Origin of the sequence: Pelomonas margarita (assembly GCF_043555875.1) — a bacterium.
GTDB classification, from domain to species: Bacteria; Pseudomonadota; Gammaproteobacteria; order Burkholderiales; family Burkholderiaceae_C; genus Pelomonas; species Pelomonas margarita.
This window is the reverse complement of sequence record NZ_JBIGHW010000003.1, coordinates 1-111,981: the sequence shown is the minus strand read 5'-3', so window position 1 is coordinate 111,981 and position 111,981 is coordinate 1. Positions and strand designations below refer to the sequence as shown.

The window sequence follows — 111,981 nt, the reverse complement described above, 5'->3', positions numbered from 1 at the left end:
ACCAGCATCTTGGGCGGGATGCGGTTGAGCTCGCGCAGCGCCGCCTCGGCCATGCCGGTGCGTCGGGCCGCTTCGGCCGGACTCATGGTCTTGGGCACGACCCAGGCCGTCCAGGTGGCCAGCGGGCCGGGGTGGCGGGCCAGGTTCTCGGCGAAGGCGCTGGCCTGCTCGTAGGGCAAGAGCACCTGTGGCGTGGCGGCCGCCAGGATGACCGGCTTGTTCATCTGTGGGTTGAACTGCTGGAAGGTTTCCAGCGTCAGTCCGGCCAGCTCGGCGGCCAGCGCCACGTCGAGGTCGCGCTCGATCTTGACGCTCAGGAAGTAGGGGTGGTTGGCCACCGGCGGCAGGCTCAGCGCGAAGCGGTCCGGTGCCAGCACGATGTTCTTCACAGCCTGCAGCTTGGGCACGTAGTAGCGCGTTTCGTCGGGTAGCTTGAGGCTGGCGTAGTCGGTCGGCCGGCCCAGGCGCTGGTTGCGTACGATGGCCTTCTGCACATTGCCCTGGCCCCAGTTGTAGGCGGCCAGTGCCAAGTGCCAGTCGCCGAACATCTTGTGCAGGCGGCCGAGATAGTCGAGCGCGGCGCGCGTGGAGGCCAGCACGTCGCGGCGGTCGTCGCGGAAGATGTTCTGCTTGAGGTCGAAGTCGCGGCCGGTGGCGGGCATGAATTGCCACATGCCGGTGGCCTTGGCGCTGGACACGGCGTGCGTGACGAAAGCGCTCTCGATGAAGGGCAGTAGCGCCAGCTCGGTGGGCATGCCGCGCTTCTCGACCTCGTCGACGATGTGAAACAGGTAGCGGCTGCCACGGGTGGTCATGCGCTCGACGTAGTCGGGCCGGGCGCTGTACCAAGCCTCGGCCTTGCGCACCCAGTCGTCGTCCAGGTCCTGCAGCTGGAAACCCTTGCGCACGCGGGCCCACAGGTCGGCGTTGGCGTCGGGAGCGTCGAGGTCGACCTTCTCGCCGGGGCGCAGGCTGTCTTCCAGCAGGTCGGCGCCCATGGCGCGCAGGGCAACCGGCGCCGCAGCCTCGGTGGCGGGCGCGGTGTCGACAGCTGGTGTGGGGGCGGGGAGGGCAGCCGGCTCCGCGGTGGGCGCGGGTGGCAGAGTGGTCGTGGCGCAGGCGGTGAGCAGGGCCGCGATGGCCAGGGGGGCGAGTCGATGGAGCAGCGTCATCGGAATCCGTTCTTCCATTCGCGCAGGGTGGCGAAGACGTCGACCGGGCTGGGCGCGGTCGGGAGTTGGAGGGGGGCGTGGCGCCGTGCGGCGTCCTGCAGCGCCGGTTCGTGGCAGCGCAGGAAGGGGTTGATCTGGCGTTCGGTGGCAATGCGGCCCGGCAGCGTGGGCTGGCCGGCAGCGCGCTGGGATTCGCACCAGCCGGCGTAGGCGGCCAGCGCGGGGTTGGCCGGCTCCACTTCAAGGGCGAAGCGCAGGTTGGAGAGCGTGTACTCGTGGGCGCAGCACACGCGCGTCTGTGGCGGCAGCGCGGCGAGCGCCTGCAGAGACGCGTGCAGCTGGGCCGGCGTGCCCTCGAACAGGCGGCCGCAGCCGGCGCTGAACAGCGTGTCGCCGCAGAACAGCAGCGGGTCGGCGCCCGCGGGCTGGGCGAAGTAGGCGATGTGGCCAGCGGTGTGGCCGGGCACGTCCAGCACCGTCAGGCGCAGGCCCAACAGCGTGACGTGGTCACCGCCGCACAGGCGCGTCACCGGTTCAGGCAGGCGCTCCCGGGCGGGGCCGTAGATGGGGCCTTGCAGCCGGCTGCGCAGCGCGTCCACGCCGCCGACGTGATCGCCGTGGTGGTGGGTCAATAGAATGCCCGCCAGCGTCAGGCCTCGTGCATCGAGTGCCGCGATCACCGGTGTGGCGTCGCCAGGATCGACGACCAGGGCCTCGTGGCCGTTGTCCAGCAGCCAGAGGTAGTTGTCGTCGAAAGCAGAGAGAGGCGTGAGCGTCAACGTGAGCGTCACCAGTAAAGAGCCGATTATAGATTTGGCAGCCTGGCTGCAGACCCCGCCGGGCCGCTACCTGCTGGCCTGGGAGCAGGGCCAGGTGGACGCCGCGGTGGCCGACCTGTTCGGCTTCCATGCGTTGCAGCTGGGCCTGCCCGAACTCGATGGCCTGCACGCCAACCGCATGCCGCACCGCTGGCTGGTGGGGCGTGACCTGCACTGCGAGTTCGAGGCCCTGCCGTTCGAGAGCGCCAGCCTGGACCTGGTGGTGCTGCCGCATGCGCTGGAGCTGGCCGATGACGCCCACGCGCTGCTGCGCGAGGTGGAGCGCGTGCTGCGTCCCGAGGGCCGTCTCATCGTGTTTGGTCTGAATCCGGCCAGCCTGTGGGGGCTACGCCAGAATCTGGGCCGCCTCAAGCGACGCAGCGAGCCCTATCTGCCCCGCGAGGGCGACTTCATCGGCTATTGGCGGCTGCGCGACTGGCTCAAGCTGCTGAGCTTCGAGGTCGAGGCGGCGCGCTTCGGCGTCTACCGCCCGCCGCTGCGTACCGAGGCTTGGCTGGCCCGCTGGCAGTGGGTGGAGGCCGTGGGCGCACGCTGGTGGCCGGTGCTGGGCGCCGTCTACTTCATCCAGGCCATCAAGCGCGTGAACGGCACGCGCATGGTGGGCCTGGCCCGCAATCAGCGCCTGGCCGCCAAGAAGGCGCCAGCCGTTGCCCTGAACCATCATCAAAACAAGAAATGACCGATACCCCCAAGCCCGCGCTCGCCATCAAGAAGCCGCAGGTCACCATCTACACCGACGGCGCCTGCAAGGGCAACCCGGGCCCTGGCGGCTGGGGCGCCTGGCTGTCCAGCGGCGGACATGACAAGGAGCTGTTCGGCGGCGAGCGCGAGACCACCAACAATCGCATGGAGCTGATGGCGCCCATCGAGGCGCTGGCTTCGCTCAAGCGCAGCTGCGAGGTGGTGGTCTATCTGGACAGCGAGTACGTGCGCAAGGGCATCACCGAATGGATCCTCAACTGGCAGCGCCGCGGCTGGAAGACCGCCGACGGCAAACCGGTCAAGAACGCCGACCTGTGGATGCGGCTGGACGCGCTGCGAAAGCTGCATGCGGTGGAGTGGCGCTGGGTGAAGGGTCATGCGGGCGACCCCGGCAACGAGCGCGCTGACATGCTTGCCAACAAGGGCGTGGCCTCGATCAGTAAAGTGCGCTCCACCTAAACCTCGCGGGGATTGCCCATGACCTTGTTGCCCAAGCGGCTGGCTCTGGCCTTGGCGCTGTGCGCCTGCGGTGCGGTGCAGGCCCAGACCTACACGGTCGTCTGTGTGAAGACGGCCTGCGGCCAGCTGCAGGCGCGCGAGAGCGAGGGCCGGCTGGAGGTGAGCTACAGCTACCGCAACAACGGCCGCGGCCCGAGCCAGCAGGAGACGCTGAGCTTCGCGCCGGACGGCGCCTGGATGGGCTATCGCAACGAGGGAACGGCCACCTACGGCGCGCGCATCGACGAGCGCTTCTCGCGCGACGGCGATGGCACCGTGCGCTGGCAGTCGCCGGTGGACCGCGGCGAGCGGGCCGGCGTGTCGCGAGACGCCGTCTACCTGCCGGTGGAAGCCAGCCCGGCCTGGGCGGCGCGGGTGGCGCGCACGCTGCTGGCCAGCAAGACCGGCCGTACCGAGGTGTTGCCCGTCGGCCGCCTGGCGATCGAGCGCGTGCAGCGGCTGACGCTGGCGGGCCTGGGCGGCGAGGTCGGCCTCTACGCCATCACCGGCCTGGACCTGGAGCCGCGCTACCTGTGGCTGCGCGAGGACGGCCACGCGCTGTTTGCGCAGGTCTACCCGGGCTGGGGCGGCACGGTGCTGCAGGGTTTCGAGGCCGAGGTGGATCGGCTGGGCGAAGCGCAGCAGGCGGTCGAGCTGGCGCGGTTGCAGCGGCTGGCGCGCGAGCTGCCCAGGCCGCTGCCCGGGCTGACCCTCATCGAGGGCGTGCGCTGGTTCGACGCGCAGGCCGCATGGCTGCGTGGGCCGTCCGACGTCTACCTGCGCGACGGCCGCATCGCCTTCATCGCCAGCCCCGGCGCGCTGCGCCAGGTCGTGCCCGCGCAGCGCGTCAGCGGCCAGGGCCGCACGCTGCTGCCCGGCTTCGTGGACATGCACGCGCATGTGACGCCAGGCGATCTGCTGCTCAACCTGGCCGCCGGCGTGACGGCCGTGCGCGACGTGGGCAACAGCCATGCCGACATCGCCCAGCTGCGCGAGCGCATCGCCCGGGGCGAGCTGCTGGGCACGCGCATCGCGGCCAACGGCTTCATCGAGGGCAAGAGCCCGTTCTCGTCGCAGGCCGACTTCGTGCCCGACACGCTGCCCGAGGCGCTGGCCGCCGTCGACTGGTATGCCGCACACGGCTACCGCCAGCTCAAGCTCTACAACTCCATCCGCCCCGAGTGGGTGAAGCCCATGGTGGCGCATGCGCGGCGCCTGGGCCTGCGCACCGGCGGCCATGTGCCGGCCTTCATGACTGCGCGCGAGGCCGTTGAGGCGGGTTTCGACGAGCTGCACCACATCAACCAGGTCACGCTGAACTTCCTCGTCAGCCGCACGGACGACACGCGCACGCTGCTGCGTTTCAATCTCGTGGGGGACAAGGCGGCCGAGCTCAAGCTCAATGACCAGCGCACGCGCGACTTCCTGGCCCTGCTGAAGAAGAAGGGCACGGTCGTGGACCCGACCATGGTGGCCTTCGAGGGCCAGTTCACGCAGCGCCAGGGGCAGCCCAACCCCAGCTATGCCGTCGTCGCGGCCAACCTGCCGGCGGTCGTGCAGCGCAGCTTCCTGTCGGCCGAGACGGAGATGGACGACGCGAAGGCCAAGCGCTGGGGCGCGAGCTGGCGGGTCATGACGGACCTGCTGCGCCGCATGCACGCGGCTGGCATTCCGCTGGTGGCTGGCACTGACGCGACGGCTGGCTTCGCCTTCCAGCGCGAGCTGGAGCTGTACGCGCAGGCCGGCATCCCGGCAGCGCAGGTGCTGAAGATCGCCACCTGGAACGGCGCGAAGTACAGCGACCGGCTGCACGAGATCGGCAGCATCGAAGTGGGCAAGCGGGCCGACCTGCTGCTGGTGGACGGCGACCCGGTGGCCGACATCCGTGCCATCCGCCGCGTGGCGTTGGTGATTCAGGGGCAGGGTGACGAGACCCGCGCGCTGTCGCCCGCCGCGCTGTACCAGGCCATGGGCATCCTGCCCTTCGTGCCGGCCGCCGAGGTGCGCCAGTGATCCGGCTGGCCGCACTGCTGCTCGCGCTGCCGCTGCTGGCGGACGCCGACACCACGCTGCGCTTCTGCGCGGCCGGCAGCCCCACGACCTTCGACCCCGCCGTCACCGACAGCGGCATCGACCACATCTCGCACCTGCCCATCTTCGGCACGCTGGTGGAGACCAAGCGCGGCACCGACGAGCTGGTGCCCGGCCTGGCCACGCGCTGGCGCGTGAGCCCAGACGGCCTGGCCTACACCTTCGAGCTGCGTCGGGGCGTGCCCTGGCACAGCAACGCCGACTTCCAGCCCACGCGGCCCTTCAGCGCCGATGACGTGCTGTTCACCTTCGGTCGCCTGCTCAACCGTGACAGCGCCTTCGCCAAGGCTCTGCCGGCGGTGGCGCCCTACGTGGTGTCCTTTGGCTGGGAAAAGCTGATCCGTCAGGTCGAGAAGCTGGGCGAGCACGAGGTGCGCATCACGCTCACCGAGCGCGATGCCGGCTTCCTGGCCACGCTGACGCAGACCTTCACGGTCATGCAGTCGGCTGAACTGGGCGCGCAGCTGCTCAAGGCTGGCACGCCGCAGCGCATCGCGCAGCTGCCGGTGGGCACCGGGCCCTTCCAGCTCAAGAGCTTCCGCAAGGACAGCGTCATCCGCTACGGCGCCCACCCGGGCTGGTGGCGGCGCGCGGAGGTGCCGCGCGCAGACCAACTGGTGTTCGCCATCACGCCCGACGCCACCGTGCGCGCCCAGCGCCTTCGCCGCAACGAGTGCGACATCGCCGCGCCCGTGGGCCCGGCCGAGCTGGCCCAGCTGCGTCGGGACCCGGCTATCAAGCTGGCCACGGCGGCCGGCATGAACGTCGGCATCCTGGCCTACAACACCCGAAAGCCCGCGCTCGCGAAGCTGGCCGTGCGCCAGGCGCTGGACATGGCCATCGACAAGGCCGCCATCCTGCGCACCGTGTACGGTGACGCGGGCACGGCGGCGACCACGCTGATCCCGGCGTCCAACTGGTCACACGACGCGACGCTCAAGCCCGCGCCGCACGACCCCGCCAAGGCCCGCGAGCTGCTGAAGCAGGCCGGCGTGCTGCCGCTGAACCTCACGCTGTGGGCTATGCCCGTGGTGCGCTTCTACAACCCCAACGGCCAGCTGATGGCGCAGATGATCCAGGCCGACTGGGCCAAGGTGGGCGTGAATGCGCGCATCGTCACGTACGAGTGGGGTGAGTACCTGCGCCGCATCGACGCGGGCGAGCACGACGTGGCCATGTCCGGCTGGAACGGTGATCCCGAACCCTCGGGCACGTTTGCGCAGCTGGCCTGCGGGTCGGCCAGTGGCAGCTTCTGGTGCAACCCCGCCTACGAGCAGCTGCTGGCCCAGGGCCGCCAGGCCCAGCAGCTGGACCAGCGCAAGGCCGTCTACAGCAAGGCCCAGCAACTGGTGCTGGAGCAACTGCCTTGGACGCCCATGGCCTATGGCCGCGTGGCGGTGCCCATGCGCGCCACGGTGAAGGGCTTCGTGCTGGAGCTGGACGGCAGCACTTACTTTGATGGCGCACTCCCGCGCTGACGCAAGGACAACAAGATGAGCATCAAGAGCGACAAGTGGATCCGCCGCATGTGCGAGCAGCACGGCATGATCGAGCCGTTCGAGCCCGGCCAGGTGCGTGAGCAGGACGGCCGCAAGATCGTGAGCTACGGCACCAGCAGCTATGGCTACGACATCCGCTGCGCGCCAGAGTTCAAGGTCTTCACCAACATCCACAGCACGGTGGTGGACCCGAAGAACTTCGACGAGAACAGCTTTGTGGACGTCAACAAGGACGTCTGCATCATCCCGCCCAACAGCTTCGCGCTTGCGCGCACGATGGAGTACTTCCGCATCCCGCGCAACGTGCTGACCGTGTGCCTGGGCAAGAGCACCTACGCCCGCTGCGGCATCATCGTCAACGTCACCCCTTTCGAGCCCGAGTGGGAAGGCTATGTGACGCTGGAGTTCAGCAACACCACGCCGCTGCCGGCAAAGATCTACGCGGGCGAGGGCTGCGCGCAGGTGCTGTTCTTCGAGAGCGACGAGGTCTGCGAGACCAGCTACAAGGACCGCGGCGGCAAGTACCAGGGCCAGGTGGGCGTCACGCTGCCCAAGACTTGAGCGCGATGACCGGGTGAGTGCCCGGTCTTTTCGGGCTTTATCCGGGCTTTGCGGCGCCGAGGCGTCGGCACGATGGCGACATCCGCCAGACGACCGCAGAGGCCCACATGACCACCCCCACGCGCCCTCCGTTCGCGGCCCCTCAAGGGGTTGTGTCAGCTTCTTTGGATGGCCGTGTGGTGCTGCCATGCTGATCCCGCTGCACCTCATTGCCGTGCCCGCCGACGAGCCGCGCGGCGCGGGTGACCCGGGCCACGTCTGGAGCGGGCTAAAGATTGCGCAGGGCGTCAACCTCGGGGACATCCGCGCGCTGGGCCTCACCGTGGCCGGCGCGGCCAGCGGGCCGGTTTCCACCGCCGAGCTGCTGCGCTTTGGTCAGCTGATGAGCGATGCCGGCCTGGCTATCAACCCCACGCGCATGCTGTACGACCGGCAGTACGCCTATGAGTGCCTGGCCGACGGCCACGGCAGCGAACATCCGGGCCTGCGTGAGCTGGCGCTGTCGCTGTACGAGGCCTACCAATCCGCCGGAGAGTGGATCGGCTTGGCGCACTGAGCCCCCTGGCCTAGGGTTTCCCTGACCCGAAGCCTGTCTTTCCTCACTCGGGGCGCGGGGGCTGGCGCGGGTACGCTCGTGCTTTTGCATCTCCGCCGCTCCCCCATGACCCGTTTCTCCCGCTCCCTGCTGGCCGCTGCCGCGCTGGCCGCCACTGCCGCCCATGCCGACGAAGGCATGTGGATGCCCAAGCAGCTGCCGCAGATCTCCAAGGCGCTGAAGGCCGGCGGCCTGGCGCTGGACCCGGCCAAGCTCAACGACCTGACCGCGTTCCCCATGGGCGCGGTCGTCTCGCTGGGTGGCTGCACGGCGAGCTTCGTGTCGCCGCAGGGCCTCACGGTTACCAACCACCACTGCGCCTACGGCAGCATCCAGTACAACTCCAAGCCCGAGCGCGATCTGCTGAAGAAGGGCTTCTACGCCGCCACGTTGGCCGATGAACTGCCCGCCGCGCCCGGCAGCCGCATCCTCGTGACCGTGGACATGAAGGACGTGTCGGCCGAGGTGCTGAACGCCCAGACGCTGGCACTTACCGGCAAGGCCCGCACCGATGCGATCGAGGCCACCGAGAAGAAGTTGGTCGCCGCCTGCGAGGCCGACAAGGGCCACCGCTGCAATGTCTACCCCTTCTTCGGCGGCCTGCAGTACCAGCTGATCAAGCAGATGGAGATCCGCGACGTGCGCCTGGTGCACGCCCCGGCCACCGGCGTGGGCCTGTTCGGCGGCGATGCCGACAACTGGATGTGGCCGCGCCACACCGGCGACTACAGCTTCTATCGCGCCTACGTGGGCCCGGACGGCAAGCCTGCCGACTACCACAAGGACAACAAGCCCTACGAGCCCAAGCATCACCTGAAGGTGGCCTCGCCCACGGCCAGCCCGCTCAACGAGGGTGACTTCGTCATGGTCACCGGCTACCCGGGCCGCACCAACCGCCATCGCCTGCCCACCGAGGTGGACTTCGCCTTCGGCTGGCAGCACCCCACGCAGATCAAGACCATGGGCCAGGCCATCGACCTGATCAAGGCCGAGACTGCCGGCCGCCGCGATGCCGAGATCAAGATGGCCAGCCGCATGCAGGGCCTGCAGAACTTCTACAAGAACCTGCAGGGCCAGCAGCAAAGCTACGACGGCAGCGACATCCTGGCGCGCAAGCAGGCCGGGTTCGACGAGCTGCGCGCGTGGGTCAACGGCTCGCCGCAGCGCCAGGCCCGCTATGGCGCGGACCTGGCCGCCACAGAGAGCTTGATTGCCGAGCGCCAGGCCCTGGCCCGCAACGAGCACTACATGAGCTTCATGTCGCCGACGCTGCTGGGCGCTGCCCGTCAGCTCTACCAGGCGGCGCAGGAGCGCGCCAAGCCGGACGCCGAGCGCAAGAGCGGTTACCAAGAGCGCGACATGCCGCGCCTGAAGGCCGGCCAGCAGGCGCTGGACCGCCGCTATGACGAGCAGACCGACAAGCGCGTGGCCACGCACTTCCTCGCCGCCTACCTGGCCCAACCCGCCAACACGCTGAACGCCGCATGGCTGAGCGCGCTGGGCCTGCAGGCCGGCCAGAACGAGGCGGCCATCCGCGCCCGCCTGGACGCCCTCTACGCTGCCAGCAAGCTGGGTGACACCGCCAGCCGCATGGCCTGGCTGGACAAGGACGTGGCCGCCTTCAAGGCCAGCGACGACGCCTTCATCAAGCTGGCCGTGGCGCTGTACGACGACGACCAGGCCCGCGAGAACCGCGACAAGGAACTGGCCGGCAAGCTGCAGAAGGCCTATGCCGGCGTGCAGCAGGCCAAGATCGACTTCGCTGCGAGCCGCGGCCAGGCGGTCTACCCCGACGCCAACAGCACGCTGCGCATCAGCTTCGGCAAGGTGCAGGGCCGCGAGACCGGCCGTGACGGCGAAAGCTGGAAGGCCTTCACGACGCTGCGCGGCATCGTTGCCAAGCACAAGGGCCCGACCGAGGCCGGTGGCGAGTTCGATGCACCGGCCGAGCAGCTTGCGGCCATCAAGGCACGCGACTTCGGTGCCTACGGCGTCAAGGCGCTGGACTCCGTGCCCGTGAACTTCCTGGCCACGCTGGACACCACCGGCGGCAACTCCGGCAGCCCGGTGCTGAACAAGAAGGGCGAGCTCGTTGGCCTGCTGTTCGACGGCACGCTGGACGCCGTCATCTCCGACTGGGACTTCAACCCCAAGATGGTCCGCAGCATCTGCGTTGATTCGCGCTACATGCTGTGGCAGATGAGCAAGGTCGACAAGACGACTCGCCTGCTCGATGAAATGGGCGTCAAGTAAGCCGCAGCGCCCCAAGGAAAACGCCTCCTCGGAGGCGTTTTCTTTCATGGGGGCCGAGCGCCGGGCCGCTCCCAAGCCGGCCCGCCTTGGGCCATGTGCAAGCGGCTCGATGCCGTTTGCATCGCCGTACCCTCGGGGGACCGATCAGGTTCGCCCGGATTCAGCGTGGCGAGACTGGGCGAGGGGCTACTCTTTCGCGATGGCCTCGACCTGAATGCGCAGGGTCACATCCATCTTGAAGCCCCAGTCCTTGCCGGCGCCCAGGCCGAAGTCGTCGCGGTTGAAGCTGCCCGAGGCGTCGGCGCCGCAGAAGTCGCGCTTGAGCATGGGGTGCGGGATGCACTTGAGCTGGTGGATGGCCAGCGCCAGGGGGCGGGTCTGGCCATTCAGCGTCAGCTCGCCCACGACGCGCGCAGGCACGCCCCCCGCGCCGCCGTCGAAGCGGCCCCTGAAGGCGGCTGTGGGGTGGCGGTCGACATTGAAGAAATCCTTGCCCCGGGCCCAGGCGTTCATCGTGTCAAGGCCGAAGTCGATGCTCGTCAGGGCCATCTGCACGTCCACGTGGCCGCTGCCGTTGGCCTTGTCGTACACGATGGTGCCGGCGCTCTGGTTGAGCTTGCCCCGCCAGATCGACAGGCCCATGTGGTCGGCCTCGAAGCTGGGGTAGGTGTGCGTGGGGTCGATGTCGTAGGTGACGGGCGCGGCCTGGGCGAGCGAGGCCGCGAGCAGGGCGGGCAGCAGAGACAGGGGCTTCATCGGAGTTCCTTGTGGGTGGATGCCTGACACTATGACGAAGCAGGCGCCCTGGTTTCGACGGGCGCCATCATCGCCGCCATGAACCTTCGCCCACTGCTCGCCCTGCTGACGCTCGCGCTCGCCGCCTGCGCGCCGCTATCACCCCAGCACCCGCCCACTGAAAAGCGCTACACCGCCGCCGAGCTGCGCGCGCTGCAGCCGTCGGACTTCTCCTGGCCGGCCACGTCGGAGGCCGGCGAGCGCGCGCTGCGCAGCCAGGCGTTGGCGGACATCCGCAGCGTGCTCGCGCTGCCGCCCGGCCCGGCACGCGATGCCGCCTTGCCCGCGCTCTTCGATCGCGTCGCGCACCACAACGCCGAGATCGATGCTGCCCGCCCGCTGCTGCTGGCGGTGCTGCCAACGCTGGGCGAGCGTGAGCCCGAGTTCCAGCGCGCGCTGCTGACGGCCGCGCACACGCTGTACGCGGCCGAGGCGGCGCCCTTGCTCTGGCCGTTGTTGCCACAGCTCACCACGAGCAAGCCCTTCGCCATTGCCGCTGCCACGCTGCTGCAGGCCGAGCCCGGTGCCGCGGCGCGGCTGGCTGACATGGTGCCGCGTCAGTTCCCCGCCTGGGCCGACGATGCGCGGCTGACCGCGCTGATGCGGCGACTAGCGCCTGCGGCTGCCGAGGCGCCGCCGTTGCCGGACCTGCTGGCCGCGCCGCTGCGGCCGGGCCTGCCGCTGATCGTGAGCCTGCAGCGCCCCGGCCGCCAGCAGATGGGGCTGGCGCTGGTGCGCCGCGCGGATGGCCGCTTCGTGCGTGATGCAGCGGGCGATCTGTTCACGTCACCGCAGCTGGCGCTTGCCCGCACGGGCCTGCCCGGCACGCTCACCAACGGCAACACGCCGCAGGGCCTGTTCACCATCGTCGGCGCCGGCACGGCCACCAACCCCAACATTGGCCCCACGCCCTATCTGCACAGCAAGCTGCCCATCGAAGCCACGGTGGCGGAGTTCGAGCATGCGGCCGGGGCCGACGGTGCCGTGTGGAGCGAGGCCGTCTACGACAGCTTCCTGCCTGCGAGCTGGCGCCACTGGTTGCCCATCAAGGAAGCCTGGCTCGCCGGCCGTGCGGGCCGCGATGAACTGTTGATGCACGGCACGACCGTCAACCCGGCCTACTACGCCGGCACGGCCTACGCCCCCGGCACGCCGCAGCAGGGCTGCCTGATCTCCAGCGAGCGCTGGGACCCGGCCAGTGGCCGCCTCGTCGCGAGCCAGCACCTGACGCTCGCACAGGCCTACGCCACGGCCAGTGCGCGGGCAGACCTGGCGGGCTATCTGCTCGTCGTCGAGCTGCCGGGCGAGGGGGCGGTGACGGTGGTCGAGGCGCTCGGCCTCGTCACGGCCGCCGGGCGCTGAGGTCTGCATGGCACTGCTCCAGACCTTCGCGCTCTTCGTGGCCACAGCGGTGGCCGAAATCGTCGGTTGCTACCTGCCCTGGCTGTGGCTCAGGCAGGGCGGCTCGGCCTGGCTGCTGTTGCCGGCCGCGGCCAGCCTGGCGCTGTTCGCGTGGCTGCTGACGCTGCACCCGACCGCGGCCGGCCGCGTGTACGCGGCCTACGGGGGCGTCTACATCGGCGTGGCCATCGTGTGGCTGATGGTGGTGGACAAGCACAGGCCCACGCTGACCGACTGGATCGGCGTGGGCCTGTGTTTTGCCGGCATGGGGGTCATCATGGCCGGCTCGCGGTCGGCAGCCTGACCTCACCGTGCTGCGCCACGGCTTGTGCGTGGGCCAGCGCGGGCTCGGCCGCCGCGCAGCCCAGCGCCCCTGCAGCTTTGTCGACCCAGCGCGGCAACTGCGCGTGGAAGGCCTGAGTGGCGGCCATCAACGCGTCGATGCGTGCGTCCGGCCAGCCGGCCTGGCGGCCAAGGGCGGCGGCCTGCTGTAGCAGTGCTGCCGAGTCGGCGCTGGCGGCCATCTGCTCGGCGACTTGGCCGCAATCGGCCGGCCGCGCCGCGCATTGGGCTTCCAGCAGCGCCAGCCCCTCGGGCGCCTGGGCCGCGTCCCGCGCCAGCGTCTCGCGCCCGATCCGGGCACGCAGGTAAGCGGCGGGCGGGGGCTGCAGCGTGTCCAGCGCCGCCTGCACGGTGGCGGTGAGGCCGCCGGGGTGTTCGTGCCAGTGGTGTGCGCGGGTCAGGTGTTGCCAAGCCCCGGGCCATGTCGGCGCAGAGGCCAGTCGGTGCAGTCCGTTGTCGGGTTCGGCGCGCACGCGTTCGGTCGCCAAGGACTGCTGGCAGCCGGCCGTATCGTCGATGTAGCCACAGGCCGATGAGGCCCAGCGAAGTGCCAGAGCGTCGCCCCCGGCCCGGGCCTCGGCCAGTAGGCTGTTCGCCCAGATGGCCTGGGCCGCAGCATCGGCCGCCTCGGGCTGGCGTAACAGCCAGGCGGCCACGCGCTGGCGGGCGTTGCCAGTGGACAGCGCACGCTGCAGGCGTTCCTGCAGCTCCTGCAGGGCCAGGCGGCCCAGCGGTGCGGGCAGCTGATCGAACTGATCAGCCGTGTCAGTCGTGCCGGGCAGCGGCAGACGCCCCAAGCCGCAGAGCTCGATCGCGATCAGTGCTGCGGGCGTGCGAAGCATGGGTGCAGCGGGCTCGGGTGTGTCATTGATGGCGGGCGCTAGCGGCCTAGCAAAGTTCGCAGGCGGTGGGAGTGGTGGGCGCCTAGCTTGGGGCGGTTCGGTGGTGGGCGCCAGCCAGGCGAAGCCCGCCAAGGCCGCGAGCGCAGCCAGTAGGGCGAGAGTGGTCCAGCGATTCACGGCGCGCAGCATCGGCCAGCGGCGGCGCACCGGGCATCGGGAAATCGATAGGCCCCGTACGCGTCAAGGCCTGCAGAATCCGCCGCGCCCGGCTGTCTCCCTCGCCGGGTGTTGCACGTCAGCCGCTGTGCCAGGCCGCACAGATCGTCGGTGCATGCCGCCCCGTGCCACGGGCCCAGCATCCACCCACGAGCTCCTTTTCATGACGGCATCACACCGCTTTACCGGTCACGCCTGCGCGCCGCGTCGTTGCGCCATCCTCCTGCTTGCCCAGACCCTGCTGGCCGTGCCGCCTGCGTGGTCGGCCACCTCCACGGCCACGCGGCCGCAGCTGTCGTCGTCCGAGCAGGGCAGCTACACAGTGGCTAGTTTCCTTGGCAGCTGGAGCCCGGCAGCGGTAGGCACCAAGAGCGCAGGCGACTATGTCGTCAGCCCCAGCGGCCCGTACCGGACCGTGCAGGCCGCCGTGAATGCCGCCATCGCGGCCGGCGGCACCACGCGCAAGTACATCCAGATCAAGGCCGGCACGTACACGGGGCTGGTGGTCATCCCGTCCGGCGTGCCGCTGACCGTGTATGGCGACAGCCAGACCGGTGTGGTGCTGCAACTGGGCGCGCATTACGCGATGACCGGATCGGCCTTCAAGTCGGCCGTGGGCAACGCGGCTGACTTCGGCAGCGGTGTGCCCAGCCGCGTCAGCGGCTACTACAACGACTGCGGTGGCCGCAGCATGCTTGGCACCAACTGCACGGCCACGTTGGTCAGCTATGCCAGCCAGCTGCAGATCAAGAACCTCACCATCCAGAACACCTACGGCGAGAACAACGCTGCGGCCAACGGCCAGCACCAAGCCGTGGCTTACCTGAACAACGGTGGCGACCAAGTGCAGCTGGACACCGTGCGCCTGCTGGGCAACCAGGACACGCTGTGGTTGGCCGGCTCGGGCAAGCGCACCCACGTGCGTAACAGCTTCATCCAGGGCGACGTGGACTTCATCTTCGGCGACATGACCGCCGTGTTCGACGCCTGCGAAATCCGCTACACGAACGCGCGCACCAGCACCGGCGTCATCGTGGCGCCCAGCCATGTGCTGGCCAACAAGGGCTTTTTGTTCAAGGGCGGCTCGTTCACGACGACCGGCGGGAGCAACAGCGTGTCGTTCGCACGCCAATGGCCGCAGAACGGATCGACCACCGGCCAGATGATCGTGCGCGAGGTGGCGCTGGGTGGTCACATCAGGAGGACCGCGCCCTGGGCCGACTGGAACAGCAGCAACCCGGTCAACTACGGCAGCGCCGGCAACCGCCGGCTGGCCGAGTACGCCAACACGGGCAGCGGTGCGGCGCCCTGATGGGCGGTGCGTCGGCGCATGACGCACACCCGCTCCCCCTGATCGGCCATAGCCTGGCCTGGCGTTGTGGCAGGAGCCAGTCGATCGAATCGACGGCGTCCGCCGTGAGGGGCAGCGCTTCAGACCGTCGGGTAGGTGCCGGCCACGAGGATGTCGCGCGTCACGTTCGTCAGTGCGCGGTGGCCGCAGAAGGCCATGCTGACGTCCAGTTCCTTGTGCAGCATCTGCAGCATCTTGGTCACGCCGTCCTCGCCCATCGCGCCCAGGCCGTAGACCATCGCGCGGCCCACCATCGTGCCCCTGGCGCCCAGTGCCCAGGCCTTCAGCACGTCCTGGCCGGAGCGGATGCCGCCGTCCATCCAGACCTCGATCTGGCTGCCCACCTCGGCCACGATGGCCGGCAGCGCATGGATGCTGCTGGGAGCGCCGTCCAGCTGGCGGCCGCCGTGGTTGCTGACGACGATGGCGTCGGCGCCGGCCTGCACGGCCAGTTTGGCGTCCTCGACCTCCATGATGCCCTTGAGAATGAGCTTGCCGCCCCAGCGTTCCTTGACCCAGGCGATGTCGGCCCAGGACAGGCGCGGGTCGAACTGCTCGTTGGTCCAGGCCGACAGCGAGCGCATGTCGCTGACACCCTTCACGTGACCCACGAGGTTGCGGAAGGTGTGGCGGCGGGTCGCCGCCATGCCCAGGCACCAGCGCGGCTTGGTCATCAGATTGACGATGTTCCTCAGCGTGGGCCGGGGCGGCGCGGTGAGGCCGTTCTTCAGGTCCTTGTGGCGCTGGCCGATGACCTGCAGGTCCAGCGTCAGCACCAGGGCCGAGCATTGCGCGGCCTTGCAGCGGTCGATCATGCGGGCCATGGCCTCACGGTCGCGCATCATGTAGAGCTGGAACCAGAACGGCGACGAGGTGTTCTCGGCGATGTCCTCGATGGAGCAGATGCTCATCGTCGACAGCGTGAACGGGATGCCGAACTTCTCGGCTGCGCGGGCGGCGTGGATCTCGCCGTCGGCGTGCTGCATGCCGGTCAGGCCCACGGGCGCGATGGCCACGGGCATCTTGGCGTCCTGGCCGATCATCTTCACGGCCGTGCTGCGGCCTTCCATGTTGACGGCCACGCGCTGGCGCAGCTTGATGGCCTGGAAGTCCGTCTCGTTGGCGCGGTAGGTGGTTTCGGTCCAGGAGCCGGAGTCGGCGTAGTCGTAGAACATGCGCGGCACGCGCTTCTCGGCGAGTTGGCGCAGGTCTTCGACGCAGGTGATGACGGGCATGGCAGCGGTCAGGGCGGTTGGGGCAACCGTGGATTTTCCTGCCTGCGGGCCGGCGCCGGGGCGGTGCGCCCGAGTGCTCAGCGACTTGAGTTTTTCAGAACGTCAGCGTGGTCGGCCCGGCGTCGCGCGATTGCGGCCGCAGGTACTGGCCCAGTGTGCCGGCCATCGCGGCCACGACGCCCACAGCCAGCCGGCCGGCCTGGCGCAGAGGGCGCGGCTTGGCCGCGCTGCTGGTGCCGGCCTGGCGCGGCCGGGCGACGGCCTGCAGCAGGGCCAGCTCCTGCTGGCGCTCCTGGATCAGGAACACCAGCCGGCCGGGGTCGGCGAAGCGGGCGGCCAGTGTGCGCACGGCCTTCAGCTCGCGCCGGCGCACCATGACGCCCTGAGCGCGCAGCGGGCAGCCCAGCGTGCGGCTGCGCAGGTAAAGCGCCTTGGCGGCCAGCCGGTCGGGCAGGCAGCCCACGCCGGCAAACAGGCAGGCGGCGAGGTTGAAGGTGGCCTCGGCATGGCCCAGGGCTGCCGCGTTCACATAGGCCGTCAGGCCGTCGCCTTCGCTCATGGGGCCGCCGCGGCCCGTCATCAGCACGCGGCCGAGCTGGAACTGGCCGTTGGCGCTGCCCCGCGCGGCGGCGCGCAGTAGCAGCCGGCGCGCCAGCACCGCGTCTGCGGCCACGCCCAGGCCCTCCAGCTGGCACAGTGCCAGCATGGTCATGCCCTCGGCGTCACCGGCCGCAGCAGCGGTACGGAACCAGCCGGCCGCGCGCTCGTAGTCCGGTGGCGCGGCATGGAACAGCGCCAGGCCTTGCTGCAGCGGGTTGACCACCGGGGTGATGGTCGCGGCGATCAGGGGCCTGGGGGACGTGCGCTTGTTTCGGGTGTTCATCCAGCGGCAGACGGGTCGTGGCAACGGATGCTCGTGGCATCGCGCGCTGGATTCTGCGTCAGAGCCGTCCTCACTCGTGCGTCGACGAACACCGCATGCAGGGGGGGGCATGGCGCCCCCCCCCCCCCCCGCGCTGGTATGGGACCACGGCGCTTGTCCTTGACCAGCCGGCCGGTCATGGATCAGCGCGCAGCGCCGAAGTTCTGTGTCCAGTAGCTGCGGTAGCCGGTGTTGGCTGTGCCCGCCATGCAGGCCGCGCCGAGGTCGCGGTACGACGCGTTCATCAGGTTGGCGCAGTGGCCCTCGCTTTTCATCCAGGCGTCCACGACGGCGGTGACATCCGGCTGGCCGGCAGCGATGTTCTCGCCCACGCTGCGCCAGAGGTAGCCGGCGGCGGTGGCGCGGTCGCCCACGCTGCTGCCGTTGCTGCCGGTGTGGCTGAAGAAGTTCTGCGCCACCATGTCCTCGCTGTGGCCGGCGGCAGCCTGGGCGAGGTTGGCGTTCCAGACCAGCTCGGTCGTCGCCGGGAAGCTGCCGCGTGTGCCGCAGCTGGCGCCGGCGCGCCGGTGGGCGTTGACGGCGGCCAGCATGTCCGCCTGGAAGTTGCTCAGATTGCAGGTGAGCCGCGTGCCGGCAACGGGGGCCGGGGTGGCGGGCGTGGTCGGCGTGGTGGCGGTAACGGGTGTCGAGCTGTTGCTGCCACCGCCGCCACCGCCGCAGGCGGCGAGCAGCAGGGACAGGATCAGGGCGGCAGCTCCGGCCAGCCGGAGGGCGGGGGCATGGTGAGCGTGGCTGTGCATGGCCGCCAGCGTCGCATGGGCGGCGTGGGGCCGGGTTACGGGGTGCAGCGGCCGGCGGCGCGCCGCAACATCCGCTCACACCTGCCGGCCACGGCCGGCGTCGGGCGTGACAAAGCGCTCACATCTGCCACCACGCCGGCAGCAGTGCGCGCACGTCGGGCCGGCGAAAGCGTTGGTCCAGCAGCCAGACGTAGCCCTTGTCGTCCACCGAGCGCAGCACGCGGCCAGCTGCCTGCACGACCTTCTGCATGCCCGGGACGAGGTCGGCGTAGCCATGGTCGGCGCCGAACATCGCGTCCAGCCGTTGGCGGAACTGATCCTGCAGCGGCGACACCGGCGGCAGGCCCAGCGTGGCGATGAAGGCGCCGATGAGGCGCGTGCCGGGCAGGTCCACGCCCTCGGCAAACGCGCCGCCCAGCACGGCGAAGCCGACGCCATGGCCGTCCTCGACAAAGCGGTCCAGGAAGCCGCGCCGCGCGGCGTCGCCCATCGCGCGGGCCTGGCTCCATTGCGGCACGTGCGGGTGGCGCAGTGCCAGCCGCTGCGACGCCTGCTCCAGGTAGTCGAAGCTGCTGAAGAAGGCGAGGTAGTTGCCCGGAGCTTCAGCGAACTGCGTGGCGATGACGTCCACCAGCGGGTTCAGCGATGCCTGGCGGTGCTCGTAGCGTGTGGACAGCGGTGCCACGCGCACGGTCAGGTGCTCGGGCGGGAAGGGCGCGGGCACGTCGATCCAGGCGGTGTCTTCCGGCAGGCCCAGCAGATTGCGCGGGTAGTCGGCCGGGCCCAGCGTGGCCGAGAACAGCGTGACGCTGTGCAGCCCCTCGAAGCGCTCCTTCAGGAAGAAGCCGGGCACGATGTTGCGCACCGACAGCAGCACGTCGGTCGTGCCGTCGTCGTCGTCTTCCAGCAGCGAGAGGTTGACGGGCGCGTCCAGCGGCGAGGGCTGGCGCGCGGCGGTGCTGCGCTGCAGGTCGCACAGCGAGTGCGTGTCCAGCCGGTCCAGCAGGCGCTGCAGTCCCAGCACGTCGAAATAGAACTCCAGCAGCGGGCCCACTTCGAGCGGGTGGTTCTGCACGTGCTCGCCCAGCGCCGTGTTGACGCGCTGCAGCGCCTCGGCCAGGTCGTCGGGAATAGCTTTCAGCGGCTGGTAGTCGGCCGGCTGCGCGCGGGCCAGCGTGGCCAGTTCGCGGGCCAGCCGGCGCAGCGGCGGCTGCAGCACCTTGGGCGCGTCGGCCACGGCGCTGCGCACGCGGTCGAGGCTGAGGCTGGTGCTGTACATGTCGCGCGCACGGTCAACGAGGTTGTGCGCCTCGTCCACCAGCAGGGCGAGCTTCCAGCCCTGCGCTTGCGCCAGCCCGTAGAGCTGGCCGTGGGGGTCGAAGGCGTGGTGCACGTCGCCGACGACGACGTCGGCCCAGCGCAGCAGCTCCTGGCCAAGGTAGTAAGGGCAGACGCCATGTTTGAGCGCGATGCGGCGCTGCGCGGGTGCGTCCAGCCAGCCGGCCAGCACGGCCTCGGCGCGTGCTGCAGGCAGTGCGTCGTAGAAGCCGTGGGCCAACGGGCAGGCGTCGCCATGGCAGGCCTTGGTGGGGTGCTCGCAGGCCTGCTCCTTGGCTACCAGCGTCAGCACGCGCAGGGCGCCTCGCGGCGCGTCATCCGATGCCGCCTTCGCCGGTGCGGCCTCGCGCAGCGCGTGCAGCGCCTCCAGCGCCGTGATGCGGCCGGTGCCCTTGCAGGTCATGTAGCCGATCTTGTCGAGCCGCTGGCCGGGCATGGCGCGCAGCAGCGGGTACAGCGTGCCCAGTGTCTTGCCGATGCCGGTGGGCGCCTGAGCCAGCAGGTGGCGGCCGTTGGCGGCCACGCGGTAGACGGCTTCGGCCAGCAGGCGCTGGCCCGGGCGCAGCTCGGCGAGCGGGAAGGGCAGGGCGGAGAGGCTGGCGTCGCGCGCGCCGCGGTGCGCGGCCTCCTGCGCGGCCCAGGCCTCGAACTGCGCGCAGCGCGCCTCGAACGCAGCCTGCAGCGCGGTGGCGGTGAACTTGTCGCGCAGCACGGTCTCGTGTTGCGTGTCGGCGTCCACATAGACGAGCGCCAGCTCCAGCTCGGCCAGCCCGCGGTCCGCAGCGATGAGCGCGCCGTAGGTTTCCAGCTGCGCCCAGTGCAGTGCGCGGCGGTTGTCGGGGATGAGTTCCACCGGGCCGCGGATGGTCTTGATCTCTTCCAGCCGGTTCACGTCGGCTTCAAACCCGTCGGCCCGTCCGCGCACGCGCAGGTGGCCGTGCACGGCTTCCAGCGGCAACTCGATCTCGTAGCCGGGCGAGCGCCGCGCCAGCACGGCCAACTGCATGGCCTGGCCCTCGAGCGCCGTGGCGGACGGCGTGAAGCGCCGGTCCAAGCTGCCGCGCTTGGCGGTGAACTCGCACAAGCTGCGGACGGAGACGGTGTAGGTCCAGTCCGCCATCAGAAGAGCGAGAGGTTCTCGCGCTGAGGTTCCTTCACGCGCTCGATGGCTGCCGTGGGCGGCGGCACCTCGCTGGCATGCACGAGGTTGCCGATGCGCACGCCCATCAGCCGCAGCCGCTTGTCGAACTTGACGCGCTTGAGGCACAGGCCCACCGCCTGGCGGATGTCGGCTGCGCTGGTGACGGGGATCTTGAGCGTCTGGTCGCGTGTGACGGTGACGAAGCCCTCGAACCGCAGCTTGATGCCCACGGTCTTGCCCGCGTAGCGCTTGCGCGCGAGGTCGCCGGCCAGGCGCTCGCACAGCTCGTCCATGATCTGGCCCAGCAGCGCCTTGTCATGCCGCGCGCTCAGGTCGCGCTCGAAGGTGGTCTCGCGGCTGACGGACACCGGCTCGCTGTGCGTGACGACGGCGCGGTGGTCGCGGCCGTGCGAGGCGTTGTGCAGCCAGGCGCCGTAGCTGTCGCCGAACTGCTCGATGAGCCAGCGCGGGTCTGCCGCCGCGATGTCGCCCACCGTCTCGAGCCCCAGCTTGACGAGCCGGTCGCCGGCCTTGGGCCCGATGCCGTTGATCTTGCGCACGGCCAGCGGCCACACGCGCGTGGGCAGGTCGTCCATCGTCAGCACGGAGATGCCGTCGGGCTTGTCCAGCTCGCTGGCGATCTTGCTGAGGAGTTTGTTGGGCGTGATGCCGATGGAGCAGGTCAGCCCCGTCGCGCGGCTCACCGAGTTCTTGATTTCGCGCGCCACGGCCTTCACGCCGCCCAGCGGGTCGTGGCCGACCGCATCGCGCACGCCGGGCACGTCGGTCAGGTCGATGTAGATCTCGTCGATGCCGCGGTCCTCGATGACCGGCGCGACCTCGGCCACGGCGGCTTTGAAGAGGCGCGAGTACTTGCGATAGCTGTCGAAGTCGGCCGGCAGCAAGACGGCGTCGGGCGCCCGCAGCGCGGCCTTCATCAGCCCCATGGCTGAGAACACGCCCAGGTCGCGCGCCGCGTAAGTGCTGGTGGTGACGACACCGCGACCCGTGTAGTCACGTAGCTTCGCGTAGCGCCAACTGCCGTCCTCCAGCTGTTGCGGCGCGTCCGCCCGGCGCCCGCCGATGACGACCGCCTGGCCTTTGAGCTGCGGATAGCGCAGCAGCTCCACGGACGCATAGAAGGCGTCCATGTCGAGGTGGGCGATCCAGCGCTCGGGCAGCTGCATGTCAGCGCGGCGCGGGGATGGGCGAGGGCGGCATGCGCCGGATTGTCACTGGGAATAAAGACAGGATCCGTCGGCATGGTCAGAATGCGCGCTCTTGTCGAGCGAGGCCCCATGCGTTTTGCGTTGCTGTTGTCCACCTGCTTGTTGCTGGCCGCCTGTGCTGGCAGCCCGTTGAATCCGCCGCGAAACCAGCCGGCGGTGGCCCAGCCGGTGTCGCGCACCCCGCCCACCGAGACCCGCGACACGGTCGTGGCGCTGAGTTTCTCGGGCGGCGGCCTGCGGGCGGCGGCGTTCGCCTATGGTGTGCTGGAGGGGCTGCGGGCGCTGCCCTCAGCAGGCAATCAGAGCCTGCTGGACGACGTCGGCTTCATCACCAGCGTGTCGGGCGGCTCCATCACGGCCGCGTATTTCGGTCTGCATGGCGCCGACGGGTTGCAGACTTTCCGTGACAAGGTGCTGATGCGCGATGGCGAGGCGGGCCTGCGCTTCAGCCTGCTGAACCCCACCAACCTGATGCGGCTGCTGGCTGGCGGCCTGAACGACCGCAGCAACCTCAACGACTGGCTGGAGCGGGACGTGTTCAAGGGGGCGACCTTTGCGGACATGTTCAAGCGCGAGCGACCGGTGGTGTGGATCAATGCCAGCAACGCCCAGTACCGGCTGGCCTTCCCTTTCCACGAACGGGCGTTCGAGTCCATCTGCAGCGATCTGGCGAGCTTCCCGGTGTCCGAGGCGGTGGCAGCGTCCATGGCGGTGCCGCTGTTCTTCGCGCCAGTGGTGCTCGAGAAGTTCCCGGATGCCTGCCGAGAGCCGCTGCCCACCAGCCTGGCGCGGCGCGGCGCCGAGCGCGACGACCAGTACCGGCTGCGGCTGGCTTTACAGCGCGCCATGAAGGACTACCGCGACCCGCGCGCCGGCCGCTACCTGAAGCTGGTGGATGGCGGCGTGACCGACAACCTGGGCCTGGTCAGCATCCTGCAGAGCCGCGTGCTGCTGGACACGCCTTACGGCCCTATCGGCGAGCACGAGGCGGTGACGCTGCGCCGGCTGCTGTTCGTCGTTGTGGACGCCGGCCAGGGCCCCAGCGGCGACTGGGGGCGTGAGCTGGCCGGGCCCTCGGGCGTGGACATCGCGACAGCGGCCGTGGACACCGCCATCGAGAGCACGATGCGCATGAGCTACGCCTACTTCGTGCCCATGATGCGCAACTGGGAGCGCGACCTGGTGACCTACCGCTGCTCGCTGCCCGACGCGCGCAAGGATGCGCTGCGCGCACTGGACCCGCACTGGCGCTGCGAGGACATCCGCTTCAGCGTCACGCAGATCAGCTTTGCCGATCTGCCCGAGGCGGACGAGGCGGCGCTGAATGCGATCCCGACGCGGCTCAAGCTGCCGGCCGAGCAGATCGACCGCCTGATCGCGGCCGGGCGTGACGCGGCGGCACGGGACGCAGACGTGCGGCGTTTCTCGCGCATGGTGCAGCGCGGCGAGTGAGCCGCCGCCGGCTCACCAGTGCGCGTGCACCTGCGGTGCGATGCGGCGCTGGTAGAGCTCTGCCAGCGCCTGCATCAGCGGCGCGGGCAGCGCGGCCAGGTCGGCGGCGCTGACGTTCTCGTCCACCTGGGCCGGTGTGCGGCCGCCGGGGATGGCCGTGGTGACCGCATCAGACATGAGGATCCAGCGCAGCGCGAGGCGCGCCATGCTGACGCCCTCGGGCAGCAGGCGGCGCAGTTCCTCGACGGCGGCCAGGCCCTGTTCGTAGTCCACGCCCGAGAAGGTCTCGCCCTTGTCGAAGGCCTCTCCGTGGCGGTTGAAGCCGCGGTGGTCGTCGGCGCTGAACTGGCTGCTGCTCGTGAACTTGCCCGACAGCATGCCGCTGGACAGCGGCAGCCGCGCCAGCACACCGACCTGCGCGGCCTGCGCGGCGGGCAGGAAGGCCTCGAGCGGCCGCTGGCGGAACAGGTTGAAGATGATCTGCACCGACTGCACGCCGGGGAACTTCAGCGCCGCCATCGCCTCATCGATGCGCTCGACGCTGACGCCGTAGTGGCGCAGCTTGCCCTCGCGCACGAGATCGTCCAGTGCGCCGAAGACCTCGGGCATCGTGTAGACCGCCGTGGGCGGGCAGTGCAGCTGCAGCAGCTCGATGGCGTCGGTGCCCAGGTTCTGCAGGCTGCGCTCGATGAAGGGGCGCAGGTTGCGGTAGCCCTCGGCCACATGCGGTTTGAGGCGCCGGCCGGCCTTGGTGGCGACGTGGAACGGGTCGTTCGGCCGCTCCTGGCGCAGCCGTGCCAGCAGGCGCTCGCTGTGGCCGTCGCCGTAAACGTCGGCCGTGTCGAAGAAGTTCACGCCACGGTCCAGCGCGCGGTGCAGCGCGGCCATCGCGGCCGTGTCGTCGGTGTCGCCCCAGGTGCCGCCGATGGCCCAGGCGCCGAAGCCGATGGCGGAGACGTTCAGGCCGGTGCGGCCGAGGGGGCGGTAGATCATGGCGTTGCTGCTGAGTGAATGAGGTGAGGGCGCGAAGTGTCGTTGATAGCGCTCTCATTTTCTATCTCGGGTCTTTTCGCTCTGGTTCGGGAGCGGCATCTAGACTGCTGCTGCCGCCCGCACCGGGCATGGACTGTGACGCGAGTCACTTCACTGGAGAAATGCAATGGGACTTCTGGACAACCTGCTCGGCGCTGCCACCCAAAGCCTGGGCCAACAGGCCGGCGGAGGCGGTCAAAACTGGGTGGCGCTGATCTCCGGCCTGCTGGCCAACGGCTCGCTGCAGGGCGGCCTGCCCGGTCTGGTGCAGCAGCTGCAGGCGAGCGGCCTTGGCGAGCAGGTGCAGAGCTGGATCTCGACTGGTGCCAACCAGGCGGTGTCGGGTGAGCAGCTCGCCGGCGCGCTCGGTGGCGCGGGTGGCCTGCTGGCCCAACTGGCGCAGCAGGCGGGCGTGTCGCATGCGGAGGCGGGCGATCAGCTCAGCCAGCTGCTGCCGCAGATCATTGACCGGCTCACGCCCAACGGGCAACTGCCGGCCGGCGGGCTGGGGGACATCGCCGGCATGCTGGGCGGGCTGCTGAGCCGCTGAAATGAAAGCGGCCCCGTGAGGGGCCGCCGTGCGTGAGCGGGGTGCCTCAGAGCACTTCGGACGCGAAGTCGGCCAGCCGCGAACGCTCGCCGCGAGCCAGCGTGACATGGCCGCTGTGGGCCCAGCCCTTGAAGCGGTCCACCGCGAAGGTCAGGCCCGAACTGCCCTCGGTCAGGTAGGGCGTGTCGATCTGCGCCAGGTTGCCCAGGCAGACGATCTTGGTGCCGGGGCCGGCGCGCGTGATCAGCGTCTTCATCTGCTTGGGCGTCAGGTTCTGGGCCTCGTCGATGATGACGAACTTGTTCAGGAAGGTGCGCCCGCGCATGAAGTTCAGGCTCTTGATCTTGATCTTGCTGCGCACGAGGTCGTTGGTGGCCGCACGGCCCCATTCGCCGGCTGTGGAGCCCCCCTTGGCCAGCACCTCCAGGTTGTCGTCCAGCGCGCCCATCCACGGGCCCATCTTTTCTTCCTCGGTGCCGGGCAGGAAGCCGATGTCCTCGCCCACGGGCACGGTCACGCGCGTCACGATGATCTCGCTGTAGCGGCGGTCGTCGAACACCTGGGCCAGCGCGGCGGCCAGCGTCATCAGCGTCTTGCCGGTGCCGGCCGTGCCGGTCAGCGTGATGAAGTCGCAGTCCGGGTCCATCAGCAGGTTCAGCGCGAAGTTCTGCTCGCGATTGCGCGAAGTGACGCCCCAGACGGCGTGCTTCTGGTTGCCGTAGTCCTTCAACGTGCGCAGCACCGCCGTCTTGCCGGTGATCTCGGTGACCTTGGCGTACAGCGGCGTCGCACCCGGGGCCTCCAGGTAGACCAGCTCGTTGACCAGCAGCGTGGGCACCAGCGGGCCGGAGATCCGGTAGAACGTGGTGTTGCCCTGCTGCCAGCTCTCCATGGTCTTGCCGTGGCGGTCCCAGAAGTCCGAGGGCAGCGCCTGCACGCCGGTGTAGAGCAGGTCGGAGTCTTCCAGCGTCTTGTCGTTGCGGTAGTCCTCCGCCGGCAGGCCCAGGGCGCGGGCCTTGATGCGCATGTTGATGTCCTTGGACACCAGCACGACTTCGCGGTCCGGATGCAGGTTCTTCAGCGCCTGCACGACGCCGAGGATCTGGTTGTCCGCCTTGCCCTGCGGCAGGCCTTGCGGCAGTGGCGTGTCGATCAGCTGGGTCTGGAAGAACAGATTGCCTTCCGCCTCGCGGTGGCCAGTGCCGGCCAGCGGCAGGCCCTTGGCCATTTCCTCGATGGAGCTGCTCTTCAGGCTGGCGGCGAGCTGGTCCAGCTCACGGCTGACCTGGCGCACGTTGCGGGCGACTTCGGTCATGCCCTTCTTGTGCCCGTCCAGCTCCTCGAGCGTGATCATGGGCAGGTACACGTCGTGTTCCTCGAACCGGAACAGCGACATCGGGTCGTGCATCAGCACGTTGGTGTCCAGCACGAACAGCTTGGCCGCACCGGCCGGCTTGCGCGCGCGTTTTGGCGCAGCGGCCTTGGCCGGAGCCTTGCTGGCTGACTTCGTCGGCAGTGCGGGCTTGGTGGCCGGGGCAGCGGCAGCGGGGGTGGGTAGGCGCAGTACCTCGGCTGTCGGGGCCGCAGCCGACGCAACCGGTGCGGCAGCGGGCGTGGCCGGCGCGCCGCGAGGCGCCGCGCGGGATTTGCTGGGGGTCAGATCGGCCGAGTAAGCAGTGGCATCGAGGCGGCTGGCGCGTTGTGCGGGAGGCTTGGGCAGTGGCATGTACGGCGTGTCGGCGGAAGGTGAACCCCATGCGCAACCGGCTCCAGAAAGCAAAAAGCCGCACAGGATGAGTGCGGCTTCTTAATTGGAGTCTGGAATGCGGCCCGGGGCATGAGCCGATTATGCACATCCAGCCATGGCCCGCGATGTCAGCGCGGGCGTAGGTCAGGCCCTCAGGCGGCTTCCTTCTTCTGGCCCTTGACGGCCTTCAACACCTCGTCGACATGGCCGGCGACCTTAATGCCGCGCCATTCGCCCACCAGGATGCCGTTCGGTGCGATCAGGAAGGTCGAGCGCTCGATGCCCTTGACCTTCTTGCCGTACATGATCTTGTTCTTGACCACGCCGAACATGTGGCACAGCTTCTCTTCGGTGTCGGCAATCAGCTCGAACGGCAGTTCCAGCGCCTGCTTGAACTTGTCGTGCGAGGCCATGTTGTCACGCGACACGCCGAACACGACAGCGCCGGCCTTCACGAAGTCCTTGTGGCGATCGCGGAACTGCATCGCTTCGGTGGTACAACCCGGCGTGTTGTCCTTCGGGTAGAAGTACAGCACGACCGATTTGCCCAGGAAGGCGTTGGCAGTGAACTTCACGCCGCCGGTGGCTTGAGCCTCAATTTCCGGCAGGGGTTTGTTGAGCGCAGGCGTCATTGGGGGGTGCAGCAAGTTGAGCTCGCGGGGTCTCCGGGTCGTGAGTGCCAACCGTGCAGCAATTCACGCGGGCGCCCGCAAGCAATAGCCTGTCATTATAAGGCCTCGGCCCCGGCCGACTGCCGGAGGTCATCCCTCGATCAGCAGCGCCGCCAGCACGTTGCGGCCTTCGCTGGCCAGCACGTTGTAGGTGCGGCAGGCGGCGGCGATGTCCATCACTTCGAAGCCAATGCGAGCCTCCACCAGCCCGCGCCACAGCGCCGGGCTCGGGAAGCGCAGCCTGGCGCCGCTACCGAAGACGACCAGCTCGGGCTTCAGTGCCAGGATTGCTTCGAAATGCGCGGGCTGAAGTTCCTCGAAGCGCGAAGGCGACCAGGGGTGGACCTCGCCTTTCCAAGGCACCAGCACACTGGCCGTGTGGGGCTTGCCATTGACCCAGACGCCCTGGGTGTCGTGGCGCGAGATGCTGTTGCCGCCTTGCGGCTCGTCGAGCTGAAACTTCATCTGAAAACGCGGGGCAGAGGGCCGGCCGCGAGTGTCGCCCAGAACGGCGAGTCCCATGCCCCGGCCCTTAAACTTCGGGGTTCCCCTTGCCTTGCAGCCCCCGCTGCGTCGGAGCCCCCTTTTGAAGCCCATCGCCAAGTCCAGCAAGCTAGCCAGCGTCAGCTATGACATCCGCGGCCCCGTGCTCGACAAGGCCCGGCAGATGGAGGAGGAGGGCCAGAAGATCATCAAGCTGAACATCGGCAACACGGCCGTGTTCGGCCTGACGCCGCCTGACGAGATCGTGCAGGACATGATCCGCAACCTCGGCGATGCCGGCGGCTACACCGACAGCAAGGGCCTGTTCGCACCGCGCAAGGCGGTGGTGCACTACACGCAGCAAAAGGGCGTCAAAGGCGTCACGGTGGACGATGTCTACTTGGGCAATGGCGCGTCCGAGCTGATTCAGATGGCCATCAATGCGCTGGTCAACGATGGCGACGAGATCCTGATTCCCTCGCCGGACTTCCCGCTCTACACGGCCGTCGTCGGCCTGTCCGGCGGCCGCCCGGTGCATTACCGGTGTGACGAGGGCGCTGGCTGGCTGCCCGACCTGGCGGACATCGAAAGCAAGATCAGCCCGCGTACGCGCGGCATCATGGTCTGCAACCCGAACAACCCGACCGGCGCGCTGTACCCCAACGACCTGTTGCTGGGCATCATCGAGCTGGCCCGCAGGCATCAGCTCGTCATCTTCGCCGACGAGATCTACGACAAGACGCTGTACGACGGCAACGTCCACACCAGCATGGCTGCGCTGGCCGACGACGTGCTGTTCATCACCTTCAACGGCCTGTCCAAGAACTACCGCAGCTGCGGCTATCGCGCCGGCTGGATGGTGGTCAGCGGCGAGAAGCGCCATGCCCGCGACTACATCGAGGGCCTGAACATGCTGGCCTCGCTGCGGCTGTGTTCCAACACGCCAGGCCAACTGGCCATCCAGACGGCGCTGGGGGGCTACCAGAGCATCGACGACCTCGTCGCGCCCACCGGCCGGCTGTGCCGCCAGCGCGACCTGGCCTACGAATTGCTGACGCAGATTCCCGGCGTCAGCGTCGTCAAGCCCAAGGCGGCGCTGTACATGTTCCCGCGCCTGGACCCCAAGATGTACCCCGTCGCCGACGACCAGCAGTTCGCCTACGAGCTGCTGGCCGAGGAAAAGGTTCTCATCGTGCAGGGCACCGGCTTCAACTGGCCCGAGCACGACCACTTCCGCCTCGTCTTCCTGCCCAATGTCGACGATCTGCGCGAAGCCGTGGGCCGCATTGATCGTTTCCTGGCGGGCTATCGCCGCCGTCACTCCAGCTGAAGACCTGGTGGGACAGGCCGCCCGAGCGAAGCGAGCAGCTCTGTCCCCAACTGATATTGACTGAAAGCCCTGCAATGAAGCCCATCCAAGTCGGCCTGATCGGCCTCGGCACCGTCGGTGCCGGCACCTTCAACGTTCTGCAGCGCAACCAGACCGAGATTCGTGGCCGCGCCGGCCGGGGCATCGAGATCGCGATGGTTGCGGCCCGCAATGCCGAGCGCGCCAAGGCCTACCAAGCCATCGTGGGCGACGCCGTGCCCTGCACCGGCGACGCGCAGCAGCTGGTCAACAACCCGGCCATCGACATCGTCGTCGAGCTGATCGGCGGCATCGAGCCGGCGCGCACGCTGGTGCTGCAGGCGATTGCCAACGGTAAGCACGTCGTCACGGCCAACAAGGCGCTGCTGGCGCTGCATGGCACGGAGATCTTCGAAGCCGCGCGTGAGAAGGGCGTCACCGTCGCCTTTGAGGCGGCTGTGGCCGGTGGCATCCCCATCATCAAGGCGCTGCGCGAAGGCCTGACAGCCAACCGCATCGAGTGGATCGCCGGCATCATCAACGGGACGACGAACTTCATCCTGTCCGAGATGCGCGGCAAGGGCCTGGACTTCGCCACCGTGTTGAAGGAAGCCCAGCGCCTGGGCTATGCCGAGAGCGACCCGACCTTCGACATCGAAGGTGTCGACGCCGCCCACAAGCTCACCATCATGAGCGCCATCGCGTTCGGCGTGCCGGTGCAGTTCGACAAGGCGCACGTGGAAGGCATCTCCAGCCTGCAGGCCGCCGACATCAAGTATGCCGAGCAACTGGGCTACCGCATCAAGCTGCTCGGCATCACGCGCCGCCGTGACAACGGCTTCGAGCTGCGCGTGCATCCCACGCTGATCCCGGCTACCCGCCTGATTGCCAATGTCGAGGGCGCGATGAACGCCGTCGTCGTTCAGGCCGATGCCGTCGGCACGACGCTGTACTACGGCAAGGGCGCCGGCGCCGAGCCGACCGCGTCGGCCGTCGTCGCTGACCTCGTCGACGTGACCCGCCTGGCCACCGCCGACCCGGACCACCGCGTGCCCCACCTGGCCTTCCAGCCCGATGCGATGAGCAACACGCCCGTGCTGCCGATGGCCGACGTGCAGACCGCTTTCTACCTGCGCCTGGTCGTCGCCGACCAGGCCGGCGTGCTGTCGCGCATCACCACCATCCTGGCCGAGCACGACATCTCCATCGACGCCGTGCTGCAGCGCGAGTCTGCCGACGGCGAGCGCCAGACCGACCTCATCATCCTGACGCATGACACCGCCGAAGGCCGTATGAACGAGGCGCTGGCCAAGATGCAGGGGTTGCCGACCGTGTTGGCGCCCATCGTCCGTATCCGCAAGGAAGAACTGGCCTGAGGCCGGACACCGACATGAAGTACATCAGCACCCGCGGCGACCAGACCGAGCGCGGCTTCTCCGACATCCTGCTCGAAGGCCTGGCGCCGGACGGCGGCCTCTACCTGCCCAAGACCTACCCCAAGGTCGACGCCGCCACGCTGTCGCGCTGGCGTGGCCTGGCCTACGCCGACCTCGCGTTCGAGATCTTGTCGCTCTACATCGACGACATCCCCGCCGACGACCTGCGCGCCATCACGCGCCGCGTCTACACGGCGGACGTCTTCGGCACCGAGCAAATCACGCCCCTGACCTGGCTGGGCGACCACATCGCGCTGCAAGGCCTGTCCAACGGCCCGACGCTGGCCTTCAAGGACATGGCCATGCAACTGCTGGGCGCCTTGTTCGAATATGAACTCGGCCGCCGCGGCGAGACGCTGAACATCCTGGGCGCCACGTCCGGCGACACCGGCAGTGCGGCTGAATACGCGATGCGCGGCAAGAAGGGTGTCAAGGTCTTCATGCTCAGCCCCAACGGCCGCATGAGCCCGTTCCAGCAGGCGCAGATGTTCAGCCTGCAGGACGCCAACATCCACAACATCGCCATCGACGGCGTGTTCGACGACGCGCAGGACATCGTCAAGGCCGTGTCCAACGACCTCGCCTTCAAGCGCGAGCACCGCATCGGCACGGTCAACAGCATCAACTGGGCGCGGTTGCTGGCCCAGGTCGTCTATTACTTCGCCGGCTACTTCCAGGCGACGAAGAGCAACGCCGAGAAGGTCAGCTTCACGGTGCCGTCGGGCAACTTCGGCAACGTCTGCGCCGGCCATGTCGCGCGCCAGATGGGGCTGCCCATCGCGAAGCTGGTCGTTGCGACCAACGAGAACGACGTGCTGGACGAGTTCTTCCGCACCGGCAATTACCGTCCGCGCGGCACGGCCGACACGCACGAGACCTCCAGCCCGTCGATGGATATCTCGAAGGCCAGCAACTTCGAGCGCTTCGTGTTCGACCTGCTGAGTCGCGATGGCGCGCGGGTGAAGCAGATCTTCACCAGCCCGCAGTTCGCATTGACGGGCGATGAGCATGACGCGATCGCCGGCTTCGGCTTCAGCTCTGGCCGCAGCACACACGCCGACCGCGTTGCCACCATCCGCCGCACGTACACCGAGCATGGCATCGTCATCGACCCGCACACCGCCGACGGCCTGAAGGTTGCGCTGGAGCAGCACGATCCGGCCGTGACCATGTTGGTGCTGGAGACGGCGCTGCCGGCCAAGTTCGCCGCCACGATCCACGAGGCGCTGGGCATCGAGCCGCCGCGGCCTGCCGGCCTGGAGGGCATCGAGGACCTGCCCAAGCGCGTCAAGGTGATGCCGGTCGATGTGGAGCAGGTAAAGGCCTACATCCACGCCCATGTCTGAGCCCCGCAAGCCGCTGATTCCGCTGGACGACGCGCTCGCGTCGCTGCTGGCGCAGGTCACGCCGCTGGCCGGTACGCAGGCGGTCGCCACCGCCGAGGCCCGCAGCCGCGTGCTGGCGGCCGACCTCGTGTCGCCGGTCGACGTGCCGCCGGCCGACAACTCGGCGATGGACGGCTACGCCTTGCGAGCGGCCGATGCCGGCGCGCTGCTGCCGGTTACGCAACGAATTCCCGCCGGCAGCGTGCCCGCGCCGCTGGCCGCTGGCGAGGCGGCGCGCATCTTCACTGGTGCACAGGTGCCGGCCGGTGCGGACACCGTCGTCATGCAGGAGCACACCGAGCTGGTCGACGGCCAGATGCGCGTGACGCAGCCCGTCACCGCCGGCGCCCATGTGCGTCGCCGCGGTGAGGATGTGCGTGCCGGCGCCGTCGTGCTGCCGGCCGGCACGCGGCTGGACGCCGTGTCCCTGGGCCTCGCGGCCACGGCCGGCGCGGCGCAGCTGGCCGTCACGCGCCGCCCGCGTGTGGCCGTGTTCTCGACTGGCGACGAACTCGTCATGCCCGGCGAGCCGCTGCCGCCCGGCGCCATCTACAACTCCAACCGCTTCACGCTGCGCGCACTGCTGGAAGGCCTGGGCTGTGAGGTCGTCGACCTCGGCATCGTGCCCGACAAGCTCGACGCGACGCGCGCTGCGCTGCGCGAGGCGGCGGCCCGGGCCGACGTCATCCTGACCTCCGGTGGCGTGTCCGTCGGCGAGGAAGACCACCTGCGCCCGGCCGTTCAGGCCGAGGGCAGGCTGGACCTGTGGGCTATTGCCATCAAGCCCGGCAAGCCGTTTGCGTACGGCCGAGTCGGCGAGGCCCATTTCATTGGCCTGCCGGGCAACCCGGTGTCCAGCCTCGTGACCTTCCTGGTGCTGGTGCGCCCCTTCCTGCTGAAGCTGCAGGGCGCCACGCGCCTGGCGCCGCGTGGCTATCGCATCCCCGCCGGCTTCGAATGGCCCAAGCCCGACAAGCGCCGCGAGTTCCTGCGCGTGCGCCTGGATGAAGAGAGCGGCCTGGCGCTGTTCGGCAACCAGAGCAGCGGCGTGCTGACGTCGGCCTTCTGGGCCGATGGTCTGGTGGACAACCCCGCAGGGCAGGCGTTCAAGGCAGGGGACGCCGTGCGCTTCATTCCGTTCTCGGAGTTGCTGGCATGACGATCACCGTGCGCTTGAAGTTCTTCGCGTCCTTGCGCGAGAAGTTGGGCGAGGGCGAGGTGCTGCCCCTGCCCGACGGCAGCACGGCGGCCGATGCGCGCGCGGCGCTGCGTGCGCGCGGCGGCGCGCATGCCGAAGCGCTGGCCACAGGCCGTGCGGTGCGCTCGGCGCTGAACCAGAAGATGTGCGCGGAGTCCGCGGTGCTGGCGGATGGCGACGAGCTCGCGTTTTTTCCGCCCGTCACCGGCGGCTGATCTCTTGAACGGCCTGCACCTGACGGCCGACCTGCGCGGCGTCGACGCGGCGCTGCCGCTGATGCGTGATCCCGTGGCGCTGGCGTCGCTGTGCCGCGACGCCGTCATGGGCTCGGGCCTCAGTGGCGTCGCCGAACTGTTCCACCGCTTTGGTGCGGCTGACGAGCAGGGCGGCATCACCGGCGTCGTCCTGCTGGCCGAATCTCACCTGGCCATCCACACCTGGCCCGAACTGGGCGGCGTGACGCTGGACGTCTACGTCTGCAACTACGGCGCCGACAACAGCGCCAAGGCCGAGGCCTTAATGGCCGCGTTGCTGACGGCGTTCAAGGCGCCGATAGCGAGCGTCCAGCGGCTTGCCCGTGGGGTCTAGCACGGCACATAGATGCAGCCTTCACCTGTGAATGACTCAGCAGCCGATGAGTTGGATCACGCAGTGAGTGAAGCGCGCGCTCATCGACGTCGAGTCGATGCTGTCGAGGGGCAGCTCCATGTGCCGAACCACATCCCCCGTGCTGAGCGCATTTCAAACGTGCTGTTCTCCGTTCCTCTGTTGGCGTACTCGATCTATGGTTTCGTCCAAGATGACATCTACATCCCGGGCAGGCGCGGCCCCGGCGTGCATCTGTATGGGGTACCAATGTGGCTGATGTGCGCAGCCATGCTCAGCGTGGGCGCCAGTTTGTTGTCCGTGGTGATCGATCACTACGACACGCGAGCTAACGAGGCCAACTATCGAAAATTTGCCGCCGTGACGCAATTGCTGGGATGGGTGCTGTTCTTCGGCGCGTTTGCGTTGGATATCTGGGTCTACAGAGGGGTTGGCCGCTAGGCGTTGGCTGCGAGCGAAAGCCGAGACGCCGCGCCGACGCCGGCCGTGTAGGCCTCCTCGAACACCGAATACCCAGCCAGGTCGCTGTGCGCGAAAACGACGCGGCCGCCCGCCTCGTTCAGTGCGGCCAGTGCCGCCGAGCCGCGCAGGCCCGGCGTCGGGATGCTCATCGCGTGGCCGAAGCGGCACAGGTCGATGCGCTCGACCTGGCCTGGCAGATCTGGGTGCGTCTGCGCCAGCTCGTCGATGACGACCTGGGCCCAGTGCTGCCATGGCTGGCTCAGCAGGGCGCCGCGTTGCGAGGCGGGCAGCGCGAGGTAGGCGGTCAGCAGCGGCGGCTGCGGCGTCGGGTCCAGCGACTGGTGGCGGGCGTTCACATAGCCCAGCGCTGTCGTACCGTAGCGCACGCTGTCCCACGCGGATGGCAAGCCGGGGCGGATCAGCAGGGGCTCCCGCAGTAGCACATTGGCCGTCAGCCAGGGCGCGTAGCTTGGCTTCAGTGCACTCAGCGCGGCGGGTGGCGCGGCCAGCAGCCGGGCGCTGACGAAAAGCGGTGTCGCCATGACGACGGCACGCGCGGCCCAGCGCTCGGGGGCGTGGGCGGCCTCATTCCAGGCCAGTGCCTCGATGCCGTCGCGCGTCTCGGTCACGCGCAGCACGCTGCGGCCCAGGTGCAGGCGGTCGCGCAGCGGCTCGGCGATGCGCTGGCTGAGCCAGCCGTTGCCCTCGGGCCAGGTCAGCACGGGCTCGCGCTCCGCGCTGTCATCGCCCGGCGCATGGAAGCCGTGGCGGCTGGCGAAGTAGTGCAGGCCTGCCCAGGCCGACACGCCGTCGGCGCTGGCGCCGAAGTCGTCGCGGCAGCAATAGTCCAGGTACCAGCGCAGCCGTGTGTCGTGCAGGCCCTGGTGGTCCAGCCAGGCGGCGAAGGTCTGTGCGTCGAGCGCAGCGTGGGCGGGTGTCCAGCGCGCGCGGCGTGTCGGCATCGCAAAGCCGGCGTCGCGATGCGCCTGCGCGACGAGCGCGGCAAAGCGCCGGTACTGCTCGCGCGTGGCCGCGTCGTCGGCCGGTGGCAACAGGCCCTCGTGCCAGGCGCCATCGATGAACAGGCGCTCCTGCAGGCTGTGGCACAGGTGGCGCTCGTCCCAGTCGGTGCGGCCCAGGCGCTGGCGTGACAGGCCTAGCTCGGCTAGCAGCTGCGACACCTCGTGCGCGTCCGCGCCGGGCAGCGGCAGGTAGTGCGCGCCCAGCGGGCAGGGTGCGCCGCCCAGTGCGTGCGCGCGGCTGTTGCCGCCGGCCTGATCCTCCAGGTCCAGCAGCGCGATGTCATCCACGCCGCGCTGGCTCAGCGCCCGCGCGCAGGCCAGGCCGGCGATGCCGGCGCCGACAATGAGCACGCCCGTCTTGCGCAGCGGGCCGTCTGCGCGCGGCAACTCGCCACGCAGCCGATGCCCGCGCTCGGGATGCGTGCCGACCCAGCCGCCTCGCAGCGTGGGCGCGTCGGGCGTGCAGCCGGCGGCCGCCACGCCCGCGAGCAGCAGCGTGCGCCGCCTCAATGCACCGCTCCCCATTCCTCCTCGAAGGTCTGAACCAGCACCTGGTTGCTCAGGCGGTTGACCTCGCTGGGCACGCGCGCCATGTCGGGCGGGAAGTCCAGCAGTGTGGGCAGGGTCTGTGCGCTCATGAAGCGCAGCCCTGGCGGGAACTGCGTCGGCAGCCGGAAGGGGCGGCGCGACGCGAGGATGAAGCCCCATTCGCCAAAGGACGGCACATGAGCGTGGTACGGCGTGGCCGTCAGACCTACGGACTCCAGCGTGGCCACGACCGTCCAGAAGCTGCGCCGCGCGATGAGCGGCGACGTTGACTGCACGACCGCATAGCCGCCGGCGCTCAGGCGCTGGTCCACGAACTCGTAGAAGCTGGCCGTGTAGAGCTTGCCCAGTGCGAAGTTGGACGGGTCGGGGAAGTCGATGATGATGATGTCGAAGGTCTCGGTCTGCTGCTCCAGCCAGCCGAAGGCGTCGGTGTTGATGACGCGCAGCTTGGGGCTGGACAGCGCATGGCCGTTCAGCGCGGCGAGTTTGGCGTTGTCGCGGAACAGCGTCGTCATCAGCGGGTCCAGCTCGACCAGCGTGACCTGCTCAACGCTGGCGTACTTCAGCACCTCGCGCACGGCCATGCCGTCGCCGCCGCCCAGTACCAGCACGCGCTTGGGCGCGCCATGCGCGGCCATGGCCGGCTGCACCAGGGCCTCGTGGTACCGGTACTCGTCGCGCGAGTGGAATTGCAGGTTGCCGTTCAGGAACAGCCGGGTGCCGCCAGCGCCCACGGTGACGACGATGCGCTGGTAGGCGCTGCTTTGCTTGAAGACGATGTCCTCGCCGTAGAAGCGGCCCTCGGCCCAGGTCGTCAGCCTCTCGGCGCCCAGCAGCGCGGCCAGCAGCAGGCCTGCGGACAGCGCACAGGCCGCGCCCATCGCGCCACGCGCCCGCACATCGGCCCGGAATAGCCACAGCGCCCACACCGCGACGGCCACGTTCAGCAGCCCGAACACCACGCCCGTGCGCACCAGCCCCAGGTGCGGCACCAGCACCAGCGGGAAGGCCAGCGCCACGAGCAGCGCGCCGAGGTAGTCGAAGGTCAGCACCTGCGACACCAGGTCCTTCAGCCCGTAGCGCGCGCTGAAGTGGCGCTTGAGGATGCGCATGACCAGCGGAATCTCCAGCCCCACCAGCGTGCCCACCAGCAGCACCAGCGCATACAGCAGCACGCGGAACGGCGTGGCCGCGCCCGGCGGCAGCAGGCTGTGCACGGCGAACAGTGCCGCTGGCATCAGCCCGCCGATGACGCCCACCAGCAGCTCCACCTGCAGGAACACGCCCACCAGTTGCCGCTCCACGAAGCGCGACAGCCACGAGCCCAGCCCCATCGCGAACAGGTAGACGCCGATGATGGTGGAGAACTGCAGCACCGAGTCGCCGAGCAGGTAGCTCGCCAGCGCGCCGGCAGCCAGCTCGTAGACCAGGCCGCAGGCCGCGATGAAGAACACGCTGACGAGCAGCAGCACCTCGGCGGCGGAGACGCGCGCGGCGGTGGTGGGTGGGGCGGCGTTGCTCAAGGTTTGGGTGGCGTCAGCGTCACGGACACGGCCAGCCGCGTGCCGTCCGGGCTGGCCGCGATGTTGCGCACAGCGCCGCCCAGCGCGGGCAGGTCGGCGAAGGGCTGGAAGCCGCTGCCGGCCTTACCGTCCCAGCGCAGGAACAGGTGGCCGCGCGCCATCAGCAGCGAGCCGTCCGGCAGCCGGGCAAAGTACTGCGGCCGGTTGGCGGGCTTGTCACCCTCGGGCAGCGGCGGCGTCTCCACCAGGACCTGAGGTGTGGCCTCGTCGGGGCCTTGTGCGCTGATGCGCCAGCGCTGCGGGTCGGTCTGGTCCACGAACAGCGCGCGTCGGCCATCGGCCGTGCGGCCCAGCGCGCGGCCGGGCTTGTCGGTCAACAGCGTCTGCTGGCCGCTGCGGCGGTCTATCAGCACGGCCCGGTGCTGGTTGCGCTGCGGCACGTCGTCGACGATGAAGGCGGCGATGAGTTCTGGCGTGATCCACGCGTGATAGCCGATGCGCTTGACCGGCACGACGGGCGCCACGGGCTGGCCATCCCAGCCGAAGCGCCACAGCGAGGGCTGGTGCATCTCGATGCCGTAGGCCGGGTCGGCCGTGACCACGCGGATGGCCGAGAAGCCGCTGCCGTCGGCCAGCGGGGTGGGCGAGTAAAGGTTCTCGGTCGTCTGGGTGACGGCGGTCGTGCTGCCGCTGGCGAGCTCGTGCCGGTAGACGTTGTAGCTGCCTGTGTGGCCAGCGCTGTAGACCACCGCCGCGCCGTCGGGCGTGAAGGCGGGCTGGATGTGACTTCCCTTGGTCGGCGTGATGTTGCGCAGCTCGTTGATCGTGCCGGCCTTCAGGTCCAGCCGGGCGACGAAGACGGCGACATCGGGTGGCGCGTCTGCGGCCGCGGCGGGCAGCGCGACGGCCAGGAGCAGCGTGAAGGCGTGGGCGAGGCGGCGGAGGGCGTGGGGCATGGCATGCCTGTGCAGAGCGACGGGCCGCGAGTGTCGGCTAGAAAGACACCGGCTCCGGCAGCGCCTTGCTCCAGTGGAAGATGTCCCAACCGGCACGCAGGCCGCCGGTGGTGAAGGGGTCGGTGGCGATCAGCGCCTCGACGGCGGCCTTGTCCGGCGCGCGAACGACCCACAGCGCGCCCACCGGCGTCGCGTCGGACGATGTGCGCAGCGAGCCTGCCACCCGCAGCATGCTGCGCTGGGCTGCGACCCATTCGAGGTGAGCTTGCAGCAGTTGCTGGCGCAGCTCGCCGGCGCCGGGCTTGTCGTGAAAACGGACGGCGAACAGCGTCCAGTCTTCATGGGCATTCGCCGTCAGCACGGCGAAGTCATGCTCAGCCATGAATCGCCGCAGCGACGATGTTGCCGATGGAGATGCACATCGCCCCGACGACGATGGCCAGCGCCAGGTTCTTGTGTTCGACGATCTCTTCCCACAGCTTGTAGGGCGTGATCTTGTCGACCACGATGAAGCAGATCCAGAAGATGGCGACGCCGATGAGGGCGTACATCGTCGTGCCGAGGACGACTTCGGGCTTGAGCCAGTCGAGGGTCATGGTGAGCGCTCCTTGTGCGTCTTATTTGTGGCTGCCGCCACCGCTGCTGTAGCCGCCGTAGCTGCCGCCACTGGGGATGTAGACGCCGCTGCCGCGCGTGTTGGCACGGCATTGGCGGTATTCGTTGCTGTTTTCGCCGAAGCTGGTCTTGTACTGTTGGCAGTCGTCGCTGGCGCAGGCGCGCAGTAGCGCGCCCAGCAGGAGCAGCACGAACAGTCCGAAGAACAGATAGACCAGCAGCTTGGCGCCACCGGCGTTGAAGGCCGCGGCGTCGCGCGTGAACGTTGCGGCCGGCGCGGTGGCCAGACCGAAGGCTTTTTGCACGGTTGCGGCGGGCAGCGTGCGGCCGGCGCTCCACGTGACCTCCGGGCCCTGCTGTTCCCGGCTCAGCAGGAACTGGCCGTCGGCGCTGGCGAAATCGGTCACCTGCACGCGGTCGTCCAGCCGCACGGGCCAGTAGAACTCGCCCAGCACATGGGTCGTCTTGGCCTGATAGGTCCAGCGCTGGTCGTAGGCGCGGCCCTTCCAGGTCGCGCCCTTGCGCGACGGGATGGGCGCCCCGGTCAGCGTCTGCACCAGGCTCCAGCCTTCTTGCGTGTCCACGAGGAAGGCAAAGCCCGCCAGCCGGTTGAACAGCAGGTACTCGCGCCAGAAGCTCTGCTCGTCCTCCGCATCCTCGGGGATATCGCAGCGTTCCTGGTAGCCCACGACCTGCCAGGTCTGCGGCTTGCCGCTGGCATCGGGCAGTGAACCGCTGCGGCCCAGCGGGATCAGCGGCGGCTGCCCTGGCGACTGCGCGGTGAAGCCCAGCGCCTTGGCGTCGCCCTCGGGCAGGTCGACAACGGCGTTGCACTGCGCGCAGACCATGCTCTTGGTCTGCGCGAGCTGGGGCTCCAGCGGCGCGCCGCAGCTGGGGCAGCCGATGGCGCGGCCCTTGAACCGGGCCTCGGCGATGGAGTCGCCCTCGGCCGTCGTGCGCAGGCCCTGCAGTGCCAGCTCGGCCAGCTGCACCGGGCGGCCGACGGACCAGACGAAGGAGAGATCCTGGCGGTGTTCCAGCGCGCCCACCTCGTCGCGCTCATTGCGCAACTCGACGACGCCGCCGTCCTGCGGCACGCGCGGCAGCTCGCCTTCGGCGGCGCGCACGGTAGCCTGGATCACGGCAGCCACCTGCCAGTGCTGGCCCGCCAGCGTCAGCGGCTGGCCGACCTGGGGGGCGGGCGGCGGCGCCTCGTCCAGTGGCGCCTCGAAGCTGAGGACGAACTGGCCGTTGTCCTCACTGAGCCAGGCCACGCGGGGCGTGCCGTCGGCGTCGAACAGCAGATGCCATTCGTTCCAGTTGCCCAGCTCCGAGCCGCGCTGCACGCGGCCGACCACGGCGAAACCGGCACCCATCCAGCGCCCGGTGGCGCCCAGTTGCAGCGGCGAGTAGTCGTCAAAAATCTCGGCGCTCTGGCCGATGCGGCTCAGCGTGTCACCGTCGCGCAGCAGCGTGCTGCGGCAGAAGCCGCACACGGCGCTGGCCGACGCTGCGCTCGCGAACTCGACGGGCGCGCCGCAGTTGGGGCAGCTCGCGCGCCAGCGGCGCTGTGACTCAGCCAAGCTTCTTCAGGAGGTCCGCTTTTTTGGCGGCGAATTCCTCGTCGGTCAGGATGCCCTTGGCCTTGAGGTCGCCGAGCTTTTCCAGCAGCGAGACGATGTCGTCCGGCCGGCTGACCGCAGGTGCTGGCGCGGCAGCGCCCACACCGGCTAGGCCCTGACCCAGCGTCTGCGCCAGCGTCTGGCCCAGCGCCACGCCGGCACCCAGGCCGATGGCTTCGCCCGCGATGCCGCTGCCGCCGCCGGCGGCGCCCTTGGCCATCTCGGGCAGGGCTTGCGCGGCTTGGTACTGCATGAACTGGCCCATGTTCTGGCCAATGATGCCCATGCCGATGCGCTGGTCGAGAATCTTCTGCAGCTCCTCGGGCAGCGACACGTTCTGCATCGTCACCGAGATCAGCTCCAGCCCCAGCGCAGCGAATGCGGGTGCGGTGGCGGCCTGGAGGGCGGCGGCGAACTCGGTCTGGTTGGCAGCCAGGTCCAGGAACGGCGTGCCGCTGCCGGCGACGGCGTCGCTGATGTGCTGCAGCATGAGGCCGCGCAGCTGGCCTTCCAGCTCTTGCACCGTGTAGCGCTCGCGCGTGCCGGAGATCTGGCTGTGGAAGGTCTTGGCGTCCTGGACGCGGTAGGCATAGTTGCCGAAGGCGCGCAGGCGCACGGCGCCGAAGTCCTTGTCGCGGATGGCGATGGGCTGGCTGGTGCCCCAGCGCTGGTCGATCTGCTGGCGGGTGCTGAAGAAGTAGACGTCGCTCTTGAAGGGCGACTCGAACAGCTTGTCCCAGTTCTTCAGATAGGTCAGCACCGGCAGCGTCTGCGTCGTCAGCTTGTGGGTGCCGGGGCCGAAGACGTCGGCCACCTGGCCCTCGTTGACGAAGACGGCGACCTGCGACTCGCGCACGACGAGCTGGCCGCCATTCTGGATTTCCATGCCGGCCATCGGAAAGCGCCACGACAGCGTGCCATCGCCGTCTTCCGTCCACTGGATGACGTCTATGAACTGTTTCTTGATGAAATCCATCAGGGCCATGTCGGTTCCTGCGAACGATGAAAGGGAAGTTGCCCGGAAGTATCGGGCGGCGGGCCGGAGCGGCCTGTCGCAAACACGTGAATCTCACCGCACGGGGAGGTGAGAATCTGTGCCATGCCCAGAGTACTTATCCAGGCCGACGATTTCGACCTTGGTCACGAGACCTTGCAACTGCGCCGGCACGACGGTGGCGTCGGTGCCGTCGTCGCCTTTGTCGGCACCGTGCGGGAGCACAGCAGCGGCGCGGCCGTCTCGGAAATGGAGCTGGAGCATTACCCTGGCATGACCGAAGCGGCCATCGAGGCCATGGTGGACGAGGCGCTGGCGCGGTTCGACATCCTGGGCGCGCGTGTCATCCACCGCGTCGGGCGGCTGCTGGCGCGCGAGCAGATCGTGCTGGTGCTGGTGAGCAGCGCCCACCGCGGCCAGGCCTTCCAGGCCTGCGAGTTCCTGATGGACTACCTGAAGACGCAGGCGCCGTTCTGGAAGAAGGAGCACACGCCGGATGGTGCGCACTGGGTGGACGCCCGTGTGGCCGACGACGAGGCGCTGGCGCGCTGGGGCATTGCCGCCGGGAACGCGGCGTGAACGCGCTGGCCGTGTCCATCGGCGCCGCGCTGGGTGCACTGACGCGCTGGCAGGCGGGGTTGCTGCTCAACGCACGCTGGGCCGGCTTTCCGCTTGGGACGCTGCTGGTCAACGTGGTCGGCGGCCTGCTCATCGGCATGGCGCTGGCGTGGTTCGACCGCCAGCCCGACGCGTGGCTGAAGCTGCTGCTGGTGACCGGCTTCCTCGGCGGGTTGACGACGTTCTCTGCGTTCTCAGGCGAGTCGCTGGCGCTGCTGCGCCACGGCGAGCTGGGCATGGCACTGGCCCATGCGCTGGCCCACGTGCTGGGCTCGCTGTTGGCGGCCTGGCTGGGCATGAAGCTGATACAGGGCTTGATCTGAGTCAACTTGAAAAGCGCTGAAGGGCGCCCACTTGGCTTGGCAACAGGAGGTCCCATCCCATGCGAGCCGACAAGTTCACCACCCGTTTCCAGGAAGCCCTGGGCGAGGCGCAGAGCCTGGCCCTGAGCCGTGACAACCCCTACATCGAGCCCGTCCACGTGCTGTCGGCCATGCTGGCCCAGGACGACGGGCCGCGCGCGCTGCTGGAGCGTGCCGGCGTCAAGTCGCCCGCGCTGAAGACGGCACTGGATGGTCTGATGGCTGGGCTGCCGCAGGTCAGCGGTGCCGGGCAGACCGTGCAGGCGGGCCGCGACCTCGTCGCGCTGCTGCAGGCCGCCGAGAAGGAGGCCGGCAAGCGCGGCGACCAGTTCATCGCCAGCGAGATGTTCCTGCTGGCGCTCAGCGACGCCAAGACCGACCTGGCCGGCGTCGTGCGCGGCCACGGCCTGACGCGCAAGGCGCTGGAAGCCGCCATCCAAGCGGTGCGCGGCGGCCAGAGCGTCGACTCGGCCGAGGCCGAGGGCCAGCGCGAGGCGCTGAAGAAGTACACGCTGGACCTGACCGAGCGCGCCCGCCTGGGCAAGCTGGACCCGGTCATCGGTCGGGATGAAGAAATCCGCCGCGCCATCCAGGTGCTGCAGCGCCGTAGCAAGAACAATCCCGTCTTGATCGGTGAGCCGGGCGTGGGCAAGACGGCCATCGTCGAGGGCCTGGCGCAGCGCATCATCAATGGCGAGGTGCCTGATTCGCTGAAGAACAAGCGCGTGCTGGTGCTGGACATGGCACTGCTGCTGGCCGGCGCCAAGTACCGCGGCGACTTCGAGGAGCGCCTGAAGGGCGTGCTGAAGGAGGTGGCTCAGGACGAGGGCCAGACCATCCTGTTCATCGACGAGATCCACACGATGGTGGGTGCCGGCAAGGCCGAGGGCGCCATCGACGCCGGCAACATGCTCAAGCCCGCGTTGGCGCGCGGCGAGCTGCACTGCATCGGCGCCACCACCTTGGACGAATACCGCAAGTACGTCGAGAAGGACGCCGCGCTGGAGCGGCGCTTCCAGAAGGTGCTGGTGGACGAGCCCAGCGTGGAGGCCACCATCGCCATCCTGCGCGGGCTGCAGGAGAAGTATGAGGTGCACCACGGCGTGGAGATCACCGACCCTGCCATCGTCGCCGCGGCCGAGCTGAGCCACCGCTACATCACCGACCGCTTCCTGCCCGACAAGGCCATCGACCTCATCGACGAGGCCGCGGCCAAGATCAAGATCGAGATCGACTCCAAGCCCGAGGCCATGGACCGGCTGGACCGTCGCATGATCCAGCTGAAGATCGAGCGCGAGGCCGTGCGCAAGGAGAAGGACGAGGGCTCGCAGAAGCGCTTCGCCCTCATCGAGGACGAGCTGCTGAAGCTGCAGCGCGAGTACGACGACCTGGAAGAGATCTGGACCGCCGAGAAGGCGCAGGCGCAGGGCTCGGCGCACGTGAAGGAAGAGATCGACCGCATCAAGCAACAGATCGAGGAACTCAAGCGCAAGGGCGACTTCAACAAGGTCGCCGAGCTGCAGTACGGCAAGCTGCCGGGGCTGGAGAAGCAGCTCAAGGAAGCGCAGGACAAGGAAGCCAGCAAGGTGGGCGGCAACAAGCCGCAGCTGCTGCGCACGCTGGTGGGCGCTGAAGAAATCGCCGAGGTCGTGGCCCGTGCCACCGGCATTCCGGTCTCCAAGCTGATGCAGGGCGAGCGCGAGAAGCTGCTGCAGATGGAAGGCAAGCTGCACGAGCGCGTGGTGGGCCAGGACGAGGCCATCCAGGCCGTGTCCGACGCCATCCGCCGCTCGCGCGCCGGCCTGTCCGACCCGAACCGGCCGCTGGGCAGCTTTCTGTTCCTCGGCCCGACAGGCGTCGGCAAGACCGAGCTGTGCAAGGCGCTGGCCGGCTTCCTGTTCGACAGCGAAGACCACATGGTGCGCATCGACATGAGCGAGTTCATGGAGAAGCACTCGGTCAGCCGCCTGATCGGCGCGCCGCCGGGCTACGTGGGCTACGAGGAAGGCGGCACGCTGACCGAAGCCGTGCGGCGCAAGCCCTACTCGGTGCTGCTGCTCGATGAGGTCGAGAAGGCCCACCCGGACGTGTTCAACGTGCTGCTGCAGGTGCTGGACGATGGCCGCCTGACGGACGGCCAGGGCCGCACGGTGGACTTCAAGAACACGGTCATCGTGATGACGTCCAATCTCGGCAGCCAGCACATCATGGCGCTGGCGGGGCAGGGCGAGGACGTCATCCGTGATGCGGTCTGGGGCGAGGTCAAGAGCCACTTCCGGCCCGAGTTCCTGAACCGCATCGACGAGACCGTCATCTTCCACGCGCTGGGGGCCGACAACATCAAGGCCATCGCGAAGATCCAGCTGCGCCAGCTGGAGGCGCGCCTGGAAAAGCTGGAGATGAAGCTGGACGTGTCCGAGGCCGCACTGGACGAGATCGCCAAGGTCGGCTTCGACCCGGTGTTCGGCGCCCGACCGCTGAAGCGTGCCATCCAGCAGCGTGTGGAGAACCCGCTGTCCCGGCTGATCCTGGAAGGCAAGTTCGGCCCGAAGGACGTGATCCCGGTGGATGTGGACGGCGGCGAGTTCTCGTTCGGGCGCGTCGTGCACTGATCCGCCGCCGCACCGCGCCCGGCGTCGCGTCTGAACCGAGCACGACGCCGCAGCCGCCTTCGCCGACAGGGGAGGCGGCTTTTTTACGGCTGGTGTGTAGAATACGAATAGTTCTTATTTGGTTTCTCATGAATGCAACACATTCCGGCCACCGCGATGCGCAGGCGTCGCGGCGAAATCGCTTTCATCCGATGCTGAAGCTGTGGGGCTGGCCTGCGGTGCTGGGGCTGCTGAGCACCAGCGGGCTGCTGTCGGCGCTGGTTTCCGACGACTGGGGTGATGCCTGGTCGTGGCTCGCGCTTGGCGTGCCGGTGCTGGTCATGGCCTGGTACGCGTGGCGCCGCTGACGCCTGACCTTCCTCTTGTCGGGCGGTGACGCTGCCGCCGGCCTTCTTCTCTTTCTCTTGCTTTTCACGCCATGAATACCCACAACTTCCTGCTGACCGCCTGTGCGCTGGCCGCTGCTGCGGCGCTGACCCCGGCCCATGCACAGTCGCAAAACGACGCCCAGCCCGCCGCCACAAGTGCCAGCCTGCAGACCGTGACCATCACCGGCAAGCGCGCCAACCGCGTTTCCAAGGGAGCGACCGGTCTGGCGATGGAGCTGAAGGACACGCCGCAGACCATCAGCACCCTCGACAAGGAAGACATCACCAACTTCGGCGTCAGCGGCAGCAACGAGGCGCTGGCGCTGGCGACCGGCATCAATGTCGAGCAGTACGAGACCAACCGTGCGACCTTCAACGCGCGCGGCTTCGAGATTCAGCTGACGCAGCTGGATGGTCTGGGCATGAGCAACTCCTGGGGCACCGTGGTGGGCCGCGAGGACACCTTCCTGTTCGAGAAGATCGAGCTGATCCGCGGCGCCAACGGTCTGCTGACCGGTGTGGGCAACTCCTCCGGCACGATCAACTACGTGCGCAAGCGTCCCACCAACCAGGACGGTGGTGAGGTCGAAGTCACGTTCGGTTCGTGGAACAAGAAGCGCGCCGCGCTGGACTACAACAAGGTGCTGACCCAGGACGGCGCCTGGGCCGGCCGCCTCATCGTTGCTACCGAGGACAAGGACTCCTACCTGCGTGATCTCAAGGACAAGCGCACGACCGTTTACGGCGTGGTTGACGGCCAGATTGGCGACCACGGCGTGCTGACGGTGGGCGTCACTGCCATCGACGGCCAGCAAGATTCGCCGATGTGGGGCTCGCTGACGCTGCTGCGCGCGGATGGCACGCAGGCCGACTACCCCGTGGGCACGTCCACGTCGCAGCAGTGGACCTACTGGAACACCAAGTCTTACAGCGGCTTCGTCGAGTACGCGCACAAGCTGGGCGCCGACTGGGAGGCCAAGGCGACCTACAACTACCGTCACAGCAACGAATGGACGGCGCTGTTGTATGTATATCCCGGCAGCACCGGCCTGGTCGGCTGGCCCTACCGCAGCGTGGGCAGCGCCGACAACCACGTGCTGGACGCCAACGTCAGCGGGACCTTCAACGCTTGGGGCCGCAAGCACAGCCTGGTGTTCGGCGTGAACCGCTCCACCGAGAAGACTGCCAGCGACACCTACCTGCTGGCGCCGACCTGCGCGGACACGCCGGCCATGCTGCCCGTTCCTGCCATGCCCTACGGTGGCAACGTCGTCGCCGAGCCCAGCTGGGGGGCGCGCACGGCATGCAATAGCGGCGAGCAGTCGTTGACGCGCTTCTACGCCGCATCGCGCCTGGCGCTGACCGATTCGATGAAGCTCATCGCCGGTGTCAATGCGATGCGCCACGTGCGTGGCGGCCAATCTCGCTACGGCAGCGGCGGCCAGTTGCTGGACCCGAAGACCGAGAAGCTCAGCCCCTACGTCGGCCTCACCTACGACATCACGCCGGACCTGCTGGCCTATGCGTCCTATTCGGACATCTTCCAGCCCCAGGAACAGGCCGATGCCAGCGGCTTGCTGCTGGCGCCGGTGAAGGGCGTCAACGCCGAGACCGGCGTGAAGGCAGAGTGGCTGAACAAGGCGCTGCTGACCACCCTCGCCGTCTTCACGGCCAGGCAGGAAGGCCTGGCGACCTACGGCGGTGTGACCGCCGGCGGGCAGTACTGGTACAAGCCGATGGACGTGAAGTCGCGCGGCTTCGAGGTCGAGGCGACCGGCCGGCTGAGCAAGGATGCCAAGCTCACGGCGGGCTACACGCACCTGAAGCTGACCGGCCCGGACGGCAAGGACATCTATGAATGGGTGCCGCGCCGCACGCTGAACCTCACCGTGTCGGGCCGTGTGCCGGCGCTGCCGGCGCTGAACCTGGGCGTGAATGCACGCTGGCAGTCCGACGTCTACAAGGTCGGCAGCGCCAGGCAGGACAGCTATGTGCTGGCCAACGGTTTCGCCGCCTACGACCTGAGCAACCGCACCACGCTGCGCCTGAACGTCAACAACCTGTTCAACAAGAAGGCCATCGGCGGCCTGGCATATGGCGCGATCTACGGCGCCCCGCGCAATGTGGCCGTGACGCTGAACTACAAGCTCTGAGCCCGCCATGAGCCTGAACACGCGCACGCTCCGGGTCTGGACCTGGCTGCACAAGTGGAGCAGCCTCGTCTGCACCGTCTTCATGCTGCTGCTGTGCCTGACCGGCCTTCCGTTGATCTTTCATCATGAGATCGGCCACCTGCTGGGCACCGAGATCGAGGCGCCGACGCTGCCCGCCGCGCAGGACCGGCTGCGCGCATCGGCCGACGACGTGATGGCCGCCGCACGTGCGAAGTACCCGGACCGCATCGTGCAGTTCATGGGCAAGTCCGACGACGACGACCGCCTATGGTGGAGCACGCTGACGCCCACGCCTGCACCGACCGAGGACTACAAGTCGGTGATGGTGGACGGACGCACAGCCCAGGTTGTCGGCGAGTACAAGGTCGGCGAGGGCTTCATGGACCTGATGTTCCGCCTGCACGTGGACCTGTTCGCCGGGCTGCCGGGCAAGCTGTTCCTGGGCTTCATGGGCCTGCTGCTGCTGGTGGCCTTGGTGTCGGGCGTGGTGCTGTATGCGCCGTTCATGCGCAAGCTGGACTTCGGCACCGTGCGCCACGAGCGCTCTGCACGCACGCGCTGGCTGGACCTGCACAACCTGATCGGCATCGTCACGCTGGTGTGGTGCTTCGTCGTCGGCGCCACGGGCATGATCAACACCTGGGCCGACCTGCTGATCAAGTATTGGCAGTACGAGCATGTCGGCGAGCTGGTGAAACCCTACCAGGGCCAGCCACTGGTGCCGGAAAGTGAGCGTGCGCCGCTGCAGCGCATGCTGGACGCGGCCCAGGCCGCAGCGCCGGGCAAGAAGCTGTTCTTCGTGGCCTTCCCCGGCACGTCGTTCTCCAGCCCGCACCACACCACGTTTTTCATGCGTGGCGACACGCCGCTGACGTCCAAGCTGCTGATCCCGGTGCTGGTGGACGCCCGCACGGCGCAGGTCACGAACGCGCCGGAGATGCCCTGGTACCTGGACGCCTTGCTGATCTCGCAGCCGCTGCACTTCGGCGACTACGGCGGCATGCCGATGAAGATCTTGTGGGCGCTGCTGGACATTGCCACCATCCTGGTGCTGGGCAGCGGCCTGTACTTGTGGCTGAAGAAGCGCAACCCCACCCGCTCACCAGCGCGAGCGGTGGTCCTCGGTCACGCCGAGCAGGCCGTCGACACGGCGCGCTAGCGCCTGCGGGCCGGCCCGCACACTGCCCGAGAACGTGCCCACCGGCTGCACGTAGCGGCTGGCGGCAACACCGAGGTCCTTGTCGGCTGCGCGGGCGCCCTCGGGCGTGAAGGCCAGGTCCAGCAGGCCGTCGTCGGTGCGCAGGCGCCACGGCGCCAGTGGGCGGGTGGCGTCGAAGTCGAAATGTGCCGTGCCCAGCGCCGTGGGCTGGCCGTCCAGCCACAACACGTTCTCGTGGCTGCCGAAGTAGCCTTGCTGCAGGTTGAAGCCGACATCGGGCCGGTGCGCGCTGGCCCAGCGCCAGGCGGTGTCCCGCGCCAGCAGGCCGTTGGACGCGTCGACGGCTGCCCAGGCGCCGTCCAGCGCGAAGCGTTGCCCGGCCGCCTCGGCCCAGCCGCGCACGGGCAGGGCGGTGGTCTTCTGCGTCGCATGCGCCAGGCCGCCGGCAATGGGGCCGACGGCCAGCAACGGCGGCGCCATAGCGGCGAGGTCCAGCTCGGCGTCGACGCGCAGCGCGCGCGTGGCGACCTGCAACTGCAGGCGGTTGCCGGTTTCTCGCAGCGACAGCCGCGCGCCGGGGCCGCGGAACCACGCGTCGGCGCCGGCCAGCGGCGCGTCGCCCACCCGGGCCTGCAGGCCGGGCAGGCCGTCCTGGCTCCAGTCGGCCCGCAGCGTGCGGGTCTGGCGGTCGAACAGATAGGCGAACGCACTGACGGCCCAGCCGACATCGACGATGGCGACGCCGATGAACACGGCCTCGTTGCCCAGGCCCACGTAATGCCAGCGCTTGTGGTGCAGCCGGCGCCACAGGCGGCCGGGCCGGGGCTGCAGGCCCGACCAGTCGATGGCCGCGATGCGGCCCACGTAACGGCCGTGGGCGGGCGCGCCGTCGATGACGACGCTGGCAGGTGCCGGCGTCATCCCGCTTGCTGCCGGCGCCATTGCAACGGTGCCTGGCCCGTCCATTGCCGGAAGGCGCGCGTGAAGGCGCTTTGTTCGGAATAGCCCAGCAGCAGCGCCACCTCGGCGAGCTCCACGCTGGCGTCGCGCAGATAGGCCTCGGCCAACTGCTGGCGGGTCTGGCCCAGCAGCGCCTGGAAGCTGATGCCCTGATCGGCCAGGCGCCGCTGCAGGCTGCGCGGGCTCATCTGCAGGTCGTCGGCCAGATCGGCCAGCTGCGTGCGGCCGCTGCGGATCAGCCCCACCAGCGCCTGGCGCCACACGGCCAGCGGCCCGGCGACGGCGGCCACCTCTTGCAGCAGCCGCTCGGCCTGCGCGTCCAGCAGCGCCAGCAGCGCGGCATCGGCGCCGCGCAGCGGCAACGCGAGGTCGCTTGCCGCCAGCACGACGCGCGTGCTGGGCTGGCCGAAGCGCACCGGGCCGCCGAAGAAGTCTTCATATGGCCGCACATCGGCCGGTCGCGGGTTGACGAAGTCCACGGCCAGCGCGCGCACCGGCCGGCCGGTGAACTCGCGCGTCAGCTGCATCAGCGCGGCGATGGCCGTCTCGTCCACCAGCGCGCCGGGCCGGCCGCGCGCCACACCCCATTCGATGCACAGCCCCTCGGCACAGGGGCGCACCTGTGCGAGGTTGACGTCGTAGATCGCGCGGTGGTGGCGCTCCAGCCGCTGCAGCGCCTCGGCCAGCGTGCCAGAGGCCAGCGCCGCGAAGCCGACGATGCCGAAGTGCCGCGGCGCGATGCCGCGCGCCAGCCGCAGCGTGAAGGTGGCTTTGGGGCCGGGGTCCAGGTCACGGGCCTGCTGCAGCAGTGACTGCCAGCGCTTGAGGGCGACGAAGCCCTCGGCGGGCGAGGGCGGCTCGCCCAGGGCGCCCGCACGACCCTGCGCCGCCAGGTGCTCGAAGAGCAACTGGACATAGCTGGCGGCGACGCGGGTGTCATCCATGGGGCCGGCATCATCCCGTGTGCCTGCCCGGCTGCCGCTGCGGGATCACCCCAGGCCTGGCGTGATCTGTCAAAAACCCGGGGTTTGCCGTCAAGAAGCCGGGCGCATTTGGCGCCAATATCGCGGCATGGACTGGGTGCTCGATCTCTATCAACGCCACTTCGACTGGCGCGACCTGACGCTGCTGGTGCTGTCGCCGCTGTTCATGATCGCCATCGCCTGCGAGGCTTGGCGCTTTCGCAGGACCGGGGTGTTCGAGCTGCGGGACAGCATCGACAGCCTGAACAGCGGCGGCAGCTACCTCGTGGCCGACCTGATGCTGCTGACGGTGCTGGTGCTGCCGGCCATGGGCTGGGTGTACGACCACCGGCTATTCACCGTCGACGTGACGCCGCTGCGCTTCCTCGGCCTGTTCCTGTTCGTGGAGTTGCTGTACTACGGCTTTCACCGCGCGAGCCACCGCATCCGCTGGTTCTGGTGCGCGCATGTCGTGCACCACGGCTCCGAGAAGATGAACTTCGGCACCGCGCTGCGGCAAAGCTGGTTCTACCCGCTGGCCGGCAACTGGCTGTTCTACCTGCCGGCCGTGTGGCTGGGCTTCGAGCCGCGCTGGGTGCTGTTCGCGCTGTCGCTGAACCTGGGCTATCAGTTCTTCGTGCACACCACCTGGGTGGGGCGCATGCCGGCGTGGTTCGAGGCCGTCTTCAACACGCCCTCGCACCACCGCGCCCACCATGGCCGCAACCCGCAGTACATCGACAAGAACTTCGGCGGCACGCTGATCGTGTTCGACCGCCTGTTCGGCACCTTCGAGCCGGAGCGCGAGCCGGTGGACTATGGCCTGGAGCACCCGTTCCCGACGCACCACCTGTTCTGGCTGAATGCGCACGAGTGGCGGTCCATGTTCCGCGACATGGCCGCCGAGAAGACCTGGGGCCTGCGCCTGGCCCACCTGTGGAAGCCGCCGTCGTGGCGGCGGCATTCCAACGGCTTCAGGGCGTGATCAGGGCTTCAGGTGGCGGTCCAGGAAGGCCGCCATGCGCTCGGCGAAGTCCACGCGGTTCTTCACGACACTGAAGCCGTGGCCCTCGCCGGGGTAGGTGACCCACTCGGGCTCGTTGCCGGCGGCGCGCAGCGCGTCGCGCATGCGCTTGCCGTGGGCCAGCGGCACGCGCAGGTCGTCCTCGCCGAAGGCCAGCAGCACCGGCCGCTTCAGCCGTGCCGCCTGCTTCACCGGTGAGTTGGCGACGATCATGTCGGCGTCCTGCACCGCGTCCCCCACCATTTCGGGCAGCTGGTACTGGCGGCCGGCCTCGGGGATGTCGTCGCGCACCCACCAGGAGCCGCTGACGTAGAGATCCAGGTCGGTCACCGCCACCCAGGCCACGCCGCACTGGTAGAGGTCGGGATCCTTGATGAGGCCCATCAGCGTGCTGTAGCCGCCGTAGCTGGCGCCGGCGATGCAGGCCTTGCTGCCGGCGATGCCCTGCTGCTGCGCCCACTTCAGCGCGTCGGCCACGTCGTCCTGCATGGCCTGGCCCCATTGCTTGAAGCCGGCCTTGTAGTGCGCATGGCCGTAGCCGGTACTGCCGCGAAACTCGGGTTCGATGACGACATAGCCGCGCGACGCGGTGAACTGGCCCCAGGCGTGCCAGCCCCACACGTTGCCGCGCACCCAGGGCCCGCCGTGCACCAGCACGACCGCGGGCAACGGCCCCTTCGCCTGCGGGCTGCGGGTGACCCACACCGGCAGGTCGCGCCCGTCGCGGGCCTGGATGCGGTGAAAGTCCATGGTCGCCATTTCGGCGGGCTTCACGTCGTTGCGCACGCGGCCGACGGCGCGCCAGGGCTTCTCGCCCTCGGGCGGCCGGGCCTGGTAGACCCACCATTGGCCCGGATCGCGGTCGCTGAAGCTGCGCACCAGCGCGGTCATGTCGGGCTCGCCGCAGCGCCGGCAGTCGACGCGGTTGATGCGCCCGGGCAGGCGCTCGTCGGCTTCGGCCTGCAGCGCCTTGAGCGCCGGGTGGAACCACACGGTGGTTTCGCCGTCGGTCGTGAGGCGCACGCCCAGCGCCGCGCCGCCGCCCTCGTTGAGCAGCCTGCCCCAGAAGTCGAAGCCCGGCGCCGTCACGACGGGCTGGGGCTCCGGCGCGCCACGCGCGAAGTCGTAGCGGGCCAGCACCACCTGCTGGTCGCGCCCCGGCGTGCGCGTCACGTAGAGCTGGCCGGTGTCGTCGACGGAATGCGGATTGAAGGGCGTCTTGAACAGCGGCGTGTCGTAGAGCTGGCGCCACGCGGCGTCGCCGGGCCCGCGCCAGTGCGCGCCCCGGCGGCCCTCGTGCTGCGTGATGGCCACGCGCAGCTCGCCGCCGCTGTCGGTGAGCCAGGCGACGGTGTGGGGCGGTGCCTGGGTCTCGACGCTGCGGGTGCGGCCGGTGCGGGTGTTCAGCCACAGCGGCGACGCGACGCGGCTTTCGTCCATGCTGATGTGGGCGACGAGCACCTCGTCACCGGCCTCGGTGCCGGGCCGTGGCGCGGGCACGCGCAGCAGGCGGTGGTTCCAGTCCAGCAGGCGCTCGTTACGGTTGCTACCGTCGGTGACGACGAGCTTGCCCATGCGGCGCACCAACTGGCGCAGGTCGCCGCCGTCGGGGTTCACGGCGAACAGGCCTGGCAGGCCGTTTGGCCGGCCGCTGCCGTCGGACAGGTCCTCGACGCCGAACACCAGCCGGTTGTCGTTGACCCACTGCACCTGCGTGATGTCGCCATCCGAGAACTGCGCCGTGCGCATGACCTTGCCGTTGCCCAGGTCGAACACCGCCAGCCCCACGCGCTTGAGCCCCTTGGCCGACGTCAGGGCCAGCAGCCGGCCCGAGGGGGACAGCTGCACGTCGACGAGGTCGGGGTCCTTGAAGAACACCTCGGCGGCCGGCGGTGGTGCGGCCTGCACGGCGGCGCCGCACAGCAGGCCGGCAAGTGCGCCGGCCCAGCGTCTGACGATGGTCCTCATGAATCCTCCCGCTGCTCTGGCGGCAGCGCGCGCAGCTTAGGGCAGCCAGCGGGTGCGTCGGCGGCCAAGCCTGGCAATACTCACCGTGTCGGCGCTGTGCCTGCAGGCCCCAGGTGCTGTGTCAGGAAGGCGGCCATGCGCTCGGCGAAGTCCACCTTGTTCTTCAGCACGGCAAAGTTATGGCCTTCGCCCGGGTAGGTCACCCACTGGGGCTCGTTGCCGGCCGCCTGCAGGGCCTCGCGCAGGCGCTTGCCGTGGGCCAGCGGCACGCGGCGGTCTTCCTCGCCGAAGGCCAGCAGCAGCGGCGCCTTGATGCGGGCTGCCTGGTGCACGGGGGAGTTGGCCAGGATCATCGCCGCGTCGGCCTTGCCGTCGGCCACCAGCTCGGACATGCGGTAGCGGCGCATCAGGTGCGAGTCGTCGTCCACCCAGAAGGAGCCGTTCACCAGCAGTTCCAGGTCGGCCACTGCCACCCAGGCCACGCCGCAGCGGTACAGCGCCGGGTCGCGCACCAGGCCCATCAAGGTGCTGTAGCCGCCGTAGCTGCCGCCGGCGATGCAGGCCTTGTCGCTGGCCAGCCCCTGTTTCTGTGCCCAGCGCAGCGCGTCGGCCACGTCGTCCTGCATGGCCTGGCCCCACTGGCGGAAGCCGGCCTTCATGTGCGCCTCGCCGTAGCCGGTGCTGCCGCGGAACTCCGGCTCGATGACCACAAAGCCGCGCGAAGCCAGAAATTGCGCCCGTGCATGCCAGCCCCAGCTGCTGCCGCGCGACCACGGGCCGCCGTGCACCAGCACCACGGCCGGCAGCGGCCCCTTGGCGGTGGGGCTGCGGGTCACCCACACCGGCAGGTCGCGCCCGTCGCGGGCGGTGATGCGCTGGAAGGCCATCGCGGCCATGTCCTCGGCCTTGACGGCCTCGTGTGCGCGGCCCACTTTGCGCCAGCCCTTGCCGCCGTCCAGCGGGCCGCGATGCACCCACCACTCGCCGGGCTCGCGGTCGCTGTAAGAGTGCACCAGCACCACCATCTCGGGTTGGCCGCACTGGCGGCAGACGAGGCGGTTGACGCGTCCGGGCAGCAGGCCGTCTACCTGCTCCTGCAGCGCCTTCATGCGGTCGGTCAGCCACACGGTGGTTTCCGCCTCGGTCACCACGCGCACGCCGCGCAGCTGGCCGTCGTTCTGCGTCATCAACTGACCCGTGAAGTCAAAGCCCGGCGTGACGACCAGCGGCTGCTCCTCGGGAGCGCGGCGCGTGAAGTCGTAGCGGGCCAGCACCTGCTGGCCGTCCTGGCCGCGGGGCTGCGTCACGTAGAGCGTGCCGGCACTGTCCACGCCGAACGGCATGAAGGGGGCCTGGCCCAGCGCGGCCTCAAACAGCGGCTGCCAGTCATCGCTGCCGGGCGCGCGCCAGGCAGCACTCATGCGGTCGTCGCGCCGCACGATGGCCACGCGCGCCTCGCCCTGCGGGTCGGTCAGCAGGTCAACGGTGTCGGCCGGCACCTTGAAGTCCGCGCTGCGGGTGCGGCCGGTCATGGTGTTCAGCCACAGCGGCGTCAGCGTGCGGTCGTCGTTGACGGTGAAGCGGCCCACGAGCACCTCCTCGCCGCCGACGCCGTCGCGCGAGCGCAGTGTGCTGAGCAGGCGGTGGTTCCACTCCAGCAGTCCGCCCGTGGCCGGGTCGCGAACGGTACGTGTGTTCAGCCGGCGCACCAACTGCAGCCGCTTGGTGCCGTCAGCATTGACGGCGAACAGGCCACCGGCGCCGCGACCGCGTCCGCTGCCCTGCGAAAAGTCCACCGCACTGAACACCAGCCGGTCGTCGTTGACCCAGTGCACGTTGGTGACGTCACCGTCCTCGAACTGCACCACTCGGCGCGGCTGGCCGCCGTTGACGACGTCGAACACCACCAGGCCGGCCCGTTCGGCGCCCAGCGTGCCGGTGATGGCCAGCCAGCGCCCGCTGGGCGACAGGCGGGCGTCGACGATGTCGGGATCCCTGAAGAACACCTCGGCAGGGGGCGGTGCGGCCTGGGCGTAGGCGGCCAGCAGCAAACCGGCCATGCAGGCCGCCCAGCGGAACATCGTCGTCAATCGCTTCTCCTCGTCACAGCCTTGTGGGCGGTGCGGGAGCATACGGCCAGGCGTCAGCGACCTGGGGCTGGCACGCCAGGCGTCGGGCCGCTGTTCTGAGGGCCCGGTGCCAGGTGGCGGGCGAGGAAGGTCTCGACGCGGCGGGCAAAGTCCAGCCGGTGCGCGGGCTTGCCCCAGCCATGGCCTTCGCCGGCGTAGCTGACCCATTCGGGCGGCCGGCCGGCTGCAGCGAGCGCATCGCGCATGCGCTTGCCGTGGGCAAGCGGGACGCGCTGGTCCAGCTCGCCGTAAGCCAGCAGCAGCGGCGCCTTCATACGCTCGGCCAGCTTGACCGGCGAGTTGGCGGCGAGCATCCCGGCGTCCTTGGTGGCATCTCCCACCAGTTCGGGCAGGGTCAGCCTGCGTGACAGGCCACTGTCGTCGGGCACCCACCAGGAGCCGTTCACCATCAACTCCAGGTCTGACACCGCCACCCAGGCGATGCCGCAGCGGTAGAGCTCGGGATCCTTGGCCAGCCCCATCAGCGTGGCGTAGCCGCCGTAGCTGGCGCCCGCAATGCAGGCGCGGTCGCTGGCCAAGCCCTGCTGTTGCGCCCACCGCAGGGCGTCCGTCACGTCGTCCTGCATGGCCTGGCCCCATTGTCTAAAGCCGGCGCGGAAATGGGCCTCCCCGTAGCCGGTGCTGCCACGGAACTCCGGTTCGATGACGACATATCCGCGCGAGGCGAGGAATTGCGCCCAGGCGTTCCACTGCCACACCACGCCGCGCACCCAAGGGCCACCGTGCACCAGCACGACGGCGGGCAGCGGGCCCTTGGCGCCGTCGGGGCGCGTGATCCACACTGGCAGCTCCCGCCCGTCACGCGCCCGGATGGTCTGCAGGTCCAGTCCGGCCATCGTCGCCGGATCGACGTCCTCGCGCAGGCGGCCGATCGCGCGCCAGCGGTTCTCGCCGGCGGTGGGCTGGGCCTGGTAGAGCCACAGTTTGCCGGGGTCGCGGTCGTTGTAGGAGTGCACGAGGGCCACCATGTCCGGCTGGCCGCAGCGGCGGCAGTCGATGTGGTTGAGCTTGCCGGCCAGCAGCCGGTCGACCTGTGCCTGGAACTTCTTCATGCGCTCGTCCAGCCAGACGGTGGTCTGGCTGTCCACCAGGGCGCGCACGCCCAGCAGCGTGCTGCCCTCCTTGATCAGCTGACCGCTGAAATCAAAGCCCGGCGCGCGCACCAGCGGCGGGTCCATGGGCGCCCGGGTCTGGGCGTCGTAGCGCGTCAGCACCCGCTGCGCGCTGCCCGGCGGCACGTGGCTGATGTAGAGCGCACCGTCGTCACCGACACCCTCGATGCCGAAGGGCGATGCCAGCGCCGGCGTGTCGTAGAGCTGCGCCCACTCGGTCTGGCCCGGCGGCAGCCAGTGGGCCTGCAGCCTGCCGTTGCGCAGCGCAACCGTCGCACGCGCATCGCCACGGCTGTCTACCACCCAGTGGTGGCCGCTGGCGGGAGCGGTGGTGGCGTAGGTGCGGGTTGCACCGGTGTTGATGTTGATCCAGACGGGGTTCTCGGCGTAGACACCGCCGACATCACCCATCTCGGCGAGCAGCACGCGGTCATTGGCCTCGCCCGGGCGCGGCTCGGGCACCGCCAGCAGGCGGTGGTTCCAGTGGACGCCATCGGGATGGGTGCTGTCGGAGGTGATGAAGTTGGTCGTCTGGCGCACCAGCATGCGCATGCGCGACCCATCCACGTTCACCGCGAACAGGCCCAGCGCCTTGTTGTGGCTGGCACTGGCCTCGCCAAGGTCGGCGAGGCTGAAGAGCAGGCGGTCTTCGTTGGCCCAGCGAACCTGCAGCACGTCCGAGCTTTGCGAGCGGACGACGCGTGACAGCTGCCCGCCGGCGGTCAGGTCCATCACGACGAGGCCGACGCGGTCGGCACCCTTGGCGGACGTGATGGCCAGCCGCTTGCCTGACGGGGACAGCACGGCCTCGGCGATGTCGGGGTCGTTGAAGAACGTCTCGGCAGGCGGCGCAGCGAGGGCAGCGGCGGCCGGCAAGGCCAGCAGAGTGGCCGTCGCGGCCCGGAGGAAGTGGCGAAACATGGTCTCCTCGTCTTGTTGGATAGCGCTATCTTGCGAGTGCAGCATAGAGCCAATCACGAGGAGCCTGGGTGTTCGAATCGGCAATCCTCACCTCGTCGAGGCGGCGGCAGTGCTGCGGGACAATGCCTCGCCATGACTGCTGCTCCCCCCGACGACGCCCCCGTCGTCATCATCGGCGCCGGGCTGGCCGGCCTGACCGTGGCCCTGCACCTGGCTGACACCGTGCCCGTCGTCGTGCTCGCCAAGCGCGAACTGACCGAAGCTGCCACCGCCTGGGCGCAAGGTGGCATCGTCGGCGTCCTCGGCAGCGACGACTCCATCGACAGCCATGTGCGCGACACGCAGGACGCCGGTGCCGGCCTCGTTGACGAAGGCACGGCCCGCTTCATCGCAGAGCGCAGTGCTGCGGCCGTGGGCTGGCTGGTGGAGCAGGGCGTGCCGTTCACGCCCGACGACACCGGCCCCATGGGTCTGCACCTCACGCGCGAGGGCGGCCATGCGGTGCGCCGCATCGCCCACGCGGCCGACGCCACCGGCAAGGCCATCCACGACCAGTTGCTGGCCGTGGCTCGCCGCCACCCCAACATCCGGCTGCTGGAGCGCTGGATGGCGCTGGACCTCATCACGTCGCGCCATGTGCAGCGCGACGAACCGCCGCGCGTCTACGGCGTCTACGCGCTGGACATCGACACCCAGCGCGTCGAGACACTGGCCGCACGCGCTGTCGTGCTGGCCACCGGCGGCGCCGGCAAGGTCTATCGCTACACAACCAACCCCGACACGTCGACGGGCGACGGCATCGCGATGGCCTGGCGGGCCGGCTGCCGCGTCGCGAACATGGAGTTCATCCAGTTCCACCCGACCTGCCTCTACCACCCGCAGGAACGCAGCTTCCTCATCACCGAGGCACTGCGCGGCGAGGGCGGCCACCTGAAGTTGCCTGACGGCACGCGCTTCATGGCCGCGCATGACGAGCGCATGGAGCTGGCGCCGCGCGACATCGTCGCCCGCGCCATCGACTTCGAGATGAAGAAGCACGGCCTGGATCATGTGTGGCTGGACGCCACGCACCTGGGCGAGGCCTTCCTCGTCGAGCATTTCCCCACCATCCATGCGCGCTGCCTGAAGCTGGGCATCGACATCGCGCGGCAGCCCATTCCCGTCGTGCCGGCCGTGCACTTCACCTGTGGCGGCGCGGTGACCGACCTGGCCGGTCGCTGCGACCTGCCGGGTCTGTACGCGGTCGGCGAGACCGGCTACACGGGGCTGCATGGCGCCAACCGGCTGGCCAGCAACTCGCTGTTGGAATGCGTGGTGCTGGGCCAGACCTGCGCGGCCGACATCCTCAGCCACGCGCCGCAGCCGCCTGCGCCGCTGCCGGCCTGGGACGAGAGTCAGGTCGAGAATGCCGACGAGCAGGTCGTCATCGCCCACAACTGGGACGAACTGCGCCTGCTGATGTGGAACTACGTCGGCATCGTCCGCACGACCAAGCGGCTGGAGCGGGCGCTGCACCGCATCGAGCTGCTGCGCGGCGAGATCGACGACTACTACGCCAACTTCCGCGTCACCCGGGACCTGCTGGAGTTGCGCAACCTGGTGGACTGCGCGGAACTGATCGTCAAGTCCGCGCTGATGCGCCACGAAAGCCGTGGCCTGCACTACAGCCGCGACTACCCGCAGACGCTGCCGGTGAGCTTCCCGACGGTGTTGATCAGCGAACGCCGACGCCGTTAGGCGTCATCGGTGCCGGGTTCCGCGGTCGGCCGCCCGCGCTTGGGTGCCGGGCTCGCCGCGGGCTTGATGCCGCGCCGCGCCAGCGCGTCGCGCAGCAGGTATTCGATCTGCGCGTTGGCCGAGCGCAGCTCCTGCGCGGCCAGGCGCTCGATCTGAGCCCACAGCGCCGGGTCCAGCCGCAGCGCGAAGCTCTTCTTGTCAGGGCTGGCCATAGCGCATCCCGACAGCTTGCCGGCCTAGACGGGGCGAGGGGCTCATGAATACAGCGTGCCGGCGTTGACGATGGGCTGCGTGTCCTTGTCGGAGCACAGCACCACCAGCAGGTTGGACACCATGGCCGCCTTGCGCTCGTCGTCCAGCTCCACGATGTCGCGCTCCGACAGGCCGCGCAAGGCCTCCTCCACCATGCTCACCGCGCCTTGCACGATCTTCTTGCGGGCGCTGATGATGGCCTCGGCCTGCTGGCGGCGCAGCATGACCTGGGCGATCTCCTGCGCGTAGGCGAGGTGGGTGATCTTGGCGTCCAGCACGCGCACACCGGCCTCGGCGAAGCGGGCCTGCAGCTCGTGCACCAGCGCGGCCGCGACCTCGTCCTGCCCGGCACGCAACGTGGTCTCACCGGCGCTCAGGTCCTCGCCGTCGTCGTAGGCGTACTGCGAGGCCAGGTGGCGCATGGCGGCTTCGGCCTGGATGCCCACATAGGCTTCGTAGTCATCCACCTCGAACACCGCTCGGGCGCTGTCTTCCACGCGCCAGACGACGGCCACGCCGATCTCGATGGGATTGCCGCGCTTGTCGTTGACCTTGATGGTCGGCGCATTGAGGTTGCGTGCGCGCAGCGAGATGCGGCGCTTGACGGCGAAGGGGTTGGCCCAGCGCAGGCCCTCGGCGCGGTCGGTGCCGGTGTAGCGGCCGAACAGCGTCAGGATGCGGCCCTCGTTGGGCTGCTGCATGTACAGGCCCGCGAACATCAGCACGGCCGCCACGATCAGCAGCACACCGAGCAGCATCACCAGCGGCTGGCCGCGGCCGGCCCACAGCACCAGCGGGCCCAGCACCAGCAGCCCCAGGCCGCCCAGGATGGCGAGATAGCCACTGGTGGTGCTGGCCGCCGTCTCCTGGCGCTGCGCGTTCGTCTGAATCATCATGGCCTCCTGTAAAAGTGATATCACTTTAATTGCATTTCGAAGGCGGTTGCAAGGGGGCGGACGAAAAAAAAGCCCGCAGCTTGCGGGCGTGGTCGGAGAGGCTCAGCGCCAGGCGTCAGCTCAGCCGCGCGCTCGCAGCGCGGTACGGGCCTGCACGAAGTTGAAGGCGTAGCTCACCGCATCGGCGATGGCGGTGTCGATCTCGTGGCGCTCGTGCTCGGTCAGGTAGAAGCTGAAGTCCACCTCGTGGCGGATGTAGCGCGGCGTGAGGCGGTTCAGCGCCACGCAGGCCACGTCGCACAGCAAGTCGTTGCTGGCGGCGATCTCGGGGTGAGCCTCGGCGGCGTCCATCACGGCGGCGAACACCTCGCGCTCGTGGTGGTTGTACAGGGAGCTGAAATCGGCGGGCATGGGCGGCCTTTCTGGGTCAGGGACGATGCGCGGTTATAGCGCCGCGCGGTGGCGGCCTCCACTGTCCCAGATCAAGCCGCGCCGATGCCCGGGGTCATCCCGGAGGCCTGGGCCTTGCGGGCAGCCGTGAAGTCCAGCATGCGGTTGATGCAGCGCTGCGCCTTCACGCGGGTGGGCTCGTCCACGTGGATCTCCGGCGCGCCGCGCTCCAGGCACTGCACCAGGTTGAGCAGGCCGTTCATGGCCATCCACGGGCAGTGCGCGCAGCTCTTGCAGGTGGCGCTGTTGCCGGCGGTGGGCGCCTCGATCAGCGTCTTGTGCGGCGCGAGCTGGCGCATGCGGTGCAGGATGCCGTTGTCGGTGGCGACGATGTATTCCTGCGCCGTGCCCTCGACGACGGCCTTGATGAGGGCCGACGTGGAGCCCACCACATGGGCCATGTCGACGACGCTCTTGGGTGACTCGGGGTGGACAAGAATCTGCGCGTTCGGGTGCTGCTCGCGCAGCAGCTCCAGCTCCAGCCCCTTGAACTCGTCGTGCACGATGCAGGCGCCGTTCCACATCAGCATGTCCGCGCCGGTCTGCTCCTGGATGTAGCGGCCCAGGTGCCGGTCGGGCGCCCACAGGATCTTCTGGCCCTTGGCGTGCAGGTCGGCCACGATCTCCAGCGCGCAGGAGCTCGTCACCATCCAGTCGGCGCGCGCCTTCACGGCGGCGCTGGTGTTGGCGTAGACGACGACCTGCCGGTCGGGGTGCGCGTCGCAGAAGGCCGCGAAGTCGTCGGCCGGGCAGCCCAGGTCCAGCGAGCAAGTGGCGTCCAGGTCGGGCATCAGCACGCGTTTCTCGGGGCTGAGGATCTTGGCCGTCTCGCCCATGAAGCGCACGCCGGCGACGACCAGTGTCTGCGCAGCGTGGTCGCGGCCGAAGCGGGCCATCTCCAGCGAGTCCGACACGATGCCGCCGGTGGCCAGCGCCAGGTCCTGCAGCGGGCCGTCCACGTAGTAATGCGCCACCAGCACGGCGTTGTGCGCCTTCAGCAGCTCGGCAGCGCGTTCGGTGAGAGTCTGGCGCTCGGGCGCCGTCAGCGGGGCGGGCACCTTGGCCCAGGCGTGGGCGGTGCAGGTCTGACCCTGGGCGTCCTGGCGCGGGTAGTCAAAGCTCACTTGGTTCATCACGGCATCGTATCGTTTCGGGCCCGGCCCCTGCCGCCCGCTGCCTACACTGACAGCCATGTTGAACTTGAATCGGCGCCAGTGGCTGGCCGCAGGGACTGCACTGGGCGTGGCGCCGTTGTCGCCGGCCCAGGCGCTGCCGTCGTGGCTCAGGTTTGCCGTCAGCGACACCTGGGCGGCGCCCTACCTGGTGGTCAGTAGTGGCGCGCCGGTGGGCGGCCTGCTTTACGAGCTGATGCTGGCCATCGCGGCGGAGGCGGGCGCGCGGCCGCAGTTCGTGCGGCTGCCCAACCAGCGTGTGGACGCGGCGCTGCTGTCGGGCGATGTGGACCTGCACTGCATGCTCAGCGCGCAGTGGTACGAGGGACCGCTGCCCGGCCGGCTTGGTCCGCCGATGGTGGACCTGGAGGACGTGCTGGTCATGCGCGGGCCGGGCCCGGCGGTCGAGCTGCAGGCGCAACGGGGCCTGCGAGTGGGCACAGTGCTGGGCTACCGCTACGAAAGCCTGCTCGACGCCTTCGCGTCGGGCGCGCTGGTGCGGGAGGACGCGCCCAGCCAGCAACTCGTGATGGAGAAACTGAGGTTGGGCCGCACGGAGGCCGCGATCGTCGATCGGCGCGTGCTGCAGCATTTCAACCGCGACCGCCTCGCAGGCGATCGCCTGCATGCGCGCCAGCGCATCGCGCACACCGTCACGCATGGCTGCGTCTCGTCGCGTTCGGCATGGCCGCAGGAGCGGCTGATGCAGGCGCTGGAGCGGGTGGTGAGCAGCGGCGCGCTGCGCCGCCTGCTGGATCGCCCGGCCTGAGGGGCCGAGACCAGCTCAGGCCTCGGCGAAGAAGCGGCTCGGCGGCATGCCCACCGTGCGCTTGACCATGGCCGTGAAGGCGCTGGCGCTGGCATAGCCCAGCTCGGTGGCGATGTGGCTCATGGGCTGGCGCCGTGCAGCCATGGCCAGCGCATGCGCCAGCAGTACCTGCGAGCGCCACTGCGCAAAACTGGTGCCCAGCTCGTCGCGGAACAGCCGCGACACCGTGCGCGCGCTGGCACCGATCTCCCCGGCCCACGCCTCCAGGCTGAGGTGGCGGGCGGGCGCGTCCAGCATGGCCTCGCAGAGTCGGCGCAGGCGGGCGTCGTGCGGCAGGTCCACGCCCAGGCGCAGCTGTCGGGCGCGCTGCAATTCGTCCACGATGAGCGCGCGCAGCAGCGCCTCGCGCGCGCTGCCGGGCGCGGCCGCTGCGGGCGCGTCGGGGCGGGCGTCCAGCTGCATGACCAGCTCGCGCAGCAGCGGCGACACCTCCAGCACGCGGCATCGCTGCCAGTCCGGGCTGCCTTCGTCTTCCAGCAGCCCCGGCAGCAGGTAGAGCGTGCGCAGGTCGGCGCGCTCCACCACGGTGACGGCATGCGTCACGCCGGCCGGTATCCACACCGCCCGCGACGGCGGCACGAGGAAGGTGCTGTGTGCCGCGTCGGCATGCGCGCTAACGCGCACCGCGCCGCTGACCGAGAACACCAGCTGGCCCCAGTCGTGGCGGTGGGGCTGGATGTCCATGTCGGCGGCCATCTCGCGCGCCTTGGCCCGCAGCGGCCACTCGGCGCTGGGGGCAAAGCGCAGTGGGTCGGCCGGGGGCAGGGTCTGGCGTGATCGGCGCGAGGGGGCAGGGCGCATGGCTGGAATTCGACAGAACTTGACGAACCATCGTAACCAGGCCGGCGTCGCCCTTCCTACAGTGCGGGCATGGACACCGCTCTCCCTGCCCCGGACGCCGGCCTTCAGCGCCGCCGCGACATCGCCACCATCTCCACCATCGGCGTGGCGCATGGCAGTTCGCACTTCTTTCACATGCTGCTGCCGCCGCTGTTCCCGGCCTTCATTCAGGCCTTCGGCCTGAGCTATTCGGAGCTGGGCCTGCTGGTGACGACCTTCTTCGTCATCTCCGGCGCCGGCCAGGCGACGTCGGGCTTCATCGTCGACCGCATCGGTGCGCGGCCCGTGCTGTTCGTGGCCATGGCCTGCTTTGCGCTGGCTTCGGTGGCAGCCGGCCTGGCACAGGGCTTTGGCGGGCTGATGCTGGCGGCGGCGCTGGCCGGCCTGGGCAACGCGCCCTTCCACCCGGCGGACTTCACCATCCTGAACAAGCGCGTCTCCCAGCCCCGGCTGGGCCACGCGTTCTCAGTCCATGGCATCACCGGCAATCTTGGCTGGGCGCTGGCGCCGGTGTTCTCCATCGGCATCGCCCAGGCCAGCGGCAACTGGCGCTATGCCTACCTGGGCACGGCGCTGGTGGCGCTGGCCGTGCTGGCCCTGCTGTACTGGCAGCGCGACGCCATCGATGACCGCCAGGGTTCCTGGGGCCATGCCAAGGTGGCGCCTGGCGCGGCTGCCGAGCACCCCATGGCCTTTCTGAAGTTGCCCTCGGTGTGGCTGTGCTTCTCGTTCTTCTTCTGGACGACGGCGGCGCTGTCCAGCATCCAGAGCTTCGCCAGCCCGGCGCTGCAGCAGATGTATGGCCTGCCGCTGGCGTTGACGGCCTATGTCGTCACCGGCTACATGCTGGCCGGCGCGGCCGGCATGGTGTGCGGCGGCTTCCTGGTCGCGCGGGCCGAGCGGCTGGAGCGCACCATCGCGCTGGCCATGGCCTTTGCCGCCGCGCTGCTGCTGCTGGTGGCAACCGGCCTGCTGCCGGGGCTGCTGGCGGCGGGCGTGGCGGCGCTGGCGGGCTTTGGCACCGGGCTGGCCGGGCCGTCGCGCGACATGCTCATCAAGCGCGCCGCGCCGCCCGGGGCCACGGGTCGCGTGTACGGCACGGTGTACTCGGGGCTGGACATCGGCTTCGCGCTGGCCGCGCCGGTGTTCGGCTGGGTGCTGGACCACGGCATGCCGCGCGGCGTGTTCGCCGGCGCAGCGGTGGCGCTGATGCTGGGTGTGGGCTCGGCCGGGCTGGTGGGGCTGGGCCTGGCGCGGCGCCGGGTGCAGGTGGCCGCCGACACCTGACGTCACCGCCGCACGGCGGCACGTACCATGCGCGCTCCCGCTCGATGGAGGCTGTTGCCCGCATGAAGTTCAAGCATTTCGTCACCTCGGCCACGTTCGAGAACAACGCCTTCCTGGCACTGCTGGTCGCAGTCAGCGTCGCCTTCGTGTGGATCCTGCTGCCGTTCAGCGGTGCGGTGTTCTGGGGCGCGGTGATCGCCATCGTCTTCACGCCCCTGTATGCCGCCCTCGTGCGGCGCTGGCCGGCTCGGCAGACGCTGGCGGCGCTGGCCACGCTGTCCGTCATCGTCGTCATGGTGCTGCTGCCCATGACGCTGCTGATGGGCACGCTGCTGAAGGAGGGCGCGGCGCTGTACCAGCGGCTGCAGTCGGGCGAGACCAACTTCGCGCGCTACTTCGAGCAGGTCCTGGCCGTTGCGCCCGCCTGGCTGCATGAGTTGCTGGAGCACTTTGGGCTGACCGATCTTGCGGCGCTGCAGGAGCGCATCACGCAGGCCGTGGCGCGCGGCAGCCAGGCGATTGCCACGCAGGTCTACAGCATTGGCCAGAACGCGCTGGACCTCGTGGTGGGTTTCTTCGTCATGCTCTACCTCGCGTTCTTCCTGCTGCGCGACGGCGCGGCGCTGAGCCGTCGCATCCGCGCGGCCGTGCCGCTGGCGCCGGAGCACCGCCGCGAACTGGCGGCCAAGTTCATCACGGTCATTCGCGCCACCGTCAAGGGCAACATCCTCGTCGCCGCGACGCAGGGCGCTTTAGGCGGGCTTGCCTTCTGGTTCCTCGGCATCAAGGGGGCACTGCTGTGGGCGGTGCTGATGGGCTTCCTGTCGCTGCTGCCGGCCATCGGCGCGGGCCTGATCTGGCTGCCCGTGGCGATCTACTTCCTCGTCACCGGCGCCACCTGGCAGGGCGTGGCGCTGATCGCCTATGGCGTGCTCGTCATCGGCCTGGTGGACAACCTGCTACGGCCGCTGCTGGTGGGCAAGGACACGCAGATGCCTGACTACCTGGTGCTGATCTCCACCATCGGAGGCATGGGCCTGTTCGGGATCAACGGCTTTGTCATCGGGCCGGTCATCGCGGCGATGTTCATGGTGGTCTGGGACCTGTTTGCCACGGCGCGCGAGGCCGCCGCGGCGGCGGACGGTGACCGGCCGAGCGAGGGCTGACGCCATGGCGCTCTCGCTGCGTGTATGGGGCGTGATCGGCGTGTGCGTGGCTGCTGCTGTGCTGGCCTGGCAACAGCCGGGCCCCTTGCGGGCCTGGGTCGCCTCGGCGCAGCAGGCCGCTGCGCCGGCCCCGGCGCCGCTGCGCAAGTGCGTCAATGGCCAGCAGGTGTCATACACCAACGTCGACTGTCCGGCCGGGCATCAGGCGCAGGCCGTGACGGCGCCGCCCGTCAACGTGGTGCCGGGGACGCCGGTGCCCAAGCCGGCACCGGCCAGCAGCGCGCCGCTGCTGCGCCAGGTGCTGGATGTGGACCAGAAGGGCACGTTGAAGGACCAGATGATGGAGCGCGCGATCGAGGGGGCTCGCTGAGCATCGCGCGGGCTAAAGTCTTGACATGACTAGACAAGAGACACCCCCCCGCCTGGCCGGCCACAAGCTGGTGGAGGCGCTGATCGCACAGGGCATCGACACCGTCTTCGGCGTTCCTGGTGAGAGTTACCTTGCCGTCCTCGACGGCTTCCATGAGCATCGCGACAGCATCCGCTTCGTGGCCTGCCGCCAGGAGGGTGGCGCTGCCTTCATGGCTGAGGCGCAAGGCAAGCTGACCGGCAAGCCTGGCATCTGCTTCGTCACGCGCGGCCCCGGCGCTACCAACGCCAGCATCGGCCTGCACACCGCCTTTCAGGACAGCACGCCGATGATCCTGTTCATCGGCCAGGTCGCCAGCGACCAGCGCGACCGCGAGGCCTTCCAGGAGGTGGACTACCGCCAGATGTTTGGCCCTGGCACGCTGGGCATGGCCAAGTGGGTGGGTGAATGCCACGAGGCTGAGCGCCTGCCCGAGTACGTCGCACGCGCCTTCCACACGGCCATGCAGGGCCGGCCCGGCCCGGTGGTGCTGGTGCTGCCCGAGGACATGCTGACCAAGCCGATCTCGGCGCCGGTGGTCGCCCCTGCGCGGCCCGCCGAAGCCGCCCCCACGCCCGCCGCGCTGGCCGAGCTGCGCGAGCGCCTGGCGGCGGCGAAGCGGCCACTGGTCATCGCCGGTGGCGGCGGCTGGACGCCCGCATCGACCGCGGCGCTGCAGTCGTTCGCTGAAGCCTGGCAACTGCCGGTGGGCTGCGCCTTCCGCTTCCAGGACCTGTTCGACAACGCCCACCCCAACTACGCCGGCGATGTGGGCATCGGCATCAACCCGAGGCTCGCGGCGCGGGTGAAGGACGCCGACCTCATCCTCGCCATCGGCCCGCGCCTGGGCGAGATGACGACCGGCGGCTACACGCTGCTGCAGGCACCGCGACCGGCGCAACAGCTCATCCACATCCATGCCGGCGCCGAGGAGCTGGGCCGCGTCTACACGGCCGAGTTGCTGATCAACGCGAGCATGAGCCAGGCCGCCCCGGCGCTGGCCGCGCTGGCGCCGCCCGCCGACATCGCCTGGCGCGACTGGACGGCCGCTGCCAACGCCGACTACAGCGCCAACCTCGTGCCCACGCCGGTGGCGCCGCTGGACATGGCTGAGGTCATGCGCCTCATCGACGCCACGCTGCCCGAGGGCACGGTGTTCACCAACGGCGCCGGCAACTACAGCGGCTGGCTGCACCGCTTCCACCGCTACACGGCGCTGCACCGCTTCGGCAAGACGCAGCTGGCGCCGACCTCCGGCGCGATGGGCTACGGCGTGCCCGCTGCGGTGGCCGCTGCGCTGCTGCAAGACCAGCGCTGGGTGGTGAACATCGCCGGCGATGGCGACTTCCTGATGACCGGCCAGGAGCTGGCCACGGCCACCGGCTATGGCGCCCAGCGGCTGCTCGTCGTCGTCGTCGACAACGGCACCTACGGCACCATCCGCATGCACCAGGAGCGCGAGTACCCGGGCCGGGTGTCAGGCAGCGACCTGTACAACCCCGACTTCGCCGCGCTGGGCAAGGCCTTCGGCTGGCGGGCGGCGCGCCTCACGCGCACCGAGGAGGTGGCCGGTGCGCTGGCCGAGGTGCTGGCCCATCCCGACCAGCCCACGCTGCTACACCTGAAGCTGGACGTCGACGTGTCCACCAGCCGCAGCACCCTCAGCGCCATCCGCGCGGCGGCCGAGCAGCGCCTGGCCGGCGCGTGAGCGGCGGCGCGGTACGCGTCGGCCTCACGCTGTCGGTGCAGGACGGCAGCCGTCACGCTGTGGCCACGGCCCAGGACGTGGCGGACGCGCTGCGTGGCTGGGGCCGTGAGCCCGGCAGCCATGCCTTGCTGGGCGGCGCCGGCCGCGTGCTGCAGGCCGCGGGCGACATGGGGCAGGGCTTTCAGCTGCGCTTGCTGGACGGGGCTGCCTCGCCGCTGCGCAGCGAGCGGGCCGCGCTGAGCCGGGCCGAGGTGGTGCGCCGCCTGCAGGCCTTTGTCGCGGCCCCCGACGACACCGGCCCGCGCGCCGGCTGGCGGCGCGGCCGGCGCTGGCGCAGCGAGGCCGACATCGCCGCCCGCTTGCCGCGCTCACCCTGGGCCTACTGGCGGCGCTGGCTGCTGCTGTTGTTGGCGCTGCAAGTCGTGCCGGGCGTGTTTACCGGCGTCGGCCTGTGGGAGCAGGGGCGCACCGATCGCTTCATGGACGGCGCCGTCCGCTACGAGGCCCGCGTGGTCAGCAACGAGCCTGATCCCAGCGGGTCCAGCCGGCGTCGCGTGACGCTGCACCGGCTGGACGGGCAGGGCGCCTACGTGCACATCTCGCGCAAGTCGCTGCTGGCGCGGGCCCAGGTGGGCGACGCAGATGCCATCTGGGTGGCCCGGGACGGCCGCTGGAAGAGCGACTCGTCGCTGTGCCTGTACTGCGGCTATGGCATTGCCGGCATGGGCCTGTTGTTCCACGCGCTGACGCTGATGGGCCTGTTCCTCCAAGGCTGGCAGGACCGGTTCCGCCCGCGCGCGCCCGACCGCTTCGCGGCGCTGGATGCCGCTCCTGCAGGGGGCGCGCCGGTCCATCCGGCGTGACGCCCCAGGGCAGACCCGTCCCCTCAGCCCAGGGGGGCTCAGGGATTGCCCCGCGTTGACCCGCCGCCCAGGAAGCGAAACACTGTTTCAACTGCTCGCTGATTGCAGGCCCATGACCGGACACCGCCGGGTGCCCGGGGCTTCGACGGCGGTTGCAGGGCGGTGCGCCTGCTGCGCCCGCTTGCCCTGATGCCCCCGCGAGCCGGTGCCGCGCGGGCCTCACACCCCTCACGGCCTGCCGCCGCTTTCCCCGCGTCCTGATCGTTTTGCGCTGCGCGCCCGACCCCTGACGGGTCGGGAGCTGATGGCGTTCGCCCCTGCGAGCCGGTTGACCGGCAGCAGGCGCCTGCTCGACCCACCCACAAGAAGCGGCGCGCCACGCCTGTGCGCCCAGGAGACAAGCCATGAACCCACGCAAGCCCACCCGGGGCCTGCTGGCCTCGTCCATCTCGCTCGGCCTGCTGGCCGCGTGCGGCGGCGGCCAGAGCCCGGTGCCCGAGGCCTCGGCCTCGCTGCAGTCCACCGACGCGCCCAGCGCCACGCGGCTGGACGCGAGCACGGAGGGCGCCACGGTGCGGGCGCTCGCGACGCGCGCGCCACGGCCGACTGCACCGGCGCCCGCGCCGGTCATCGACGCCGTCACGCTGACCGAAACCCTCGCGCCGCTGCTGTTCGACATCGGCACTCGCAGCTATGCGGCGCCCGCCACGATCAGCGGCCTGCACAACCCCGCCAACTACCGCGCCGCGCCTGCCGGCCTGGCAGTTCGCTACCGTGGATCCCACCCGGGGCGTGCTGATGTTCGAGCGCGAGACGGCGCCGGACAACGGCTGGCACAGCTGGTCGCGCCAGGGCAAGGTGCGCGTCACCGGCGGTTCGTCGGCCGCGGCCAACCGCGTCTACACGGTGTTCAACAAGGAGCAGTTGCTGGCGGCACTGCGCGAGGCGAAGAACGAGCCCAAGATCATCCGCATCGTCGGCCACATCGACTTCCGCTGGCGCGACAACAACACCGTGTTCGAGGAGTACACGGGCTTCCTGGACCAGAAGAACGGCGGCAGCTTCTCCATCCCGTCCAACACCACGCTGGTGGGCATCAACGACAGCAACGGCCGGCCGGCGCGCATCACCGGCACGCAAATCCTGATCGGCACGGAGGCCGCCACGACCTCGGCCGGGGCCGAGGCCGACTTCAAGGCCTGGGCCGCCGCCGGCAAGGATCCGGAGCTGTTCCCGACCTGGACGCGCAACATCATCCTGCGGAACCTCGCGATCGACACGCCCTGGGACGTGAACCCCGAGGACAGTGGCAATGCCTACATGGACGGCATCGCCATCACGCGCGGCCAGCAGATCTGGATCGACCACGTGACGATCAGCGATGGCGATACACCCGACTCGCTGGCCAGCGACACCCGCCACGACGGCGCGCTGGACATCATCCGCGGCAGCGACTACGTGACCGTGTCCAACAGCGTGTTCACCAAGCACCACAAGACCACGCTGGTGGGCAATGGCGACTCTGGCCGCGCCTGGAGCGATGCAGGCCGCCTGCATGTGACGATGACCGGCAACTGGTGGGATCACCCCTACAGCCGGCTGCCGCTGGTGCGCTTCGGCCAGCTGCACATGTACAACAACCTCATCACGGGCAGCACCACGACGGATGACCCGGACAAGAAGTTCGCCTCCGGCCTGGACGTGCGCTACCAGTCCGACGTCATCGCCGAGAACAACTTCTATGAGTTCACGGGCCTCAAGCCCAAGGAGGTCTGCGGCAAGCTGGCCGGTGGCAAGCAGGCCCTCAGCTTCCGCAGCTCGGGCCACCGCTTCATCAGCGACAAGGACGATGCCGGCAAGCCCATGACCGGCGTCATCGACGTGCAGTTGCAGGGTTGCGAAGGCCTGCCGGTGGCGCAGAACTGGGTGCCGCCCTATGCCTACACGCTGCGCAGCGCCGACGCCGTGCGCAGCGCCATCCAGCAATCGGCTGGCGCAGGCCGCGTGGGTCCGTTCGCGGTGCAGGGGCCGCTGCCGCCGCCGCTGCCGAGTTCGCCCGCACCCAGCCCCAGCCCTGCACCGAGCCCGAGCCCGTCGCCGTCGCCGTCGCCCTCCCCATCGCCCAGCCCGGCGCCCTCACCGGCACCGGGCCCCGCGCCGGCGCCGCTGATCCCGGGCACGGCCTGCACGCCGGTGCTGCCTTGCGAGGTCAACGGCGCCAACGAGCAGGTGCTGAGCACCGCCGTCACGGTGGCGGCGCCTGCTGCTACCTACAACCCGGCCACGGGCGCGTACACGCTGTCCGGCGCGGGCGTCATCAACACGGGCGCGCCCTACGCCTTCAACTTCAAGTACCGCGCGCTGACGGGTAACTTCACGTTCACCGCCCGGGTCGTGACGCAGGGTGGCAGCGCGGACTCCGCACGTGCCGGCGTGGTGGCGATGAGCGCGCTGAGCGGCACGCCGGCCTATGCCTGGACGGCGCGCTACGCGTCCACTGGCGCCATCCGCGCGGCGATCAATGGCAACAACAAATCCAACATCGGCAGCTTTTCCACATCGACGCTGCCCGTGTGGGTGCGCGTGGAGCGCCGTGGCAACGCCGTCTATTCCGCGGCGTCCAGCGACGGCGTGACCTGGAGCGAGGTCAGCAACCTGAGCGTCAGCGTGCCCACGCTGTACGTGGGCCTGGCGCTGTCGTCCGGTAGCAACTCGACCGTCGTCACGGCGGACTTCGACAACGTCACGGTCGTTGGCGGTCAATGACACACAAGGAGACATTCATGAGGTTCAAACCCCACACGCTGGCCGCACTGGCGTTCAGTCTCGTCGCTGGCGCCGCCCAGGCGGCCGCCACCCAGGAGGTCCACTACACCTCGCTCAACGGTACGGCCATCAGCTTTTCCGAGCTGGCCGATGGCGCCCTCATCGACGGCGTGCTGACCAGCGGCGGCGTGCAGTTCGGCGAGCGCTTCGACGGCCAGGAGCTGGCCATCGCGAAGGCACCGCGTCCGGGCGAGGTGGCGCAGGACTGGTTCGACGACCTCAGCAACGGCACGCCGACGGCGGGCCTGACGCTGCTGGCCGGCGCAGCTGGCGCCAATCTCGGCGCCTACAACTACGGCGATGCCGACGGCACGGCGCTGTTCGGTGTCGGCCCATTGGCGGGCGCGGCCGACGGCTTTGGCGCCATCTCGGCCCGCTTCGCCTCGCCGGTGTCGGCACTTGGCTTCCAACTGCGTGACGTCAACGGCGGTGCGGTGACGCTGAGCCTGTACCGCATCGACGGCGGCCTCATCGAGGCTGTGGATCTGAGCGGCCGCAGCGATGGCCGCTTCGCCTTCGCCCGCACGGGCGGCACGGCCGACATTGCCGGCTTCACGCTGACCCACCGCGACGACTACTACGGCGTATCGCTGGACAACCTCGTCCTGGCCACCGCACCCGTGCCGGAACCCGCCTCGGCGCTGCTGCTGGTGCCTGGCCTCTTGACGCTGGCGGCCGTTGCTCGCCGTCGCCGTGCCCACTGATCCCGATCAAACCCCAAGGAGACAAACCATGAAGCGCTTCCTCACCCTTGCCGCCATCGCCGCAGCCGCCTTCGCCGCCCAGGCCACCACGCTGACCCATGGCGATTTCGCCTTCACCGGCGTGAACGGCAACACGACGGTGGGCGGTTGGTCGTTCGTGACGTTCACCGACATCGCCGCCGGCACGACGATCTACTTCACCGACACCAATGTGCTGACGACGCCGACCTCCAGCGGTGTGTTCTCGACGACGGCCGAGACCTTCTGGTCCTGGACAGCCAACGCCAAGGTCGCGGCCGGCACCTCGGTGGCATTGCTGGGCACCGGCACCACCGGCCAGTACACGGCCAAGTCCGGCGCAGCAGGCGGCACGCCCAGCGGCACGGTGACCAACCTGAACGGCGGCGCCTCCAACATCTCCAGCGGCGGCGACATCCTCTATGCCTTCCAGGCCGCGTCGTACGCCACCAACTACCAGCCCTCGGCCATCACGTTCCTGGGCGCCATCTCCAACCGTGGCACCTACACCAGCGCCGACAACCCGACCGCTGCCACCGGCCTGAGCGGCATCCAGCTTCGCGAGTACAAGTTCGGCACGACCGCGACGCGCTACACGCAGTTCACGGCCCAGACCACGGGCACCGACGCGCCCTACGCCTCCATGGCCCTGCTGAAGTCAGCGTTGGCCGACGGCGACAACTGGACCACCATCACCGCGTCCAACACGACACCCATCGTGGCCGACGTGCTGGCCGTGGCCGCGCCCGTGCCCGAGCCCGAGAGCCATGCGCTGATGCTGCTCGGCCTGGGCGTGGTGGCCTGCGTGGCCCGCCGCCGCATGCGGCGTTGAACGGAGGGCGCTGCGCCGGCTCGGAGACAATGCGGCCATGAGCGACCTGGACCTGGCCTTGCGCGGCGACTACATCGAACTGGACAAGCTGCTGAAGGCCACCGGCCTGGCCGACAGCGGCGGGCAGGCGCGTGCGCTGATCACGGCCGGCGAGGTGACGGTGGACGGGCAGGTCGAGCTGCGCAAGACGGCCAAGATGCGCGCCGGCCAGGTGGTGCGCCTGGCTGGCCACACCGTGCGCGTCGTGGCGCCGCAGTGATGCGCCGGCAGCTGCCTCAGCGGTAACGATCCAGGATCTGGTTCAGTCGGCCCTCGGTGTGCATCTGGCGCAGGGCCTGGTTGATGGCGTCCAGCGCCGCCGCCTCACGGGGCGAGACGGCGCAGCCCAGCTCCGTGCGGTCGAACTCCAGCACCTCGCGCAGGCCTGCGCCCGGGTGGCGCTTGATGAAGTGCTGCAGCGACAGCCTGTCGGTCAGCACATAGCGCACCCGGCCCACGGCCAGCCGGCGCAGGTTGGTGTCCGCGTCGACGACGTCCTGGCGGTTGAAGGCCCGGGGCAGCGCCGCGTCGATTCTGGGGTAGTGGTAACCCAGCACGGTGCCGACCGGTTCACCGGCCAGGCCCGAGAGGGCGGCCAGGGGTGGTGCGTCACGCGAGGCGGCCACCACCTCGGCCGAGGCGATGAAGCGCTGCGTCCACAGCAGCTGCCCCTCGAGCCAGCCGGGCTGCACGTAGCAGTGCACGTCGGCATCGCCCCTGTGCAGCGCCGAGGCCGCGCGCTTGGCTGGCAGCACGACGTACTGCAGCGGCCGTCCCAGGCCCGCTGCGAGGGTTTCGGCGATGTCCTTGAGCAGGCCGTCAACCGGCCGCGACCCGGTCATGGCCAGCAGGGGCATGGCCTGGTTGGTGGGCAGCACAAAGCGAAGCGGTGCCGGTGCACCCTGTGCGGTGACGGCGGATGTGGCGGCCGCCAGCGCCAACCCGGCCAGCCAGCGCAGGCTGGGGCGGGGTAGGGCCGGCGGCCGGCGGGTCATGCCGGCAGCAGCGTGAGCAGCCGGTCCAGGCCGCCCTCGTTGATGGCCACCATCGCCGCGGCTCGTACCTTGGGCTTGGCATGGAAGGCCACCGACAGGCCAGCTTCGCCCATCATGGGCAGGTCGTTGCTGCCGTCGCCCACGGCCATGGCCTGGGCGGGCGTGCAGCCGATGGCGGCGCAGCACTGCAGCAGCATGCGGCGCTTCTCCTCGCCGTCGCAGATGTCGCCCCAGTCCTGCATGACGATGCGGCCGGTCAGCGCACCATCGACGATCTCCAGCTCGTTGCTGCGCACGTAGTCCATGCCTAGCTCGGCGGCGACATGGCGCGTGAAGAAGGTGAAGCCGCCGGACACCAGCACGAGCTTGAGCCCGGCCGCCTTCAGCGCCGCGCACAGCTCGCGCGCGCCGGGATTGAACGTGAGCCGCTCGGCCAGCACGCGGTCCAGCACTGTGGCGGGCACGCCGGCCAGGAGGGCCAGGCGCCGGCGCAGGCTGTCGCGGAAGTCCGTGATCTCGCCGCGCATCGCGGCCTCGGTGATAGCCGCGACGGCCTCGCCCTTGCCCGCGAGGGCTGCGATCTCGTCGATGCACTCGATGCTGATCAGCGTCGAGTCCATGTCGAAGGCGGCGAGCTTGTAGTGGCTGAGCGGGGGCAGGGCGAGACCGGCTTGGACGACGAGGCCGGGGGAAGGGGCGGAGGTCACGGGAGGCGGGAGGCAGCAGAAGGTGGGTGGATTATCCCGGCACCCTTGCCGCACCACGGTTCGCGCCGCACGAGGGCGCGCTTGCGCAGCAGCGGTTCAGTCGCGGCGCTGCGCGAAGGCCTGGCGCACCGTGTCGACGGGATCGAGCAGGCCGGAGGCCAGCTGGTCGGGGCGCAGGGGGAAGGCCTGCTGGCGGGCGAGCAGCAGCCGTGCCGCTGGCGTGCCCTCGCGCAGCGTTGCCCCGATGAAGGGCGCCAAGTCTGGCGGGCGGCCGTCCGGTCCTTTCACGGCGCGCAGCACGTTGGGGTTGGAGTCGGCCAACAGCGTCTCGAAGCGGGCTTGCGTCAGCACGAACTCGCGGCGCGACACACAGCGCTCCCGAACAACGAACGCGGGGTCGGTGAGGCAGCGGTCCAGCTGCGCGTCGCTGAGCGGTAGCCGGGCCGCGAGCAGCGCCAGCCAGCGGACGCTCTGGTCGCTGTCGTTGAGGGCCTGGGCCAGCTGAGCGGCATCAAAGCTGGCCGCGAGCTGGCTCGTCCAGCCGCGCCGCACGACGGGGTTGGCGTGCGCCAGCCCTGCGGCCGCCTGGGCCGGGTTCGGGCGAGCCTCCGGTCGCCTGCGGTACCACGAAGCGAGTTCCTCGTCCTTGTGCAGCAGGCCGGCATTGATCTGCTCGGCCGGAAGCGCAATGTCGCGGCGGCGCAGCAGGCCGATGCGCACCAGGGGGGCTGGGTCGGTCAGCACGAGTGCGATCTGCTCGGCGTTGTAGCGGGGCAGCCACCAGGCCTCCATGGTCAGCCGCTCACGCACGGCGACGGGCGCCTCGCGCAGCAGGCGTGTGGCCGTCTCAGGCGGCAAGCCGCCTTCCGCGGTGCGCAACTGGGGGAGCATGCGCAGCAGCAGCTCGTCGCGCTGCTGTGCCAGGGCCTGGTCGAGCAGGCGAGGGGTCGCCTGTTGCCGTGCCGCGGGCGCCATCAGCCGTAACGCGCGGCGCACGCGTTCGTCATCGCCCTGCGTCAGCACCTGCTGCAGGCGGGTCTCGGCATCGGGCTGCTGCAGGCGCTGCGACAGCAACCAGCGGGTCAGCAGGTCAGCCCGGCGCGCCAGCACGGCCAGTTGGGCTTCCGACAGCGGCAGTGCGGGTGGGGCCAGCAGAGCCCAGTCCAGCCGGTCGTCGGCAGCGTCCAGCAGGCGGCCCACCAGGGCTGGCGCTGGCGTGGCAAAGCGGCTGCGCAGTCCGTCGGCCAGCGTCTGGCGAAGCGCCGGTTCCGGTGAGTGGGCCCACAGCGTCAGCCATTGCTCGGCATCCAGTTGCGCGGCCGCTGCCACCAGGCGCCGCACGTCGGGCGAGGGGTCCTTGACCAGGCGCGGTAGCAGCTCGGGCGGCACCGTCCACCGCTGTTCCAGTGCGAGCTGCAGTGCTGCAGCCCGCGAGTCGGCATCGGCATGCAGCAGTTCGGCCGCCAGCTGCTCGGCGTCGCTGGGCGGCTGGGCGCCGCCAGCCCGTTAGCGAGCAATGCGGCCAGCAGCACGCGCGCCGGCGTCATGTCGCCTTGACCGGCTGGCCCAGCAGCCGCAGTACTTCGCGCACGGCCTGTGCGCGGTCTTGCGGGCTGCTCAGTTGCTTCTCGATGCGCAGCTTCTCGTTGCCCACCAGCTTGATGTTGCGGTTCTTCTGCACCAGCTCGATGACGCGCATCGGGTCGATGGGCGGGTTGGGGCGGAAGTTGAGGTTGATCAGCCCCGGCGCGGCGTCCACCTTGATCACGCCATACGGCTTGGCCAGCACGCGCAGGCGGTGCAGGTCGAACAGCGTCTGGCCCTGAGTGGGCAGCTTGCCGAAGCGGTCGGTGATCTCTTCCAGCATGGTGTCGATCTGCTCGGGCTTCTCGGCCGTGGCCAGGCGCTTGTACAGGCTCAGGCGCACCTGCACGTCGCCGCAGTAGGCATCAGGCAGCAGGGCGGGCGCGTGCAGGTTGATCTCGGTGTTGGTGGAGAACGCGCCGGTGGGCGACAGCAGGTCGGGCTCGCGGCCGCTCTTCAGTGCGCGCACGGCTTCGCTCAGCATGTCGTTGTAGAGCTGGAAGCCCACTTCCATCATGTTGCCGCTCTGGTTATCGCCCAGTACCTCGCCGGCACCGCGGATCTCCAGGTCGTGCATGGCGAGGTAGAAGCCCGAGCCCAGCTCCTCCATGGCCTGGATGGCATCCAGCCGCTGCGTGGCCTGCTTGGTCAGGCCTTGCAGGTCGGGCACCATCAGGTAGGCATAGGCTTGGTGGTGGCTGCGGCCGACGCGGCCGCGCAGCTGGTGCAGTTGGGCCAGGCCGAACTTGTCGGCGCGGGCAATGATGATGGTGTTGGCGCTCGGCACGTCGATGCCGGTCTCGATGATGGTGGAGCACAGCAGCAGGTTGTGCTTGCCGGCGACGAACTCGCGCATGACGCGCTCCAGCTCGCGCTCGGGCATCTGGCCGTGGGCGATGACGATGCGCGCCTCGGGCACCAGCTCTTCCAGCTTCTGGCGCCGGTTTTCGATGGTCTCGACCTCGTTATGCAGGAAGTAGACCTGGCCGCCGCGCTTCAGTTCGCGCAGCACGGCTTCGCGGATGGTGCCGCTGCTTTCGGCGCGCACAAAGGTCTTGATGGCCAGGCGCCGCTGCGGCGCGGTGGCGATGACGGAGAGATCCCGCAGGCCTTCCAGCGCCATGCCCAGCGTGCGCGGGATGGGCGTGGCGGTCAGTGTCAGCACGTCCACCTCGGCGCGCATCGCTTTCATCGCCTCCTTGTGGCGCACGCCGAAGCGGTGTTCCTCGTCGATGACGAGCAGGCCCAGGCGGTTGAACTTCACCTCGGCCGACAGCAACTTGTGCGTGCCGACGACGATGTCGATGCTGCCGTCGGCGATGCCTTCCATCGCCGCCTTGATCTCCTTGGCCGAGCGGAAGCGGCTCATCTCCGCCACCTTCACCGGCCAGGCGCCGAAGCGGTCGGCGATGTTCTGGTAGTGCTGCTCGGCCAGCAGCGTCGTCGGCGCCAGGATGGCGACCTGCTTGCCGCCCATCACGGCCACGAACGCCGCACGCAGTGCGACCTCGGTCTTGCCGAAGCCCACGTCGCCGCAGACGAGGCGGTCCATGGGCTTGGGGCTGATCATGTCCTGGATGACCGCGTGGATGGCGGCGCGCTGGTCGGGCGTTTCCTCGAAGCCGAAGCTCGCGGCAAAGGCCTCGTAGTCATGGCCCGAGTAGCGGAAGGCATGGCCCTCGCGCGCGGCGCGGCGGGCGTACAGGTTGAGCAGCTCGGCGGCGGTATCGCGCACCTGCTCGGCGGCTTTGCGCTTGGCCTTTTCCCACTGGCCCGAGCCCAGCTTGTGCAGCGGCGCTTCCTCGGGGCTCACGCCGGTGTAGCGGCCGATCAGGTGCAGCTGCGCCACCGGTACGTAGAGCGTGGCCTTATCGGCGTACTCCAGGTGCAGGAATTCGCTCTTCTGCCCGTCGCCCAGGTCGATGTTGACCAGGCCCTGGTAGCGCCCGATGCCGTGGTTGATGTGCACGACCGGGGCGCCCACCTTGAGTTCGGAGAGGTCCTTGATCAGCGCGTTGACGTCGCTGACCTGTTCCTGCTTGCGGCGCCGGCGCGTGGTGGGCGTTGTCGCGAACAGCTCGGTCTCGGTGATGAGCTGGACCGGCCTTTGTTCATCGACCCAGAAGAAGCCCGACGCCAGCGGCGCCGCTGTGATGGCGTACTTCTCGTCGCTGGCGGCGAACTCGGCCAGGTCCTTCACCGACGGCGGGTCGATCTTGTGGTCGCGCAGCTGCTCGAGCAGGCTTTCGCGGCGACCCTCGCTCTCGGCCACCAGCAGCACGCGGTGCGGCGTGCTCTTCAGGTGCGCCTCCAGCCGCGCCATCGGCTCCTGCGTGCCGCGCTCCACGCTGACGTCGGGCAGCGGGCGGGCGAAGTCCACGGGCTCGGCGCCGCGCACCGACAGCACCGCATGCGGCCTGGTCAGGCCGAAGAAGTCCTCGGCCGTCAGGAAGATCTCGCCCGGCGCCAGGATGGGCCGCTCGGGGTCGTGCTGCAGGAAGCGGTGGCGTTCCTTGGTGTCGGTCCAGAAGCGCTGGATGGCCTCGTCCACCTCGCCGTGCAGCGCGAGGCCGGCGGTGTCGCCCAAGTAGTCAAAGACGGAGGCCGTCTGCTCGAAGAAGATCGGCAGGTAGTACTCGATGCCGCCCGAGGCCACGCCTTCGCCGATGTCGCGGTAGAGGCGTGACTTGGTCGGGTCGCCGTCCATCTTCTCTCGCCAGCGGTTGCGGAAGGCCTTGCGCGGGGCCTCGTCCATCGGGAACTCGCGGCCGGGCAGCAGGCGCACATCGGGTACCGGGTAGAGGCTGCGCTGGCTGTCGGGGTCGAACACGCGGATGGAGTCCACCTCGTCGCCGAACAGGTCCACCCGATAAGGTACGGCCGAGCCCATGGGGAAGAGGTCGATCAGCCCGCCACGCACCGCGTACTCGCCGGGTTGCACGACCTGGCTCACGTTCGTGTAGCCGGCCAGCGTCAGCTGCGCCCGTAGCGAGGCTTCGTCCAGCCGCTGCTTCTGCTTGAAGTTGAAGGTCGTCGCGGCCAGGAAGCTGGGCGGCGCCAGGCGCACCAGCGCCGTGGAGGCCGGCATCAGCACGACGTCGATGGACTTTGTCTTCTTCGCCTGCAGCAGCTCCCACAGCGTCGCCAGGCGCTCGGAGATCAGGTCCTGGTGGGGGCTGAAGCTGTCGTAGGGCAGGGTCTCCCAGTCGGGGAACACGGCCACCTTGAGCTCGGGCGCGAAGAACTTGAGCTCGTCCTCTAGCCGCTGGGTGTCCCCCGGCTCGGCCGTGAAGATGGCGGCCAGCCGGCCGGCAGCCTGTTGTTGCTGCACGAAGCGGGCGAGCAGCAGCGCGTCGGCGGAGCCCAGCGGGCGGGGATGGGTGAACTTCTTGCCGGGCTGAACAGCCGGCAGCGAGGGCAGAGTCATGCGGACCTACAAACGACAACAGCCCCGATGCGGGGCGTGACGGGATTCTACGGAGGGCATGTCTTTGGTCGGGGGTCTGGGGGCATGGCAGCATGCCGCCCGTTCCTACCGGAGATTTCATGCAACGTCGTCATGCCCTGAGCCTGCTGGCCACCAGCCTTGCCCTCAGCCTTCCCGCTCAAGCCACCGCCACCGAGAGCCAGCGCTTCCACCAATGGCTGGACGCCCAGTGGGAGCTGACCCTCCAGCAGCAGCCGGTGCTCGCCACCTCGCTGGGCGACCCGCGCTACAACGACCAGCTGCCCGACACCACGACCGCGGCCTACCGCGCCCAGGCCCGGCGCGAGCTGCAGCAGCAGCTCAAGGCGCTGGCCGGCTTTGACAAGACCAAGCTGGCCCCCAAGGACCGCGTGTCCTACAGCATGCTCAAGCTGGACCTGCAGCAGTCCCTGGCGGGTGAGCGTTTCCCGGAGTGGATGCAGCCCATCAGCCAGATCGGCGGCCTGCCCAGCTTCCTGGCCCAGCTGGGCACGGGCCAGTCCATCCAGCCGTTCAAGACGGTCAAGGACTACGACGACTGGCTGAGCCGCTTGAGCAAGGCCGTGCCGCAGTTCGACGGCACGATCGCCAACATGCGTGCCGGCGTGAAGGCGGGCGTGACCCAGCCCCGCGCGGTGGTGGACAAGGTGCTGCCGCAGCTGCAGGCGCTGGCCGTCAGCGAGCCTGAGCAGAGCCTGTTCTGGGGGCCGGTCAAGGACTTCCCCGAGGCGGTGCCGGCTGCCGAGCGCGAGCGCATCACCGCCGCCCTGCGCCAGCTGCTGGCCACGCAGGTGCTGCCGGCCTATGGCCGCCTGCTGTCCTATGTGCGTGACGAGTACGCCCCCCAGGCGCGCAAGAGCACGGCCTGGTCGGCCCTGCCGGACGGCAAGGCCTGGTACGCCCATCGCGTGCGCCAGTCCACTACCGTGGCACTGTCGCCCGACGAGATCCACGCCATCGGCCTGAAGGAGGTGGCGCGCATCCTGGGCGAGATGGACGCCGTGCGCCGGCAGGTGGGCTTCACCGGTGACCTCAAGGCCTTCTTCAAGCACCTCAACGAAGACCCGAAGTACTACTTCACCAAGCCGGAAGACCTGCTCAACGGCTACCGGGACCTGCAGAAGAAGATCAACGCGCTGACGCCCAAGCTCTTCGACATCCAGCCTCGGGCGGACTACGAGGTGCGCGAGGTCGAGGCCTTCCGCGCCGAGAGCGCGGCCGGCGCGTCCTACCAGGAACCGTCAGCCGACGGCGCGCGTCCGGGCGTGTTCTATGTGAACACCTTCAACCTGAAGGCCCAGCCCATCTTCGGCATGGAGACGCTGTCCCTGCACGAGGCCTCGCCGGGGCACCACTTCCAGATCGCCATCGCGCAGGAGGACAAGGAACTGCCGGCCTTCCGCCGCTTCGGCAGCCACTACACGGCCTATGTGGAAGGCTGGGCGCTGTATGCCGAGAGCCTCGGCAAGGAGCTGGGCCTGTTCACCGACCCCTACCAGTGGTACGGGCGCCTCAGTGATGAGCAACTGCGCGCGATGCGCCTGGTGGTGGACACCGGCCTGCACCACAAGGGCTGGTCGCGTGAGCAGGCCATCCAATACATGCTGGACAACTCCTCCATGGCCGAGAGCGATGTCGTCTCCGAGGTCGAGCGCTACATCGTCTGGCCCGGCCAGGCGCTGGGCTACAAGATCGGCCAGCTGGAGATCACCAAGCTGCGCGCCGACGCCGAGAAGGCGCTGGGCGCCAAGTTCGACATCAAGGGCTTCCACCGCGTTGTGCTGACGGCCGGCCAGGTACCGTTGCCGGTGCTGCGGGAGCTGGTCATGGACTGGGTGAAATCGGCACGCCGATGATTGGCAAAAATTGCCAAACGGACTAAGCTCCTTGGTATGAGCACGATGAACATCTCCTTGCCGGAGCCGATGCGCGTCTTCGTGGAAGAGCGGGTCAGCGAAAAAGGCTACGGCAGCAGCAGCGAGTACGTGCGCGACCTGATCCGGCGGGATCAGGAGCGCGAAACGCTGCGCGCACTGCTGTTGGCGGGCGCTCAGTCAGCCCCTGCGGCGGAGATGACGCCAGCGTTCTTTGCGAACCTGCGCCAGCGCGTCCAGGCGCGCAAGCGCAAGTGATGCTGCCGGTCATCCTCCGCGCCCTGGCGCTGGAGGATGTCGAGCAGACGCTGGATCATTTGTTCAGTGAAGGTGCTGCCGAGGCAGCGGTGAGCTTCATCGACGCGCTGGAAGTCGCCCAGCAGCAGATTGCCAGCCAACCCGGCATCGGCTCCACGCGTCATGCGCACGAGCTGGGCATCCCAGGCCTGCGCAGCTGGGCGCTGGGGACCCATCCCTATCTGCTGTTCTACGTGCAACGCGACACCCACCTGGACGTCTGGCGGGTGCTGCACCAGCGGCGCGACATGGCTGCCTGGCTCACAGAGCCTGAGTGACGCTGCGCCGGTGTGCCCACCGGTACAGCAGCGGCAGCACCAGCAGCGTCAGCGCGGTGGACGACAGGATGCCGCCGATGACGACGGTCGCCAGCGGCCGCTGCACCTCGGCGCCGGTGCCGGTGGCCAGTGCCATGGGCACGAAGCCCAGCGAGGCCACCAGCGCCGTCATCAGCACGGGCCGCAGCCGTGACACCGCACCCTCGCGCACGGCCTGGTCAAGCGGGGCGCCGCCGTCGCGCAGCGCGCGGATGAAGCTCAGCATCACCAGCCCGTTTAGCACCGCCACGCCCGACAGCGCAATGAAGCCCACGCCGGCCGAGATGGACAGCGGGATGTCGCGCAGCCACAGCGCGGCGATGCCGCCGGTCAGGGCGAACGGCACGCCGGTGAACACCAGCAGGCCGTCGCGCACATTGCCGAACATCGCGAACAGCAGCAGCGCCACCAGGCTCAGCGCCACCGGCACCACCAGCTGCAGCCGCGCGCTGGCGGACTGCAACTGCTCGAAGCTGCCGCCCCACTGCGTCCAGTAGCCGGCCGGGACCTTGACGCGCTGCGCAAGCGCGGCCTGGGCGTCGGCCACGAAGGAGCCGACGTCGCGCCCGCGCACATTGGCCGTCACGACGACGCGGCGCTTGCCGTTCTCGCGGCTGACCTGGTTGACGCCGGGCTGCAGCTCGAAGCTCGCCACCTCGCCCAGCGGCACATGGCCGCCCGACGGCAGCCGCAGCGGCAGGCGCTGCAGCGCGTCCAGGTCACTGCGCAGGCGCTCGGGCAGGCGCACCAGCAGGTCGGCGCGCCGGTCGCCCTGGAACACCGCGCCGGCCTCGCGGCCCGCGACGGCAATGGCCACCGTGTCCTGCACCTCGGCCAAGCTCAGGCCCAGCCGCGCGAGCCGGCTGCGGTCGATGCTCAGCGTCAGCACGGGCAGGCCACTGGTCTGCTCCACCTTCACGTCCGACGCGCCGTTCACGCCCTGCAGCACCTGGGAGATCTGCGCCGCCGTGGCCTCCATCACGGCCATGTCGTCACCGAACACCTTCACGGCAACGTCGGCCCGCACGCCCGAGATCAGCTCGTTGAAGCGCATCTGGATGGGCTGCGTGAACTCGTAGTTGTTGCCTGGCAGGCGTGCCGCCAGCGCCTGCAGGTCGGCCAACACGGCCGCGCTGCTGCGGCCGGGGTCGGGCCATTCGCTGCGCGGCTTGAAGATGACGTAGGTATCGGCCACGTTGGGCGGCATGGGGTCGGTGGCCACCTCGGCGGTGCCGATCTTGGAGAACACCCGCGCCACCTCGGGCGCCTCGCGCAGCGTGCGCTCCAGCTCGCGCTGCATCTGCACCGCCTGGCCCAGCGCCGTGCCGGGGATGCGCATCGCGTGCAGCGCGACGTCGCCCTCGTCCAGGCTGGGCACGAACTCGCTGCCCATGCGCGTGGCCATCAGCGCACTCAGACACACGGCGACAGCGGCGATGGCCAGCGCCACGGCGGGGTTGGCCAGCGTCCAGCCCAGCAGCGGCGTGTAGGCGCGGCGCGCCCAGGCCATCAGCCGGTTGTCGCGCTCCTCGACGCGGCCCGTCACCAGCATCGCCACGGCGGCCGGTACGAAGCTGATGGACAGCAACATGGCACCGGCCAGCGCGATGACCACCGTCAGCGCCATCGGGTGGAACATCTTGCCCTCCACCCCGCCGAGCGCGAAGAGGGGCAGGTAGACCACCATGATGATGAGCTGGCCGTACAGCAGCGGCCGGCGCGCCTCGCGGGCGGCAGCAAACACCTCGGCAAAGCGCTCGTCACGCGTCAGCAGCCGGCCGGCCGCAGCCTGCGCATGGCCCAACCGGCGCAGGCAGTTCTCGACGATGACGACCGCGCCGTCGACGATGAGGCCGAAGTCCAGCGCCCCCAGGCTCATCAGGTTGGCGCTGAGCTTGCCGGCCACCATGCCGCTGAAGGTGAACAGCATGGACAGCGGGATCACCGCCGCCGTGATCAGCGCCGCGCGCAGGTTGCCCAGGAACACGAACAGCACCACGATGACCAGCAGCGCGCCCTCCAGCAGGTTGTTGCGCACGGTGCGGATGGCCTTGTCGATCAGCGTTGTCCGCTCATACACCGGCTGCGCCACCACGCCCTCGGGCAGGCTGCGGTTGATCTCGGCCAGCCGCTGCGAGACGGCCAGCGACACCTCGCGGCTGTTCTCGCCCATCAGCATGAACACCGTGCCCAGCACCACCTCTTCGCCGTTCTCGGTGGCGGCGCCGGTGCGCAGCTCCTGGCCGGGGCCCACGTCGGCCACGTCGCGCACGCGAACCGGCACGCCCTGCACGGTGGCGATGACGATGTCCGCAATCTCGGCCTCTGTGCGCAGCTGGCCCGGCGCGCGGATCAGCACTTGCTCGCCGCGCCGCTCGATGTAGCCCGCGCCCACATTGGCGTTGTTGCGTTCCAGCGCCTGCACCACGTCGGTCAGCGTCAGGCCGCGCGCAGCCAGCCGCTCCGGCCAGGGCGCCACCTGCACCTCGCGCGTGAAACCGCCGATGGTGTTGATCTCGGTCACGCCCTTCACCGTGCGCAGCTGCGGCTTCACGACCCAGTCCTGGATCTCGCGCAGGTCGGTCGGCGTGTAGGGCGAGCCATCGGGCTTGAGCGCACCGGGCCGCGCCTCCACCGTCCACATCGTGATCTCGCCCAGGCCCGTGGAGATGGGCCCCAGCGTCGGCGTCAGGCCCGCCGGCAGGCTGGCGCGGGCCTGCTGCAGGCGCTCGCCCACCAGCTGGCGGGCGAAGTAGATGTCGGTGCCGTCCTCGAACACGACGGTCACCTGCGACAGCCCGTAGCGCGACAGCGAGCGCGTCTGCGCCAGCCGGGGCAGGCCGGCCATGGCCGTCTCGATGGCGTAGGTCACGCGCTGCTCGGCCTCCAGCGGCGAGTAGCCGGGCGCCTCGGTGTTGACCTGCACCTGCACGTTGGTGATGTCGGGCACTGCGTCGATGGGCAGGCGCTGGTAGGCAGCCAGGCCGGCCAGCGCCATGGCCAGCACGCCCAGCAGCACCAGCACGCGTTGCGCGATGGCGAATCGGATGAATCTTTCGAACATCAACTCTGCTCCTCAGTGCTCGTGGCCGGCTTCACCCTTGCCGAGCTCGGCCTTCACGACGAAGCTGTTCTTTGCAGCCACGCGCTCGCCGCCCGTCAGGCCCTGCAGGATCTCCACCTGCCGGCCGTCGGCGCGCCCGGTCTGCACCGGCACGGCCTCGAACTGCTGGCCGCGCCGCACGAACACCACCGTACGGCCGTCCAGCGTCTGCAGCGCGTCGGCCGGGACGGCCACCGCCGCGGCGGCGGCGTCCTGGCTCAGTGCCACGCTGACGGGCAGGCCCGGTCGCCATAGCCCCTGGGGGTTGGGCAGCAGCACGCGCGCGGTCGCGCTGCGGCTTTGCTCGCTCACCAGCGCGCCCACGTGCGTGACGCGGCCCTGGCCCTCGGCCTCGAAGGCGGTGGACGTCACGCGGGCCTGCGCCCCGGTCTGTAAGCGGGCCAGGTCCTGCGCCGGGACGGCCAGCGTCACCCACACACTGCTCAGGTCAGCCAGCTGGAAGATGACTGCGTCGTTTCGGAGCGCCTCGCCGGCGCTGATCTTCTTGTCCACGATCACGCCCGCGATCGGCGCGCGCACCTCCAGCCGGGCCAGGCCTTGCGTGCCGGCCGCAGTGGTGGCGCCCAGCGCGGCGAGCTTCTGCCGCAAGGCCTCGACGCCGATCTCGGCCTCCTGCAGCGCCTGGCGCGCGGCCAGGTAGTCCTGCTCGGCCGAGATCTTGTCCTGCCACAGCTGGTGTTCGCGCTCGTGCGTCTGGCGGGCCAGCGCGAGGCGCTTCTCAGCCGCCAGCAGCTCGGCGCGCTGCTCGGCCAGCGCCGGGCTGACGATGACGGCCAGCAGCTGGCCGCGCTGCACGCGGTCGCCCGCGTTGGCGTGCACGGCTTGTACGGCGCCGGCCAGCCGCGGCGTGACGACGACGCTGCGGTCCTGGTTCAGTGCCACCTCGCCCATCAGGCTTAGCGTGCCGGCAATGCGCGCTGGCCCGGCCGTGGCGATCTGCACACCGTTGTGGCGCAGCTGTTCATCGGTGATGCGGGCCTGCGCGTGCCCATCGGCCTCGGCCGCGCTGGCGGCCGGCGCAGCGGCGCTGGCCGCAGCCTGGGTGGGCTTCGGTGCGGTGGGCGGGGTCTGGGCATGGCCGTGGTCGTGGTCGTGGTCGTCGTGCGCGTCGTGGCTGTGGCCGTGGCCTTCGCCGTGCAGGATGGCGGCGCCGGCCAGCAGGCCCAGCGCCAGCACGGCGGCCAGGGCCAGGGCAGTCTTCTTGTTCATGGGGTCAGTCCTTGTCTTGGGTGTTGCGGCCGAGCAGACGGTCCAGCTCGGCGGCGGCGCGGTGGGCGTCGGCGATGTGCTGCAGCTGCTGGCGTTGCAGCTGGAACAGGCTGCGCTGGGCATCCAGCACGTCCAGGAAGGCGAACTTGCCGAGCTCGTAGCCCCGCAGCGCCGTGTCGTGCGCAGCCCGCGCGGTGGCCAGGGCCTCGCCGGCCAGCAGCAGCGCCTGCTCGCGGCTGGCGCGCAGGCGCTCGGCCGCGGCGGCCACGTCCACTTGCAGCTTCAGCGTCGCGGCGTGCAGCGCCTCGCGTGCCTGGTCCTCGCGGCGCAGGGCTTCCAGCAGGCCACCCTGGTTGCGGTCGGCCAGCGGCAGCGGCAGCGTCAGGCCGATGACGGCCTGGGTGCGTCCGAGCTCGGCGTCGCGCTTGGCGCCCAGCGTCAGCGTCACATCGGGTACGCGCCGGGCGCGCTCGCCGGCGGTCAGCGCATGGCGGCGGGCGATGTCCAGCTGCGCCAGGCGCAGCGCGGGCGCGTCGGCCTGCCAGGCCAGCAGCTGCCCGGCATCGGGCAGGGCGGGCAGCGTGGCGGCGTCACCCTCGGCGTGGGGCACGGCCTGCGGGCCGTGTGCCCACAGGGCCGCCAGGCGCGCGCGTGCCTGCAGCGTGGCGCTCTGCGCCTGGGCCAGCTCGGCGCGCGCCTGGGCCTCGGCGACGCGGGCCTTGGCGGCCTCCAGCGGCGGCACCTTGCCAGCCTGCAGCCGCAGCGCCGCCGCCGCGCTGGCCTGGGCCGCCAGCGTGACGGCCGAGGCGGCGAGCCGCTGCTGTGCCTCGGCGCCCAGCAATTCAAAGAACGCTGCGGCCACGCCGGCGCGCAGCTCGGCCTGCTTGGCCAGCAAAGCCACGGCGGCCTGCTCGCGGGCCTGTACGGCGGCGGCCATGCGGGCGGCGCGCTTGCCACCCAGCTCCAGCGCCTGGCTGAGCTGGACGGTGCTGCTGCGTGTGGCGGCACGGGTGTCCTCCAGCAGCAGGCCCAGCTCGGGGTTGGGTCGCGCGCCGGCCTGCAGTTCGGCACCTTGCAGCGCCTGCAGCTCCAGCCGCGCCTGGGCCAGTTCGGGGTTGTGGGTCAGGGCCAGGGCTTGCGCCTCGGCCAGCGTGAGGGCGTGGGACACGCCAGGGGCCAGCGCCAACAGCAGCGCCGGGAACAGGGATCGCATCGAACTCTCCGGTGGTGGAACAACGGCAGGCAGTTCGGCGCGTCGGGGCACCCGGCGGGTGCCTCGCTTCGTCAGGGAAGGGGGGTGAAAGCGACGCGCCGACTCAGGCGCGCAGCCAGTCGGGGCGTTCGAGCCCGGCAGGGATGTGGGACTTGGGCTGCCTCAGCGCGGCCGGCTCGGGCGGTGCGGCCTGGCGCGCCGGATGGGCGCGCCGTTCATCCAGCGGCGCGGCGCAGCCGGCGTGGTGGCAGTGGCAATGGCCGGTCTCGCAGACGGCCTGCGCCTCGCCAGGCACGGCGTCATGGGCCGCGACAGACTGCTCGGTCTGCTGCGGCGCCAGTTCGGCCACGCAGCACAGCTGCGCGCCCGCCCAGCTCATCTGGGCGGCGACGAACAGGGCCATCAGGGCGAGGAACCAGCGACGCATGGGTGCGGATTCTAGGCAGAGATGGACAAGCCCCTACGCGGGAATGCGGTTGCGCAGCGGCCGCCCGGCTTCGAAGTCGCTCAGGCTCTCGACCGTCGTGGCCATGATCTGGCCGATGGCCTCGACGGTGAAGAAGGCCTGGTGGCCGGTGACGATGACGTTGGGGAAGGACACCAGGCGCTGGATCACATCGTCGGTGATGATGGTGGACGACAGGTCCTGGAAGAACAGGCTGGCCTCCTGCTCGTAGACGTCCAGGGCCAGGCCGCCCAGCTGGCCCGTCTTGAGCGCCTGGACGGCCGCCTCGGTGTCCACCAGGCCGCCCCGGCTGGTGTTGACGAGGATGGCGCCGCGCTTCACGCCTGCCAGCGAGGCCGCGTTGACGATGTGGTGCGTGCTTTCGAACAGCGGGCAGTGCAGCGAGATGACGTCGGACTGCGCCATCAGCTCGGCCACCGGCACGTAACGCCCGCCCAGCGCCTCGAAGGCTGGGTTGGGGGTCAGGTCATGCCCCAGCAGCGTGCAGCCGAAGCCGTGCAGGATGCGCGCGAAGATGGCGCCGATCTTGCCCGTGCCGATCACACCCACGGTCTTGCCGTGCAGGTCGAAGCCCATCAGCCCGTCGAGCTCGAAGTTGCCCTCGCGGGTGCGCAGGCTGGCGCGGGCGATCTTGCGGTTGACGGCCAGCAGCAGCCCGACGGCGAATTCGGCCACCGAGTGCGGCGAGTAGTCGGTCACGCGCACGACGGCGACGCCCAGCGTGGCGGCGGCGGCCGCGTCGATGTGGTTGTAGCCAGTGGAGCGTGTCGCGACGATGCGTGTGCCCTGCGCCGCGAGGCGAGCCAGCACGGCGGCGTCCACGTTGTCGTTGACGAACACGCACACGGCCGCGCAGCCTTCAGCCAGCCGCGCGGTGTCGGCGGTCAGGCGGTCCTGGATGAAGACGAGCTCATGGCCAGCCTGGGCGTTGGCCTGGCTGAGCAGCGACTGGTCGTAGCGGCGGGCGCTGAAGACGGCGGTTTTCATGCGGGCGATGGGGCCTGGCGATGCCCCATCCTAGGCCCGGGGCGAGGGTGTCAGTCCCGACCGCCGTCCAGCAGTGCGTCGCGCAGCTTGACGTCGGCCGGCATGTCGCCAAACCAGATGCGCAGCACCAGCGAGAAGAACTCGTCGTCGCCGACCGGCTCGCCCTGGGCCTGGCCCTGGATGTAGAACTGCGTGCCCTTGCCGGGGATGAAATCCATCGCGAAGGTGTCGCCGGGCATCAGCTTGGGCTTGCCCGAGAAGATCTCGATCAGCCGCGTGGTGGACAGCGTGTGCCGGGTCAGCTGGGCGCTGGGCGCGTTGTCGCCCATGCCGCGCAGGAACAGGCGGCCCAGCTCGGTGCCCTGAAGTTCGCGCAGCGCCGTGAACTGCAGCCGCTTCGGCCCGGGCAGCGTCAGCAGCTCAGCCGGCGTGCTGGCGCGGCGGGTGGTGTACAGACCCATGTCGTAGGCCTTGAACACCAGGCGCACGCGCGTGCCCTTGCCGTTGAGCTGCAGCGTGTTGCCGCCCAGCTGCGCCGTGGGTTCGAATTTGTGCACGGTGGTGGCGGCGCCGGCCTGCAGGCACAGCGCGGTGCCGGCGATCAGCGTGGCCAGGCGGGCGCGGCGGGCGAATGCGTGAAGTCGGGTCATCTCTCCTCCGGGGGGGCTGTCTTCTCGCATTCCTGATGCGGCGGGCGCATTCTGTGGCGGCGGCCTCGGCCGGGAGCCACCGTTTCTGGTGGCTGTTGCCTGCGTCAGGCGTGAATCCTCACAACCCGCGCCGGGCGGCCCTTGGCCTCGCGGGCGCGCAGCTGGCCGCAGCCGCCCTCGACGTCTTGGCCGGCGGAATCGCGCAGCTTGGTCAGCACGCCGCGCGCGGACAGCTCGGCCGCAATGGCGCGCGCGCGTTCCCAACTGGGGCGCTGGAAGGGCAGGCCCTCGTTGCTGTTGAACGGGATCATGTTCAGCAGCCCGTAGCGGCCCTTGAGCAGGCGCACGATGCCGTCCAGCTCCTCCGGCCCGTCGTTGACGCCGTTCAGCAGCGTCCACTGGTACTGGATGGGGTAGCCGCTGGCGCGGGCGTAGGCGTCGGCGGCCTCCACCAAGTCTTCCGGCGAGATGCGTGGCGCGCGCGGCAGCAGATAGGCGCGCTTGTCGGCATCGGTTGTGTGCAGGCTCAGTGCCAGCGCCGGCTTGACCTCGGCTTCGTTCAGCGCGGCAAAGGCGCGCTCGTCGCCTACGGTGGAGAACACCAGCTGCTTGTGCGCGAAGCCGCCCTCGCGGCCCAGCAGCCGAACAGCGTCCAGCACGTTGGCCAGGTTGTGCGCTGGCTCGCCCATGCCCATGAAGACGACCTTCTTCAGCCTGGCGTTGCGGCGCCGCGCCAGCAGCACCTGGGCCACGATCTCGCCGCTGCCGACCTGGCGGATCAGCCCGTCCACGCCGGTCATGCAAAAGCGGCAGCCCACCGCGCAGCCCACCTGGCTGGACACGCAGACGCCGTCGCGCGGCAGCAGCACGGTCTCCACGGTCTGGCCATCTGCCAGGCCCAGCAGCAGGCGCGCCGAGATGCCGTCGCCGCCGGCATGCTCGCTCTTCACGGTCAGCAGCGCGTCCAGCTCGGCGAACAGGTCCGGCAGCGCGGCCATGACGGCCTTGGGCAGCCAGCCCTGCAGCGGTTGTTTGCCGGCGTCCAGCGGGAGGAGCTGCAGCCAGTGGCGCAGCACGCGGGACTCATGGGCAGGGTTGGCGCCCAGCGCGCGCAGGCGTTGGCGGAGGTCGGAGATCAGCATGACGGCGCGATTGTCGGTTGACCTTGAAAATGCGGCCAATGACCGTTCCCCGTTTCTTCGCCCTCGTTCCCGCCGCCGGCATCGGCGAGCGCTCCGGCGCCGGCATGCCCAAGCAGTACGTCGAGATCGCCGGCCGCCCCATGCTGGCCCATACGCTGGCCGCGCTGGCGGCCGTGCCGCGCCTCGTGCAGACGCTGGTGGTGCTGTCGCCGGCCGATGACCGCTTCGAGGCCGCATTGCCGGGCTGTAGCGCATGGGTGGCACGTGTGGGTGGCGCGAGCCGGGCCGACAGCGTGCTGGGCGGCCTGGCCGATCTGCGCCGCCGGGGTGCGACGGACGATGACTGGGTGCTGGTGCATGACGCCGCCCGCTGCCTGCTGCAGCCGTCGTGGGTCGATGCGCTGATTGACGCGTGTGAGCACGACGCCGTCGGCGGCCTGCTCGCTCAGCCGATTGCCGACACGCTGAAGGCCGGCAGCGCCGACGGCCGCGTCACTGCCACCGTGGACCGGCGCGACAAGTGGGCGGCGCAGACGCCGCAAATGTTCCGCCTCGGCCTTGTCGAGCAGGCGTTGTCGGCGATGGGTGCTGCGGCGACCGACGAGGCCAGCGCCGTCGAGGCGCTGGGCCTGGCGCCGCAGCTGGTGCGCGCGTCGATGGCCAACTTCAAGGTGACGTGGCCGGAGGACTTCGCGCTTGCAGCGCATCTGCTTGTTGTCCGTTGAATGGTGACCTGGGTTGGGTCAACTAACATCCTGACAATTGGTAGTTGCCAGGAGATGTTTTGAAAACTTTGCTTGCGGCCTTGTTGGCTGCCGTTGCCCCCGCCGTGTTCGCTGATGACATCGTGATCGGACAGTCAGTCGCGCTCAGTGGCGCCAATGCAGACATCGGTCGCGACATGCGCGATGGCGCACAGGCCGTGTTCGCCCGCGTGAATGCGAGCGGTGCGCTGGGGCGTGCCATCCATCTGGTGACGCTGGACAACGCCAACGATCGCAAGCGGGCGGCCGACAACACCCTGCAGTTGCTGGACAAGCACAAGGCGGTTGCCTTGTTCGGCTACAGCTCGGCCACCGCCAGCCTTGACGCGCTGCCGCTTGCGGCCAGGAATCGGGTGTTGTTCTTCGCGCCGTTCAGCGGGTCGCTGAGCCTGCGCAGCCATCCCAATGTGTTCACGATCAGGGCGTCTTACCAGGACGAGGCGGCGAAGATCCTGGAGGCAAAGCGCGAGGTCGGTGCGAACAAGACCGCCGTGCTGTCCTATGACGACGAAGTGGGCCGCAGCAACTATGAGGCGGTTGCCGCAGCCCACGTCGCCGCCGGCCTGCCCAAGCCGCCGGGCGTGTTGGTCAAGCGCGGCGTGGCGCTGAGCAAGGCGCAGGTCGATGCACTGCTCGGCAGTGCGCCGCACTATGTGTTTGTGACCACTCAGCACCCGCCGGTGGCCGATTACTTGAAGATCACGGCCGACATCAGTTCGCACGTGCCCGTGGCCGCGCTTTCGTTCGTCAATCCGGATGAGCTGGCCGATGGTATCGGGGGGGCCGCCCGAGGCACGGTGGTGGCGCAGGTGATGCCGGCACCCCGGGCGGCCAGCCATGCCTCGCGGCCGGTGGTGAAGGAGTGCGCGGACGCGCTGGAGTCGTTCAACGGCGCGAAGCTGAATTACACGTCGCTGGAGTCCTGCCTGGCCGCCAAGGCGCTGGTGGTCGCACTTAAGAAGGCCGGGCCCGCGAAGCTCACCCGCGAGGGGGTGCTGGCCGCGATGGGCTCGCTGGGGCGCGTGGACCTGAACGGTTTCGTTCTCAACTACGCCAATGGCAATCGCCATGGCAGCAGTTTCGTGGACCTGACCATTCTGTCGCGCGGCAATCGGTTCGTCCGCTGACGAGCCGTCCAGCGGTCCTCACCACGTCGGTCCCAGCAGCAGGTAGGCCGACGTGTGCCCGCCGCGCGTGGCGCCCACGGCGAGAAAGAATGGCCCGAAGCGCGTATCCACGCTGAGGAAGCCGCTGGCGGCCTGCTGCCAGCCGTGGCGCGGCAGGTTGGACAGTTTCAGCCCGGCGCCGTTGCCCACGGCACCGCTCTCCAGCGAGAAGCCCATGCGCACGGCGCCGCCCAGGCCCACCGGCATCTGGCCGATGCGGCGTGCCATCACGAGGCGGGCCAGCAGCATGTTCTCGCCCAGCAGCGCGCCGTCGGGCGTGCCCGACAGGCGCAGGTAGCCGCCGAGCGACCGTGCCTGGCCGCGCTCGGCATGGGCGTACTCGCCGTAGAGCTGGCCGGCCCATTCGCCGAGGCGGAAGGCCGTCAGCCCCAGCAGCGAGGCGTTGACAACGCCACCTTCGCCGCGCGGCTGCAGCCATTCGATGCGCGCTGTCGTCCACTGGCCGCGGCTGGGGAAGGCCAGCGAGTCCAGCGTGTCGGTGTGCAGCTCCAGGTACTGCTGGCTGTAGGTGTTGGAGGCGCGGCTGCCGCTCAGCAGAGGCAGTACCACCTCGTTGCTGGCGCGCAGCCGGCCGATGCCCAGCCGCACGTCGCCCAGGCCGGCCACGCGGTGGCCCAGCTCCAGCTGCGCGCTGGTCAGGCTGCTGGACAGGCGCAGCGCGCGCTGGCCCTGGTTGAAGATGTCGCTGGCACCGGCCTCGTAGCCCAGCTTGGCGGACGCGAACCAGCGCGAGCCCGGGCCCAGCGGCTGGTGGAACTCGGTGTTCAGCCCGCGCGTGGTGCCGATGCGGGCCACGCTGCGCAGCTCGGCACCCCAGGGGTTGAGCCAGTCGGCCACGTGCATGGCCACCAGCGAGTAGCTGCTGGCGTCGGCGAAGTCGCTGTACAGCTCCAGCCCCAGGCGCAGCCGGCTGGCGGCCCAGTCGGCCTCGGTCAGCCGGAACTCGACGTCGCGGCGGCCGTCGCGGTCGTCGATCTCGGTCTCGATGCGCTCCAGCGCGCCCGTGCCGTCCAGCCGCTCGACGGCGCGGCTCGGCTCGGTGCGGCCGATCGCGTCGCCAGGGCGCAGCCCCAGCTCGGCGCGCAAGGCCTCGGGGTTGAGGCGGCGGGTGCCGGTGATGGTCAGCTCGCCCAGCGGCAGTGCCCCCAGCGCGGCCTCCGGCAGTCCCAGGCGCTGCGCCTGCAGCGCGGCCTGCGCGGCTGGGGCGGCCAGTGCCGCGAGGCGCTCGCCCGCCGCCAGTGCGGCGCGCCGGCCGGTGCGCATGGCCTCGTCGGCGTGCTGGAAGTCCATGAAGCCCATGCCGCCGAGGTCGGGGTCGATGACGATGTCCTGCGGCCGCAGTTCGCGCAGCGAGCGCTGCACGTTCTGCTCGGTCAGGATCTGCAGCATCTGGTTGGCCACCATGACGGCGCTGGTGATCTCGCGGTCCTCCAGCAGCGGCGTGCCGACGTTGACGGCGATGATGATGTCGGCCCCCAGCTGGCGGGCGATGTCGATGGGCAGGTTGCGCACCAGGCCGCCGTCCACGCGCGGCCGGCCGTTGATGCGCAGCGGCGAGAACACGCCGGGCACGGCCATCGACGCTCGCAGCGCCTCGAACAGTGGCGTGTCGGCCTGGTCCAGCATGGCGCCGGAGAGCAGGTCGGTGGCCACGGCGCGGAAGGGGAGGGGCAGGCGACGCAGCGGGTCGTCCAGGCGCTGGGCCGGCAGAAGCGCCGTCAGCGTGGCCTCCAGCTGGCCGTTGCCGGCGGCCCCGGCCGGCAGGCGGGCGCCGTGGCGCAGGTCGAAGCCGAACTCGATGCGCGAGGGCAGGCGCTCGTCGTCCTCGCGGCGGCGGATGGCCAGGCGCTCGCGCGCCGGGCGGTCGGCCAGGATGGCGTCCCAGTTGGCGCTCTTCACCAGGGCCTCCAGCTCGTCGACGCTGCGGCCCGATGCGTAGGCGCCGCCGACGACGGCGCCCATGCTGGTGCCGACGACCAGGTCCACCGGCACCTTCAGCTCCTCCAGCACCCGCAGCACGCCGATGTGGGCCAGCCCGCGCGCGCCGCCGCCGGACAGCACCAGGCCCACGCGCGGGCGCGCCGCGGTCTGCTGCGCAGGCGTGGGCGGTTGGGCGGGAGCGTGGGCGCTGGTCAGCAGCGCGAGCAGGAAGCAGAGGGCAGGGCGACGCATGGCGCGGCACCATAGCAGGCGCCGGCGACCTCAGCGCAGACCGAACTCGGCCAGCGCGCCTTCGCGGCGCAGCTGCTGCAGTGCCTTGCGCAGGGCGTCGATGTCGGCGGCGCGGACGGCGGGGTTGCAAGCCAGGTAGCCGTCGATGCGGGCGATGCTCAGCAACGCCTGGATGGGCGTGCCGCCAGTGGCACGGGCGGCGGGCTCGGCCAGCAGCTGGTGCGTGTACCAGTAGTCCACGCGGCTGACCTGCAGCATGCGCAGGGCGCTGACATTGCTGCTGACCTCCTGCGCCTGCACGCCCAGCTCGCGCAGCTGGGCGGCCATGGCCGTGTCCCGCACGACGACGACGCGCCGGCCGCGCAGGCTCGTCAGCGGCGGGCTGGCCTCGGGCAGCGGGCGTTCGCCGCTGCGCGCATAGACCGCGAGTTCGGCGCGCGACACCAGCCCCACCCACTGCAGCGTGGTCTCGCGCTCCGGGGTGCGCACCATGCCGACGATGCAGCCCGGCGGTGGCGACATCAGCGTGCTGAAGGCGCGCGGCACCGGCATCACCTCGGTGCTCGCCCGCAGCCCGCTGGCCGCGATCAGCCGGTTCATCAGCAGGCCGCCCGGGCCGGCGACGCTGCCGTCCTCGGCCAGGTCATAAAGGCCAGGCACGGGAAAGGCCAGCAGCTTGAGCGCCGGCGTGGCCGTCACGCCTGGGCCCGCCCACAGTGCCAGCGTCGCGCTCAGCAGGCGCGGCCACGGCAGGGGGAACAGACAGCTCGGCATGGGCGCAGGTTAATGCCTGTGATGCGGGGGCCGGGTCGGCGCTGTCGGCTTGCGCCGACAATCCGGTGCATGAGCATCGCTTCTTCCCTGCGCATCGGCGAGGGCTGGGACACCCACCAGCTCGTCACCGGCCGGCCGCTGATCCTGGGCGGCATCACCATCCCGCACAGCCACGGCCTGCTGGGCCACTCCGATGCCGACGCGTTGGCCCATGCCATCACGGACGCGCTACTGGGCGCCGCCGCCTTAGGCGACATCGGTAAGCTCTTTCCCGACACAGCGGCCGAGTTCAAGGGCGCCGACTCCATGGTGCTGCTGGCCGAGGCCTACCGCCGCGTGCGCGAGGCGGGCTGGGCTCTGGTGAACCTGGACGCCACCATCATTGCTCAGGCGCCCAAGATGGCGCCGCACATCCCGGCCATGCGCGAGCGGCTGGCGGCGGTGCTGGCGGTGGAGGTGGGCCAGATCAACGTGAAGGCCAAGACGGCCGAGAAGATGGGCCCGGTGGGCGAGGGCCGCGCGATGGAAGCCCGCGCCGTTTGCCTGCTGGCCTCAGCGGGGGAACGTTGTTCGGCCGTGCCTCAAAGTCACGTCACAACGCCCTCGAACTAGGCACAAAGCGCAGCCATGACTCGCGGCGCAGCCTGAGCATTGGCAGCGACGGGCGCGGGTGTTTTGTCTGGCCAGGCTGCGGGGCTGCATGGCTCTCGCGCCTGTCAGCGCAGGCCGAAGTCCACCAGCTCGCCGCTGCGGCGCAGCTGGTCGAGGCTGGTGTGCAGGCGTTCGACCAGTTCGGCTGGCGTCTGCGGATGGCAGGCCATGTGCAGGTCGATGCGACCGAAGCTGTAGAGCACGCGTGGCGCCGGTCCTTCGACGCCGGCCCGTATCGCGAAGCGGGTCACGACATCGTTGCCCAGCCAGTAGTCCACGCGGCCGGCCTGCAGCATGCGCAGGCCGGTAGCCACGTCATTGACTTCGTAGCCGGGCAGTCCGCGCTCCTTCAGCCAGGCAGCCGGCAGGGCCTCGCGCAGCACGGCGATCTGGGTGCCCCGCATGTCGTCGGGGCCGTCGACGCGGCGCGTCTCGGCCGCCCGGCCGTACAGCGTGATGCTGCTGCTGGACCAGGGGCCGGCCCAACGGTAGAGCGCCTCGCGCTCGGCCGTGCGTGGCAGCCCGACGAGGCAGGCGCCGGGCTTGAGCACGCCAGGCTGCAGCGCACGGGCGATGGGCAGTGAGCGTGCCGTCAGGCGCACGCCGCTGAGGGCCTGCAGCCGGGCCAGCATGGGCGCGCCGGGGCCGGTGAAACGCCCTTCCTCCACCTCGAAGAGGCCGGCGTTCGGGTAGACCACGATCTCCAGCGTTGGTGCCTGGGAGGCCGTGGCCAGGCCCGAAAGCAGCGCAAGCAGGGCGGTTGTCGGCATGGTCTTTGAATTAGCGCAGCAGCCGGCCTTGCTGGCAAGCTGCGGCCTTCAGCGCAGCCCGAACTCCGCCAGCTCGCCGTTGCGGCGCAGCTGGGCGATGGCTGCGTCCAACGCGGCGACGGCGGCGGGGTCGGTGCCCGGGTGGCAGCCCACATAGAGATCCATGCGCTCGAAGCTGTGCAGCGCGCGTGGCGTGGCGCCGCCTTCGGCACGGATGATGAATTGCGCGGCCAGGTCGTTGGCCAGCCAGTAGTCCACGCGCCGCGCCTGCAGCATGCGCAGGCCGGTGGTGTTGTCCTTGACCAGCGTGGCCGGGATGCCCTGCGTCTTGAGCCAATCGGCCAGTGCGGAGTCGCGCAGCACGACGATGCTGCTGCCGCGCAGTTCTTGCGGATGGTGGAGGGTGCGCGGGTCGTCGGCGCGGGCATAGACGGTCGATGCCGCCCGCGCCCAAGGGCCGGCCCACATCAGCAGGCCTTCCCGTTCCGGCGTGCGCGTCACGCCGACCGCGCAGTGTCCGGCGGCCTGCCTGACGGTCAGCATCGCCCGCGGGATGGGCATGAACTGCTGGTTGAGCGTCACCCCGCTGAGCGTCTGAAGGCGTTGCAGCATCGCGCCGCCCGGGCCGCCAGGGCCCTTGCCGGGTGCGAGCTCGAACACGCCGGCGTTCGGGTAGACCAGCATCTCCAGCACGCGCGGCTGCGCCTGGGCGGCGACGGCGTGAAGCAACAGCGCAAGCAGGAGGGCGACCCGTGGCATGGTGGCAGGCAGGTGCCTGGCGGTGGGCGAGAGCCTCAGCGTAGCTCAGGCCGACTGGAGTTTGAGCACTGTCAAAAGGCCGCCCTCGGGCGAGTTGCTGATGGACAACTGCCCGCCCAGGCGCTGCACGGATTTCTCGACGATGGCCAACCCCAGCCCGGCGCCGCTGGCGGCCGTGCGTGCGGCGTCGCCACGGTAGAACGGGGTGGTCAGCCGGGTCAGGCGGTCGGCGGGCACGCCGGGGCCGTGGTCGCGCACGCGCAGCTCCACCCAGGCGCCCTGGCGGCTGGCGCTGACCTCGACCCGTGCGGGCTCGCCCGGCTGATGGCCGTAGCGGCGGGCGTTCTCGAACAGGTTGAGCAGCACGCGGCCCAGCTCGGTGTCGTCCACCCGCACCTTCAGCGCCGCGCCGACCTGCACGCGGAAGCGGATCTGGTCGGGGTCACGGAAGCCCTGGACCTCGCGCTCGACGATGTCGGCCAGCCGCGCCGGGCGCAGCTGTGTTTCGTTCGGGCGCGCGTAGTCCATGAACTTGCTGATGATGGCGTCGAGCTGGTCGATGTCCTGCGCCATGAAGTGCCGTGCCTGCTCGTCGCTGACGCTCATCTCGGTTTCCAGCCGCAGCCGGGCCAGCGGCGTGCGCAGGTCGTGCGAGATGCCGGCGAGCATGACGGCGCGGTCCTCCTCCAGCTTGGCGAGCTCGCGGGCCATGCGGTTGAAGCCCATGTTGACCTCGCGGATCTCGCTGGTCATGGTGTTCTCGTCCAGGCGCGAGTCGTACTCGCCGTCACGGATGCGGCCGGCCGCGTCGGCCAGTTCGCGCAGCGGCTGGTTGATGAGGCGGGCGATCAGCGCCGAGCCGACGATGGTGGCCAGCAGCGCGATCAGCACCCACCACCAGTTGCTGGCCAGCGAGATCGCCATCGGCGCGGGGCTGGTGCGCAGCCAGAAGGCGTCCTGGCCCACGGTGTAGCGCACCCACAGCCCAGGCGTGTCGTTGACGCTGCGTGCCACGACCGTGCCTTCGCCCAGCGTCTGGCGCAGCTCGGCGGCCAGGCGCTCGGAGAAGCTGCTGGTGTTGTAGGGCAGCCACCTGTCGGACTGCTCGGCTACGCGCACCTGCACCGTGTCGCCGCGCGACATCGACGTGATGACTGCGACGCGGTTGATCGGGTCGGTGTGCTCCAGTGCGATGCGGCTGAGCTTGACGAGGCCGGCCAGCTGCTCGGCCGATTCCAGCGCGCGCGGCTGCGCCTCCAGCAGCTTGAAGGTGTATTGCCAGGCCAGCACCGCACCGGCCAGCAGCAGGGCCAGCCAGGCGAAGGTGCGCCAGAAGAGGTTCAGTGCCAGGTGGGGGCGAGGCATCAGTGGGTCGGGGCGTGTTCGGGCCGAGCGCCGGGCCGCCCCAAGCCGTCCCCTGTGGCGATGTGCTTGCCGGTCGAGCCGGCAAGCATCGCGCCCCTCTCGGGGGCCCGACCAGGCTTGCCTGCGTTCAGCGAGGCAAGATTGGGCGAGGGGCTCATGTGTTCTCGTCCGGGACGAACACGTACCCCACGCCCCACACCGTCTGGATGTAGCGCGGCTGGGCCGGGTCGGCCTCCAGCATCTTGCGCAGGCGTGAGATCTGCACGTCCAGGCTGCGATCGAAGGGCTCGAACTCGCGACCGCGTGCCAGCTGGGCCAGCTTGTCGCGGGACAGCGGCTGGCGCGGGTGGCGCACCAGCGTCTTGAGCATGGAGAACTCGCCGGTCGTCAGCGGCAGTTGCTCGCCGTTCTTGGTCAGTCGGCGCAGCGCCAAGTCGAACTCGAACGGGCCGAAAGTGACGGTCATCGGCTCCTTGCTCGGCGCGCCGGGCGCTTCCGGCGGTGGACGGCGGCGCAGCACGGCGTTGATGCGGGCCAGCAGTTCGCGCGGGTTGAAGGGCTTGGCCAGGTAGTCGTCGGCGCCCACTTCCAGGCCGACGATGCGGTCCACGTCCTCGACCTTGGCGGTGAGCATGATGATGGGCGTGGTGTCGTTGGCGGCGCGCAGGCGGCGGCAGATGGTCAGGCCATCCTCGCCGGGCAGCATCAGGTCCAGCACGATCAGGTCCACCGTCTCGCGGGTGAGCTGCTTGTTCAGCGCGCGGCTGTCCTCGGCCAGCAGCACGTCGAAGCCTTCCTGCGTCAGGTAACGGCGCAGCAGGTCACGGATGCGGGCGTCGTCATCGACGACGAGGATGCGGTTCTGGCGGGGGTTCGCGGCGTTGTTCATCGCGCTTCCTGAATTTGTAACAGCGGCATTGTGTGCAGGTTTGAAACCCGGGGCTGTAGGACGGCAGGCAACCGTTACAGCTGGTTGCCATGTGGGGCGGCTAAGCTGGCGCGGCCCGGTTCAAAGGAGATGCCATGCGTTCGCTGATTTTGTTGCCCGCCCTCGTGCTTGCCGGCGCTGCCCACGCTGTGGAGCCGCCGCGCGAGCGACTGAGCCTGTCAGCCAGCGCGACCGCCGAGGTCACGCGTGATGTGCTGGGTGTGAGCTTCTCGACCTCCCGTGAGGGCGTCGACCCGACGGCCGTGCAGGCCGCACTGAAGCAGGCGTTGGACGCGGCGCTTGCCGAAGCGCGCAAGCTGGCCAAGCCTGGCCAGGTGGACGTGCAGACGGGCGGCTTCTCGCTGTACCCGCGCCACGATCCCAAGACCGGCAAGATCAATGGCTGGCAGGGCAGCGCCGAGCTGCAGGTGGAAGGCCGCGACACGGCCGCCATCGCGCAGCTGACCGGCCGCATCAGCACGCTGAGCATTTCCCGCGTCGGCTACAGCTTGTCGCGCGAGGCGCGCGAGAAGGCGGAGGCCGACATCACCGCCCAGGCCATTGCCCGCTACCGCGCCAAGGCGGCGGATTACGCTAGGCAGTTTGGCTACGGCGGCTATGTAGTGGGCGAGGTCAGCATCGCCGGCGACGAGGGGCAGGTCATGCGGCCCATGATGGCCGAGATGCGCATGAAGGGCGCCATGGCGGACGCGGCCCTGCCCACCGAGGCGGGCAAAGCGAGCGTGACCGTGAACGTCAGCGGCAGCGTGCAGCTGACGCGCGAGTCGTCGCCGCGCTGACGCGCCCTCAGACAGCCGTCCAGCCGCCGTCCATCGACCAGGCCTGGCCGCGCACGTTGGCGGCGGCGTCCGAGCACAGGAACACGGCCAGAGCGCCCAGCTCGTCTGGCGTCGTGAACTGCAGCGAGGGCTGCTTCTCGGCCAGCAGGCGCCGCTTGGCCTCGTCGTTGTCCACGCCGTCGCGGGTGGCCAGCGCGTCCACCTGCTTCTGCACCAGCGGCGTCAGCACCCAGCCCGGGCAGATGGCGTTGACGGTCACCGGCGTCGTGGCCGTCTCCAGCGCCACGCTCTTGGTGAAGCCCACCAGCCCGTGCTTGGCCGCCACGTAGGCCGACTTCTGCGCCGACGCGACCAGCCCGTGCACCGAGGCCAGGTTCAGGATGCGTCCCCAGCCCTTGGCCAGCATGCCGGGTAGCGCCAGCCGCGTGGTGTGGAAGGCCGAGCTCAGGTTGATGGCAATGATGGCGTCCCACTTTTCCACGGGGAAGTCCTCCACCTTGGCCACATGCTGGATGCCGGCGTTGTTGACGAGGATGTCGATGCCGCCGAACTCGGCCTGCGCATAGGCCACCATGGCGGCGATCTCGTCGGGCTTGCCCATGTCGGCGCCGTGGTAGCCCACCTTGACGCCCAGCGCGGCGACCTCGGCGCGTGGCGTGTCGGCATCGCCGAAGCCGTTCAGGATGACGTTGGCACCCTGGCGTGCAAGGGCCAGCGCAATGCCCAGGCCGATGCCGCTGGTGGAGCCCGTGACGAGGGCGGTCTTGCCTTTCAACATGGGAGGAGTCCTCTCGGGTTGCTACGATGACTTGAAAGGATTGCATCATGACCCAGCCCGCGTTGCGCTTCGTCGATTGCCTGGACGCCACCGGCCTGCACCGCATGGCCTATTGGGAATGGGCCGGCCCGAGCGCGGACGCGCCGGTGCTGGTCTGCGTGCACGGGCTGTCGCGTCAGGGCCGGGACTTCGACACGCTGGCCCGCACGCTGAGCAGGCGCTGGCGCGTCATCTGCCCGGATGTGGCCGGCCGTGGCCGTTCCGACTGGCTGCGCCAGCCCGGCGCCTACCAGATCCCGACCTATGTGTCGGACATGGTCACCCTGCTGGCGCGCCTGGACGTGGCCCAGGTGGACTGGGTCGGCACGTCCATGGGCGGGCTCATCGGGCTGGGCGTGGCGTCCCTGCGCGGCGGCGCCCACCCGGACGGCTTCATCCGTCGGTTGGTGCTGAACGACGTGGGCCCGGCGATTCGCTTCGAGGCGCTGGCGCGCATCGGCACCTACTTGGGCAAGGCGCTGAGCTTCGGTTCGCTGGCGGAAGGCGCTGCCTACCTGCGCGGTATCTCCGAAGGTTTTGGCCCGCACACCGATGCCCAGTGGTTGGCACTGTCCGAGCCGCTGTTCCGTCAGGAGGGCGAGGCCTGGGTGCTGCGCTACGACCCGGCCATCGCCGTGCCGTTCGCGGCCGTGACGCCCGAAGTGGCGGCGGCCGGAGAGGCGGCGCTGTGGGCCGTGTATGACCAGCTCCGCTGCCCCACGCTGCTGATTCGCGGCGCCGACAGCGATCTGCTGGGCGCCGACACGGCCCGCGCGATGACGCAACGCGGGCCGCGCGCACACCTGGTGGAGCTGCCCGGCGTCGGGCATGCGCCCACGCTGATCCACGATGACCAGATCACCCTCGTCACCGATTTCCTGAGTTCATGAAGACAGGCTTGATGCCGGAGGGCGCACACGCGGCCCCCATCGTCGCGCTGCTGGATGCCAGCACCGGACATTCCCATGCCGAAGTCGCCCGGGCGCGGGCCTTCGCCGAGCCGTTGCTAGCGGCTGAGACGCTGGACACCGGCGAGAACGCGCTGGCCCATGCCGACGGCGTGGCCGCCATCCTGCACGGCATCGGCGCCGCGCAGGAGTTGCAGGCGGCGGCCTACTTGGTCTATGCGGCGGACTTCCTCGCCAAGCCCGAGGAGATCGTCGCCAAGGCGTTCGGCGACAGCCATGCCAGCCTCGTCACGCACACGCGCAAGCTCGTGCAGATGCAGCGCGCGGCGCGCAGCGCTCGGGTCAGCACCGACCAGAAGGCCGAGCAGACCGAGCGCGTGCGCAAGATGCTGCTGGCTTTCTCACGAGACCTGCGCGTGGTGCTGCTGAGACTGGCCTCGCGGCTGCAGACGCTGCGCTGGCATGCCGCCAGCAAGCAGCCGTGCCCGGCGGAGCTAGCGGCGGAGTCGCAGGCTGTGTTCGCGCCGCTGGCCAACCGGCTGGGCATCTGGCAGATCAAGTGGGAGCTGGAAGATCTCGCGTTCCGATTCCGCGAGCCCGAGGCCTACAAGGCGCTGGCCAAGGGGCTGCAGGAAAAGCGTGTGGAGCGCGAGCATCGCATCGAGGCTGCGCGAGCCGCGCTGCAGAGCGACCTGCAGGCGCAGGGCATCACGGCCGAGGTGCAGGGGCGGCCCAAGCACCTCTACAGCATCCACAAGAAGATGCAGGGCAAGGCGCTGTCGCTGGACCGTGTGTTCGACCTGCGGGCGCTGCGCGTCATCGTCGCCACCGTGGCCGACTGCTATGGCGTGCTGGCGCGACTGCATGAGGTCTACACGCCGGTGCCCGGTGAGTTCGACGACTACATCGCCAAGCCCAAGCCCAACGGCTACCAGTCGCTGCACACCGTGGTGCTGGGCGCCGACGGCCGTGCGATGGAGGTGCAGATCCGTACGCGCGAGATGCACGACCATGCCGAGCACGGCGTGGCGGCGCATTGGGCCTACAAGGAAGCCGGCGCGCGGGGCTACGCCGGGGTCAGTGCGGCCGGGGAGTTCGAGGAGCAGGTGGCGCGCGCGCGCAAGGCGGTGCTGAACCAGCTGCTGGCCTGGGAGCGTGACACCGTGCAGGGCGAGGGCGGGGCGGTGTTTGACGACCGCATCTACGTCTTCACGCCGCAGGCCACCATCGTCGAGCTGGCGGCCGGCGCGACGCCGGTGGATTTCGCCTACGCGGTGCACACCGACCTGGGCCACCGCTGCCGCGGCGCCCGCATCGACGGCCAGATGCTGCCGCTGAACACGGCGCTGCACAGCGGCCAGACAGTGGAGATCATCGCCATCAAGGAGGGCGGCCCGTCGCTGGACTGGCTCAACCCCGAGCTGGGCTACCTGCAGAGCCAGCGCTTGCGTGCCAAAGTGCGGGCGTGGTTCAACGCGCTGCAACAGGCGCAGACCATCGCCAAGGGCCGCGAGCTCGTCGAGAAGCTGCTGCAGCGCGAGGGCAAGACGGCGCTCAAGCTCGATGAGCTCGCTGCTCGGCTGGGCTTCAAGGGGGCGGATGCGCTGTTCGAGGTGGTCGGCAAGGACGAGTACTCGCTGCGCAACATCGAACTGCTGCTGCGCCCGCCCGAGCCGGTGGCCGACGAGGACGAACTGCTGGCCCAGCGGCACACGCGCAGCGCCAGCAGCCCGGGCGGCGGGCGCGGTGGCGTGCTGGTGGTGGGCATCGACTCGCTGCTCACGACCTTGTCGCGTTGCTGTCGGCCCGCGCCGCCGGACGCGATCTCGGGTTTCGTCACGCGCGGCAAGGGCGTGGCCATCCATCGCAGCGATTGCAGCAACCTCGCCGAGATGCGGCGTCGCTCGCCTGAGCGCGTCATCGCTGTGGCCTGGGGTGGGGGCGACGCGGCCGGCAAGTCGGCGCCGGTCTATCCGGTCGATGTGCTCGTCGAGGCGGGCGACCGGCAGGGCCTGCTGCGCGATGTGCTGGAGGTGTTCGCCAAGGAGAAGATGAACGTGGTGGCCGTCAATACCCAGTCGCTGCAGGGCAGCGCCGCCACCAAGCCCCGCACGGGCGGTGGCGACACGGCCTGGATGAGCTTCACGCTGGAGCTGTCCGATGCGACGCGGCTGGCCAAGGTGCTGCGCGATCTGTGCGCCATCAGCGGCGTCCGTTCAGCACGTCGCAAATGAATCTTTGACGACACCGAAAAATCCGTGCTATAGTGCGAAGCTCTTCAGGCGCGTAGCTCAGTTGGTTAGAGCACCACCTTGACATGGTGGGGGTCGTTGGTTCGAATCCAATCGCGCCTACCAAATTTGGTAGGAAAACAAGGGGCTAGCGGAAACGCTAGCCCCTTTGTCTTTGTCCCTACGAAACGCTGAATGCAGCTGCCGGCGCATGGCTGAAATGCCCGCGCGTTCGACGGCGCGGACGTACGGCGCAACTACGGCAGCAGGTGCGCGTGCGCTGGTGGCACGCCAACCGATGACGTGCCGCGATGCAGTTCCAGGCGCCTCAAGCCTCTGTAGAGCGGCGCCTCGATCCACGGCGGGCTGTGTTCCGCCATTTGCAGGCCAGGCCATCGGCGGACCAACTCGCCAAGCGCGCATTCCGCCTCCATCAGCGTCAGTGCAGCACCGATGCAGACATGTGGGCCGCTGCCGAAAGACAGCGGCATGCCGAGTTGGCGGTCCAGGTCCAGGTGGTTCGCGGCCCCGTAGCGGGCGGGGTCTCGATTGGCCGACCCCAGCAGCGGCAACACCAGGTCGCCACGCCGGAGGGCCACGCCGAACAGGTCGAAGTCGCAGTTCGCGCGTCGACCGGTGAACTGCACCGGGCTGTCCCAGCGCAGGAGTTCCCGGACCGAGGTGCGCACGCGGGCCGGATCTTCCAGCGTGCGCCAACGGCCTGGTTCCTGCAGCAGCCAGTAGACGGCGGTGCCCAGCAGATGGCGCGTCGTCTCATGCCCGGCGAACAGCAGCATGACGCACTGGGCCAGCAGTTCCTCCCGGCTTTCGATGCGGCCCTGCGCTTGCGCCTCAACAAGGCTGGCGATCAGCCCGTCTTCCTCGAGATCGTCCGCGCGGATGCGCCGGTCGATCTCGTCGCTCATGGCCGCGAGGCTGTCGTGGGCGGCCCGGGTTTCGTCAGCCGTGGGTTCAACCGCGCCCAGGAAGGCCGCCAGACCTGAGGACCAGGACAGGAACCGCGCGTCGTCCACCATCCGCAGGCCGAGAAAGCGCGAGACCACGCGGCTGGGCAGGGGCGTTGCGAAATGCTCGATGAAATCGAAGGATGCCGTCGCCGGAATGCGGCGCTCGATGTCCCCGATCAAATTGTGTACCAGCCCCGCCACCTGACCGCGCAGGGCTTCGATGCGGGCGGGCCGGAAGGCGTGCTGCATCACTGAGCGCAGGCGTGGGTGTGCGGGCTTGTCCACGAACAGCATGGCGCGAGCGAACAGCCGCTGCATGGCGGTCAGGTGCTTGCGTTCCGGACTGCCGCGCAGCGCGTGTCGCATGACCCATCCGCCCGTCCGCTGCGCGGACAGCCGCGGGTCCTTCAGGGCGGCCTGAACGCCGTCGAAGGTCGTCAGCAGCCAGGCGCCGCCGAAGAGATCCGGCGTCCAGTGAATCGGGCCCTGGAGGCGAAGTGCTTGGTAGCGGGCATAGGGATCGCCGTGGAAGGGGTGGCTGCCCCGGGCGATGGCGGCTGCCGTCGCTGGGGGGCGCGTTTGCATGTCGTCGCGAATCGTGGAACTCTTTTCTGCCTCGGCACCGTCGTCCTGAATTGTTGCGTCGAATGCCCCGTGGGCTTGCAGCCCAAGCGCCGCGACGTACGAAGAAGGCGTCATGCGCATGTGGGGCTGGGGTGGGGACATCGGTCGATCGACCATCTTCGAGCCGCCGACCAAGTGAAGGGCAGGGTGGATGGATGACAGTCGGCTGTGCGGCTGGGCAAGTGCATCCTCCACGGCGCCTTGCGCCTGTGCTGAGTCCTCCGCTCCAACGCGCACACCCAGGACGAGAGGTGAATTTCTAAGCAGCAGTGGCTGCGGTCCTGGATCAGGGCTGGGTTGAGGCGGTGTCGTCAGGCTGCGCGTCAACGGATGCGCTGGGCGGCGAGCCAGGGAAGCGCATCCGCAGGCCATTGCTGGGCATCCCCGCAGCTGCGCAGGCCGTAGCCGTGGCCGCCGCTTGTGTAGATCAATGCATGGACATGCTGGCCCGCCGACGCCAGTGCGGTGCGGAATTGATGGGTGCCGGAGACGTACTTGCGGTCGTCTTCGCTGTGAACGATCAGCACGGGAGGTATCGCCTCGCGTGCGGATAGCGGCGCGCTCAATGACGACGCCGCGTCATCCAGGTAGGCGGGGTAGACCAACACGGCAAAGTCCGGCCGACATGACAGACCTTCGGTGCCGTCATCGGTGCCGGCCGGGCATCGGCTGAAGGTCGTACTCGCCCGTGCCGCCAGGTGGCCTCCGGCCGAGAATCCCATCACGCCCAGTCGGTGGGGATCAATCTGCCAATCGGCGGAACGTGACCGCGTCAGCTGGATCGCCCGCTGGATGTCGGCGAATGCACCTTCGCGGTTGTCGGGCACGCGGTACTTCAAGACCAGGGCGGTGAAGCCCTGGGCATTCAGCCACGCGGCCACATCGGCGCCTTCCTTGTCCATCGCCACATGCTGGTAGCCGCCGCCGGGAACGACGATGACGGCAGGCGCGAGCTGGCCTAGATGGGGGGCCCTGTACAGCGTCAACGCAGGCTCGCTGACATGCGTCACGCGCAGCGCATCACGGCGTTCGGGAAAGCGCCAGGTCTCGGGTTGGGCGGCGGCGCCGCCTGGCATGCGCCCGGTTGGCCACAGGGCCGTCACGTCGCTCGCGTGAAGCGTGTGCATGGCGTGAGCGAAACGTCGCCCCAGCTCGCGCGCCGAGTCCGACGAGAAATGGAGGTGGTCGCCCTTGTGCTGCAGGCCGGTGGCTGGCGCGAGACCCACGCGGGGCAAGGTCCGAGGCAGTTGCTGCAAGGCTTCCCGCACGCCGGCCGCAGCGGGGAAGTTCTCTGCCGCCAGGAAGTCGCCCAGCTGGCCGACGACGATGGGCAGGTCGGGCTGGCCCAGGTCCTGCCGCAGGTCCTTGAACATCTGGCCCAGCCGGGCTTCGTAGGTGCCGGCATCGGCCTGCGTCCTGGCATCCGTTTCGCCCTGGTGCCACAGCACGCCGCGCAGGACGCCGGCCTTCGCCGCAGCACGTGCCCGGGCGACGGCCTGCTCATACAGGTCCGCGCCCTTGACCCAACGCCGCAGCGGCGTGCCGCCCACGGCGGTGGGCACCAGGCCGATCTGCGCGGCGGGCGCCGAGACCAGCATCTCCCGCGCGAACGCCATGCCGGGGCCGACGCCGGGGGCGATGCTGCTCGTCATGGCGTGGACGGGATCCTTCGCGACGACCCAGTGGTTGGCGGCATCGAGCGTCAGGATGCGCGGGTCTGGCGGCTGCCCCTCCATGTCGGCCGTGTCCCGGCCGGCCATGTTGGACTGCCCCATCAGCACGTAGATGTGCCGCGACGGCATCTCCTCGGCCGCCACCGGCGCTGAAAGGCAGATGCAGATCGCTGCCGCCATCCAGCGCAGCAGCGGCAGCGTCACAGCGTGATCTCCTTGTGCCGCGGCACGAGGGCCTTCATGACCGCCCAGGCCACGAGGTAGGCGATGGCGCACAGCGAGAACATGATCATGTAGCCTGTGGAGAGGTCGCCGCGCGCGCCGTAGGAGTCGAACACCCAGCCGCCCAGCTTGGACACCGCCACGCCGCCGAAGCCGCCGGCCATGCCACCAATGCCGATGACGGAGGCCACGGTCTTCTTGGGGAACATGTCCGACACCGTCGTGAACAGGTTGGCCGACCAGGCCTGGTGCGCCGATGCGCCGATGCCGACCAGCAGCACCGGCAGCCAGAAGCTCATGCCGCCCAGCGGCTGCGCCAGCAGCACGGCCAGCGGGAAGAACGCGATGACCAGCATGGCGCGCATGCGGCCGTCGTACGGGGCATGGCCGCGCTTCATGAAGTAGGCCGGGAACCAGCCGCCGCCGATGCTGCCCACCATCGTCATGCTGTACAGCACCGTCAGCGGCAGCGCCAAGTCGGCCGTTGCCATGCCGTACTGCGAGGAGAGGTACTTGGGCAGCCAGAACAGGTAGAACCACCACACGCCGTCGGTCAGGAACTTGCCCAGCGCGAAGGCCCAGGTCTGGCGATAGCCGAGCAGCTGGAACCACGGCACCTTCTTGCCGTCGTCGGTAACCACGGGTGCCGGATCGCTGCCGATGTAGGCCAGTTCCTGAGCGCCAAGACGTTTCTGTCGTTCCGGCGTGTCGTAATAGATCTGCCAGAGGATCATCCACACGAAGCCGATCGCGCCGATGACGATGAAGGCGGTCTGCCAGCCCCAGGTCACGGCGATCCAGGGCACCGTCAGCGGCGCGAGGATGGCGCCGACATTGGCACCGGAGTTGAAGATGCCTGTGGCCAACGAGCGTTCTTTCTTGGGGAAATACTCCGCCGTGGCCTTGATGGCCGCCGGGAAGTTGCCGGCCTCGCCGATGGCCAGCACCGCGCGCGACACCATGAAGCCCACGATCGACACCGGCAGCCCGACACCCAGCACCGCCAGGATGCCGCCGATGGGCACGGAGAACGCATGCATCAACGCGCCCAGCGACCACACCGCGACAGCGATCAGGAACGCCCGCTTGGTGCCGATGGCGTCGATGAATCGGCCCGCGAACAGCATGGAGATCGCGTAGACGAACTGGAAGACGGCGGTGATGTTGGCGTAGTCGGAGTTGGTCCAGCCGAACTCGGTAGACAGCGCGGGTGCCAGCAGGCTCAGCACCTGGCGGTCCAGGTAGTTGACGGTGGTGGCGAAGAACAGCAGGGCGCAGATCGTCCAGCGGTAGTTGCCCATCTTTGGCGAGTTCATGTCTCTCTATCCTTCTTTCTTGTATCGCGGCGGTCGGTGCCGTTCAGCGTGTGAGTGAAAGGGTGAACCGGCCGGAGAACGTCGAGCCGGCTTCCACCTTCAACTGCTGGAACTCGTTCTCCGCCCAGCGTGTTCTCCGCGCCGGGGCGAAGCACGTGGGTGACGTCGTGCGCAAAGCCCGTGAAGCCGCTGTCATGCCGGCCCAGCGGCTTCCCGTTCAGCCAGACTTCGGCGGAAGACCACACGCCGCCGAAGTGCAGCAGCACGCGCTGGCCGGTGAACGAGGCCGGCGCGGAGAACCGCGTCAGGTAGAAGCCCTGGCTCTCATCCCCCTTGAACGCCTTGTAGGTCGCGGCTTCGTGGCCATGGAGCGCCCAGTTGGACGGCACGGGAAGGGCGCGGAAGCGAGTGGTGTCGTAGCCCGGTGCATGAAAGCCGCTCAGTGCCTCGGCCTTCGTGCTGGTGGTCGCCAGCGCGAACTGCCAGTTGCCCTTGAGCGAGAGGTGCTGGCTGTCCCGCGCGAACGCGCTGAACGCCTCACACAGGGCCAGCGCGGGGGCGATTCGATCGAGCCTGGTGGTCATGCGTGAAGACGCCTTATGCGGGGTTGGAACCGGCTGCAGGTCAGCGGCCCTGTTCAGCTCGCCAAGCGGCGAACAGGTCGGCGACGTCGGCGTCGGTGGGCGGGTACAGCCCCAGCACGCTGCGTCCGGCGAGGACTTGTTCCTGCACGAAGTCCTCGAAAGCGGTCATCTCGACAGCCTCGTCGGCGATCTCGTCGGCCAGGTGGGCCGGGATGACGATGACGCCTTCGGCATCACCGACGATGACATCGCCCGGGAACACCGGCGCGTCGCCGCAGCCGATGGGCTCGTTGAGGGCGATGGCCTGGTGCAGCGTCAGGTTGGTGGGGGCGCTGGGGCGCGCGTGGTAGGCCGGCATCGTGTACCTGGCGATGTCGGGGCTGTCACGAAACCCGCCGTCGGTGACGACGCCGGCGCAGCCGCGCACCATCAGCCGCGCGACGAGGATGCCGCCGGCCGACGCGGCGCGTGCATCCTTGCGGCTGTCGATGACGAGCACGGCACCGGGTGGGCATTCCTCGACGGCGACGCGCTGCGGGTGGCTGCGGTCCTTGAAGACCTCGATGCCGTTCAAGTCCTCGCGCG

At 69.7% G+C, this 111,981-nt stretch carries 99 protein-coding genes and 1 tRNA gene (1 of these 100 only partly in view); 47 read left to right on the top strand and 53 right to left on the bottom strand.

The features are described 5' to 3' along the window. A protein-coding gene (locus tag ACG0Z3_RS06505) for a transglycosylase SLT domain-containing protein (RefSeq protein WP_394396412.1) crosses the window boundary here: on the bottom strand, nt 1-1,172 show its 5' portion. It extends 418 nt beyond the left edge of the window; the window shows 1,172 of its 1,590 coding nt (coding positions 1-1,172); its start codon is at nt 1,170-1,172; the stop codon falls past the left edge of the window. Next, nucleotides 1,169-1,951: a hydroxyacylglutathione hydrolase gene (gene gloB, locus ACG0Z3_RS06500; RefSeq protein WP_394396844.1), complete on the bottom strand. Its 783-nt coding sequence runs from the start codon at nt 1,949-1,951 to the stop codon at nt 1,169-1,171. The genes ACG0Z3_RS06505 and gloB overlap by 4 nt, the downstream gene beginning before the upstream one ends. A gap of 34 nt (nt 1,952-1,985) precedes the next feature. Here gloB and ACG0Z3_RS06495 point away from each other — a divergent pair, with 34 nt between their 5' ends. The 7 genes from ACG0Z3_RS06495 to ACG0Z3_RS06465 all read left to right on the top strand — a co-directional run bounded on the left by ACG0Z3_RS06495 (nt 1,986) and on the right by ACG0Z3_RS06465 (nt 10,210). Beyond that, nucleotides 1,986-2,690, top strand: coding sequence for a class I SAM-dependent methyltransferase (locus tag ACG0Z3_RS06495; RefSeq protein WP_394396411.1), 705 nt, complete (start codon nt 1,986-1,988; stop codon nt 2,688-2,690). After that, a complete protein-coding gene (rnhA, locus tag ACG0Z3_RS06490; RefSeq protein ID WP_394396410.1) occupies nt 2,687-3,172 on the top strand; it encodes a ribonuclease HI in 486 nt (161 codons plus the stop codon). Before ACG0Z3_RS06495 ends, rnhA begins: the two co-directional genes overlap by 4 nt. An 18-nt stretch (nt 3,173-3,190) precedes the next feature. Next, complete coding sequence (locus ACG0Z3_RS06485; RefSeq protein WP_394396409.1) at nt 3,191-5,224, top strand: amidohydrolase family protein; 2,034 nt, start codon at nt 3,191-3,193, stop codon at nt 5,222-5,224. After that, complete coding sequence (locus ACG0Z3_RS06480; protein ID WP_394396408.1) at nt 5,221-6,780, top strand: ABC transporter substrate-binding protein; 1,560 nt, start codon at nt 5,221-5,223, stop codon at nt 6,778-6,780. The genes ACG0Z3_RS06485 and ACG0Z3_RS06480 overlap by 4 nt, the downstream gene beginning before the upstream one ends. Nucleotides 6,781-6,795: 15 nt before the next feature. Beyond that, nucleotides 6,796-7,362 (top strand): dCTP deaminase, encoded by a 567-nt coding sequence (gene dcd / locus ACG0Z3_RS06475; RefSeq protein WP_394396407.1) that lies wholly within the window; start codon nt 6,796-6,798, stop codon nt 7,360-7,362. A gap of 187 nt (nt 7,363-7,549) precedes the next feature. After that, a complete protein-coding gene (locus ACG0Z3_RS06470; RefSeq protein ID WP_394396405.1) occupies nt 7,550-7,918 on the top strand; it encodes a hypothetical protein in 369 nt (122 codons plus the stop codon). Between the two features lie 105 nt (nt 7,919-8,023). Continuing rightward, nucleotides 8,024-10,210 (top strand): S46 family peptidase, encoded by a 2,187-nt coding sequence (locus ACG0Z3_RS06465; protein WP_394396404.1) that lies wholly within the window; start codon nt 8,024-8,026, stop codon nt 10,208-10,210. 186 nt (nt 10,211-10,396) lie between these two features. On the opposite strand, the gene ACG0Z3_RS06460 is transcribed toward ACG0Z3_RS06465, so the two are convergent. Then, nucleotides 10,397-10,966: a YceI family protein gene (locus ACG0Z3_RS06460; protein ID WP_394396403.1), complete on the bottom strand. Its 570-nt coding sequence runs from the start codon at nt 10,964-10,966 to the stop codon at nt 10,397-10,399. A 78-nt stretch (nt 10,967-11,044) separates the two neighbouring features. On the opposite strand from ACG0Z3_RS06460, the gene ACG0Z3_RS06455 reads away from it, so the two are divergent. After that, a complete protein-coding gene (locus ACG0Z3_RS06455; RefSeq protein ID WP_394396401.1) occupies nt 11,045-12,367 on the top strand; it encodes a hypothetical protein in 1,323 nt (440 codons plus the stop codon). Between the two features lie 7 nt (nt 12,368-12,374). Continuing rightward, on the top strand, nt 12,375-12,710 hold the full coding sequence (locus tag ACG0Z3_RS06450) for a YnfA family protein (protein WP_394396399.1): 336 nt from the start codon (nt 12,375-12,377) through the stop codon (nt 12,708-12,710). Here the strand turns inward: ACG0Z3_RS06450 and ACG0Z3_RS06445 are convergent. Further along, nucleotides 12,682-13,590 carry a hypothetical protein gene (locus tag ACG0Z3_RS06445; RefSeq protein WP_394396398.1) on the bottom strand — a complete coding sequence of 303 codons (909 nt, stop codon included), beginning with the start codon at nt 13,588-13,590 and terminating at the stop codon, nt 12,682-12,684. The two genes, ACG0Z3_RS06450 and ACG0Z3_RS06445, sit on opposite strands and share 29 nt — an antisense overlap. A gap of 379 nt (nt 13,591-13,969) precedes the next feature. On the opposite strand from ACG0Z3_RS06445, the gene ACG0Z3_RS06440 reads away from it, so the two are divergent. Further along, nucleotides 13,970-15,118: a pectinesterase family protein gene (locus tag ACG0Z3_RS06440; protein WP_394396397.1), complete on the top strand. Its 1,149-nt coding sequence runs from the start codon at nt 13,970-13,972 to the stop codon at nt 15,116-15,118. 119 nt (nt 15,119-15,237) lie between these two features. Here ACG0Z3_RS06440 and ACG0Z3_RS06435 read toward each other — a convergent pair whose 3' ends face one another. From ACG0Z3_RS06435 to ACG0Z3_RS06415, 5 genes are all read right to left on the bottom strand, one after another. After that, nucleotides 15,238-16,392 (bottom strand): alpha-hydroxy acid oxidase, encoded by a 1,155-nt coding sequence (locus tag ACG0Z3_RS06435; RefSeq protein ID WP_394396396.1) that lies wholly within the window; start codon nt 16,390-16,392, stop codon nt 15,238-15,240. A gap of 94 nt (nt 16,393-16,486) precedes the next feature. After that, complete coding sequence (locus ACG0Z3_RS06430; protein ID WP_394396394.1) at nt 16,487-17,275, bottom strand: tetratricopeptide repeat protein; 789 nt, start codon at nt 17,273-17,275, stop codon at nt 16,487-16,489. Nucleotides 17,276-17,457: 182 nt separating this feature from the next. Beyond that, nucleotides 17,458-18,075, bottom strand: coding sequence for a CAP domain-containing protein (locus tag ACG0Z3_RS06425; protein ID WP_394396393.1), 618 nt, complete (start codon nt 18,073-18,075; stop codon nt 17,458-17,460). A gap of 118 nt (nt 18,076-18,193) precedes the next feature. Next, a complete protein-coding gene (locus ACG0Z3_RS06420) occupies nt 18,194-20,533 on the bottom strand; it encodes an ATP-dependent DNA helicase (RefSeq protein ID WP_394396392.1) in 2,340 nt (779 codons plus the stop codon). Beyond that, nucleotides 20,533-21,741 carry a DNA polymerase Y family protein gene (locus ACG0Z3_RS06415; RefSeq protein ID WP_394396390.1) on the bottom strand — a complete coding sequence of 403 codons (1,209 nt, stop codon included), beginning with the start codon at nt 21,739-21,741 and terminating at the stop codon, nt 20,533-20,535. Before ACG0Z3_RS06415 ends, ACG0Z3_RS06420 begins: the two co-directional genes overlap by 1 nt. A 111-nt stretch (nt 21,742-21,852) precedes the next feature. Here ACG0Z3_RS06415 and ACG0Z3_RS06410 point away from each other — a divergent pair, with 111 nt between their 5' ends. Next, nucleotides 21,853-23,235, top strand: coding sequence for a patatin-like phospholipase family protein (locus ACG0Z3_RS06410; RefSeq protein ID WP_394396389.1), 1,383 nt, complete (start codon nt 21,853-21,855; stop codon nt 23,233-23,235). 12 nt (nt 23,236-23,247) lie between these two features. Here ACG0Z3_RS06410 and ACG0Z3_RS06405 read toward each other — a convergent pair whose 3' ends face one another. After that, the gene (locus tag ACG0Z3_RS06405; protein WP_394396388.1) at nt 23,248-24,228 is read right to left on the bottom strand and encodes an aldo/keto reductase; all 981 of its coding nucleotides are present in this window, start codon (nt 24,226-24,228) and stop codon (nt 23,248-23,250) included. A 166-nt stretch (nt 24,229-24,394) separates the two neighbouring features. Between ACG0Z3_RS06405 and ACG0Z3_RS06400 the strand changes: the two genes are divergently transcribed. Continuing rightward, the gene (locus tag ACG0Z3_RS06400) at nt 24,395-24,817 is read left to right on the top strand and encodes a YidB family protein (RefSeq protein ID WP_394396387.1); all 423 of its coding nucleotides are present in this window, start codon (nt 24,395-24,397) and stop codon (nt 24,815-24,817) included. Nucleotides 24,818-24,863: 46 nt separating this feature from the next. Here the strand turns inward: ACG0Z3_RS06400 and ACG0Z3_RS06395 are convergent, their stop codons facing one another. The 3 genes from ACG0Z3_RS06395 to ACG0Z3_RS06385 form a co-directional block, all read right to left on the bottom strand. Continuing rightward, a complete protein-coding gene (locus ACG0Z3_RS06395) occupies nt 24,864-26,543 on the bottom strand; it encodes a PhoH family protein (RefSeq protein WP_394396386.1) in 1,680 nt (559 codons plus the stop codon). 173 nt (nt 26,544-26,716) lie between these two features. Continuing rightward, nucleotides 26,717-27,196 carry a peroxiredoxin gene (locus tag ACG0Z3_RS06390; protein WP_268165623.1) on the bottom strand — a complete coding sequence of 160 codons (480 nt, stop codon included), beginning with the start codon at nt 27,194-27,196 and terminating at the stop codon, nt 26,717-26,719. A 129-nt stretch (nt 27,197-27,325) separates the two neighbouring features. Further along, nucleotides 27,326-27,700, bottom strand: coding sequence for an Mth938-like domain-containing protein (locus ACG0Z3_RS06385; RefSeq protein ID WP_394396385.1), 375 nt, complete (start codon nt 27,698-27,700; stop codon nt 27,326-27,328). Between the two features lie 121 nt (nt 27,701-27,821). On the opposite strand from ACG0Z3_RS06385, the gene ACG0Z3_RS06380 reads away from it, so the two are divergent. The 7 genes from ACG0Z3_RS06380 to ACG0Z3_RS06350 all read left to right on the top strand — a co-directional run bounded on the left by ACG0Z3_RS06380 (nt 27,822) and on the right by ACG0Z3_RS06350 (nt 34,132). After that, the gene (locus ACG0Z3_RS06380) at nt 27,822-29,048 is read left to right on the top strand and encodes a pyridoxal phosphate-dependent aminotransferase (protein WP_394396384.1); all 1,227 of its coding nucleotides are present in this window, start codon (nt 27,822-27,824) and stop codon (nt 29,046-29,048) included. A gap of 74 nt (nt 29,049-29,122) precedes the next feature. Further along, on the top strand, nt 29,123-30,442 hold the full coding sequence (locus ACG0Z3_RS06375) for a homoserine dehydrogenase (protein WP_394396383.1): 1,320 nt from the start codon (nt 29,123-29,125) through the stop codon (nt 30,440-30,442). A 14-nt stretch (nt 30,443-30,456) separates the two neighbouring features. After that, a complete protein-coding gene (gene thrC, locus ACG0Z3_RS06370) occupies nt 30,457-31,848 on the top strand; it encodes a threonine synthase (protein ID WP_394396382.1) in 1,392 nt (463 codons plus the stop codon). Continuing rightward, a complete protein-coding gene (locus tag ACG0Z3_RS06365) occupies nt 31,841-33,046 on the top strand; it encodes a molybdopterin molybdotransferase MoeA (protein WP_394396381.1) in 1,206 nt (401 codons plus the stop codon). The genes thrC and ACG0Z3_RS06365 overlap by 8 nt, the downstream gene beginning before the upstream one ends. Continuing rightward, nucleotides 33,043-33,300: a MoaD/ThiS family protein gene (locus tag ACG0Z3_RS06360; protein WP_394396380.1), complete on the top strand. Its 258-nt coding sequence runs from the start codon at nt 33,043-33,045 to the stop codon at nt 33,298-33,300. Before ACG0Z3_RS06365 ends, ACG0Z3_RS06360 begins: the two co-directional genes overlap by 4 nt. Nucleotides 33,301-33,304: 4 nt before the next feature. After that, nucleotides 33,305-33,673 carry an adenosylmethionine decarboxylase gene (gene speD / locus ACG0Z3_RS06355; protein ID WP_394396377.1) on the top strand — a complete coding sequence of 123 codons (369 nt, stop codon included), beginning with the start codon at nt 33,305-33,307 and terminating at the stop codon, nt 33,671-33,673. A 63-nt stretch (nt 33,674-33,736) separates the two neighbouring features. After that, nucleotides 33,737-34,132: a hypothetical protein gene (locus ACG0Z3_RS06350; RefSeq protein WP_394396375.1), complete on the top strand. Its 396-nt coding sequence runs from the start codon at nt 33,737-33,739 to the stop codon at nt 34,130-34,132. Here ACG0Z3_RS06350 and ACG0Z3_RS06345 read toward each other — a convergent pair. Genes ACG0Z3_RS06345 through ACG0Z3_RS06315 form a run of 7 tightly spaced genes read right to left on the bottom strand, consistent with a single transcriptional unit; the run spans nt 34,129 to nt 41,425 of the window. Beyond that, nucleotides 34,129-35,685, bottom strand: coding sequence for a flavin monoamine oxidase family protein (locus ACG0Z3_RS06345; protein ID WP_394396374.1), 1,557 nt, complete (start codon nt 35,683-35,685; stop codon nt 34,129-34,131). The two genes, ACG0Z3_RS06350 and ACG0Z3_RS06345, sit on opposite strands and share 4 nt — an antisense overlap. Next, the gene (locus tag ACG0Z3_RS06340; protein WP_394396373.1) at nt 35,682-37,247 is read right to left on the bottom strand and encodes a polyamine aminopropyltransferase; all 1,566 of its coding nucleotides are present in this window, start codon (nt 37,245-37,247) and stop codon (nt 35,682-35,684) included. Before ACG0Z3_RS06340 ends, ACG0Z3_RS06345 begins: the two co-directional genes overlap by 4 nt. Next, nucleotides 37,244-38,203: a TolB family protein gene (locus ACG0Z3_RS06335; protein ID WP_394396372.1), complete on the bottom strand. Its 960-nt coding sequence runs from the start codon at nt 38,201-38,203 to the stop codon at nt 37,244-37,246. Before ACG0Z3_RS06335 ends, ACG0Z3_RS06340 begins: the two co-directional genes overlap by 4 nt. 37 nt (nt 38,204-38,240) lie before the next feature. Beyond that, complete coding sequence (locus tag ACG0Z3_RS06330; RefSeq protein WP_394396371.1) at nt 38,241-38,585, bottom strand: YciI family protein; 345 nt, start codon at nt 38,583-38,585, stop codon at nt 38,241-38,243. After that, nucleotides 38,578-38,799 (bottom strand): DUF350 domain-containing protein, encoded by a 222-nt coding sequence (locus ACG0Z3_RS06325; RefSeq protein WP_394396369.1) that lies wholly within the window; start codon nt 38,797-38,799, stop codon nt 38,578-38,580. Before ACG0Z3_RS06325 ends, ACG0Z3_RS06330 begins: the two co-directional genes overlap by 8 nt. A 21-nt stretch (nt 38,800-38,820) precedes the next feature. Further along, a complete protein-coding gene (locus ACG0Z3_RS06320) occupies nt 38,821-40,401 on the bottom strand; it encodes a DUF4178 domain-containing protein (RefSeq protein WP_394396366.1) in 1,581 nt (526 codons plus the stop codon). Further along, the gene (locus ACG0Z3_RS06315) at nt 40,394-41,425 is read right to left on the bottom strand and encodes an SPFH domain-containing protein (protein WP_394396363.1); all 1,032 of its coding nucleotides are present in this window, start codon (nt 41,423-41,425) and stop codon (nt 40,394-40,396) included. Before ACG0Z3_RS06315 ends, ACG0Z3_RS06320 begins: the two co-directional genes overlap by 8 nt. A gap of 114 nt (nt 41,426-41,539) precedes the next feature. Here ACG0Z3_RS06315 and ACG0Z3_RS06310 point away from each other — a divergent pair, with 114 nt between their 5' ends. The 6 genes from ACG0Z3_RS06310 to ACG0Z3_RS06285 all read left to right on the top strand — a co-directional run bounded on the left by ACG0Z3_RS06310 (nt 41,540) and on the right by ACG0Z3_RS06285 (nt 48,727). Then, nucleotides 41,540-42,013, top strand: a complete 474-nt coding sequence (locus tag ACG0Z3_RS06310; protein ID WP_394396361.1) for a molybdenum cofactor biosynthesis protein MoaE — start codon at nt 41,540-41,542, stop codon at nt 42,011-42,013. Next, a complete protein-coding gene (crcB, locus tag ACG0Z3_RS06305; protein WP_394396359.1) occupies nt 42,010-42,375 on the top strand; it encodes a fluoride efflux transporter CrcB in 366 nt (121 codons plus the stop codon). The genes ACG0Z3_RS06310 and crcB overlap by 4 nt, the downstream gene beginning before the upstream one ends. Before the next feature lie 59 nt (nt 42,376-42,434). Then, complete coding sequence (clpB, locus tag ACG0Z3_RS06300) at nt 42,435-45,026, top strand: ATP-dependent chaperone ClpB (protein ID WP_394396357.1); 2,592 nt, start codon at nt 42,435-42,437, stop codon at nt 45,024-45,026. A 128-nt stretch (nt 45,027-45,154) separates the two neighbouring features. Then, complete coding sequence (locus ACG0Z3_RS06295; RefSeq protein ID WP_394396355.1) at nt 45,155-45,373, top strand: hypothetical protein; 219 nt, start codon at nt 45,155-45,157, stop codon at nt 45,371-45,373. 71 nt (nt 45,374-45,444) lie between these two features. Beyond that, on the top strand, nt 45,445-47,547 hold the full coding sequence (locus tag ACG0Z3_RS06290) for a TonB-dependent siderophore receptor (protein WP_394396353.1): 2,103 nt from the start codon (nt 45,445-45,447) through the stop codon (nt 47,545-47,547). 13 nt (nt 47,548-47,560) lie between these two features. After that, nucleotides 47,561-48,727: a PepSY-associated TM helix domain-containing protein gene (locus ACG0Z3_RS06285; protein WP_394396843.1), complete on the top strand. Its 1,167-nt coding sequence runs from the start codon at nt 47,561-47,563 to the stop codon at nt 48,725-48,727. Here ACG0Z3_RS06285 and ACG0Z3_RS06280 read toward each other — a convergent pair. Both ACG0Z3_RS06280 and ACG0Z3_RS06275 read right to left on the bottom strand, forming a co-directional pair. Next, on the bottom strand, nt 48,668-49,648 hold the full coding sequence (locus ACG0Z3_RS06280; RefSeq protein WP_394396351.1) for a DUF2804 domain-containing protein: 981 nt from the start codon (nt 49,646-49,648) through the stop codon (nt 48,668-48,670). The genes ACG0Z3_RS06285 and ACG0Z3_RS06280 overlap by 60 nt on opposite strands. Beyond that, entirely contained in the window at nt 49,645-50,631 is a 987-nt protein-coding gene (locus ACG0Z3_RS06275; protein WP_394396350.1) for an AraC family transcriptional regulator, read from the bottom strand. Before ACG0Z3_RS06275 ends, ACG0Z3_RS06280 begins: the two co-directional genes overlap by 4 nt. Nucleotides 50,632-50,758: 127 nt before the next feature. On the opposite strand from ACG0Z3_RS06275, the gene ACG0Z3_RS06270 reads away from it, so the two are divergent. After that, nucleotides 50,759-51,634, top strand: a complete 876-nt coding sequence (locus tag ACG0Z3_RS06270) for a sterol desaturase family protein (RefSeq protein WP_394396348.1) — start codon at nt 50,759-50,761, stop codon at nt 51,632-51,634. Here ACG0Z3_RS06270 and ACG0Z3_RS06265 read toward each other — a convergent pair whose 3' ends face one another. From ACG0Z3_RS06265 to ACG0Z3_RS06255, 3 genes are all read right to left on the bottom strand, one after another. Further along, nucleotides 51,635-53,641, bottom strand: coding sequence for an alpha/beta hydrolase family protein (locus ACG0Z3_RS06265; protein ID WP_394396346.1), 2,007 nt, complete (start codon nt 53,639-53,641; stop codon nt 51,635-51,637). It abuts the gene before it with no gap. Between the two features lie 80 nt (nt 53,642-53,721). Next, nucleotides 53,722-55,722 (bottom strand): alpha/beta hydrolase family protein, encoded by a 2,001-nt coding sequence (locus ACG0Z3_RS06260; protein ID WP_394396842.1) that lies wholly within the window; start codon nt 55,720-55,722, stop codon nt 53,722-53,724. 62 nt (nt 55,723-55,784) lie between these two features. Continuing rightward, nucleotides 55,785-57,824, bottom strand: coding sequence for an alpha/beta hydrolase family protein (locus ACG0Z3_RS06255; RefSeq protein ID WP_394396344.1), 2,040 nt, complete (start codon nt 57,822-57,824; stop codon nt 55,785-55,787). 132 nt (nt 57,825-57,956) lie between these two features. Between ACG0Z3_RS06255 and nadB the strand changes: the two genes are divergently transcribed. Then, entirely contained in the window at nt 57,957-59,561 is a 1,605-nt protein-coding gene (nadB, locus tag ACG0Z3_RS06250; RefSeq protein WP_394396341.1) for an L-aspartate oxidase, read from the top strand. Here the strand turns inward: nadB and ACG0Z3_RS06245 are convergent. The 4 genes from ACG0Z3_RS06245 to nadA form a co-directional block, all read right to left on the bottom strand. Continuing rightward, a complete protein-coding gene (locus tag ACG0Z3_RS06245) occupies nt 59,558-59,773 on the bottom strand; it encodes a type II toxin-antitoxin system antitoxin (RefSeq protein ID WP_394396338.1) in 216 nt (71 codons plus the stop codon). The genes nadB and ACG0Z3_RS06245 overlap by 4 nt on opposite strands. A gap of 42 nt (nt 59,774-59,815) precedes the next feature. Continuing rightward, the gene (locus tag ACG0Z3_RS06240) at nt 59,816-60,706 is read right to left on the bottom strand and encodes an SPFH domain-containing protein (RefSeq protein ID WP_394396335.1); all 891 of its coding nucleotides are present in this window, start codon (nt 60,704-60,706) and stop codon (nt 59,816-59,818) included. A 123-nt stretch (nt 60,707-60,829) separates the two neighbouring features. After that, nucleotides 60,830-61,120: a late competence development ComFB family protein gene (locus ACG0Z3_RS06235; RefSeq protein ID WP_394396333.1), complete on the bottom strand. Its 291-nt coding sequence runs from the start codon at nt 61,118-61,120 to the stop codon at nt 60,830-60,832. A 71-nt stretch (nt 61,121-61,191) separates the two neighbouring features. Beyond that, nucleotides 61,192-62,292, bottom strand: a complete 1,101-nt coding sequence (gene nadA / locus ACG0Z3_RS06230) for a quinolinate synthase NadA (RefSeq protein ID WP_394396331.1) — start codon at nt 62,290-62,292, stop codon at nt 61,192-61,194. Between the two features lie 58 nt (nt 62,293-62,350). Here nadA and ACG0Z3_RS06225 point away from each other — a divergent pair, with 58 nt between their 5' ends. Next, nucleotides 62,351-63,100, top strand: coding sequence for a substrate-binding periplasmic protein (locus ACG0Z3_RS06225; protein WP_394396328.1), 750 nt, complete (start codon nt 62,351-62,353; stop codon nt 63,098-63,100). A 15-nt stretch (nt 63,101-63,115) separates the two neighbouring features. Here ACG0Z3_RS06225 and ACG0Z3_RS06220 read toward each other — a convergent pair whose 3' ends face one another. Further along, entirely contained in the window at nt 63,116-63,961 is an 846-nt protein-coding gene (locus ACG0Z3_RS06220) for an AraC family transcriptional regulator (protein WP_394396327.1), read from the bottom strand. 69 nt (nt 63,962-64,030) lie between these two features. On the opposite strand from ACG0Z3_RS06220, the gene ACG0Z3_RS06215 reads away from it, so the two are divergent. The 9 genes from ACG0Z3_RS06215 (at nt 64,031) to ACG0Z3_RS06175 (ending at nt 74,072) form a co-directional block, all read left to right on the top strand. Further along, nucleotides 64,031-65,287: an MFS transporter gene (locus tag ACG0Z3_RS06215; protein WP_394396324.1), complete on the top strand. Its 1,257-nt coding sequence runs from the start codon at nt 64,031-64,033 to the stop codon at nt 65,285-65,287. A gap of 62 nt (nt 65,288-65,349) precedes the next feature. Beyond that, on the top strand, nt 65,350-66,453 hold the full coding sequence (locus ACG0Z3_RS06210) for an AI-2E family transporter (protein WP_394396322.1): 1,104 nt from the start codon (nt 65,350-65,352) through the stop codon (nt 66,451-66,453). A gap of 4 nt (nt 66,454-66,457) precedes the next feature. Next, on the top strand, nt 66,458-66,823 hold the full coding sequence (locus ACG0Z3_RS06205) for a hypothetical protein (RefSeq protein ID WP_394396320.1): 366 nt from the start codon (nt 66,458-66,460) through the stop codon (nt 66,821-66,823). 25 nt (nt 66,824-66,848) lie between these two features. Then, nucleotides 66,849-68,570 carry a thiamine pyrophosphate-binding protein gene (locus ACG0Z3_RS06200; RefSeq protein ID WP_394396318.1) on the top strand — a complete coding sequence of 574 codons (1,722 nt, stop codon included), beginning with the start codon at nt 66,849-66,851 and terminating at the stop codon, nt 68,568-68,570. After that, nucleotides 68,567-69,433, top strand: coding sequence for a hypothetical protein (locus ACG0Z3_RS06195; protein ID WP_394396317.1), 867 nt, complete (start codon nt 68,567-68,569; stop codon nt 69,431-69,433). Before ACG0Z3_RS06200 ends, ACG0Z3_RS06195 begins: the two co-directional genes overlap by 4 nt. A 774-nt stretch (nt 69,434-70,207) precedes the next feature. After that, nucleotides 70,208-72,199, top strand: coding sequence for a pectate lyase family protein (locus ACG0Z3_RS06190; protein WP_394396316.1), 1,992 nt, complete (start codon nt 70,208-70,210; stop codon nt 72,197-72,199). A 17-nt stretch (nt 72,200-72,216) separates the two neighbouring features. Further along, nucleotides 72,217-72,963: a hypothetical protein gene (locus tag ACG0Z3_RS06185; protein ID WP_394396314.1), complete on the top strand. Its 747-nt coding sequence runs from the start codon at nt 72,217-72,219 to the stop codon at nt 72,961-72,963. Nucleotides 72,964-72,991: 28 nt separating this feature from the next. Continuing rightward, a complete protein-coding gene (locus ACG0Z3_RS06180) occupies nt 72,992-73,813 on the top strand; it encodes a PEP-CTERM sorting domain-containing protein (RefSeq protein WP_394396312.1) in 822 nt (273 codons plus the stop codon). 37 nt (nt 73,814-73,850) lie between these two features. After that, complete coding sequence (locus ACG0Z3_RS06175; protein ID WP_394396310.1) at nt 73,851-74,072, top strand: RNA-binding S4 domain-containing protein; 222 nt, start codon at nt 73,851-73,853, stop codon at nt 74,070-74,072. A gap of 16 nt (nt 74,073-74,088) precedes the next feature. Here the strand turns inward: ACG0Z3_RS06175 and ACG0Z3_RS06170 are convergent, their stop codons facing one another. The 4 genes from ACG0Z3_RS06170 to mfd form a co-directional block, all read right to left on the bottom strand. After that, the gene (locus tag ACG0Z3_RS06170; RefSeq protein ID WP_394396308.1) at nt 74,089-74,847 is read right to left on the bottom strand and encodes a substrate-binding periplasmic protein; all 759 of its coding nucleotides are present in this window, start codon (nt 74,845-74,847) and stop codon (nt 74,089-74,091) included. Beyond that, the gene (gene serB / locus ACG0Z3_RS06165) at nt 74,844-75,554 is read right to left on the bottom strand and encodes a phosphoserine phosphatase SerB (protein ID WP_394396306.1); all 711 of its coding nucleotides are present in this window, start codon (nt 75,552-75,554) and stop codon (nt 74,844-74,846) included. Before serB ends, ACG0Z3_RS06170 begins: the two co-directional genes overlap by 4 nt. 96 nt (nt 75,555-75,650) lie before the next feature. Then, nucleotides 75,651-76,943, bottom strand: a complete 1,293-nt coding sequence (locus ACG0Z3_RS06160; RefSeq protein ID WP_394396305.1) for a hypothetical protein — start codon at nt 76,941-76,943, stop codon at nt 75,651-75,653. Between the two features lie 154 nt (nt 76,944-77,097). Beyond that, complete coding sequence (gene mfd, locus ACG0Z3_RS06155) at nt 77,098-80,565, bottom strand: transcription-repair coupling factor (RefSeq protein WP_394396303.1); 3,468 nt, start codon at nt 80,563-80,565, stop codon at nt 77,098-77,100. 119 nt (nt 80,566-80,684) lie between these two features. On the opposite strand from mfd, the gene ACG0Z3_RS06150 reads away from it, so the two are divergent. From ACG0Z3_RS06150 to ACG0Z3_RS06140, 3 genes are read left to right on the top strand one after another with little or no spacing between them, the layout of a single operon-like run. Further along, nucleotides 80,685-82,460 (top strand): DUF885 domain-containing protein, encoded by a 1,776-nt coding sequence (locus ACG0Z3_RS06150; RefSeq protein WP_394396301.1) that lies wholly within the window; start codon nt 80,685-80,687, stop codon nt 82,458-82,460. 36 nt (nt 82,461-82,496) lie between these two features. Then, a complete protein-coding gene (locus ACG0Z3_RS06145) occupies nt 82,497-82,736 on the top strand; it encodes a type II toxin-antitoxin system ParD family antitoxin (protein ID WP_394396300.1) in 240 nt (79 codons plus the stop codon). Next, a complete protein-coding gene (locus tag ACG0Z3_RS06140; RefSeq protein WP_394396297.1) occupies nt 82,736-83,053 on the top strand; it encodes a type II toxin-antitoxin system RelE/ParE family toxin in 318 nt (105 codons plus the stop codon). The genes ACG0Z3_RS06145 and ACG0Z3_RS06140 overlap by 1 nt, the downstream gene beginning before the upstream one ends. On the opposite strand, the gene ACG0Z3_RS06135 is transcribed toward ACG0Z3_RS06140, so the two are convergent. The 7 genes from ACG0Z3_RS06135 to ACG0Z3_RS06105 form a co-directional block, all read right to left on the bottom strand. After that, nucleotides 83,037-86,156, bottom strand: coding sequence for an efflux RND transporter permease subunit (locus ACG0Z3_RS06135; RefSeq protein WP_394396296.1), 3,120 nt, complete (start codon nt 86,154-86,156; stop codon nt 83,037-83,039). The two genes, ACG0Z3_RS06140 and ACG0Z3_RS06135, sit on opposite strands and share 17 nt — an antisense overlap. 12 nt (nt 86,157-86,168) lie before the next feature. After that, nucleotides 86,169-87,425 carry an efflux RND transporter periplasmic adaptor subunit gene (locus tag ACG0Z3_RS06130; protein ID WP_394396294.1) on the bottom strand — a complete coding sequence of 419 codons (1,257 nt, stop codon included), beginning with the start codon at nt 87,423-87,425 and terminating at the stop codon, nt 86,169-86,171. A 4-nt stretch (nt 87,426-87,429) separates the two neighbouring features. After that, nucleotides 87,430-88,638, bottom strand: coding sequence for a TolC family protein (locus tag ACG0Z3_RS06125; protein ID WP_394396293.1), 1,209 nt, complete (start codon nt 88,636-88,638; stop codon nt 87,430-87,432). Between the two features lie 103 nt (nt 88,639-88,741). Then, nucleotides 88,742-89,065: a hypothetical protein gene (locus ACG0Z3_RS06120; protein ID WP_394396292.1), complete on the bottom strand. Its 324-nt coding sequence runs from the start codon at nt 89,063-89,065 to the stop codon at nt 88,742-88,744. Between the two features lie 33 nt (nt 89,066-89,098). Continuing rightward, entirely contained in the window at nt 89,099-90,091 is a 993-nt protein-coding gene (locus ACG0Z3_RS06115) for a 2-hydroxyacid dehydrogenase (RefSeq protein WP_394396290.1), read from the bottom strand. A 50-nt stretch (nt 90,092-90,141) separates the two neighbouring features. Next, on the bottom strand, nt 90,142-90,741 hold the full coding sequence (locus tag ACG0Z3_RS06110; protein ID WP_394396289.1) for a chalcone isomerase family protein: 600 nt from the start codon (nt 90,739-90,741) through the stop codon (nt 90,142-90,144). 104 nt (nt 90,742-90,845) lie between these two features. After that, nucleotides 90,846-91,883: an RNA methyltransferase gene (locus ACG0Z3_RS06105; RefSeq protein ID WP_394396287.1), complete on the bottom strand. Its 1,038-nt coding sequence runs from the start codon at nt 91,881-91,883 to the stop codon at nt 90,846-90,848. A 38-nt stretch (nt 91,884-91,921) separates the two neighbouring features. On the opposite strand from ACG0Z3_RS06105, the gene ispD reads away from it, so the two are divergent. Together ispD and ACG0Z3_RS06095 are read left to right on the top strand one after the other, a co-directional pair. After that, the gene (ispD, locus tag ACG0Z3_RS06100) at nt 91,922-92,608 is read left to right on the top strand and encodes a 2-C-methyl-D-erythritol 4-phosphate cytidylyltransferase (RefSeq protein ID WP_394396285.1); all 687 of its coding nucleotides are present in this window, start codon (nt 91,922-91,924) and stop codon (nt 92,606-92,608) included. Between the two features lie 59 nt (nt 92,609-92,667). After that, complete coding sequence (locus ACG0Z3_RS06095) at nt 92,668-93,774, top strand: ABC transporter substrate-binding protein (protein ID WP_394396283.1); 1,107 nt, start codon at nt 92,668-92,670, stop codon at nt 93,772-93,774. An 18-nt stretch (nt 93,775-93,792) separates the two neighbouring features. Here ACG0Z3_RS06095 and ACG0Z3_RS06090 read toward each other — a convergent pair whose 3' ends face one another. Further along, nucleotides 93,793-96,006 (bottom strand): patatin-like phospholipase family protein, encoded by a 2,214-nt coding sequence (locus ACG0Z3_RS06090; RefSeq protein WP_394396282.1) that lies wholly within the window; start codon nt 96,004-96,006, stop codon nt 93,793-93,795. Between the two features lie 30 nt (nt 96,007-96,036). Continuing rightward, nucleotides 96,037-96,780 (bottom strand): substrate-binding periplasmic protein, encoded by a 744-nt coding sequence (locus tag ACG0Z3_RS06085; RefSeq protein ID WP_394396281.1) that lies wholly within the window; start codon nt 96,778-96,780, stop codon nt 96,037-96,039. Nucleotides 96,781-96,849: 69 nt separating this feature from the next. On the opposite strand from ACG0Z3_RS06085, the gene ispF reads away from it, so the two are divergent. Then, the gene (gene ispF, locus ACG0Z3_RS06080) at nt 96,850-97,392 is read left to right on the top strand and encodes a 2-C-methyl-D-erythritol 2,4-cyclodiphosphate synthase (RefSeq protein ID WP_394396280.1); all 543 of its coding nucleotides are present in this window, start codon (nt 96,850-96,852) and stop codon (nt 97,390-97,392) included. Between the two features lie 104 nt (nt 97,393-97,496). On the opposite strand, the gene ACG0Z3_RS06075 is transcribed toward ispF, so the two are convergent. The 4 genes from ACG0Z3_RS06075 to ompR all read right to left on the bottom strand — a co-directional run bounded on the left by ACG0Z3_RS06075 (nt 97,497) and on the right by ompR (nt 101,214). Beyond that, nucleotides 97,497-98,201, bottom strand: coding sequence for a substrate-binding periplasmic protein (locus ACG0Z3_RS06075; protein ID WP_394396278.1), 705 nt, complete (start codon nt 98,199-98,201; stop codon nt 97,497-97,499). 48 nt (nt 98,202-98,249) lie between these two features. Next, the gene (locus ACG0Z3_RS06070) at nt 98,250-98,960 is read right to left on the bottom strand and encodes a substrate-binding periplasmic protein (RefSeq protein WP_394396277.1); all 711 of its coding nucleotides are present in this window, start codon (nt 98,958-98,960) and stop codon (nt 98,250-98,252) included. Between the two features lie 45 nt (nt 98,961-99,005). Continuing rightward, on the bottom strand, nt 99,006-100,325 hold the full coding sequence (locus ACG0Z3_RS06065) for an ATP-binding protein (protein WP_394396276.1): 1,320 nt from the start codon (nt 100,323-100,325) through the stop codon (nt 99,006-99,008). A 154-nt stretch (nt 100,326-100,479) separates the two neighbouring features. Next, nucleotides 100,480-101,214, bottom strand: coding sequence for an osmolarity response regulator transcription factor OmpR (ompR, locus tag ACG0Z3_RS06060; protein WP_268165680.1), 735 nt, complete (start codon nt 101,212-101,214; stop codon nt 100,480-100,482). A gap of 134 nt (nt 101,215-101,348) precedes the next feature. On the opposite strand from ompR, the gene ACG0Z3_RS06055 reads away from it, so the two are divergent. Beyond that, the gene (locus tag ACG0Z3_RS06055; protein WP_394396274.1) at nt 101,349-102,053 is read left to right on the top strand and encodes an SIMPL domain-containing protein; all 705 of its coding nucleotides are present in this window, start codon (nt 101,349-101,351) and stop codon (nt 102,051-102,053) included. A 7-nt stretch (nt 102,054-102,060) separates the two neighbouring features. On the opposite strand, the gene ACG0Z3_RS06050 is transcribed toward ACG0Z3_RS06055, so the two are convergent. Next, the gene (locus ACG0Z3_RS06050; RefSeq protein WP_394396273.1) at nt 102,061-102,831 is read right to left on the bottom strand and encodes a 3-hydroxybutyrate dehydrogenase; all 771 of its coding nucleotides are present in this window, start codon (nt 102,829-102,831) and stop codon (nt 102,061-102,063) included. Nucleotides 102,832-102,878: 47 nt separating this feature from the next. Here ACG0Z3_RS06050 and ACG0Z3_RS06045 point away from each other — a divergent pair, with 47 nt between their 5' ends. From ACG0Z3_RS06045 to ACG0Z3_RS06035, 3 genes are all read left to right on the top strand, one after another. After that, entirely contained in the window at nt 102,879-103,760 is an 882-nt protein-coding gene (locus ACG0Z3_RS06045) for an alpha/beta fold hydrolase (RefSeq protein ID WP_394396271.1), read from the top strand. Then, nucleotides 103,757-106,012, top strand: a complete 2,256-nt coding sequence (locus ACG0Z3_RS06040; protein ID WP_394396270.1) for a RelA/SpoT family protein — start codon at nt 103,757-103,759, stop codon at nt 106,010-106,012. The genes ACG0Z3_RS06045 and ACG0Z3_RS06040 overlap by 4 nt, the downstream gene beginning before the upstream one ends. A 46-nt stretch (nt 106,013-106,058) precedes the next feature. Further along, a tRNA-Val gene (locus ACG0Z3_RS06035) sits at nt 106,059-106,135 on the top strand. Nucleotides 106,136-106,266: 131 nt separating this feature from the next. On the opposite strand, the gene ACG0Z3_RS06030 is transcribed toward ACG0Z3_RS06035, so the two are convergent. The 5 genes from ACG0Z3_RS06030 to ACG0Z3_RS06010 form a co-directional block, all read right to left on the bottom strand. Next, the gene (locus ACG0Z3_RS06030; RefSeq protein ID WP_394396269.1) at nt 106,267-107,682 is read right to left on the bottom strand and encodes a cytochrome P450; all 1,416 of its coding nucleotides are present in this window, start codon (nt 107,680-107,682) and stop codon (nt 106,267-106,269) included. A 242-nt stretch (nt 107,683-107,924) separates the two neighbouring features. After that, a complete protein-coding gene (locus ACG0Z3_RS06025; protein WP_394396267.1) occupies nt 107,925-109,478 on the bottom strand; it encodes a sialate O-acetylesterase in 1,554 nt (517 codons plus the stop codon). Beyond that, entirely contained in the window at nt 109,475-110,812 is a 1,338-nt protein-coding gene (locus ACG0Z3_RS06020; protein ID WP_394396265.1) for an MFS transporter, read from the bottom strand. The genes ACG0Z3_RS06025 and ACG0Z3_RS06020 overlap by 4 nt, the downstream gene beginning before the upstream one ends. Then, the gene (locus tag ACG0Z3_RS06015; RefSeq protein ID WP_394396264.1) at nt 110,809-111,396 is read right to left on the bottom strand and encodes a sugar-binding domain-containing protein; all 588 of its coding nucleotides are present in this window, start codon (nt 111,394-111,396) and stop codon (nt 110,809-110,811) included. Before ACG0Z3_RS06015 ends, ACG0Z3_RS06020 begins: the two co-directional genes overlap by 4 nt. A gap of 40 nt (nt 111,397-111,436) precedes the next feature. Continuing rightward, nucleotides 111,437-111,981 (bottom strand): ribonuclease activity regulator RraA (locus ACG0Z3_RS06010; protein ID WP_394396262.1); only part of this gene is annotated, 545 nt, incomplete at its 5' end.

Excerpts from the sequence above, each read along its gene's own strand:
- rnhA (WP_394396410.1), top strand. The coding sequence starts at position 2,687 with ATGACCGATACCCCCAAGCCCGCGCTCGCCATCAAGAAGCCGCAGGTC.
- ACG0Z3_RS06485 (WP_394396409.1), top strand. The coding sequence starts at position 3,191 with ATGACCTTGTTGCCCAAGCGGCTGGCTCTGGCCTTGGCGCTGTGCGCC.
- dcd (WP_394396407.1), top strand. The coding sequence starts at position 6,796 with ATGAGCATCAAGAGCGACAAGTGGATCCGCCGCATGTGCGAGCAGCAC.
- ACG0Z3_RS06470 (WP_394396405.1), top strand. The coding sequence starts at position 7,550 with ATGCTGATCCCGCTGCACCTCATTGCCGTGCCCGCCGACGAGCCGCGC.
- ACG0Z3_RS06465 (WP_394396404.1), top strand. The coding sequence starts at position 8,024 with ATGACCCGTTTCTCCCGCTCCCTGCTGGCCGCTGCCGCGCTGGCCGCC.
- ACG0Z3_RS06460 (WP_394396403.1), bottom strand. The coding sequence starts at position 10,966 with ATGAAGCCCCTGTCTCTGCTGCCCGCCCTGCTCGCGGCCTCGCTCGCC.
- ACG0Z3_RS06455 (WP_394396401.1), top strand. The coding sequence starts at position 11,045 with ATGAACCTTCGCCCACTGCTCGCCCTGCTGACGCTCGCGCTCGCCGCC.
- ACG0Z3_RS06450 (WP_394396399.1), top strand. The coding sequence starts at position 12,375 with ATGGCACTGCTCCAGACCTTCGCGCTCTTCGTGGCCACAGCGGTGGCC.
- ACG0Z3_RS06445 (WP_394396398.1), bottom strand. The coding sequence starts at position 13,590 with ATGCTTCGCACGCCCGCAGCACTGATCGCGATCGAGCTCTGCGGCTTG.
- ACG0Z3_RS06440 (WP_394396397.1), top strand. The coding sequence starts at position 13,970 with ATGACGGCATCACACCGCTTTACCGGTCACGCCTGCGCGCCGCGTCGT.
- ACG0Z3_RS06435 (WP_394396396.1), bottom strand. The coding sequence starts at position 16,392 with ATGCCCGTCATCACCTGCGTCGAAGACCTGCGCCAACTCGCCGAGAAG.
- ACG0Z3_RS06430 (WP_394396394.1), bottom strand. The coding sequence starts at position 17,275 with ATGAACACCCGAAACAAGCGCACGTCCCCCAGGCCCCTGATCGCCGCG.
- ACG0Z3_RS06425 (WP_394396393.1), bottom strand. The coding sequence starts at position 18,075 with ATGCACAGCCACGCTCACCATGCCCCCGCCCTCCGGCTGGCCGGAGCT.
- ACG0Z3_RS06420 (WP_394396392.1), bottom strand. The coding sequence starts at position 20,533 with ATGGCGGACTGGACCTACACCGTCTCCGTCCGCAGCTTGTGCGAGTTC.
- ACG0Z3_RS06415 (WP_394396390.1), bottom strand. The coding sequence starts at position 21,741 with ATGCAGCTGCCCGAGCGCTGGATCGCCCACCTCGACATGGACGCCTTC.
- ACG0Z3_RS06410 (WP_394396389.1), top strand. The coding sequence starts at position 21,853 with ATGCGTTTTGCGTTGCTGTTGTCCACCTGCTTGTTGCTGGCCGCCTGT.
- ACG0Z3_RS06405 (WP_394396388.1), bottom strand. The coding sequence starts at position 24,228 with ATGATCTACCGCCCCCTCGGCCGCACCGGCCTGAACGTCTCCGCCATC.
- ACG0Z3_RS06400 (WP_394396387.1), top strand. The coding sequence starts at position 24,395 with ATGGGACTTCTGGACAACCTGCTCGGCGCTGCCACCCAAAGCCTGGGC.
- ACG0Z3_RS06395 (WP_394396386.1), bottom strand. The coding sequence starts at position 26,543 with ATGCCACTGCCCAAGCCTCCCGCACAACGCGCCAGCCGCCTCGATGCC.
- ACG0Z3_RS06390 (WP_268165623.1), bottom strand. The coding sequence starts at position 27,196 with ATGACGCCTGCGCTCAACAAACCCCTGCCGGAAATTGAGGCTCAAGCC.
- ACG0Z3_RS06385 (WP_394396385.1), bottom strand. The coding sequence starts at position 27,700 with ATGAAGTTTCAGCTCGACGAGCCGCAAGGCGGCAACAGCATCTCGCGC.
- ACG0Z3_RS06375 (WP_394396383.1), top strand. The coding sequence starts at position 29,123 with ATGAAGCCCATCCAAGTCGGCCTGATCGGCCTCGGCACCGTCGGTGCC.
- thrC (WP_394396382.1), top strand. The coding sequence starts at position 30,457 with ATGAAGTACATCAGCACCCGCGGCGACCAGACCGAGCGCGGCTTCTCC.
- ACG0Z3_RS06365 (WP_394396381.1), top strand. The coding sequence starts at position 31,841 with ATGTCTGAGCCCCGCAAGCCGCTGATTCCGCTGGACGACGCGCTCGCG.
- ACG0Z3_RS06360 (WP_394396380.1), top strand. The coding sequence starts at position 33,043 with ATGACGATCACCGTGCGCTTGAAGTTCTTCGCGTCCTTGCGCGAGAAG.
- ACG0Z3_RS06335 (WP_394396372.1), bottom strand. The coding sequence starts at position 38,203 with ATGCCCCACGCCCTCCGCCGCCTCGCCCACGCCTTCACGCTGCTCCTG.
- ACG0Z3_RS06330 (WP_394396371.1), bottom strand. The coding sequence starts at position 38,585 with ATGGCTGAGCATGACTTCGCCGTGCTGACGGCGAATGCCCATGAAGAC.
- ACG0Z3_RS06325 (WP_394396369.1), bottom strand. The coding sequence starts at position 38,799 with ATGACCCTCGACTGGCTCAAGCCCGAAGTCGTCCTCGGCACGACGATG.
- ACG0Z3_RS06315 (WP_394396363.1), bottom strand. The coding sequence starts at position 41,425 with ATGGCCCTGATGGATTTCATCAAGAAACAGTTCATAGACGTCATCCAG.
- ACG0Z3_RS06310 (WP_394396361.1), top strand. The coding sequence starts at position 41,540 with ATGCCCAGAGTACTTATCCAGGCCGACGATTTCGACCTTGGTCACGAG.
- clpB (WP_394396357.1), top strand. The coding sequence starts at position 42,435 with ATGCGAGCCGACAAGTTCACCACCCGTTTCCAGGAAGCCCTGGGCGAG.
- ACG0Z3_RS06295 (WP_394396355.1), top strand. The coding sequence starts at position 45,155 with ATGAATGCAACACATTCCGGCCACCGCGATGCGCAGGCGTCGCGGCGA.
- ACG0Z3_RS06290 (WP_394396353.1), top strand. The coding sequence starts at position 45,445 with ATGAATACCCACAACTTCCTGCTGACCGCCTGTGCGCTGGCCGCTGCT.
- ACG0Z3_RS06280 (WP_394396351.1), bottom strand. The coding sequence starts at position 49,648 with ATGACGCCGGCACCTGCCAGCGTCGTCATCGACGGCGCGCCCGCCCAC.
- ACG0Z3_RS06275 (WP_394396350.1), bottom strand. The coding sequence starts at position 50,631 with ATGGATGACACCCGCGTCGCCGCCAGCTATGTCCAGTTGCTCTTCGAG.
- ACG0Z3_RS06270 (WP_394396348.1), top strand. The coding sequence starts at position 50,759 with ATGGACTGGGTGCTCGATCTCTATCAACGCCACTTCGACTGGCGCGAC.
- ACG0Z3_RS06265 (WP_394396346.1), bottom strand. The coding sequence starts at position 53,641 with ATGAGGACCATCGTCAGACGCTGGGCCGGCGCACTTGCCGGCCTGCTG.
- ACG0Z3_RS06260 (WP_394396842.1), bottom strand. The coding sequence starts at position 55,722 with ATGTTCCGCTGGGCGGCCTGCATGGCCGGTTTGCTGCTGGCCGCCTAC.
- ACG0Z3_RS06255 (WP_394396344.1), bottom strand. The coding sequence starts at position 57,824 with ATGTTTCGCCACTTCCTCCGGGCCGCGACGGCCACTCTGCTGGCCTTG.
- nadB (WP_394396341.1), top strand. The coding sequence starts at position 57,957 with ATGACTGCTGCTCCCCCCGACGACGCCCCCGTCGTCATCATCGGCGCC.
- ACG0Z3_RS06245 (WP_394396338.1), bottom strand. The coding sequence starts at position 59,773 with ATGGCCAGCCCTGACAAGAAGAGCTTCGCGCTGCGGCTGGACCCGGCG.
- ACG0Z3_RS06240 (WP_394396335.1), bottom strand. The coding sequence starts at position 60,706 with ATGATTCAGACGAACGCGCAGCGCCAGGAGACGGCGGCCAGCACCACC.
- ACG0Z3_RS06235 (WP_394396333.1), bottom strand. The coding sequence starts at position 61,120 with ATGCCCGCCGATTTCAGCTCCCTGTACAACCACCACGAGCGCGAGGTG.
- nadA (WP_394396331.1), bottom strand. The coding sequence starts at position 62,292 with ATGAACCAAGTGAGCTTTGACTACCCGCGCCAGGACGCCCAGGGTCAG.
- ACG0Z3_RS06225 (WP_394396328.1), top strand. The coding sequence starts at position 62,351 with ATGTTGAACTTGAATCGGCGCCAGTGGCTGGCCGCAGGGACTGCACTG.
- ACG0Z3_RS06220 (WP_394396327.1), bottom strand. The coding sequence starts at position 63,961 with ATGCGCCCTGCCCCCTCGCGCCGATCACGCCAGACCCTGCCCCCGGCC.
- ACG0Z3_RS06215 (WP_394396324.1), top strand. The coding sequence starts at position 64,031 with ATGGACACCGCTCTCCCTGCCCCGGACGCCGGCCTTCAGCGCCGCCGC.
- ACG0Z3_RS06210 (WP_394396322.1), top strand. The coding sequence starts at position 65,350 with ATGAAGTTCAAGCATTTCGTCACCTCGGCCACGTTCGAGAACAACGCC.
- ACG0Z3_RS06205 (WP_394396320.1), top strand. The coding sequence starts at position 66,458 with ATGGCGCTCTCGCTGCGTGTATGGGGCGTGATCGGCGTGTGCGTGGCT.
- ACG0Z3_RS06200 (WP_394396318.1), top strand. The coding sequence starts at position 66,849 with ATGACTAGACAAGAGACACCCCCCCGCCTGGCCGGCCACAAGCTGGTG.
- ACG0Z3_RS06185 (WP_394396314.1), top strand. The coding sequence starts at position 72,217 with ATGAGGTTCAAACCCCACACGCTGGCCGCACTGGCGTTCAGTCTCGTC.
- ACG0Z3_RS06180 (WP_394396312.1), top strand. The coding sequence starts at position 72,992 with ATGAAGCGCTTCCTCACCCTTGCCGCCATCGCCGCAGCCGCCTTCGCC.
- ACG0Z3_RS06175 (WP_394396310.1), top strand. The coding sequence starts at position 73,851 with ATGAGCGACCTGGACCTGGCCTTGCGCGGCGACTACATCGAACTGGAC.
- ACG0Z3_RS06170 (WP_394396308.1), bottom strand. The coding sequence starts at position 74,847 with ATGACCCGCCGGCCGCCGGCCCTACCCCGCCCCAGCCTGCGCTGGCTG.
- mfd (WP_394396303.1), bottom strand. The coding sequence starts at position 80,565 with ATGACTCTGCCCTCGCTGCCGGCTGTTCAGCCCGGCAAGAAGTTCACC.
- ACG0Z3_RS06150 (WP_394396301.1), top strand. The coding sequence starts at position 80,685 with ATGCAACGTCGTCATGCCCTGAGCCTGCTGGCCACCAGCCTTGCCCTC.
- ACG0Z3_RS06145 (WP_394396300.1), top strand. The coding sequence starts at position 82,497 with ATGAGCACGATGAACATCTCCTTGCCGGAGCCGATGCGCGTCTTCGTG.
- ACG0Z3_RS06140 (WP_394396297.1), top strand. The coding sequence starts at position 82,736 with ATGCTGCCGGTCATCCTCCGCGCCCTGGCGCTGGAGGATGTCGAGCAG.
- ACG0Z3_RS06135 (WP_394396296.1), bottom strand. The coding sequence starts at position 86,156 with ATGTTCGAAAGATTCATCCGATTCGCCATCGCGCAACGCGTGCTGGTG.
- ACG0Z3_RS06130 (WP_394396294.1), bottom strand. The coding sequence starts at position 87,425 with ATGAACAAGAAGACTGCCCTGGCCCTGGCCGCCGTGCTGGCGCTGGGC.
- ACG0Z3_RS06125 (WP_394396293.1), bottom strand. The coding sequence starts at position 88,638 with ATGCGATCCCTGTTCCCGGCGCTGCTGTTGGCGCTGGCCCCTGGCGTG.
- ACG0Z3_RS06120 (WP_394396292.1), bottom strand. The coding sequence starts at position 89,065 with ATGCGTCGCTGGTTCCTCGCCCTGATGGCCCTGTTCGTCGCCGCCCAG.
- ACG0Z3_RS06115 (WP_394396290.1), bottom strand. The coding sequence starts at position 90,091 with ATGAAAACCGCCGTCTTCAGCGCCCGCCGCTACGACCAGTCGCTGCTC.
- ACG0Z3_RS06110 (WP_394396289.1), bottom strand. The coding sequence starts at position 90,741 with ATGACCCGACTTCACGCATTCGCCCGCCGCGCCCGCCTGGCCACGCTG.
- ACG0Z3_RS06105 (WP_394396287.1), bottom strand. The coding sequence starts at position 91,883 with ATGCTGATCTCCGACCTCCGCCAACGCCTGCGCGCGCTGGGCGCCAAC.
- ispD (WP_394396285.1), top strand. The coding sequence starts at position 91,922 with ATGACCGTTCCCCGTTTCTTCGCCCTCGTTCCCGCCGCCGGCATCGGC.
- ACG0Z3_RS06090 (WP_394396282.1), bottom strand. The coding sequence starts at position 96,006 with ATGCGTCGCCCTGCCCTCTGCTTCCTGCTCGCGCTGCTGACCAGCGCC.
- ACG0Z3_RS06085 (WP_394396281.1), bottom strand. The coding sequence starts at position 96,780 with ATGCCGAGCTGTCTGTTCCCCCTGCCGTGGCCGCGCCTGCTGAGCGCG.
- ispF (WP_394396280.1), top strand. The coding sequence starts at position 96,850 with ATGAGCATCGCTTCTTCCCTGCGCATCGGCGAGGGCTGGGACACCCAC.
- ACG0Z3_RS06075 (WP_394396278.1), bottom strand. The coding sequence starts at position 98,201 with ATGCCGACAACCGCCCTGCTTGCGCTGCTTTCGGGCCTGGCCACGGCC.
- ACG0Z3_RS06070 (WP_394396277.1), bottom strand. The coding sequence starts at position 98,960 with ATGCCACGGGTCGCCCTCCTGCTTGCGCTGTTGCTTCACGCCGTCGCC.
- ACG0Z3_RS06065 (WP_394396276.1), bottom strand. The coding sequence starts at position 100,325 with ATGCCTCGCCCCCACCTGGCACTGAACCTCTTCTGGCGCACCTTCGCC.
- ompR (WP_268165680.1), bottom strand. The coding sequence starts at position 101,214 with ATGAACAACGCCGCGAACCCCCGCCAGAACCGCATCCTCGTCGTCGAT.
- ACG0Z3_RS06055 (WP_394396274.1), top strand. The coding sequence starts at position 101,349 with ATGCGTTCGCTGATTTTGTTGCCCGCCCTCGTGCTTGCCGGCGCTGCC.
- ACG0Z3_RS06050 (WP_394396273.1), bottom strand. The coding sequence starts at position 102,831 with ATGTTGAAAGGCAAGACCGCCCTCGTCACGGGCTCCACCAGCGGCATC.
- ACG0Z3_RS06045 (WP_394396271.1), top strand. The coding sequence starts at position 102,879 with ATGACCCAGCCCGCGTTGCGCTTCGTCGATTGCCTGGACGCCACCGGC.
- ACG0Z3_RS06040 (WP_394396270.1), top strand. The coding sequence starts at position 103,757 with ATGAAGACAGGCTTGATGCCGGAGGGCGCACACGCGGCCCCCATCGTC.
- ACG0Z3_RS06030 (WP_394396269.1), bottom strand. The coding sequence starts at position 107,682 with ATGCGCATGACGCCTTCTTCGTACGTCGCGGCGCTTGGGCTGCAAGCC.
- ACG0Z3_RS06020 (WP_394396265.1), bottom strand. The coding sequence starts at position 110,812 with ATGAACTCGCCAAAGATGGGCAACTACCGCTGGACGATCTGCGCCCTG.
- ACG0Z3_RS06015 (WP_394396264.1), bottom strand. The coding sequence starts at position 111,396 with ATGACCACCAGGCTCGATCGAATCGCCCCCGCGCTGGCCCTGTGTGAG.